This window comes from Streptomyces sp. NPDC002054 (assembly GCF_040296685.1).
In the GTDB taxonomy this organism is placed as follows: domain Bacteria; phylum Actinomycetota; class Actinomycetes; order Streptomycetales; family Streptomycetaceae; genus Streptomyces.
Genome location: NZ_JBEOXT010000040.1, coordinates 1 through 84,538, shown reverse-complemented (window position 1 = coordinate 84,538; position 84,538 = coordinate 1). Strand labels below are relative to the sequence as shown.

The following is an 84,538-nucleotide window of genomic DNA, read 5'->3' as shown; positions in this document are numbered from 1 at the left end:
GACGAAGCCGTCCCGGTCGACGACGGCCATCGCCAGATGGGCCGCGTTGAAAGACCGGCACCCGCCCCAAGCCCCGCCTCGGGACGCCGGGCCCCGGCCCGCCCGGGCGGGGGCTGCGCCCCACACCCGCCTGGGTGCACGGGCTTCGCCCGGCACCCGGGGGCCGGGGGCGGAGACCCCGAAATGGGGTGCCGGGCGGAGCCCGGGCACCTGGTGGGGTCCGGGGCGGAGCCCCGGTTTCGGGGAGGGGCGGGGTGGGGGAAGAGGCTCCCGCAGGGGGCGCCCCGGGGAGCGATCGTTCAGCCAGCCAGCAGTCAGCCAGCCAGTCAGCCGCCATCTAGCCGAAGGACAGCGCCATGCACCGCGCACTGATCGTCGTCGACGTACAGAACGACTTCTGCGAAGGCGGCAGCCTCGCGGTCCCCGGCGGCGCCGACGTCGCCGCCGCCATCACCGAGCTGATCGGCCAGGCCACCCCCGGCTACCGCCACGTCGTCGCCACCCGGGACCACCACATCGACCCCGGCGCGCACTTCGCCCACCCCCCGGCCGAGCCGGACTACGAGACCTCCTGGCCGGTGCACTGCGTGGCCGGCACGGAGGGCGTCGGGTTCCACCCGAACTTCGCGCCCGCCGTCGCCTCCGGCGCCGTCGCCGCCGTCTTCGACAAGGGCGCGTACGACGCCGCGTACAGCGGCTTCGAGGGCGCCGACGAGAACGGCACCGGCCTCACCCAATGGCTGCGGGACCGGCAGGTCACCGAGGTGGACGTGGTCGGGATCGCCACCGATCACTGTGTGAAGGCCACCGCCCTCGATGCCGTCCGCGCGGGCTTCCGGACCCATGTGCTGCTGGACCTGACCGCAGGCGTGGCCCCGCACACCACCCGGCGGGCCCTGGAGCAGCTCCGGACGGCCGGTGTGGAGCTGACCGGCATCCCGGTGGTCGCGGGCGGCCAGGACCCCGCCTAGGGCCCGGCCTAGAGCTCTCCCGGGCCCCGCGTCAGGCGCCCCGCAGCAGGGCCCGTATCGGGTGCCACAGCTCCTCCACGTCGTCCGGCGCCGTCCGCCACAGCAGCCCGTCCGGATGGTGGAGCACCGCCGTGACCTCGTCCGGGGTCGGCGGCTGGGTGTTCCCCCGCAGGTAGACGGCGCGCATGCCGAGGTTCCGCAGCCTGGTCAGGGCGCGGGCCCGGTTCACGGCGTGGACCAGTACGCGGACCGATCCGGACGGGCAGGCGGGCGCGCCGGCCACGCCGGCCGCCACGCCGGCCGCCGCCCCGGCCACCGGTCCGGCCACCGGTCTGGGCAGGGTCAGAGCGACCACGACGCTCCCGTTCGGGAGCTTGACGAAACCTCCGCCAGGCATGTGTTGAATCTCCCCCGTTGAGACAGAGTCGGAGCGGAGTGTCAATAAGACACTCGCACCGGCATCTAAACGCGAACGGCCGCCGCCCGCTAGAGGGCGACGGTCGATCATGCTCTGACCTGCGGTTTTGCTGATTACTTCGCGGAGGGGCCAACCTCGACCGTCATCTGGAGACCGTCGTACGGCTCCTTGACGATCTTGATCTTGGTGTTGGTGTCAGTGACCTTCACCGAACCGGTCGGGTTCTCGTCGTAGTAGTACTTGCCCTTGCGGTCGTCGAAGACCATGTTCGCGGCCTTCGGCTTCAGGAACAGCGACTCGCCGTTCTTGTGCAGGGTGAACGCGTCCGTCGAGTAGGCGCTGAAGGTCGCGTCGTACGGCTGGATCTTGTTCCGCAGCAGGGTGCCGTCCGCCCACTTCATGGGCTTGGCGTTCGCGTCGATCGGCAGGATCAGGCCCTGGCCGGGGTGGACGCTGGTGTTGTTGTCCTTCTGCGAGGTGTCCCACTGCCAGATCAGCAGGCCGTCCTGGTACGGGTAGTGCTCGACCCAGTCGGGACGGGTGTTCGCGAAGCCGAAGTTGTACGGGCCGACCTTGAGGGTCTGGTCGTACGAGACGTAGCGACGGTTCTCCGCCAGGTAGTACTGCGCGTACTCCTTGGTGAAGCCCTTCCCGATCCGGGAGAAGCCCTTGCCGGTCCAGCCGTTGTCGCCGTTCTCCGCACCGTCGGTGAAGAGCGCGGCACCGTCGGCCGTCAGCGTGATGGCGTCGGCCGTGAAGCCCTTGCCGCCCGCGCCGCCGTCCGTCTGGTAGCGGAACCGGAGGTCGACCTTCTTGCCCGCGTAGGCGTCCAGCGGGAAGTTCAGGTCCTGCCAGCCGCCGGAGACGTCGGTCAGCGACGGGGAGCCCGCGGCGTCGACCGGGATGGCCTTGCCGCCCGCGGTACCGGCCAGCGCGGTCCAGGTGGCGCCGCCGTCGGTGGACACCTCGGTGTAGAGGTAGTCGTAGTCCTTCTCGATGTCCCACCAGCCCTTGAGGGACAGGGCGGCGGACTTCTTGCCGGACAGGTCGACCGACCGGGTGAGGGTGTTCTTCAGGTCGTCACCCATGTTGCTCCACCACTGGGTGGAGCCCTCGGCCGGCGCGACGACCTCGGTGGTGACCTTCTTCTTCGGCAGCTCGACGACCAGCGCCTGCTTGTCCTTGGTGTTGTACTCCGCAACACCCAGCTTGTGCGTGGACTTCGTCGCGGCCTTGGCCTTGTCGTAGTTCAGCCAGCCGAGCTGCAGCTTGTCCCAGGCGGTCATGTCGCCCGGCATGTCGCCTATGGAGTCCTTGCCCTCGCCGAGCCAGGAGCCCGCCGACATCAGGGACCAGAAGCCGACGCTGTTGTCGCCGCCGCCCGTGGTGTCGTACAGGTCGGGCAGACCCAGGTCGTGGGCGTACTCGTGGGCGAAGACACCGAGGCCGCCGTTCTCGGGCTGCATGGTGTAGTCGCCGACCCAGATGCCGGTGTTGCCGATCTGGGCGCCACCGGCCTTGTTGTTCTCCGGGCCGGTCTTGCCCGCGTTGGTGCCGTAGGCGTACCAGCGGTGCGCCCACAGCGCGTTCGTGCCCTCGACGCCGCCGCCGGCCGACTCGTCCTCGCCCGCGTGGACGATCTGGAAGTGGTCGATGTAGCCGTCGGGCTCGTTGAAGTTGCCGTCGCCGTCGAAGTCGTAGCGGTCCCAGAGGTCGTACTGGGCCAGCTTCTCCTTGATCTGGGCGTCGGTCTTGCCCGCCTTCTTCTGGCCCTCGGCCCAGGCGGTCACGCCGTCACGGACGGTGTCCCACACGTTGGCGCAGTTGCTGCTGCCGCAGTAGTTGGAGCCGTAACGGGCCTCGTTGTACGGGACCTTGACCCAGTCGGCGACCTCGCCCTCGACCGAGTAACGGCCCGAGGAGGTCTTCTCCATGTAGGTCTTCAGAGAGTGCTTGCCGTTGCCCGTACCGAAGTAGAGCTCCTGGAAGTACTTCTGGTTGTAGTCCTTGCGCCAGACGGTGCTGTTGTCCTTCGCACGGTCCGGCTGCGCGATCTTGTTGTGCAGCGGGCCGGGCGTGCCACCGTACTTGACCACCGGCGGCTTGGGGCCGTCGGCGCCGTCCGGGTCGTGCATGGTCTGGGTGTCGACCTGGTCGCCGAACTCGACGAGGATGGTGAAGATCTTGTCGGTCTTCTCCCGGCCGAGCTCGACGTACTTCTTGTCGTCGAGCTTGACGACCTTCGAGGCACCGCGCTGCTCGGCGCCCTTCTTGCCGGACAGCACCTGCTCCAGGGCAGCCTTCTTGGCCTGCTCCTGCTGCTTGCTGAAGGGGCCTTCGAGGTCGTGCTCGACGTGCGCCTTCGACGGAGCGGTCGGGTCCTGGCGGTCGGCGACGGGGGCGTTGGAGCCCTTGCCCTCGGCCTGGGCGCTGGTGGTGAAGGCGAGCGTGGAAGCGGCGGTGGCAGCCATGGTCACGGCCACGGCGGCAGCGCGCACAGCGCGTCTTCTAGCGGAATTGCTGGTCACTTGATGTCGTTCCCCTCCCGCGGCCGCTCATGGACGGTCGGAACTTCGCCAAAGGAATGGGGTGTTCCGCGCGGCGCGCGTCTCAAGTGACGCTATTTGACCGGAGAGACTCGAGAAAAGACAGACCTTGACTTGGTCCGCCCAACTGCACTATGCGGTCAGTCAGTTCCGCTTATCGGACATTCCGCCGACTATCAGGGAGTTCCGGGGCGCACCGTGACTCCGTGCGCCCCCCGTGCCCCGGCACCGTGTGTCAGGTCACGCTTACCATCGGTACCGCCTGGGAATTCACGGTCGTAGAGCCACTCCGCCATGAGGGACGGATACCGCCATGCCGCGTCCGACTGCAGCACAGCTCGCCTACGGGTCCGCCACCGTGGTCGTGTCGACGATCGCCATGCTGCTGCTCTCGCAGACCAGCGCCGGCCCGGGGATCGCCGTCATCACCACGGCCGCGCTCGCGCTCGGGCTGTTGGTGGCCCTTACGGTACCGATGCCGAAGCGGCGCCGGCAGCGGGGCGAGGCGGCGCCGGCGGCGGAGGCGGCGGTTCCTGCGGCGGCGGTGCCTGCCGCGGCTCCTGCCGCACACACGACTGCGGCCGCCCGGGTGCCTGAGCCTCGGGCGGCCGCTGCCGAACATCCTGTGCACCACTAGGTGGCGGTGACCACCACCGTCTTGGCGACCTTGTCGTGCAGGCCCTGCTTGTAGGGCTTGTCGACGAGCATCGAGATGATGAGTGCGATCGGCCACAGGCAGAAGCAGCACAGCAGGGTCGGGATCCAGAGCACGGCGGCCCGGCTCAGCGAGGCGTTCGACGAGGGAACGCTGCCGTCGTTGAGCATCGCGACCCGCAGCCCCAGCCACTTCTTGCCGAAGGGCTGGCCGTTCTTCTTGGTGAAGAACCAGTCGTAGCCGACGTACGCGATGATCGCGATCAGGGTCCAGATCAGTCCGCTGCCGTTGTAGGAGCGGGTGATGATCTGGGTGACGTCGTCGCCCTCGTTCGTCTCGACCGTGTACCGGTCGGTGTTGAAGGGCAGTTGGATCAGGAAGAGCGGGATCGTGACGATGAGCGCGTCGACGATGCGGGCGAGGAGCCGCTTGCCGAAGTCGGCGAGCGGCGGCATCCCGGCGAGCGGATCGGGCATGCCGTAGCCGCCGGCGCCGCCTCCGCCATAGGGGTCACCGCCCCCGTACGGCGGCGGTGGCGGCGGATACCCGCCGCCACCCGGGGGCGGCGGCGGACCACCGGGCGGGGTACCACCGGGCGGCGGCGTGCCGTACGGAGAACCGCCCGACGGAGGCGTCGGTTCCTGGGGCTTCTTGAGGAACGGGTCGTCCTCGGGCGGCTGGCCCGGCGGCGGCTGATCGGTACTCATGGCCCGAGTCGAACCCGCCCCGCCCACCCCCGCAACGGGACCGCGTCCGTTAGGGGGAGGGAGAGGGCTTAGCGGCGAACTGCGGTGGCGGCGGCGCGGTCGTGCCAGGCGCGGCGGCGGGGGCGGTCGAGCAGGCACCACAGGGAGCCGGGGACGCCGAGGATCCCGTACACCAGCCAGCGGCGCAACGCCGCGCCGAACGACGGCGGCCGGCCGGTGGCCACCGCCGCGACCCTGATGCCGAGCAGCTTCTTGCCGGGGGTGCGGCCCCACCGGGCGGTGGGCAGCACCTCGTAGAACACCCCGAAGAGCAGCACCGCGCCGAGGACCACGGCCAGGTGCCCGGCGGTGGTGCCGTCCAGCAGCCACACCGTGACCGGCTCGCCGCCGCCGGCCCGTGCGGCCTCGTCCACCTTGGCCTGGAGGTGTTCGGTCACCTCCGGTACGGACGGCCAGGCGACGGCCGTACCGACCGCTGCGGGCGCCAGCGAGTCCAGCAGCCGGGCCGCCAGCCGCCGCCCGAGCCCGGCGGGCTGCTCGGCCGCCCGGTCGGCCATCCGCTCGAACACGGCCCGGTCGGTGACGGGCGGCCGGGCCGGGCTCGCGGCGACGGTTGTACGGGCAGGGGCCTCGGCGGCCCGGCCGGCCGGGGCGGGGGCCTGCGCCCGGGCCGGGAGCTGCTCGGCGCGGCGGGCCGGCCCGGGAACCTGGGCCATAGTGCGCGCCGCAGCGGGAGCGGGCACCGGCCGGGCATCACCCGCCGGCGCCGGCCAGCGACCGTCCGTCTCCCCCGGCCGGACGAGGTCGGAGGCAGGGGCAGGTGCCGGGGCGGGAGCCGGCGCCTGGGCGGATGCCGGAGTCGGGGCCGGAGCAGGAGCCGGGGCCGGGGCAGGGGCCGGGGCCGCGGCGGAAGTCGGGGCCGGCGCTGGGGCGCCCCAAGGGGCCGGGGCAGGGGCCGGGGCAGGGACGGGAGCCGGCGCCTGGGCGGAGGCCGGAGCCGGGGCAGGAGCAGAGGCAGAGACGCCCCAAGGAGCCGGGGCCGGCGCCGGGGCAGAGACGGGAGTCGGCGCCTGGGCGGAGGCCGAAGCAGGGGCCGCACCAGGGGCCGGAGTCGGGGCAGCGGCAGCGGCAGGGGTGCCCCAGGAGATGCGGTGGTCGCGGGGGCCGCCGAAGCCCGACTGCTGGGCGGGGTCGGCCTGCCAGGCCGGCCGATGCTCCCTGGCCGGCGCCACCGGAGCCATCGCGCCGGTCTCGTCCAGGAAGACGGGCCCCGTCTCGTCCGCCGGCGTGGCACGGCGGCTGGTGCCCGGCACCCACGCGGAGCCGTTCCAGTAGCGGACGAATCCGGGGATGGACGGATCGGGGTAATAGCCCTCGCGGGCCGCGTGCTCGCCGTCACCTGGGGAGGCCGTCAATGTCCCCAACTCCGATCGTGGCTTGAGGCTTGGCTTGTGCAAGGGACTGGACTTGCGCAAGGGAGGACCATAGCCAAGAACCCCGGCCCGACAGGTCCGGTAACGGGAGAATCCAAGCCTTCGGGCGAACCGCGGGCCGTTCCCGACTCCTCCCGCCCCTGTCGACCGTTTTCGGTCAGCCGAAAGATTCCGGCCAATCCGCGATTCCTCCCGGAAGTCGCGTCATGACCGGCCCGCACCGCGCTCTCTCCTCATGCGGGGCCGGGACAAGGCCCCGCGCACCGCAGAGAGAGGCACCCGTCATGCACCACCCGGTCATCGAGCGCGAACTGGAACTGAAGCTGGTCCTGTCGCCCGAACGCAGCATCGCCGTCCCCGCCCGGCTGACGTACCTCACGGCCGACCCGTACGCCGTGCACATCACCTTCCACGCGGGCTCCAGCGCCCCCGTGAACTGGACCTTCGCCCGCGAGCTGCTGGTCGAGGGGGTGTTCCGGCCCTGCGGTCACGGGGACGTCCGGATCTGGCCCACCAAGGTCGACGGCAGGGCGGTGCTGTGCATGGCCCTCAGCTCCCCCGACGGCGACGCCCTGCTGGAGGCCCCGGCGGCCTCGGTGTCCACCTGGCTGGAGCGCACCCTGCGGGTGGTCCCGCCGGGGTCCGAGGCCGAGCGGCTCGGCCTGGACGAGGCCCTCGCCGAGCTGCTGGCGCCCACGCCGGCGGACGACCTGTGGCTGCGCGATCCGTGGCCCTCGGACGAGTCCGGGGACGCCGACCTCTGATGCACGGCCTGCTGATGCACGGCCTGGCCGGGCGCGCGGGGCCGTCCTCAGAACAGTTTGCCGGGGTTGAGCAGGCCCAGCGGGTCAAAGGCCTGCTTGACCGCCCGCTGCATCTCCAGCCCCACCGGCCCCAGCTCCCGGGCCAGCCACTCCTTCTTGAGCACCCCCACCCCGTGCTCGCCGGTGATCGTGCCGCCCAGCTCCAGCCCGAGCGCCATGATCTCGTCGAAGGATTCGCGGGCCCGGCGCGTTTCGTCCTCGTCCGCCGGGTCGAAGCACACCACCGGGTGGGTGTTCCCGTCCCCCGCGTGCGCGCACACCCCGACCGTCAGCGCGTACTTCGCGGCGATCGCCGCCGTCCCGTCCAGCATCTCCGCCAGCCGCGACCGCGGCACGCACACGTCGTCGATCATGGTGGCCGGCCGGAGCGCCTCCAGTGCCGTCAACGACATCCGCCGGGCCTGGAGGAGGAGTTCCGACTCCGCCTCGTCCTCGGCGGGCACCACCGCGGTGGCCCCGGCCGCCGTGCACAGCTCCCCCACCGCCGCCAGACCGGCCGGCGCGTCCGGGGTGTCGAAGGCGGCCAGCAGCAGGGCCTCGGTGGTCTCCGGCAGCTCCATCCGGCCGAGCGCGTTGACCGCCCGTACGGTCGTACGGTCCATCAGCTCCAGCAGCGAGGGCGTCAGCCCGGCCTCCATGACGGCGCAGACCGCGGCACAGGCGGCGGCCACCGTCGGGAACTCGGCGGCCAGCGCCAGCTGCCGGGGCGGTGCGGGCCGCAGCGCGAGGACGGCCCCGACGACCACGCCGAGGCTGCCCTCGGAGCCGACGAACAGCCGGGTCAGGTCGTACCCGGCCACCCCCTTGGCGGTACGCCGGCCCGTGCGCAGCAGCCGGCCGTCGGCCAGGACCACGTCGAGCCCGAGCACGTACTCGGCGGTGACCCCGTACTTGACGCAGCACAGACCGCCGGACGCGGTGCCGATGTTGCCGCCGATGGTGCACTGCTCCCAGCTGGACGGGTCGGGCGGGTAGTACAGGCCCTGCTCCGCCACGGCCCGCGAGAGCACCGCGTTGACCACGCCGGGCTCGACCACGGCGATCCGGTCGACCGGGTTGATCTCGAGGATGCGGTCCATCTTCAGCAGCGAGAGCAGGATGCAGCCGTCGGAGGCGTTGGCGGCGCCGGACAGGCCGGTCCGGGCGCCCTGCGGGACCACGGGGACCCGGAACTCGGTCGCGGTGCGCAGCACGTGCTGGACCTGCTCGACGGTCCGGGGCAGCACCACGGCGGCGGGGCGGCCGGCGGCGCAGAAGCTGGCCATGTCGGTGGCGTAGGCGGCGGTCACATCGGGGTCGGTGAGCAGGGCCTCCGGTGGGAGACCTGCGGCGAGCCGGGTGTACAGCCGGGTCTGGAGATCGTCCATGAAGTCAGGGTGTCACCGGGGGCCATCGGTGTGAACACGGCCGCGCTCGTCTTCGGACACCGCGGAATGCTCTTCATATTGACGCACAGTAAGCGGGTGGAACGTCAGCAACGACAGGAACGTCAGCAGGCGGAATTCCAGCCGCCGCAGCCCGTGACCTTCACCGGCCGCAAGACGCTCGTGGCCACGGCCATCGCCGTGGTCCTGATCGCCGGGGCCCTGGTGATCCGCCCGGCCCGGGTGGACGACGACCCGCGCCCGCCCGGACCCACCGAGCGGGCGGCGTCGGCGGTCGGCATGGGCTCACCGGCGGCCTCGGTGGACCTTGCGGCGCTGATCAAGGACCGGGAGGCGTGGCTGCGCGGGCACGCCGAGGACCACGGTTCGTGGGCGGTGCTGGGCTCGGCCTATCTGGAGCAGGCGCGGCGCGGGGCGGATGCGGCCTGGTATCCGAAGGCCGAGAAGGCGCTCAAGCGGTCGCTGGAGCTGCGGTCGGCCGAGCAGGGCAATTTCGACGCGATGACGGGCATGGGTGCGCTCGCCAATGCCCGGGGGGACTTCGGGACCGGGAAGAAGTGGGGCGAGCTGGTGCGGGCGCAGTCGCCGCGGCGCTGGACGGCGTATCCGGTGCTGGTGGACGCGTACTCGGGGGCCGGCGACTACAAAGCCGCCGAGAAGGCCATGGAGCGGCTGGTGGAGCTGCGGCCGGGCCTGGCCGCGCATGCGCGGGCCGCGCAGGTCTACCGGGACCGGGGCTGGCGGGAGGATGCGACGGCCTCGATGGAGAAGGCGGCGGGCGCGGCGAAGACCCCGGCGGAGAAGGCGTACTGCCTGTCCCGGCTGGGCGAGCTGGCCTGGGAGCGGGGCGAGACGACGGAGGCACTGCGGCTGTACGAGGCGGCCCTGCGCACGGATCCGGCCCAGCCCCAGGCACTGGGCGGCCGGGCCCGGGCGCTGGCCTCGCTGGGGCGGGCCGGGGAGGCGGTCCGCGACTACCGGATGGCACTGGGGCGGGCGCCGGTGCCGCAGCTGGCCCTGGAGCTCGGGGAGCTGCTGGAGTCCCTGGACCGGGAGGACGAGGCACGGGCGGCGGAGGGGCCGTACACGCTGCTGGCGGGGCTGGCGGCGCGGGACGGGTCGCAGGGCGCGCGCGGAGCTCACGGAGTGAACGAGGCGGTGGTGCTGGGCCTGTACGAGGCGGACCACGGGGACCGGACGTCGGCGGTACGGCGGCTGACGGCGGAGTGGGACCGACACAAGAGCGTGCAGGTCGCGGACGCGCTGGGCTGGGCGCTGCACCGGGCCGGGGACTCCGAGTCGGGTCTGGAGTACGCGAAGAAGGCGACGGACCTGGGGCTGCGGAGCGCGGACTTCGCGTACCACCGGGCGCTGATGGAACGCGCGCTGGGCGACACGGCGTCGGCGCGGCGGCACCTGCAGGAGGCGTTGCGGACGAACCCGGGGTTCTCGCCGGTGCGGGCGGCGGCGGCGAGGGAGGCGTTGGCGGCGGTGGGGGAGCCGGGGGCGGGCGGGCCGGAGAATGTGCTGCCGAAGGGGAAGTGGGTGGCGCCGGACATGAGCCAATACATCGTCCCGGCAAAACCGAAGCCCAAGCCCTGACCGATGCCGGCCCGGGCTGCCGCCCTGGCTCCGCGCCTGGCCGCCGCCCCGGCGCACCCGGCTCCGCACCTGGCCGAGCAGACCGCATCGCCGGGCCCGCCCGGGGCCGGGCAGGCCGGATGGCCGGCTCCGCCCCGGCCGGGCCCGACCGGACACACCCCTCCGGCGTCCGGCGGCCCGGCGGGGCCGTTCCCCTGCGGGGCATTGCCCCTCCCCGCCCCTCCCCGCTCCCTGGGGCTCCGCCCCAGACCCCGCGCAGCCGCGCGCCCGGGGCGCGCAACAGCGGGGCTGGGCAGCGCCCGGCAGGGCGCGGCGCAGCCGCTGGAGCGGGGCTGCCGCCCCGGCACCCCCGCCGCGCACCCAACGGGGCGCGGGGCGGAGCCCCGAAGCCCGGGCACCCAGCAGGGCGCGGGACGCCCGGGGCAGAGCCCCGGGGCCCAGCTTCGGGCGAAGCCCGGGCACCCCCACGGGTCCGGGGCGCAGCCCCGGGGTTCGGCCCCGGGCGAAGCCCGAGCACCCTACGGGGCCGGGGCGAGCCCCAGGGTTCGGCCTCGGGCGGAGCCCGGGCACCCCCACGGGCCCGGGGCGCAGCCCCGCGGCTTGGGTGCCGGGCGAAGCCCTGGCACCGCTACGGGGTCCGGGGCGGAGCCCCGGTTTCGGGAAGGGGCGGGGTGGGGGAATGGCCGCGCGCAGCGCACCCCACGGGGCCGGGGCAGGCGCCGGCCCGGGGTGGCGGCTACAGGTTGCCGCGCTTGTCCTGTTCGCGCTCGATCGCCTCGAACAGCGCCTTGAAGTTGCCCTTGCCGAAGCCCATGGAGCCGTGCCGCTCGATGATCTCGAAGAACACCGTCGGCCGGTCCTGCACCGGCTTCGTGAAGATCTGCAGCAGGTAGCCGTCCTCGTCCCGGTCCGCCAGGATCTTCAGCTCGCGCAGCTCGTCGATCGGCACCCGGGTGTCACCGACCCACTCGCCGAGCGTGTCGTAGTACGTGTCCGGCACCGACAGGAACTGCACGCCCGCCGCCCGCATCGACCGCACCGTCGCCACAATGTCGTTCGAGGCGAGCGCAATGTGCTGGACGCCCGGGCCGCCGTAGAACTCCAGGTACTCGTCGATCTGCGACTTCTTCTTCGCGATCGCCGGCTCGTTGATCGGGAACTTGACCTTCTTGGTGCCGTCCGCGACCACCTTCGACATCAGCGCCGAGTATTCGGTGGCGATGTCGTCGCCCACGAACTCCTTCATGTTCGTGAAGCCCATGACCTTGTTGTAGAAGCCGACCCACTCGTTCATGCGGCCCAGCTCGACATTGCCGACGCAGTGGTCGATGGCCTGGAAGGTCCGCTTCGCCAGGGGCTCGACGATCGGGTCGGCGGCCGTGTAGCCGGGCAGGTAGGGGCCGGAGTAGCCGGAGCGGTCGACCAGGGTGTGGCGGGTCTGGCCGTACGTGGCGATGGCGGCCAGCACCACCGTGCCGTGCTCGTCGGTGATCTCGTACGGCTCGTCCAGGCCGCGCGCGCCCTGCTCGACCGCGTACTTGTACGCGGCCCGCGCGTCCGGGACCTCGATGGCCAGGTCGACGACGCCGTCGCCGTGCTCGGCCACGTGCTCGGCGAGGAAGCGGCCGTGGTCGGTGGTCGCCTTGATGACCGAGGTCAGGACGAACCGCGCGGAGCCGTTGGTGAGGACGTAACTGGCCGTCTCGCGGCTGCCGGTCTCCGGTCCGGAGTAGGCCACGAGCTTCATGCCGAAGGCGGTGGAGTAGTAGTGCGCCGCCTGCTTGGCGTTGCCGACGGCGAAGACCACCGCGTCCATGCCCTTCACCGGGAAGGGGTCTGCCTCACGCGCCGTCTCGGGGTTCTGATCCAGGGTCTCAGTCATGACCGCAGAGTCCCGCCGATCCACAAGCTGCGCAATAGTTTCTTGTTCCGGTATACAGATTGCCCAGCCACAGCTCCGCAGGACTGGAATATCTGTGCAGGATGACTACCGGAAGGCGCCTCATGGGCATCGACAGTCTCGATGGCAGACTCATCGTTCTCCTGGCCCGCGAGCCCCGGATCGGGGTCCTGGAGGCCTCCCGCCGGCTCGGCGTGGCCCGAGGCACGGTGCAGGCCCGGCTGGACCGGCTCCAGTCGAGCGGAGTGATCCGCGGCTTCGGCCCGCAGGTGGATCCGGCCGCCCTCGGCTACCCGGTGACGGCCTTCGCCACCCTGGAGATCAAACAGGGTCAAGGGGCGGACGTACGGGCCCACTTGGCCACCGTGCCGGAGGTGCTGGAGCTGCACACGACCACCGGGCACGGGGACATGCTGTGCCGCCTGGTGGCCCGCTCCAACGCCGACCTCCAGCGGGTGATCGACCGGGTCGTCGGATTCGAGGGCATCGTGCGGGCCTCGACGGCGATCGTCATGGAGAATCCCGTACCCCTGCGGATCATCCCCCTGGTCGAACAGGCGGCGGAAGACGACTAGTCAGCAGGACGGAACGGTTCCGCCCCGGTTCAGTTCCCGCAGCGAGGACACCGCGTCCGTCAGCGAGGTGACGGGGATCAGCCGCAGCCCCTCGGGGAGCTCGGTCTTGGCGTCCGAGCACTCGGCCTTCGGTACGAGGAACACCGTGGCCCCGTCGCGGTGGGCGGCCTGGGTCTTCAGGGCCACCCCGCCGACCGCGCCGACCGTGCCCTTCGCGTCGATCGTGCCGGTGCCGGCCACGGTCCGGCCGCCGGTGAGGTCCCCGCCGCTGCCGTCGCCGTCGAGCTTGTCGACGATGCCGAGGGAGAACAGCAGTCCGGCGCTGGGCCCGCCCACATCGGCGAGGTTGAGGTCCACCTTCACCTGCTTCGGGTCCTTCTTCAGGTATCCGAGGGCGGCCTGGGTGGCGGTGGACTGCGACTTCTCCATTTGCTCCAGGTTGTGCGCCTCGATCTCCCTGTCGCTCTCGCCGGACGGGTACACGGCCTCCTTGGGCATGACCGCCCGGTCGGTGCGGAACCAGTCGCCGACCAGGTCCGCCAGGCGCACCTCCTGGGAGGGGCCGGTGGCGACGATCGTGGTCATCCGGAGCTGTCCCTTGGTCGGGCGGATGGGCGCACCGGAGACGGTGATGACGCTCTTGCCGTCCTTGGCGCCGAGCACGTCGGCCGTCAGCCCCGGCTGGGCCAGTACGAAGGGCAGCGGCGCGAAGGCCGCGACCAGCAGCAGTGCGAGTGCGGGCACGGCACAGACGGCGAGAGCGACGGGACGCGGGAGACGTGAGAGGCGTGAGAGCACCCGGCCAATCTAGCCTCCCGCCCGGCCCGGCCCGGCTCCGCCCGCGCGTGGCCGGGCACAGCCGCGCCCCCGGCCCCGCCGGTGAGGCGGAGCCGGGGGCACGGCTGAGAGCGCGGTACGAGCGCGGTACGGCGCAGTGCGGGCGGCGTCAGCGCAGCGCGTCGGCGACCTCGCGCGCGGCGTCGACCACCCGCGGCCCCACCCGCTCCGGCACGGCTTCGGCCAGCATGACGACGCCGACACTGCCCTCCAGACCGGTGATGCCGACCAGCGGTGCAGCAGCTCCGCTGGCGCCGGCCTCTAGTTCTCCGTGGGTGAGGGTGTAGCCGGGCTCGGTGAGTCCACCCTGCCTGGCGGCCAGGATGGCTCGGCCCGCGGCACCGCGGTCCAGCGGATGCCGGAAGCCCGCCCGGTACGCGACGTGGTAGTCGGTCCAGGTGGGCTCCACGACGGCCACGGCCAGCGCTTCGGTGCCGTCGACGAGTGTCAGGTGCGCGGTGGCCCCTATGTCCTCGGCGAGGGAGCGGAGCGCGGGCAGGGCTGCCTCGCGTACAAGTGGGTGCACCTGCCGGCCCAGTCTCAGCACACCGAGACCCACGCGGGCCCGGCCGCCGAGGTCGCGGCGGACCAGGGCGTGCTGTTCCAGCGTGGCGAGCAGGCGGTAGACGACGGTGCGGTTGACCCCGAGCCGGTTGGAGAGCTCGGTGACGGTCAGACCGTGATCGGTATCGGCGAGCAGCTTGAGAACTCGGAGCCCTCGGTCGAGAGTCTGCGAGGTTTCCGCGGTCACGACACCTCTCCCTCTGTGGTGAGCGGCGGTGAACTCTCAAAGCCAAGGCTCCGCCGGTCCCATCGGCGACGCATGGAGAGGCCGCCGGATAAGGCCATGGCACCGGCTGCGCTCCCGTGGCGGCGCTGCCACGGGGCGTTTCGATGCGGGGACAGTAGCGAGCGGGTTCGCTCAGCGGAAGGCCTCGTCCAGAATCCGGGCGCCGAATCCCTGTATGTGGCCTTTGCGCAGCCGCTCGGTGTGCCTATTTGTCATGACCCCCGTCTCAGAACCTCCATACGGCCCCGGGAGTATGAACGGGTTCGAAAGAACCTCGAAAGAACGCCGAAGGCCCCCGCAACGGACCGCAAACCAGGCGCCCGAAGCCGGACGGGGCCGTGCGAAAAGCCGGACGGGGCCCGTGCGAAACTCCGCACGGACCCCGTCCCGCGTTCCGTAGGAACGGCTCAGCCCGTCACCGCATCCGGGTCGCCCACTCCTGGACCTTTTTGATCCGCTCGCGCAGCTGCCCCGCCGTCGCCTCCGCGCTCGGCGGCCCGCCGCACACCCGCCGCAGCTCGGTGTGGATCACCCCGTGCGGCTTGCCGCTCTGGTGGACGTACGCGCCGACCATCGTGTTCAGCGACTTCCGCAGCTCCAGCAGTTCCTTGTGCGAGACCACCGGCCGCCGCTCGGCCGGCAGCTCCAGCAGGTCCGCCTCCGTGTCGGGCCGCTTCCGGCTGTGCGCGATCTGCCGGGCCTGCCGCTTCTGCAGCAGCATCTGCACCTGGTCCGGTTCCAGCAGGCCGGGGATGCCGAGGTAGTCCTGCTCCTCCTCGCTGCCCGGGTGGGCCTGCATGCCGAACTCGGCGCCGTCGAACAGCACCCGGTCGAAGACCGCGTCGGACTCCAGCGCCTCGAAGGGCAGCATGTCCTGCTCGCCGGTGTCCTCGTCCTCCTGCCGGTTCGCCTCGTCCATCTCCTTCTCGGACTCGGCGTACGGGTCCTCGTCCTCGCCCTGCTTCTTCGGCTTGTCGAGCACGTGGTCGCGCTCGACCTCCATCTCGTTGGCGAAGCCGAGCAGGTACGGGATGGTCGGCAGGAACACCGAGGCCGTCTCGCCGCGCCGCCGCGACCGCACGAAGCGGCCGACCGCCTGGGCGAAGAACAGCGGGGTGGAGATGGTGGTGGCGTACACGCCGACCGCGAGGCGCGGTACGTCCACGCCCTCGGACACCATCCGGACCGCGACCATCCAGCGGTCGTCGTTCGCGCTGAAGTCGTCGATCCGCTTCGACGCGCCCGTGTCGTCGGACAGGACGACGGTCGCCTTGGTGCCGGTGATCTCGCGGAGCAGCTTGGCGTACGCCCGCGCCGAGTCCTGGTCGGTGGCGATCACCAGGCCGCCGGCGTCCGGGATGCCCTTGCGGACCTCGGTCAGCCGCTGGTCGGCGGCCCGCAGCACGTTCGGCATCCAGTCGCCGCGCGGGTCCAGTGCGGTGCGCCAGGCCTGGCTGATGGCGTCCTTGGTCATCGGCTCGCCGAGCTTGGCGGCGATCTCGTCGCCCGCCTTGGTCCGCCAGCGCATGTTGCCGCTGTAGGAGAGGAAGATGACGGGCCGGACGACGCCGTCGCCGAGGGCGTTGCCGTAGCCGTAGGTGTAGTCGGCGGAGGACCGCCGGATCCCGTCGTTCCCCTCCTCGTACGTGACGAAGGGGATGGGGTTGGTGTCGGACCGGAAGGGGGTACCGGTCAGGGCCAGCCGCCGGGTCGCCGGGTCGAAGGCCTCCAGGCAGGCCTCGCCCCAGGACTTGGAGTCGCCGGCGTGGTGGATCTCGTCCAGGATCACCAGGGTCTTGCGCTGCTCGCACCGGTTGCGGTGCAGCATCGGACGCACACCCACACCCGCGTAGGTGACGGCGACCCCGTGGTACTCCTTGCTCAGCGGCCCGGCCGAATACTCGGGGTCGAGCCGGATGCCTATCCGGGCCGCGGCCTCCGCCCACTGCTTCTTCAGGTGCTCGGTGGGGGCGACCACGGTCACCTGCTGCACCACGTGGTGGTGCAGCAGCCAGGAGGCGAGGGTGAGCGCGAAGGTGGTCTTTCCGGCGCCGGGGGTCGCGACCGCGAGGAAGTCGCGTGGCTGGGTCTGGATGTACTTGTCCAGCGCCCCCTGCTGCCAGGCACGCAGCTTGCTGGCGGTACCCCAGGGGGCACGGCCGGGAAAGGCGGGTGAGAGGTGGTGGGAGGCGGTAGTAGTCACGGTCTCCGGTTCGTCGCTCTCGGCAGTCGTACGTAGGACAACCGGGCCACCCTACCGGGCCTTTCACGCTCCTCGTGGCGGGACAGGCCCGTGACCTCGCGACGTGCGGCGAGGGTCACACGGCGGTGCCGTGCAGCCGGCGCAGCCGGTCCGCGATCCGGTCCGTTTCGGCGAGGGAGCCCTCGGCGACCTCGATCACGAGCTCGTACGCGGCGTCCTGGTCTGCCTCGGCCAGGTCGATCCCGTTGACCGCGAGGAAGGTCACCGCGGCCAGCCAGGCGGTGCGCTTGTTGCCGTCCACCAGGGGGTGGTTGGCGGCGATGCCGTGCAGCAGCGCGGCGGCCTGTTCGAACCGGTCCTGGTACGCGGACACCCCGTACATCCGCGCCCGTGGCCGCCGCACCGCCGACTCCAGCAAGCCCGGGGAGCGCAGCTCCACCGGCTGGTCCTTGGCGAGACAGGCGTGCCGCGCGAGGTCGGTCACCTCGGCGACCGTGAGGTGCCGCTCGGCCGGCGCCGGCCCGGGCTCCGCGGGAGCCGGGGCGGCGGTCTCGGACATGCCGCGCGGCGTGGGGGCGGTCATTCGCCCAGCCGCTTCAACAGCGGCGCGTGCCGGCGCGCCAGTCGCTCGGCCTCCCGGCCGACCAGCCGACGGTCGGCGCGCAGGGCCGCCCGTACGGCGTCCGCCGCCCACTCCTCGGAGGTTTGGCCGACGGCGTCGGCCAGGTCGTCGAGCTCCGCGCGTTCGGCGGCGGAGAGCCACAGGGTGATCTCGTTCACACGGCGAGAATAGGGGCCCGGAGCAGGCTGCTCATCCGGATTTCGCCCCGGGCGGCAGCGGGACGGCGGGCGCCGCATCCGGACCGGGACGGGCCGGGACGGGGTCCAGGCGGGTGGCGACCCAGGCGCCGACCAGGGCCACGCAGGCCATCGGCAGGAACACGACGACAAAGGCACCGGGGTGCGAAGCGGAACCGGCACCCTCGCTGACCGCATGGGCCGCGTGGGCCGCGCCCACCGCTCCCCCGCCCAGCGCAGCGAAGGCCGCACCACCGCCCGCCAGCAGCACCACGTTCGCCAGCGCGTCCGAGATCTGCAGGGCGGCGGAGTTCGTGCCCGCCTCCTCCGGCGGCGACAGCTTCAGCAGCAGCACGCTCGTGGAGCCGATCACCAGGCCCATCCCGAGGCAGCCCACCGCCCAGGCCAGCGCCAGGGTCCACACCGGCACCGATTCGATCAGCACGGCCGGCGCGGCGGCGATGGCCGCAGCCACCAGCACCATGCCCAGCACCATCAGCCGCACCCGGTACGGCGCCATCCGCCCCTTCGACTGGATCCAGGACCCGCCCGCCCAGGTCAGCCCGCCCAGCGCCAGCGAGAACCCGGCCAGGGTCGGGCTCATCCCGCGCTGGGTGACCAGCATCAGCGGTACGAAGCTCTCGGCGGCGATGAACGACCCGGCCGCGAGCCCGCGCAGCAGCACCACCGAGGGCAGCCCGCGCCGGGCCAGGTAGGTGCCGCGCGGCAGCAGCCCGAGGACCGCCGGCACCAGCAGGGCCGCGCCCGCGACCCCGGGCAGGACCGACAGCCAGCGCAGGTCCTGGGCGGCGTACTGGAGCAGCCCGGCCCCCAGCGAAATACCGAGAGCGAGCCGGATCCGGCGCCGGTCGAACGGTACGGGCGGCCCTCCCGGATCCACCGGCCCGGAGGCGGTCCGCCGGATCGCGGGCAGCGCGACCACGAGCGGTACGACGACCAGCGCGGGAATCCCGAGGAACACCCACCGCCAGCCGAGGTGCTCGGTGACCGTCCCGGAGGCCAGCGGCCCGACGATGGACGGCACCACCCAGCTGGCCGCGAAGGCCGCCATGATCGCGGGCCGCATCCGCTCGTCGTACGCCCGGCTGACCACCACATACAGCGCGACGATCACCAGGCCGCCACCGAAGCCCTGCACGGCCCGCCCGAGCACGAACAGCCACATCGCCCCGGCGGCCCCGGAGAGCACCAGCCCGCTCGCGAAGGAGGCGATCCCGACGGCCAGGGGCCGCAACGGCCCGGCCCGGTCGGCCCACTGGCCGGACAGCACCATGCCGAAGAGGCTGGTGGTGAAGTACGCGGAGAAGGCGAAGGCATAGAGCCCGATGCCCTTGAGCTCACGGGCGGCCACCGGCATGGCCGTCCCGACGGCGGTCGCCTCAAAAGCAACCAGGAAAATAACGGAGATGATCCCGAGGCTGAGCGTCCGGTGCGCAGGCCCGAGAATCCCACCGCCGCCGGCCGACTGGGGCGCGGCGGGCGGGGCTATCTCGTCGGCACGGGGCTCAAGGGCACTCATCGCCCCAGGCTAAGGGCCATCCCCGGGTTTCACCCCTTTCCTCGCCCCCTCCCTTCGACGGATCCTCCCCTCCTCCAGCAGCCCTAGGCCCATCCCCGACACCAAGCTTTGTGAACGCACCATGGCAGTCACATTGCAGGCCCCGCGCTCCCCTTCCAGCCCCCGCCCGCCCCGCCGTACGGTCGTGTCATCTCCACCACACAGCCGTGTGCCCGAGTGGTTGAGGGACTCGCCTGCAAAGCGAGTTACGCCGGTTCGAATCCGGTCACGGCTTCTGCTGAAGGCCGCCCAGCCGGCGCTCTGGGCGGCCTTCACCATGTTCAGGAACCGGCCCCGGTGGTGGGGGCCGGATCGCAGGCGAGTTTCTTCTGGGCGAAGGCGAAGAACTTGCGGATCAGCTCCGTGTTCGCAGCCCGCGGCGTCGTCGACCCCGACGGGGGCCGCCAACTGTGAATCGTGAGCTCGACGTTGATCGTCCAGGACGGCCGCTTGCACCGGAAGGCGACCGCCGCACCCTTGTCCCAGACGACCGCCTCGTCCCCGAGGGCGATCCGGTCGGGCTTCTCGCGCGGGAAGTCATACAGCAGACCGACGTCGACTTTGCTCCTGTCCGCCGCCGCCGCGAAACGGAACAGCCCGTCCACTCTGACCTTGCAGTCCGCGTCGACAAACTCCATGGAACGGATGGATTCCTCGACTTGAACCTTCTTCCCCTCTCCGAGCAGGGGCAGGAGATCAGACCGGTCGAAGGCGTTCCAGCACATCGCCTCCGGGCCCTGCGGCACGGACGGCTTCTCCTCGGAGCAGGCGGAGAGGCCGCCGACCAGCACCAAGGGAATCACGAGGGACGCGGGGCCACGCCTCCAGGACATCGGGAACCTACCTCTGCATTCCGCGACCGGCTTTCCGCCGCTGCGGGGGCTTCGACTCTGTCGTGGTCAGGACCGGCAGTTGAGTTCCCGGTGGGCGAAGTCGAAGTACTTCCTCAGGAGAGCCTTGTGTGTGGGGCGCGCGTCGGCCTTGTTGTCCGAGTCCAGGTATCCGTGCACCTGAAGCCTCACCTCTGTCGTCTTCCCAGGTGCTCGGCACGTGAACTCGACGCTCGCGCCGCCGTCATAGACCCAGCCGTTCCTGCCGAAGTCGATCGGGTCCGTGCCCTCCGGGACACCGTGATGAAAGCTCTGCCCTTCCTTGAGCTGCAGGCCAGTGGCGGAGAAGCCGGTCTTCCCGTCGATGTCCACGCGGCAGGTCCCGCCTGTAGTCAGAAAGCCGCTCGCCTCGTCAATGGTGGCCTCCTTGCCCTCACCCAGGTAGGGCAGGATTTCGGCACGGCTGAACACCTGCCAGCACACCCGTGCCGGCAGCTCGGGAACGGACGGTTCAGCCGAGCAGCCGGATAGGGCGCCTGCAGCACATGCCGCCCCAAGGCTGAGGGACAAGATCTTGCGACGTGTGGACACTCCCGCATCACCCCTTGGCCGGTGGACGCTCGCCGCGGCCGATGGCATGTGCGTTGCCGGTCTCGGTGGCCGCCACCCCCGCAAGAACGTTGATGTCCCGCTCCGAGAGCCCGGACCCCTCGGCAGCCTTCTTCACTGCTGCCGCCGCCGCATCCTGCGCCGCCAAATCCGCCTGCTGATAGTCCAGCACCGCCTGCTCGTCATCCTTGTCGGTCCGATCCGTGATGTCCTTCTTCGCGCTCTCGACCACGCTGTCGGTGATGTCCTCCTGGAGCCACCCCACGATGTCACCAGCGATCGGGAACATCTCGACATACTTGGCACCTGCCATGTCGATCCCCCGGTTGATCCACTTGGCGGTGTCCTCGACGCCCTTGACGTACTCCTCCTGCTTGTGGCCGCTCTCGGCGAACACACCCTGGGCCCTGGCTTCGGAGAGGATGCCCGCGATCTCGCCCCCGGGGTGGACGGCCGTCTTGATCGCCGCGTCCACCTCGCTGTATTCGCTGCGGTGTGTGAAGACGTCGTTGATGAGGGTGGTGGTGAAGGCCCGCTGGGAGTTGGTGATCGCGCCGTACGCCTCGGGGTCCTGGGCCACCGCCCCAAGGAACTCGGTCACGGCGGTCTTGTCGAAGTCGGCCATTTCAGCGAGCGGCTCGCCCTGTTCTCCCGTCTTGGCAACGACCCGCTCCATCACTTCGTCACCGCCACCTAGGTCTCGGGAACCGATTCGGGAAGGTCTTCCGAGCGGTCGGGGAGACCGCCGTTGTTCTGGCAGCCGAGCTCCTTGGCGATGGCGAGCGCCGCCGAGTGCATGATGGCCACGTAGTCGGGACGGCGGACGTCCACGCCCTTCTTCCCGTCCCACTTGTCGCGGAACGTCAGGCGGATCTGCAGGGGGAGCTCGTCGGTGGAGCCGACCCGGGGGCTGCCGCAGTTGTACCAGAGGTGGGCGCGGTTCTCGCCGTGGATCACGCCCGGACCGCGGTCCTTCTCCCCGCCACCGACGTACTTCTTGTCACCGGCGATCCAGAGCTCCGCGTACGGCGCGCGCCCGCCCTTCGGCCTCCCCGATGCCCGGCACATCTCTCCCTCCAGGTCACCGAAGCCCTGTCCGGTTTCGTACCTGCCTTGCAGCCCCTTGCCGACCGCCCGGAGGTCCAGGTCACCCGCCTCGTCCCGCAGCCTGAACTCCGTGGAGTCGAGCACCCGCTCCAGAGCCCCGGCGCCCTCCGGGTCGAACAGCCCCTGGCAGATCTGCGCCGCGGATCCGTACTCCGGCTCCGCCTTCGCGGAAGGCTCAGACGTACTGCATCCGGCCACCAGCGCGAGGACGGCAAGCCCGCATCCGACCGTGTGGACCCGCCGGTACGCCGAGATCACTTCTTGCCCGTCTCGGGTTCGTGGCCCTGCTGGTCGGCCAGGTCGTTACCGGTGCCGTAGCCGATCTGCCTGGACTCCATCAGGTCGTTGCCGAGTTCGCTCAGTGGGTCGATGTGGTGCCGCTCCATGAACTCCTTCAGCGGCGCCTTCGCACTGTGCTCGCCCGCCTGGTACATCTCCTTCGTGGTGGCATGCGTCTTTTCGTCCACGTCGTCCTTGTGCTTCTCCACCGCATCCGAGGACCACTCCCCGATGACGGAGGAAGCGGCCTGCTCCACGGCACCGCTGCCGACGTCCACGGCCAGCGGTACGAGGATCGCCGCCGCACCGGCAGCCGCGGCAGTGGCCGGAAGGAAGGCGACACCGGCCGCGATGGCGGCCGTCGTACCGAACTCCACCCAGGCCGCCCGCTGCTCGTGGGCCTTCTCGTACTCCTCGTGCTTCTTCTCGCCCTGCGCGATGACCTGGTTCGCCCGCGACTCGTCGAGCATGCCCTGCACCTCGGCCGTGGTCCGGATGGTCGCGCGGGCCCTGCCCTCGTCGACCTGGCCGTCGTGGAAGCCCTGGGTCTCCAGGACGCTGGCCGAGTAGATGCGCTCGGCCGTGGAAACGGTCGCATAGGCATCGGGATGCTGGCCGAGGGCGCTCAAGAGATCGCGGGCCTCCTGCAGGTCCAGATTCGCGTGGCCCGGCTCACCGGCCTTGGGCTGGAAGACGCTGTTGTCGCCCACGTCCGCGATGGCCCGGTTGACGTCGTCGATGTAGCCCGCCGTCATGTTGCCCACGCTGTCGGCCAACGACTCGTGGGCCTTGAGGAGACCGGCGTCGCCGCCGTACTTCTTCGCGACCTCCTCCATGACCCGGGCACCGGTCTCGGTCCGGTTGAGCTCCGGGGCAGGGTCGTCCCACGCGTGGCCGAGCGTCGCGGCTTCCAGCGCATGGCCGAGCGCCTCCGGCATGTACTTCTGGACCTTGGCCAGGTCGTCCGGGTTCGTCCCCTCCATATCGATGGTGAAGTCGTACTTCTCGTTGCCGAAGAAGTCGAGGTAGTTCTTGATCGGCTTCTTGTCCTCGCCCTTGCCCAGGTCGGGCTCGCCGGCCTTGACTGTGCCGTCCTCGTTGTACGCGGGGAGGGGTTCACGCTCCGGGTCGAAGAACTGCGCCGCCGCCTCCGGGCTGTGCCCGAGCGCCTCCAGGAAGCTGACCACCGGGTCGTAGCCGGCCCCATTGACCCCGGACGGGTTGAAGAGGTTCTGCCCGTAGCCGCTGAGGTGCCGTGACTGGTTGAAGAAGTCCGGGTCCTTCGCGTGGATCTGGGTGGCGTGTTCCGCGATCGGGACCAGGAACTTGGGGTCGTAGTTGCCGTACCGCATGATGCCGCCGAGCAGCTGGTAGCCGTACGGCGGGTTCTGGTCGTACTTGGCCAGCGGAATCCGCTCCGTACCCAGCTTGCGCAGTTCCTGGGCAAAGCTGTCCGGCAGGTGGGGCTCGGTCTTGGAGCTGGTCGCCGTGGCGAGGTTGAGGCCAAGGTTCCGCTGCAGCTCCTGTACGTCCTTCAGTCGCTGCGCGTCGACCTTCGACCAGTCGTACGTATCCGTGGACATGTACCCGAAGAACTCGAGCGCGCCCTTCGGACCCAACCGCTCGTAGAAGTTCGTCGAGAACTCCGGCACCTTGGCGTTGTCCGCCAGCAGCTCGTTGAGCTCGACGAGCTCCTCGTGCTTGAGGTCGCGGCCCTTCTTGGCGAGCTCGGCGGCCCGGCCGGCCTGTTCGGAGGCGATGCTCGTGTACTTCGGCCCACTGAAGTTGTGGTCGTCGGTGACATTCGCCGCCAGCATGCGCGCCAGCGACTGATCGGCGTCGTCGCAGCTCTCGACGATCGCGTCGATCTTGCGCTGCCACTCGCCACGGTGCTGCTGTGCGGTCTGCATGTAGTCGGGGTCGTGCCGGGCTGCGTTCTCGGTCCCCGGGTCGGCGAAAGGCACCCTGGACACCCGGCCCTCGGCATCCACCCGGAACCCGGCGGCCGGGGCCTCCACGTCCACGATCTTCTTGAGCTGGTCCTTGGCCGACTTGAACGCGGCATGGCCACTCGTCAGGGCCTGGTGGATGCCCTTGGCCTGCTTGGCCGCGTCGTCGAATTCCTTGGCCACCTTCGCGATGAACGGCCGCCCGGCCCCCGCGGTGACCCCGCTCCACTCGGCCTTGTCGGCCTTGACCTGCATGCCCTGGCGGGCCTCCCGGGCCAGCTCCTCCAGCTTGCCGACCATCGCGCCCCAGTCGGTCACCGCCGTCTGGAGCTTGTCCAGGGGTGCGTTCATCACGTTCTCGAACGTCAGCACGTGCCTGCCCCTGCCCTTACTTGAGGTACTCGTCGACCTTGGACTGCGTGAACGCGGCGTGGATCTGCGCGTCCTGCTTGCCCAGGGAGTTGACGGAGTAGTTGAGGCTGTTGGAGATGTGCGCGCAGCCCGCGAGCAGGGTCTTCAGCTGCGAGTCCCACCGCTCCTGCACCGTGAGCAGCGCGGCCCCGCTCGCGAAACTCTCGCCTTTGAGCTGGTTGCCGGCCTCGCCGGTGGCGGTCTTGGCGTGGTTGCCGTCGCGGGACAGCCGGTCGTGGAGGACGTACGCGTCATGGCCGATCGCGCCGATGTGGTCCTGGTTGACCAGGAGGTCCTCATTACCGCCACCACCGCTACCGCCGGGATCGGCCGGCAGTTGGTTGAGCCGCGTACCGACGTTCGCGGCGGCGGCTGCCCTGGCGGTGGACCACTCTTCGTCGAACGACATGCGGCTCAAGTCCTGTCTGCTGTCTGCAGTCTGCTGGTCAGCGGTTCCTTGCGCGTACGGCCACGACGGTGACGGCTCCCCCGATGAGCACGGCGGCGCCGAGCCCGAGGGCGATCCAGGGAAGACTGCTGCCGTCATCACCGCTGTCGGCGGCAGCCTGGCTCGGCTGCTGCGCTGGTGCGGACCCGGCGGGCGCGGGCGCCGGGGAGTTCGGCGGAGCCGAGGCGGGAGCGGCCAGGTCGGGCAGCGGCCACTCGTTGGCGGGGCCGGGGTCACCGGGGTTGGTCAGGGCGATCCGGGGACGCACGACGCCGTAGCCGATGTGGTCGTTCCGCTGGACTCCGTCGCGGGGCTTGCCGGCGGTGTTGAGGAGGACGCGGAGGACCTGGTTGTTGGTCCAGTCGGGGTGAGCGGACCAGATGAGGGCGGCGGAGGCGGAGGCGAGGGCTGTGGCGTCACTGGTTCCGTGCGATTTGCAGACCCCGCTCTGCTTTGTGCATGCGGTGACGATGTCCATTCCGGGCGCGGCAAGGTCCACCTGCGCGCCCTTCTGAGATTCCGCGGTGGCGTTGCCCTGCCGGTCGATGGCAGCTACGCCGACTACGCCCGGCGTAGCTGCCGGGAACAGGATTTCGTTGTAGCTCTGTGCCGAGTTACCCACACCGGCAAAGATGATCTTCCCCTTTGAGTGGGCATACTTCACCGCCTCGGCCCGCAGGGCGTCGTTCTCCTTGCCGTTGCTGACAGCCGCCAACGAGATGTTGATGATCTTGGCATCTGAATCTGCCGCGTACCTGATCGCCTCAACCCAATTGGGGGTCTTGGGATCCCGCTCGCTCGGAACACGGATCGGCAGGATCTTGACACCCGGCGCGAGACCGAAGGCCCCGTCGCCAGAAGGATGCTTACCCGTCCCCGCGATAACCGCCGAGATGGTGGTCCCATGACCGTCATAGTCCTGGCGCTCGTCTCCCTTGACGCCCGGGGCCAGGTTCTTGCCCCGCAGAACCTGGCCTTCCAGCTCTGGGAGGTGGCCAACACCGGTATCAATCACCGCAACGGTGACCCCTTTGCCGGTGCTGCTCTTCCACATCTCATCGGCCTTCATGGAGTCGAGATGCCATTGCTGCGACCTGATGGACGCCGCGTGGGCCGGAGTCGCGGCGACTCCGGCCAACAGCAGACCCATGAGGACAGATGTGGCTCTCCGCATGCGCATCTCGTACAGAATCCGTTCGCTCAGTCGACTACCGGCGGGACAATACGACGGTCACCCTGCCAGGTCTCCTCGTCCTCGGACAGGTAGTCCGGACGTTCACCGTTCTCGCGCTGCGGACGCCGACCCGGCGTCTGGCTGCCGCGGACCAGGCCCGAACCACCCTGCGTGAAGGGTCGGGCACCAGCGGTGGCCCCACCGGCCGGTCGGCCACCGACGACCCCGCCGGGCTCGCTTGCCAGCCGACGACCCGCACCGGGCACGCCGCCGCCCTGGGCGCCGCCGCCGAATCCGCCGCTTCCCATGCCGGGGCCGTAACCGCTCCGTCCTGCCTGCCCGGGGCCGCCTTCGCCGATGACCGTGCCGCGGTGGAGCCCGGACTGCGGGCCGGTCGTGTTGACCTGACGTCCACCGTGGATGCCGGAGTCACGCGGCGGGAGGGCGTTGGGGCCGGCAAGCTTGCTGACCGGCGGAGACCCGGGACCGGGGGCCCCAGGGATGCCGGGGATACCCGGGATACCGGGGATCGGACCGGGCGGGCGGCCGGGACCAGGGCCGAGTGTGGGCGGACCGCCGACCGGCGGAAGCATCACAGGCGGCACCGGCCCGGTCGGCGGAGCACCGGGGCCGGGCGAGGGCGCAACCGGGATGACCGGTGAGGTCGTCTGGGGCGGCAGCGTCTTGACGCTGTCCAGATCGACGTTGACGTCCCTGTCGGGCAGGGGCGGCGGTGTGGGGGACCCCGGCCCCCGATCCGGCGCCGGCGGGACCGTCGACGGCGTGGTGGGGTCAGGATTCTTCGGCTGGTGACCGGGAACCGAGCCGGGCTCCGACGAAGGACCGCGGGTGTCGCCGCTCGGGGTCTGGTAGTTCGCCTCGCGCAAACCGTTGCGGAGGGCAGGGTCGCCACCGCCCTGGCGAGACATCTCGCCCTCCCCGCCAACCTCCTGAGGCACAACCTCCGGCGGCGCAGGCGGAAACGTCGGGATCGGCGCCGCATTGATCTGCGTCGTCGACGCCTCATACGACTGCGCCAGCTTGTTCATCTGCTGCACAGCCTCGAGGCGGTCCCCAGCCAGCTTCGAGTGAGCCGTCATGCCGATCTTCTGCGCGTCCGGGTCGTTGCGGGCCTCCCGCGACGCCTCCAGGTTGTCGTACGACTTCTGGTCGTACGCCGGCATGTTCGCCTTGACCTCGACGATCGTCTGCGCCGCGTTGACCATCCACTCGCCGCCGGTCTTGCTGTACTCGCCCAGTCGCAGCGTCGAGTTGCCCAGCCGGTTCACCCAGTCCTGGAAGGCCTCGGCGGCCTGGCCCTCCCAGTTCTCGACCTTGTGGTTCTTGAGGTCGTTGCCGATCTTCGTGATCTCGATCTCGGCGTCCTTCAGGAGCTGGCCGCGCGTCTTGACCTTCTCACCGTCCACCGAGGCCAGCATCGCCAGCAGTTCCTTGTGCGAGTAGCCCTCGAAGTTCGTTGCCATTACATGTCACCCCCGGCCGCATCCTTCGCGGGCTCGCTCGGCTTGGGCGCCTCGGGATCGCGCTCCGCTACGTACTGCTTCTCCGCCTGCCGCTGCAGCGCGCGCATCCGCGCCTTGACGTCCTCGTCCATGTTCTCGTAGCCCACCCGGGAGGCCTCGATCGCGATCGCCAGCGACTCGATCTGGTTCGCCAGCGCCTTCGAGAGGTTCTCCATCTCCGAGCGGACCTTGTTGTACGCCGTGTGCAGGCCGGCCGCCTCCGCGAAGCCGGTCCCCAGGTCGCCCGCGCCCAGGGTGCCGTCGGCGAACTTGCCGTGTTCGGCCTTGGAACCCTTCAACTGGTCCAGCAGGGCGTCCACACGCTTCTTGTAGCTCACCATCGACTCGTGCTCGACGAACAGAGCCGGCGCCTGTGCCCCGATCAGGCCCCTGTTCACCAACGAGATCATGCTGCCGCCCGGTACGAACGGCAGCACCGCCTCAATCGAATCCCCAGCCATGATGGCCTCCCCGTCTCCCCGTCTCTCCCCGTTGCCGCGGCGTTCCCGCCGCTCCCCGTCCCGTTCCCGTTCGCACCTGTTGGCGTGCGGTGCGCGCGAGTTCGTGCAGACTTGCGGTCAACTCTATCGAGCGGTGCCGACAGGCCCAAGCCCGGGGTTGCACGTGCAATACGTGCAATGGGGCTCAATGAGGCTCACACGGTCAGGAGTTGGGCACCGCCACCGCCGCAGAGGGGCGGATCGGGAGCCTGTTGACCGGGCGGCCCGTTGCCGCACGCACTGCCGAGGCTACCGCCGCCGGGGCCGTCACCACAGGGACCGCGCTCGCCGCCTTCGCGCCGAAGGGGGCCACCACGTCCCGTTCCTCGACGAGTTTGACGATACGGACGGCCGGTGCGTCCAGGGAGGTCGGCAGGGCATAACCCGTCAGGTCGGGGTGCCGGATCAGGCCCGCGGCGGTGCGGAGGTTCTCGGTGAGGGCCGCGCCGACGCCCTGGGTGACGCCCGCCTCGATCCGGGCGGCCAGCTGGCGGGGGTTGAGGACGCGGCCGACGTCCTGGGCGACCGCGAGTTCCACGACCCGCACCGAGCCGAGTTCGACATCGACGTCGACCACCGCGCGGATCGCGCAGAAGGCCAGGCCGACGAAGGCGTCGCCCTGCCCGTCCGCGTCCAGCGGCTCGGTCGGGTGCGGACGGCACTGGGCGGTGGCCCAGAGCTCCTTGCCCTCCAGGGCCTCCGCCACCGTGGTCGAGAAGGCCCCGTCGTACGAGGTGATGCGGCCGTCCGCGATCTGCAGCAGCTCGGTCGACATGCCGAACTTGGCGGCCATCGGCTGCAGCAGCTGCGTACGGACCATCTTGGCGGCCCGCTCCACCGCGCCGCCCGACACCCAGGTGTGGCGGCCGTGCGTGGCCGGGCCGGCCGGCGGCTGGTCGGTGTCGACCGGGGCGACCAGCACCTCGTCCACGCCCAGGGTCTCCTGGACGATCTGACGGGCGAGGGTGGCGAAGCCCTGGCCGGTCTCGACCGCCGCGCAGATGACGGTGGCGGTGCCGTGGCTGACCTTGACGGTGGCGGTGGAGACCTCGTCGGTGCCTTCGGCTCCGAGCATGTGGACCATGCCAATGCCGTAGCCGACCCCGCGCCGGACCGCGCCGGGCTCGCCCGCGCCCTCCGGGCCGCCGGGCAGCAGCCACTCCTCCTCCGGGGTGTCCTTGGGGAGCGAGGGCAGCTCGAAGTCCCGTACCGCACGCAGGAGTTCGGCGACCGGGGCCGGGCAGGTGACCGTCTGGCCGGTGGGCAGCAGGTCGCCGGTGGCCAGGACGTTGCGGAGGCGTAGTTCGGCGCCGTCCAGGCCGAGTTCGGCGGCGAGCTTGTCCATCTGGCCCTCGTACGCGGCACAGACCTGCAGGGCGCCTTCGCCGCGGACGTGCCCGGACGGGGGGTTGTTGGTGCGGACGGCCCAGCCTTCGACGAAGGCGTGCGGGACGACGTACGGGCCGCAGGCGAACGCGACGGCCGCGGCCAGGGATTCGGCCGAGGAGTCGGCGTACGCGCCCGCGTCCATCAGGATCTGCGCCTCGACCTTGACCAGCCGGCCCTCCGCGTCCGCGTGGTGGCGGTAGCGGAGCAGGGTCGGGTGGCGGTGGGAGTGGCCGAGGAAGGATTCCTCGCGGGTGGCGGCGAGTTTCACCGGGCAGCCGGTGCGCAGCGCGAGCAGGCCGAGGGGGAGTTGGTAGCCGGAGTCCTCGCGGTCGGCGGTGGCTCCGGGGACGCCGGTGACGACCACCTTGACGCGTTCGGGTTCGAGGCCGAAGCAGGCGGCGGCGAGGTCGCGGTCGGCGTGCGGGTCGGTGGAGGCGGTGTAGATCTCGACTCCGCCGTCGGGGCGGGGCACGGCGAGACCGGCCTCGGCGCCGATGGGGGCCGGGTCCTGGCGGCCGATCCGGTAGAGGCCCTCGACGACGACCTCGCCGGTGGCCTCCGGGTCGCCGTAGCGGAGCGGGATGTGCCGGATCAGGTTGCCGTCGGGGTGCAGGGGCGGGGCGGCGAAGGCCTGTTCGGGGTCGGTGACGGGGTCGAGGAGCTCGTACTCGACGGTGATCGCGGCGGCGGCGAGGCGGGCGGCGTCCGGGTGGTCGGCGGCGACGGCGGCGATGGGTTCGCCGTGGTGGCGGACCACGTCGTGGGCGAAGACCGGGCGGTCGGCGATCCGCCGGCCGTGGGTGGTGGCGCCGGGGACATCGGCCTGGGTGACCACGGCCCGGACGCCGGGCATCTGCGCGGCGGCGCTGGTGTCGATGGAGAGGATCCGGGCGTGGGCGTGCGGGGAGCGCAGCACGGCGGCCCAGAGCAGGCCCTCGGCCCAGAGGTCGGCGGCGTAGGGGAAGGTGCCCTCGGCCTTGGCTCGGGCGTCGGCGGGCATGACGGAGGCGCCGATTCCGCGCGGCACCTCCTGGGCCGCGGAGTCGGTGGGGGCGGCGGCCTGGGCGGTGGCAGTGGATGCGGTGATTCCGATGGCCGTCGCCGCGTCGCTGGCGGTCACGCCATGCCTCCGTGGTGGTCGGGGTGGATGCCGTCGGGGTGGATGCCGCCCTCGCCGGGCGGGGCCTGGTGCGGAATGCGGGGTTCGGCCGACGCGGCTGCCGCTTCGGACGCGGCTTCGGCGGCGGCCTCGGCTGCGGCTCCGGCGGTCGCCTCGCGCTCGGAGACCACCTCGCGGACGGCGTCGAGCACGCCGTGGTAGCCGGAGCAGCGGCAGAGGTTCCCGCAGAGGGCCTGGCGGGTCTCCAGCTCGCTGGGGGCGTGGTTGCCCTCCAGCAGGTCGTGGATGGTCATGGCCATGCCGGGCACGCAGAAGCCGCACTGCACGGCGCCGGACCGGCAGAGGGCCTGCTGCACGTCGGAGAGCTCGCCGTCGGTGGCGAGCCCTTCGACGGTACGGACCTCCGAGCCGGCCGCGGTGGCGGCCGGGACCAGGCAGGAGTTGACGAGCCGGCCGTCGACCTGCACGGCGCAGGCCCCGCACTCGCCCTGCGAGCAGCCGTCCTTGGCCCCGGCCAGGCCGAGGCGCTCGCGCAGCACGTAGAGCAGCGACTCGCCGATCCAGGCGCCGGTGACGGGCCGGTCCGCGCCATTGACGCGGAGCACGTAGGAGGCGAGGGGGTGTTCGGCGCTGTGCACGACGGCGGGGGCTTCGTGGGCGGCGCCGGCGTACGGCTCGCCGGGCACCATGTCCTCGCCGGACGGGGGAACGCCCTCGGGCGGGGTGTTCCCGGCCGGCTCATCGCCGGCCGACGCCTGCTCCGCCTCGGCGTGCGGAGCCGCGGCCGGGGCGTGCCCGGCCGGCCCGGCTACGCCCTCCGGCGGGGTGTGGCCGCCGGGCGCATCGTCGGCGTACGCAGCCCCCGCCAGCGGGACACCCTCCGCCGGGGTGTGGCCGGCCGGCACGAACGGGGTCGCCGCGGGGTCGGGCGCGCCCGCAACAGGGCCGCCCTCCAGCGGGACGCCCTCCGGCGGGGTGTGCGCGCCCGGCGCATCGCCGGTCGCAGCGTACGGAGCCGCCGTTGGCGGGACACCTCCGGCCGGGGTGTGCACGCCCGGCACGAACGCGCCGGGGGCACCCGGCATGGCAAGGCCGTCCGCCGAGGTGTGCCCGGCCTGGGCGTACGGGTCCGGGGCAGGGGCGCCCTCCGGCGGGGTGTGCCCGGCCGGAGTCTCGTCGGCGCCGCCGGCCACGGCCTGGCCAGCCGGAGCGTGCCCGGCGGGCACGAACGCGCCCGGCAGGGCGACACCCTCGGCCGGGGTGTGCCCCGCCGGCGCGAACGCGCCCGCGCCGGGGGCGCCCGGCAGGGCAATGCCATCCGCAGGGGTGTGCCCGGGCTGGGCGTACGGGTCCGGGGCAGGGGCGCCCTCCGGCGGGGTGTGCGCACCCGGCGCATCGCCGGTCGCGGCGTACGGAGCCGCCGTCGGCGGGACATCCCCGGCCTGGGCGTGCCCGGCTGGCGCGTACGCGCCCGCACCGGGGTCGCCGGCTGCGCCCGGCGCGAACGGGGTCGCCGCGGAGTCGGGGGTGCCCGCAACAGGGCCACCCTCCAGCGGGACGCCCTCCGGCGAGGTGTGCCCGCCCGGCGCGAACGCGCCCGCGCCGGGAGCGCCCAGCAGGGCAACGCCGTCCGCCGGGGTGTGCCCGGACTGGGCGTACGGGTCCGGGGCAGCGGCGCCGTCCGGCGGGGTGTGCCCGGCCGGGGTTTCGTCGGCGCTGCCGGCCGCGGCCTGGCTCGCCGGAGCGTGGCCGGCCGGCACGAACGCGCCCGGCAGGGCAACGCCATCCGCCGGGGTGTGCCCGGACTGGGCGTACGGGTCCAGGGCAGGGGCCAGCGGGGTGTGCCCGGCCGGGGTTTCGTCGGCGCTGCCGGCCGCGGCCTGGCTCGCCGGAGCGTGGCCGGCCGGCACGAACGTGCCCGGCAGGGCAACGCCATCCGCCGGGGTGTGCCCGGACTGGGCGTACGGGTCCGGGGCGGGCTCCGGCGTGGCCGGGGTGGCGGAGCCGAAGAGGTTGAGGCCTGTGGCTAGGGTGTGGTTCGCGGGCTGCGGTTCCGTGCGCGGGGACGGGATGGAGTCGTGGGACCCGGGGTGCTGGCGTTCCGAGGTGATCGGGGCCGGGGCTGCGCCGTGGGCCGCTTCGATGTCCGGCGCCGGGTGCACCGGCTCGTCCTCCGGGAGGGTGCCCACGCCGGGCCCGCCCAGCACGCGTCCGCGCACCGGAGCCCCGCCCGCCGTCGGCGAAGGCGCAGCCGGAGCGTACGCCCGTACGCCGTCGAAGTCCGGGCCGCTCGCCCACGGCGCCGCCGCGCCGCCCGGCAGGGTCGCCGGCGCCTGGCTCCAGTCGGCCACCGGGGCCGCCCACTGGCCGGTGTCGCCCGGGGCAGGCTCCTGGGCCGGCTCCATCGCCTCGGCGAAGTGCCACTCCGCCGTGGCGCCCGAGTCGGGCTCCGCGCCGCCTCCCGGAGCCCCCGCAGCCGCCGCGTCAGGCCACTGCACCGGAACCACCGGCATCGCCCACGTGCCCGTCGTCGCCGCCGGGTCGGTGCTCACCGCCGGGCCGACCGGACCCGCCGGAACCGGCGGTACCGCGATCACCGGCGGCACGATCACCGGCGGGACGTACCCGTGCCCGGGTGCCGCCAGCGGCTCGCCGGTGCCCGTGGCGCCCAGCATGTCCTCCGGGAGCTTCACGAACGCGGTCGCGTCGGAGTCGTACTCGCCCCCGTGCGGGACCGGCTCCCAGCCCCAGCCGCCGCCGCCCGCGTTCCCCACGCCGTTACCGCTCACGTGCCCGTGCCCGTTCTCGTTCTCGCTCATGAGGTCAGCGCCCTTCCCAGGGCCCTCCGTGCCAGCACGGCCACCGTCCGCCGCAGCTGTAGGACTCCGGCCGGGACCGGGTCTCCCTGGTCGGGTACGCACGCAGCCGCGACGTACTCGCCGAAGGCCTCCAGCGCCTCGGGCGCGAGCCGCCGTTCCGCGTCCCAGTCGATCAGCGAGGCCACCCACTGCTCGGCCTCCAGCGGTCGCAGCGGCATCGGGGCCACCGCGCCCACCGCGATCCGGACCCCGCGCCGGGCCGGGTCCAGGACCAGGCCCACCGAGGCGATCGCGCGGCCCGGCCCGGTCCGGCCGGTCGCCTTCAGGAACACCTGCGGGGCGTGCAGCAGCGGGACCCGCACATAGCCGATCAGTTCGCCGGGCCGGAGCATCTCGCGGCCGGCCAGCAGGTGGGACACCGGGATCTCGCGCCGCGCCCCGCCCGGTCCGGCGATGATCAGCACCGCTTCCAGGGCGGCCAGCACCGGCAGGGCGTCGCCCGTCGGCGCGGCCGTCACGATGTTGCCGCCCAGCGTGCCCGCGTTGCGGATCTGCGGCGGGCCGGCCGCCCGCGCGGCAGCGGCCAGGGCCGGGATCAGCGCCGCGAAGTCGGGGCGTCCCATCCGGGCGTGAGTGAGGCCGGCGCCGAGCAGGGCGTGCCCGTCCTGGTACTGCCAGCCGCGGATCTCGTTGATCCGGCCGAGGCCGACCAGCCCGGCGGGCCGCAGCTGGCCGGCGTTGACGGATGCCATGAGGTCGGTGCCGCCGGCGACCGGCACGGCGGCGGGCATGGCGGCGAGCGCCGCCACGGCCTCGTCGAGCGAGGTGGGCAGCGTGACGGACTGCGTCACGGAATGCGCCGCCTGCGGTGCGTGCGTGGTCAACCCAGCTGCCCCTTCCCGATGTCCCGGTCTCGGCGCTCACGCCTGTCCGCCGTACGGTACGTGCTCACCGCCGGGACGTGGCAACTCTGGCACATCTTCCGCACCACCCCGGCGCGAGGGTGGGCCGGGCGCCCCCTGTTCCGCGCTGCCGCTCCACCCCGGGACAGAAAAGTCCGTTTTCGATCGATTTTCTTCCCTCGGGGCAGACTTGGGCGAAGAATTCCCGAAGAATTCCCGTTACCGGATTCACCCGGGATTCACCAGGAGATCAGCCGGGAGATCAGCCGGGAGCCGCCCCGGAATCACACATTCGGGGGCGCGCCCTCGATCGGACGTCCGGGTACGCCGGGCCGCTGCTGCCATGGCAACGGACCGCCGGGCCGCCGGTAGTCGACGCCCAGCGCGGCCAGCCGCGCGTAGTGCGCCGCCGCCATCCGCGCCTCGAACCCGGCGTAGTCCCGCCGCTCCGGCTCGGGCTGCCCGGACCACACCACCTCCGCGAAGGCTGCCAGCCGCGGGAACACCTGGTAGTCGATGCGGCTCTGGTTCTCCATCACCTCGGTCCACACGTTCGCCTGCGCGCCCAGCACATGCCGGGCCGCCTCGGCCGACAACTTCGGCGGTACCGGCTCGAACCGGTACACGTCCTCCAGCGAACGCACGTACCCGATCGGCATCGGTTCCTCCGGGCCGCCGTCCTGACGGTGGTCCAGGTACACCTGCTGCTCCGGGCACATCACCACGTCGTGCCCGGCTTCGGCGGCGGCGATCCCGCCCGCGTAACCGCGCCAGGAGGACACCGCGGCGCCGTCGGCGAGCCCGCCCTCCAGGATTTCGTCCCAGCCGATCAGCCGGCGCCCGCGGGCCGCGAGCCAGCGGTCGAAGTGCCGGATGAACCAGGACTGGAGCTCGTCCTCGTCCCGCAGGCCGAGTTCGGCGATCCGGGCCTGCGCGGTCGCCGAGGCCCGCCACTGCTCCTTGGGGCATTCGTCGCCGCCGATGTGCACGAACGGCGAGACCTCCGCCGGGAACAGCTCCAGCACCTCCTCGAAGACGCCCTCGTAGAAGCGCAGTACGGCCTCGGTCGGGGCCAGGACGTTGGGGTTGATGCCCCAGTCCTCCCACACGCCCAGCGCGGCCGTGTCGACCACGTCGGTGTTCCCGAGCTCCGGGTAGGCGGCGATGGCCGCCTGGGAGTGGCCCGGTACGTCGATCTCCGGGACCACCCGGACGTGCCGTTCGGCGGCGTAGGCGACGATCTCGCGGATGTCGTCCTGGGTGTAGAAACCGCCGTGCGGGGTGTCGTTCCAGCGGTCCGAGGAGCCGTGGCCCCACTTGCTGCGCGCCCGCCAGGCCCCGGCCTCGGTGAGCCGCGGGTACCGCCGGATCTCGATCCGCCAGCCCTGGTCGTCCGTCAGGTGCAGGTGCAGCACATTGAGCTTGTGGGCGGCGAGCAGGTCGATCCAGCGCAGTACGCCGTCCTTGGGGGTGAAGTGCCGGGCAACGTCGAGCATCATCCCGCGCCATCCGAAGCGGGGGCCGTCCTGGATGCCGCCCACCGGCAGCCGCCAGGTCCGGCCGGGCCGCAGCGGGGCCCGGCGGAAGGCGTCGGGCCCGAGCAGCTGACGGAGGGTCTGCGCGGCCCAGAAGAGTCCGGCCGGGCCGGCGCCTTCGAGCAGCACCCCGCGGTCCGTGATGTGCAGCTCGTACCCCTCGGGGCCGAGCGCGTCGGCGAGACCGGGCCGGAGCGCCAGCCGGACCACCTGCCGACCGGACTCCGGCCCGCCGGACGCGGCCACCGGCGGCAGTGCCCAGCCGGTCGCCGCGCCGATCTCGCGGCGCAGCCATGCGGCGGCGGCCTCGGTCCCGGGTCCGGCCGCGAGCAACGGGTCGGCCAGCTCGCAGGTCTCCCGGCCGCCGTCGGCGAACCGCTCGTAGCGGGGCTTCGGAATCAGGTCGGACATGGTGTCGGTCCCTCCACGGCCAGGGCGTTGCACAGCGTTGCACACTGCGCAACGCGCGTTTCGCAGAACGCGTCTGGCGCCGACCCTACCCGGCGGGCGGGCACGCAAAAGGTCATGCAAAAGGTCCCCGGGCGTGCTTCCGCACACCCGGGGACCTTGGTCCCGCCGGGCCCCGCCGAATCAGGGCCGAACGGCCGGAATCACTTGTCCTTGCCGCCCTTGTCCTTGTCCCCGCCCGCTCCCATGGAGTCGTAGATCTCCTTGCACATGGGGCAGACCGGATACTTCTTGGGGTCGCGGCCCGGTACCCAGACCTTGCCGCAGAGCGCCACGACGGGAGTCCCGTCGAGTGCGCTCGCCATGATCTTGTCCTTCTGGACGTAATGGGCGAAGCGCTCGTGGTCGCCGTCGCCGTGGGACACCTGCGGCGTCGGCTCTACGAGGGTCCCCGTGCCAGTCCCGCGCTCGGGCTCAAGAGTGCTCATGAGAACCAAGCCTACTGAACCCGGCCGGGGTCAGTTCAGCGACGGGTCGTCCGGGTAGGTGGCGACCATCGCGAGTTCGCTGCGCTGGCGGCGCAGCACCGCACGCCAGAGCCGTCCCGGGTCCGGGAAGGAGATGTCACCGGGCTCGGATTCGACCACGTACCAGGCGCCGTCGCTCAGCTCGTCCTCCAGCTGGCCCGGGCCCCAGCCCGAGTATCCGGCGAAGATCCGCAGCGAGCCGAGGGCGCCGGTGAGCAGCTCCGGCGGGGCTTCCAGGTCGACCAGGCCGATCGCGCCGTGCACCCGGCGCCAGCCGAGCGGGCCCTCCTCGCCCGGGATGACGGCGATGCCGAGGGCGGAGTCGAGGGCGACCGGACCGCCCTGGAACACCACGCCCGGGTCGCCGGCCAGGGCGGCCCAGGGCAGCAGGATGTCGCCGACGCCCACCGGGGTGGGCCGGTTGAGGACCACGCCGAGCGAGCCCTGCTCGTCGTGGTCGAGCAGCAGCACCACCGCGCGGTCGAAGTTCGGGTCCGCGAGGGCGGGGGTGGCGACGAGCAGCCGCCCTGTGAGGGAGGACACCTCGGTCATGCGGCCATGATCTCGCACATTCGGCCTTCGGGGGGAGCGGACGGCCGACTGTGATCGTGGGCAGCTCACGGCGCACGGCAGCAGCGAGGAGCGCGCGCACCCCGTTCCGGCCTCTTCGGCCTGTTCCCGCTGGTACGGACGGCCGAACGGGCGGTGGGTGCGGACGGGTGACTCCCGGAACGCAACCCTCCGCCATATCACCGGTACACAGGGTGCTGTGGCGAATCCATGACAGTCCTACGGCCGCGTCAGCCTTACAAACCCGGGGTCGCTGCCCCTTACCCTTTTCTCTGACCCCCTGCCCACCCTTCCCGGAACGCGAGATTCATGACCGGCACTGACGATGTCCTCCTTGTCCACGGCGGCACCCCGCTCGAGGGCGAGATCCGTGTCCGCGGCGCGAAGAACCTCGTGCCGAAGGCCATGGTGGCCGCCCTGCTCGGCAGTGAACCCAGCCGGCTGCGCAATGTGCCGGACATCCGCGACGTGCGGGTCGTACGCGGCCTGCTCCAGCTGCACGGCGTAACGGTCCGCCCCGGCGACGAGCCGGGCGAGCTGGTGCTCGACCCGACCCACGTGGAGAGCGCGAACGTCGCCGACATCGACGCGCACGCGGGCTCCTCGCGGATCCCGATCCTCTTCTGCGGCCCGCTGCTGCACCGCCTCGGCCACGCCTTCATCCCCGGCCTCGGCGGCTGCGACATCGGCGGCCGGCCGATCGACTTCCACTTCGACGTGCTCCGCCAGTTCGGCGCGACCATCGAGAAGCGCGAAGGCGGCCAGTACCTGGAGGCTCCGCAGCGCCTCCGCGGCTGCAAGATCCGCCTGCCGTACCCCTCGGTCGGCTCGACCGAGCAGGTGCTGCTGACGGCCGTACTGGCCGAGGGCGTGACCGAGCTGTCGAACGCGGCGGTCGAGCCCGAGATCGAGGACCTCATCTGCGTGCTGCAGAAGATGGGCGCGATCATCTCCCTCGACACCGACCGGACCATCCGGATCACCGGTGTGGACCGCCTTGGCGGCTACAACCACAAGGCGATCCCGGACCGCCTGGAAGCCGCCTCGTGGGCTTCCGCGGCCCTGGCGACCGGCGGCAACATCTACGTGCGCGGCGCCCAGCAGCGCTCGATGATGACCTTCCTGAACACGTACCGGAAGGTCGGCGGCGCCTTCGAGATCGACGACCACGGCATCCGCTTCTGGCACCCGGGCGGTCCGCTCAAGGCGATCGCGCTGGAGACCGACGTACACCCCGGTTTCCAGACCGACTGGCAGCAGCCGCTGGTGGTCGCGCTGACCCAGGCCGCCGGCCTGTCGATCGTCCACGAGACGGTCTACGAGTCCCGGCTCGGCTTCACCGAGGCGCTCAACCAGATGGGCGCGCACATCCAGCTGTACCGGGAGTGCCTGGGCGGCTCGGCCTGCCGCTTCGGCCAGCGCAACTTCCTGCACTCGGCGGTCGTGTCCGGCCCCACCAAGCTGCAGGGCGCCGACCTGGTCATCCCGGACCTCCGGGGCGGGTTCTCGTACCTGATCGCGGCGCTGGCGGCCGAGGGCACCTCGCGGGTCCACGGCATCGACCTGATCAACCGCGGCTACGAGAACTTCATGGAGAAGCTCGTGGAGCTCGGCGCCAAGGTCGAGCTGCCGAACGGCGACCTCGTCTGAGACGACCTCGCCTGAGGAGCTGAGGCTCCCTCACCGCATGCCGAAGGGCGGCCACCCCACCGGGGTGGCCGCCCTTCGCGGTACTGCCTGGTCCTACTGGCCAGAGGCCCACAAGGACTTACTTGCCCTTGGCGGCTTCCTTGAGCTTGGAGCCCGCGGAGACCTTCACGCTGTAGCCGGCCGGGATCTGGATGGGGTCGCCGGTCTGCGGGTTACGCGCGGTGCGAGCGGCACGGTGGGTGCGCTCGAAGGTCAGGAAGCCGGGGATGGTGACCTTCTCGTCGCCCTTGGCGACGACCTCACCGATGGTCTCGGCGAGGGCGGCCAGAACGGCGTCGGCGTCCTTGCGGGTCACCTCGGCGCGCTCGGACAGAGCGGCCACCAGCTCACTGCGGTTCATGTTGTACTCCCGTGTTCAACTTGCCTATGAGGCGTGAGATCGATGCCGATGCTGCCAGGGCCATCGGACAGTCCCCGGACCCGGGTCTGCCGTCAGACCCTCTCGCCACGGTTACGCATCCTGCCCCCACCAGCGGCGGGAAAGCCAATCCGGCACCCGCCAGGGTCACACGAAAAGCGCCACCGTCACGCCGCGGTGACGCTCCGTCCGCACCGTGGGACAGGCCGGATGCGGTACCGCGGACCTCGCGGGCATCCCCGCAACCCTAGAGGCGGTCCGGCGGCACCGCATCCCGCGACGCGCCGGATCAGGCAGACGTGCCCGACGCCACAGTCGGCGCAACGGCGGCCGTGGCGGCCTTGCGGACCGCGCCCGCCACCGCACCGGCAACCTTGTCGTTGAACACCGAGGGAATGATGTAGTTCGCGTTCAGCTCGTCCTCGCCGACCACATCGGCCAGGGCGCTCGCCGCGGCCAGCATCATGTCCGTGTTCACGGTGCGGGACTGAGCGTCCAGCAGACCGCGGAAGACGCCCGGGAAGACCAGCACATTGTTGATCTGGTTCGGGAAGTCGGAGCGGCCGGTGGCCACAACGGCGGCCGTCTGACGGGCGATCGCCGGGTCCACCTCGGGGTCCGGGTTCGCGAGCGCGAACACGATGGCGCCCTCTGCCATGCCCGCCACGTCCTCGCCGTCGAGCACGTTCGGGGCGGAGACGCCGATGAACACGTCGGCGCCGACCACGGCCTCCTTCAGGGTGCCCGTGTAGCCCTCGGGGTTGGTGTTGTCGGCGATCCAGCGCAGCGGCGAGTCCTCCGCGGCGCCGACCAGGTCGGGGCGGCCGGCGTGCACCACGCCGTGCACGTCGGCGACCACGGCGTTCTTCACACCGGCCGAGAGCAGCAGCTTCAGGATGGCGGTACCGGCCGCGCCGGCACCGGACATGACCACCTTCACGTCGCCGATCGCCTTGCCCACCACACGCAGGGCGTTGGTGAGGGCGGCGAGCACGACGATGGCGGTGCCGTGCTGGTCGTCGTGGAAGACGGGGATGTCCAGGGCCTCGCGCAGGCGCGCCTCGATCTCGAAGCAACGCGGTGCGGAGATGTCCTCGAGGTTGATGCCGGCGAAGCCGGGGGCGATCGCCTTGACGATTGCGACGATCTCGTCGGAGTCCTGGGTGTCCAGGCAGAGCGGCCAGGCGTCGATGCCGGCGAACCGCTTGAACAGGGCGGCCTTGCCCTCCATGACCGGCAGCGCGGCCTTCGGGCCGATGTTGCCGAGACCGAGCACGGCGGAGCCGTCCGTCACGACTGCGACGGAATTGCGCTTGATGGTGAGGCGGCGTGCGTCCTCGGGGTTCTCGGCGATCGCCATGCACACCCGGGCCACACCCGGGGTGTAGATCATCGAGAGGTCGTCACGGTTGCGGATGGGGTGCTTGGCCGCCATCTCGATCTTGCCGCCGAGGTGCATCAGGAAGGTGCGGTCGGACACCTTTCCGAGCGCGACGCCCTCGATCCCGCGCAGCTTCTCGACGATTTCGTCGGCGTGCGCGGTGGAGGTGGCGGCGATGGTGACGTCGATCCGGAGCTTTTCGTGGCCGGAGGCAGTCACGTCGAGGCCGGTGACAGAACCCCCGGAGGATTCCACTGCGGTGGTGAGCTGGGAGACCGCGGTTCCGCTCGCGGGCACCTCCAGGCGGACCGTCATCGAGTACGAGACGCTGGGCGCCGTTGCCATGACCGGATTCCTCTGCTTTCCCTGTGTTCGTGTACGCGGGCCCCGCGACGGAATGCGTGGCAGGACCCTCTTGTCCGATCGTCCCACCTACCGGCTGGTACAAGGTAACCAGCTACAAATTTCGGAAAGACTCTTCCACCATACGAGATAGCCGGGGGGCGGTGTAAGGGTGGTCTGCTACAAAAACAGGTCCGCGCCCCCCATGCTGGGGGACGCGGACCTGTATGAAGAGCTAAAACACCGACCCGCCATGCTCGCCTCGCGGCAAGTGGTCGCTCTAGGCGACGAAGGTTGGGCCCGGGGGCTTGGATCGAGCCGGTGCGTAACCCAGGCTAACAAAGGATCGCCGGATGTCATCCCCTCCGCCGGGTTGACCCCGCCTCACCACGCACATGGCCGCGAGCCATCCGCGTCAGTCGGCCAGGAGTTCCGGGACGCCGGACGCGTCCGGGGCGTCGGCCGCGGCGGAGACCACCGTCAGCTGCTGGGTGGCGCGGGTCAGCGCCACGTACAGCACCCGCAGGCCGGCCGGGGACTCCGCGGCGATCTCCGCCGGGGAGACGACCACCGTGGCGTCGTACTCCAGACCCTTCGCCTCCAGGCTGCCCAGTGCGACCGCGCGCTCGCCGAGGTCCGCCAGCCAGCCGGCCGCCTCCGCCCGCCGGTTCATGGCCAGGACCACGCCGACCGTGCCGTCCACCTGGGACAGCAGCCGGCGGGTCTCCTCGCGGACGGTCTCCCGCAGCTCCGCTCCCTCGCCGACGGCGGTGAACCGGGGCCGCAGGCCCGTGGAGCGGACCGCCGACGGGGGCTCCATGCCCGGCATCGCCCGCCGGAGCACCTTGGCCGCCAGCTCGGCGATCTCGGCCGGGTTGCGGTAGTTGACGGTCAGGGTGAAGCGACGGCGCGGCCGGCTGCCGAGGGCCTCGTCGCGGGCCGCGGCGGCCTCCTCCGGGTCCGTCCAGGAGGACTGCGCCGGATCGCCGACCACGGTCCAGGTGCCGTGCCGGCCGCGCCGGCCGACCATCCGCCACTGCATGGGCGTCAGGTCCTGCGCCTCGTCGACGATCACGTGCGCGTAGTCCACCCGCTCCGCGGCCAGCCGTTCGGCCCGCTCCCGCTGGGTCTCCTCGCGCTGCGGCATCAGCTCCTCCAGCCCGGTGAGCTGGTCCAGCGGGTCGTACTCGCGCTTGCGCTTGGGCCGGGCCGGGGCGCCCAGCAGCATCTGGAGCTCGTCCAGCAGGGCGACATCGTGCACCGAGAGGGCCTCGCGGCGCAGCGAACGGGCCAGCTGCCGGGTCTCGCGCGGGTTCAGCACCCGGCGGGCCCAGCGGCCCAGCCGCCGCTCGTCGGCCATCGCGGTGAGCACCCCGCGCGGGGTGAGCTCGGGCCACCAGGCGTTGAGGAACTCGATGAACACGTCCTCCGTCGAGATGTCCTCGTCGAAGGCGGAGCGCAGCTCGGCGGCCAGTTCCGGGTCGGTGTGCCGGCTCGCCCCGCCGGACTTCGACCACAGCGCGTCCAGCAGCAGCCTGCGGGCCCGCGGCCGGAGCAGGTTGACGGGGGCGGTGCCGCCCAGCACGGTCTGCCGGATCCGCTCCAGCTCGGCCGCCTCCAGCTCCTGGCGCCGCCCGAAGGCCACCACGCGCAGCCGCTCGGGGGCCGGCCCGGCCGGACCGCCCAGCTCCAGGGCGCCCCGTACGGCCTTGCGCAGCACCTTCAGCATCCGCGAGGAGCCCTTGACCCGGGAGACGGACGGCTCGTCGTACGCGGTGGCTTCGGCGCCGTCCACCAGGGAGCCCAGCGCCCGGATGGCCACCTGGCCCTCTTCGCCCAGCGAGGGCAGCACGCCCTCGGTGTAGGCGACGAGCAGGGGGGTCGGCGAGACGATCAGGATGCCGCCGGCGTAGCGCCGCCGGTCCTGGTAGAGCAGGTAGGCGGCCCGGTGCAGGGCGACGGCCGTCTTGCCGGTGCCCGGTCCGCCGGACACCTCCGCGACGGAGGCGGCGGGAGCCCGGATGACCAGGTCCTGCTCGGCCTGGATGGAGGAGACGATGTCCCGCATGGTGTGGGTGCGGGCCCGGCCTAGCGCGGCCATCAGGGCGCCGTCGCCGATGGCGGGCAGCTCGGCCCCGTCGAGGAAGGCCGTGACCTCCGGCCTCATCAGGTCGTCCTCCACCCCCAGCACCTTGCGGCCCTTGGACCGGATGACGCGGCGGCGCACCACCCGGCCCGGTTCCTTGGGGGTGGAGCGGTAGAACGGCGCGGCGGCCGGCGCCCGCCAGTCGATGACCAGCGGCGAGTAGTCGGCGTCGAGGACGCCGATCCGCCCGATGTGGAGGGTTTCGGCGATGTCGGCGGTCAGGTCGGCCCGGATCGCGTCGTCGGCGGGCTCGATGGAGGTGTAGGCGCCGTCGGGGCCGCGCTCGCCGTCCTTGCCGAGCACGAGGTCGACCCGCCCGAAGAGGAAGTCCTCGAACTCGTTGTTCAGCCGGTTCAGGTGGATCCCGGCCCGGAACACCTGGGCGTCGCGCTCGGCCAGCGCGCCGGGGGTGCCGACCTGGCCGCGCTGGGCCGCGTCGTTCATCAGGAACTCGGCCTCGTGGATCTTCTCTTCGAGGCGGCGGTACACCTGGTCCAGATGACTCTGTTCGACCGCGATCTCCCGATCGCGGACGGAATCCGCCGTGCTGTCGACAGCGTCTACAGCGGCATCCTGCGCGGCCACCAAGGCCCCCTTCTGACGTGCATGGGCGACCGTCAACCGTACGCGAACGGAGTGGGTGTCCGCACGCCCGTTCCGCGGGATGCCTATCCGGGGCGGGCGGCCAGGGCGCGTCGGCGGTGCCGGGCGACCCGTTCGCGGTTGCCGCAGCGCTCGCTGGAGCACCAGCGGCGCCGGTGCCCGCGCGAGGTGTCCAGGTAGACCCGGTGGCAGCCGTCTCCCTCGCAGGCCCGGAGCAGGGCCCGGTCGCCGGGGTCGGTGAGGAGCTCCACCGCGTCCCGGGCGACCGCGGCGAGCAGGGCCGCGCATTCGACCCGGCCGCGGAGCTCCCGGACCAGGTGGCCGTCCTCGTCCCGTACGGCGCACAGCCCGGGAGGTGGTCCGGCGGCCAGCGCGTTGACCCGGGCGAGGGCGGCGTCCTCGGGGGCGGTGGCGGTCAGCTCGGCCCGTACCAGGGCGCGGAGATCGCCGCGGAGGTCCCGGAACGGCGGCAGCCAGCCGGCGTCCACCCGGGCCAGCGGGGTGCCGTCCGGCACCAGGCCGGCGCCGGTGAGCCACAGCCGGAGTTCCGCGCCGTCCCGGATTCCCTCGGGGGGCCCGAGGGTGGCCACCAGATCCAGGCAGACCCGCCCGGAGTCGAACCACATGCCGCTCACCGGTCACCGCCTCGGTCCGCAACGCCGTTGGCAACGCCACCAGAGTGCCTCTGCGCGGTGCCGCGCGGAACCCCCCGGGAGGCTGCCGCCGGAACCGGACCGCACCACGGCCGAGGCCGACCGGGGCCGGGCCGACGCCAGCCCGGGCCGGGGGCCGAGGCCCCACCGCGCTCAGACCGGAGCGCGGCCGGAGCCGGGCCTGGCCGGGGCCTGGCCCTGGTCTGGCCGGGTCAGGAGGCGTAGCCGCTGTCGGGTGGGGCGTCCAGGGACAGGCGGTAGCCGCGTTTGACCACCGTCTGGATCAGCTTGGGCGCCCCCAGCGCCCCGCGCAGCCGCGCCATCGCCGTCTCCACCGCGTGCTCGTCCCGCCCCGCCCCCGGCAGCGCCCGCAGCAGGTCCGCCCGGGACACCACCCAGCCCGGCCGCCGGGCCAGCGCCCGCAGCAGTGCCATGCCGGCCGGCGGCACCGGCCGCAGTACGTCGTCGACGAGGACGGCATGGCCGCGGATCTCCATCCGGCGGCCGGCCACCGACAGGACCCTCGCCCGGGCCGGAAGTTCCTGGCACAACAGCTGGACCAGCGGGCCGAGCCGGAACCGTTCCGGAGCCGCCGTGTCCACCCCGTGCGCCTGCAACGGCAGGGCCGTCACCGGGCCGACGCAGGCCGCCAGCACCCCGCCCCGCAGCGCGGTCAGCACCCGCTCCTCCAGGCCCCGCTGCTCCGCCCGGGACAGCAGGGAGGCCGCCGCCGGTGCGGAGGTGAAGCTGACCGCATCGACCGTCCCGGCGACCACCGCGTCCAGCAGCCGGTCCAGCGGCCCAAGGTCCTCCGGCGGCATCCACCGGTACACGGGTACGACGACCACCTCGGCCCCGCCCGCCCGCAGCGCTTCCACGAACCCCGGCAGCGGCTCCCCGTGCAGCTGCAGGGCGATCCGCCGGCCGGCGACCCCGACGGCCAGCATCCGGTCCAGGACTTCCGCCAGGGACTCGGATTCCGGGGACCACTCCTCGACCAGCCCGGCCGCCCGGATCGCGCCCTTCACCTTCGGGCCCCGGGCCAGGAGTTCCGTGCCGCGCAGCCGGGCCAGCAGTTCCTCGCCGATCCCCCACCCGTCGGCCGCCTCGATCCAGCCGCGGAACCCGATGGCGGTGGTGGCCACGACCATGTCCGGTGCGCAGCCGATGAGTTCCTTGGTCGCGGCGAGCAGCTCGCTGTCGTCGGCGAGCGGCACGATCCGCAGGGCGGGCGCGTGCAGCACCGCCGCGCCGCGCCGCCGCAGCAGGGCGATGAGGTCGTCGGCGCGCCGGGCGGCGGTGACCCCGACGGTGAAGCCTGCGAGCGGTCCGGTGCTGGTGGTGTCGTCCATCGCGGTCGTCATGACCATCGTGACCTGCCTCGTGGCGCAAAGGGGGGCGGTACGGCGTGAAACCGAGCCTGCCAAGTCGGCATGTCAGGCTCGGTTCACGCATATTTCACCGCGGTTACACGGTGGTGAGCTGCGGCTTCTGTTCGGCGCCCGGGGCGGCTGCCACCCTGGCGGGGGCGGGCCGGCGAAGGTATACCGCCCAGGTGACCGCGCAGCACACCGCGTAGAAGCCGAGGAAGGTGACGAAGGCGGCGGTGCCGGATCCGGAGCTGAGGAAGGCCTCCCGGAAGACCAGGTTGATACCGAGTCCGCCGAGCGCACCGACCGCCCCGATAAGGCCCATGGAGGCGCCGGACAGCCGTCGCCCGTATGCGGCGGCGGCCTCGCCGGTCATGCCCCGGGCGAGGGCCTTGGCCTGGAAGATGCCGGGGATCATCTTGTACGTGGAGCCGTTGCCGAGCCCGCTGAGCACGAACAGGGACACGAATCCGGCGAGGAACACCGGCAGGGATTCCCGCACCGAGGCGAAGATCACCACACCGGTGGCGGCGGCCATCGCAACGAAGGTGCCCAGGGTGATGCGGGCCCCGCCGTGCCGGTCGGCCAGCCAGCCGCCCACGGGCCGGATCAGCGAGCCGAGCAGCGGCCCGATGAAGGTGAGCGAGGCGGCCTGCAGCGGGGTCCGGCCGAACTGGGTCTGGAGCACCAGTCCGAAGGCGAAGCTGTAGCCGATGAAGGAGCCGAAGGTGCCGATGTACAGGAAGGCCATGATCCAGGTGTGCGCGTCGCGCAGCGATTCGCGGACCGCGCCGGTGTCGTTCCGTACCGGCGCCAGGTTGTCCATCCGCAGCCAGGCCAGGGTGGCCGCGATCACCACGAGCGGGATGTAGGCGCCGAGCAGGATCCGGGGGTGGGCGGCGCCGGCGGTGCCGATGACCAGCAGGCCGATCAGCTGGACGACGGGTACGCCGATGTTGCCGCCGCCCGCGTTGAGGCCGAGCGCCCAGCCCTTCTGGCGGAGCGGGAAGAAGGCGTTGATGTTGGTCATGGAGGAGGCGAAGTTGCCGCCGCCGACGCCGGTGAGCGCGGCGACGACCAGGAAGGTGGTGTACGAGGTTCCGGGCTCCATCACCACCATCGCGGCGACCGTGGGCGCGAGCAGCAGCAGGGCGCTGACCACGGTCCAGTTGCGCCCGCCGAACCGGGCCACGGCGAAGGTGTACGGCACCCGGACGAGGGCCCCGACGAAGGTGGCGGTGGCGATCAGGAAGAACTTCCCGGCCGGGTCGATGCCGTACTGCGGGCCCATGAAGAGGACCATGACCGACCAGAGGGACCAGATGGAAAACCCGATGTGCTCGGACAGGACCGAGTAGAGGAGGTTGCGGCGGGCGATGCGCTCCCCCGACTCCTTCCAGAAGGTCTCGTCCTCGGGGTCCCACTGCTCGATCCAGCGGCCCCCGGTCCGGGGTGCGGTTCCGGTCATCACGCCTCCACAGCTGTCGCGTCCGTGAGAGCGACCGTAGGGATGGCGCGTTTCACTCCCGGTCCCCGGCCGATGACCGCCGGGAAACCTTGCTCTCACCCGCTGCCGACCGCGGGTGTGAGCGCTTCAGGCGAGGGGGGTCGAACTGAGGGCCTCCGGCCGCCAGCCGTCCTCCGGTACGCCGAGCCAGTCGTGTACGCCGGCCAGTCCGGCGGCGGCTGCGCGCAGCGCCTCGATCCCGGGGTGGCCGAATCCCTTCCGCCAGACCAGGGACAGCGGGGACAGCGGTACGGGGTCCACCAGCGGCCGTTTCACGCTCCCCGGCATGTCCGGGAAGTCCACGGTCACCAGCACCGGATTGCGGGTCTTGGCCATCACCCGGCTGAACTCCGCCTTGCCGACGGCCACCGGCGCCGGCGCCGCGATCGCGATGCCCCGGCCGTCGAACAGGCGGCGGGCGAGGTCGGTCCATTCCGCGGTCCGCGGGTTCCCGGCGCCCGCGTACACCTCCTCACCGGCGAGCGCGGCGAGCGGCACGGCCGGCAGCGGGGCGAGTGCGTGGTCCTCGGGCAGCAGCACGGCGAGCGGCTCGTACCGTACGGCCTGCCAGGCGAGCCGGGCCCGCACCGCGGGCTCCAGTCCGCCGACCCGGCCGAAGGAGGCGTCGAGGCGTCCCGCGAGGATCTCGGCGGCGGCATGGGTCAGCCCGCTCTCGAACCGGGCCATCAGCTCGCAGCCCGGGGCGATTTCCCGGGCCCGCTCCAGGACGGTCCGGGCGGTGCCGGACCCGTCGGTGTTGAGGTCGATCAGCAGGGGCCGGCCGGGGTCCGGGGCGAAGGCGGCGGTCAGGTCCTCGTGTGCCCGCAGGACGCGGCGGGCGTGCGGCAGCAGCCGCTGTCCGTCGGCGGTGAGCTCCACCTGCCGGGTGGAGCGGACGAACAGCTCGGCGCCCAGCTCCCGTTCCAGCCGGCGCACGTCCCGGCTGAGGGCCTGCTGGGCGACGTACAGCCGGGCGGCGGCACGGGTGAAGTGCAGCTCTTCCGCCACGGCCAGGAAGCCGCGGAGCAGGCGCGGTTCGAGATCGCGGTTCGTCACCGCAGGAGATTAACCCGTGCCGATTAACAACATGCAGGAGTAAATAGACATCGAACAGGTGTTGGACCCAGGTCCGAGGCCGCCACGAGGCTTTCCCCATGACCCAGGCCACCACCACCCGCCCTTCCGCTCCGCTCATCACGGCCACCGGCCAGACCCTGGTGCTGGCCGCGACCGGCCCGGCACCCGCCCGCCGGGGCCCGGAGCGGGCGGGTCCGTTCGCCCCGTACCGGCGGCTGCTCGCCACCCCGGGGGCCCGCGGGTTCACCACCGGCAACCTGATCGCCCGGCTGCCCATCGGCATGTTCGGGGTCAGCGCGGTGATGATGATCGCGGGCCAGCGCGGCTCGTACGCGCTCGCGGGCGGGGTCGCTGCCACCGGAATGGCCGCCACCGCCGTGGTGGCGCCGTGGACGGCCCGTCTGATCGACCGGTACGGGCAGGCCCGGATCGCCCTCCCGGCCACGCTGGTCGCGGTGCTCGGCGCCCTGGCGCTGATCCTCTGCGTCCGCCGGCAGGCCCCGGACTGGACCCTGTTCGCCTGCTACGCGGCCATCGCCGCCACCCCCAACATCGGGGGCATGTCCCGGGCCCGCTGGACGCACCTGCTGCGCGGGGACGCGAAGGCGCACCACACGGCGATGTCCTTCGAGCAGGCGGCGGACGAGGCCTGCTACATGTTCGGGCCGGTGCTGGCGGCCTTCCTCTGCACCGCCGTGTTCCCGGAGGCGGGCACCCTGGCCGGCGCGGCGCTCCTGCTCACCGGCATGCTGATCTTCACCGCCCAGCGGGGCACCGAACCGCCCGTCTCCCCCGCCGTGCACCACGGCTCCCCGCTGCGCACGCCCGGCATGCGACCGCTGCTGCTCCTCTTCCTCGCCCTGGGTGTGCTGTTCGGTTCGATGGAGATCGCCTCCATCGCCTACCTCGACGCCCGCGGCCTGGGAGCCGCCTCCGGGCTGATCCTGGCCCTCCAGGCGACGGGCTCCTGCATCGCGGGCCTGGTCTACGGCACGCTCCGCCCGAAGTCCCTGCGCGGCTGCGTGCTCGCACTGGCACTGGCCATGACCCTGCCGTCGGCAGCGGTACTGACCGGCCTCCTCCCACTACTGGCCTGCGCCCTGCTGGTGGCGGGGATGGCCACCGCGCCGACCATGGTCGCCGCGATGTCCGTGGTGCAGCGGCTGACCCCGCCGGACCGGCTCAACGAGGGCATGACGCTGGCCGTGACGGCCATCCTGGCCGGGATCGCGGGCGGTTCGGCGGCGGGCGGCTGGGTGGTGGAGCACCTCAGCCCGGCTGCCGCGTACGGGCTGCCGGTGGCGGCGGCACTGACGGCCCTGGCGGTGTCCCGCCGGCCGGGACGCTGGCGGGGGCCGTCACCGCGACCGCTCCTGACCAATACGAAGACCCCCTGACTGGTACGAGTTTTCGGTACCGATCCTGTACTCTTATGCCGTACCAGTCAGAGAGGGTGGAAGCCGCCATGTCCATAAGCGCCAGCGAGGCCCGGGCCACGCTCTTCCCGCTCATCGAGCGTGTCAACACCGACCACGCCCCGGTGCGAATCACCTCCAAGAACGGCGACGCCGTCCTCATGTCCGCCGACGACTACGACTCCTGGCAGGAGACCGTCTACCTGCTCCGCTCCCCCGCCAATGCCCGGCGGCTCATGGAGGCCGTGGCCCGTGACAGGGAGAGTGCGCCCGTGGTCACCAAGACCATGGACGAGCTGAGGGAGCTCGCGGGGGGCGAAGAGTGAGGAGCGTCCACTTCGACCCGGCCGCCTGGGAGGACTTCCTGTTCTGGCTCGCCTCGGACCTGAAGATGGCCCGTAGGATCACCCGCCTGATCGGCGAGATCCAGCGCGACCCGTTCAGCGGGATCGGCAAACCCGAGCCGCTGAAGGGCGACCTGTCGGGCTACTGGTCCCGCCGGATCGACGACGAGCACCGCCTCGTCTACCGGGCGGACGAGAAGGAAGTGAAGGTCCTGAAGGCCCGCTACCACTACTGACACGGCCGGCCGGACTTCCACGGCATGACGAAGGCCCCGCAGCCGGTTCGGCTGCGGGGCCTTCGCCCACATGGGATGAGTGGAGATGGCGGGAATCGAACCCGCGTCCAACGGTGCAGAAGCAGGGCTTCTCCGAGCGCAGTCCGCTGCGATTTTCTCGGCCCCGGAGATCACACGGACAAGTCTCCGACGGGCTCAGTCACTGTTTGATTTCCCTCCAACCCCCGTGACCGGGGCTAGAGGTTTAGATCCCTAGTTGACGCCAGGATCCGGACCGGGACCACTTCCGGGCTGACGCTCCTCACAGAGGCTTCAGCTCACTGTTATTAGGCAGCGAGGGTGAAGCGGGAGTTATCGCTCTTGGAGTTGGCGATTATTGTTTGCGACATATGGTTAGCGAGATCATTGCCGCTTCCTCGGCTCGCTTCCCCTGCATCGACATCCGCTGTCGAAACCGATCATCCCCATGTTTTTTTAACAAAGTGCTCCCGCCGCGAGCGGCGGGTGCTGACGCCATGGTACGCGAAGTGGACCACCGCGTGCCAGGAGGTTAAATCGTGCCGCGCTGCTTGCGGCGGATCGCCGAGATCGCCCGGTTCGTCTCCCGGGTGTCCTGCTTCTCCCGCAGCGTCTGCCGCTTGTCGTACTCCTTCTTGCCCTTCGCCAGCGCGATCTCGACCTTCGCGCGGCCGTCCTTGAAGTACAGGGACAGCGGCACGACGGTGTGGCCCGACTCCTCCGCCTTGCGCTCCAGCTTGTCGATCTCCTCGCGGTGCATGAGGAGCTTGCGCTTGCGCCGGGCGCTGTGGTTGGTCCAGGTGCCCTGGCTGTACTCCGGCACGTGCACGTTGTAGAGCCAGGCCTCGCGGCCCTCCACCGACACGAAGCCGTCGACCAGCGAGGCCCGGCCCTGGCGCAGGGACTTGACCTCGGTGCCGGTGAGCACGATGCCGCACTCGTAGGTGTCGAGGATCGCGTAGTCGTGTCGCGCCTTCTTGTTCTGGGCGATCAGCTTCCGCCCCTTTTCCTTTGCCATAGTGCGGTCATTTTCGCACTACCGGGTGCCCCCGAGGCCACCCAATACCGCGCGGGCCCGCTCCTCCGTCCGCTCGCCGCCCGCCGTCAGGTCCGGGGTGATGCCCCGGCCGTCCAGGCTGCGGCCCGTGGGCGTGCGGTACGTACCCACCGTCAGCTCGGCCACCGAGCCGTCGGGGAGCTCCGTGGGCAGCTGGACCGAGCCCTTGCCGAAGGTGCGGCTGCCCACGGCGACGGCCCGGCCCCGGTCCTGGAGGGCGCCGGTCAGGAGCTCGGCGGCGCTCATGGTGCCGCCGTCCACCAGCGCCACCAGCGGGCGGGCGGTGTCGCCGCCGGGGGCCGCGTGGAGGGCGCGCTGGACCCCGCGTACGTCGTACGTCGCGACCAGGCCGCCGTCGAGGAAGGCGGAGGCGGCCTGCACGGCCTCGGCGACCAGGCCGCCGGGGTTGCCGCGCAGGTCGAGCATGACGCCGGCGCCGGCCGGAGCGGCGCGGACGGCTTCGCGGACCCGGTCGCCGGAGCCGCGGGTGAAGGCGGACACCTTGATCACGGTGATGCCGCCGGGGAGGGTCCGGACGGTGACCGGCTCGGTGTGCAGCTGCTCGCGGCGCAGGGTTTCGGTGCGGTCGCGGCCGTCCCGCCGCAGGTTGAGCACCACACTTGTACCGGCGGTGCCGCGGAGCAGGGCGACCACCTCGGTGGTGGTGAGGCCGGCGACCCGGATCCCGTCCACCGCGAGCAGGCGGTCGCCGGCCCGGATGCCGGCCCGGTCGGCGGGTCCGCCGGGCTGGACCCGGTCGACCTCGACGCTGCCGTCGCGGCGGCAGCCGGCCCACAGGCCGACGCCGGTCCAGCGGCCTTCGAGGTCCGAGGCGAAGCCGGCGTACTCGGTGCGGTCGTAGACCCGGCCCCAGCGGTCCCCGCTGCGGCTGACGACTTCCTGGGCGGCCTTCTTGCCCGATTTCCCGTCGGCGACGGCCGCGGCTGCGGCCCGGGCCACCGCTTCCCGGTCGGCGGTCCCCGGCGGCCGGGCCGGCGAGGCGGCCACGGAGGCGGCGGGGGCGGCGAGGTCTGCCGCGTCCACGGAGGCGATCTCGACGGTGCGGTGGTCGGTCTGCCCGCCGAAGCAGCCGGTGCTGGCGGCCGTGCCGAGGGCACCGAGTAATGCCAATGTCAGAGCGGCCCCGCGACGCAGGTCGCGGGGCCGGAGACAGTACGGGGGGCGGCCCGGCATGGCGCCGAGTCTAGGACAAGCCCCGTGACGGGACGGCCGGTTGCCCGTACCGCTCACGGGGCGCTTGTCACACCTTCAGGTACTTGCGCAACGCGATGAATGCGGCCAGGGAGGGCATCAGCACGCCGATGACGAGCACCAGCGGCAGCTTGGTCAGCACCGAATCCCAGCCGATGAAGTTGATCAGCTCCATCTTGGTGCGCAGCGTGGCGCCGTGGTCGATCACGAAGTACTGGCCGGCACCGAGCATGCCGCAGGCCAGGACCGCGCCGATGAGGCCGGCGAAGGCGGCCTCCATGATGAACGGCACCTGGATGTAGAAGCTGGAGGCACCGACCAGCCGCATGATGCCGGTTTCCCGCCGACGGCTGAACGCCGAGACGCGCACCGTGTTGACGATCAGCAGCAGGGCGACGATCAGCATGATCAGCATGATGCCGAGGGCCGCGTAGTTGAGGTAGTTCAGCATCCGGAACAGGTTGTCCAGGTAGGAGCGCTGGTCCTGCACCGAGTGGACCCCGTCGCGGCCGGCGAAGGCGCTGGTGATGACCTTGTACTTCTCGGGATCCTTGAGCTTGACCCGGAAGGACTCCTGCATCTGGTCCGGGGTGATGGTGGAGGCGAGTGCGGTGTGCCCGTACTGCTCCTTGTAGTGCTTGTAGGCCTCGTCGGCGGACTCGTACCGGACCGTCTCGACGATGTCGAGCTTCTTGAGCTCGCCCTCGACCTGCTGCTTCTGCTCCGTGGTCACCGCGCCCTTGGAGCACAGGGCGCCGGCGCCGGCACCCGAGCCGGAGCCGCCGGCACCGCCCTTGGCGCTGTCCTCGGCGTCGTTCTTGTTGCAGAGGTAGATGGTGACGTTGACCTTGTCGTACCAGTAGCCCTTCATCTGGCTCACCTGGTCGCGCATGAGCAGGGAGCCACCGAACAGGGCCAGCGAGAGGGCGACGGAAATGATGACGGCGAAGGTCATCGTCAGATTGCGGCGGAGACCGACGCCGATCTCCGACATGACGAACTGGGCGCGCATGGCGTTTCCACGGGCCTTTCAGTGCTGGTAGCCGTAGACGCCGCGCGACTGGTCGCGGACGAGACGGCCCTGTTCGAGTTCGATGACGCGCTTGCGCATCTGGTCGACGATCTGCTGGTCGTGCGTCGCCATGATCACGGTGGTGCCGGTGCGGTTGATCCGGTCCAGCAGCTTCATGATGCCGACGGAGGTCTGCGGGTCGAGGTTGCCGGTGGGCTCGTCCGCGATCAGCAGGGCCGGCCGGTTGACGAAGGCCCGGGCGATGGCGACGCGCTGCTGCTCACCGCCGGAGAGCTCGCCGGGCATCCGCTCTTCCTTGCCGCCCAGCCCGACCAGTTCCAGGACCTGGGGGACGGCCTTGCGGATCTCGCCGCGCGGCTTGCCGATGACCTCCTGGGCGAAGGCCACGTTCTCCGCGACGGTCTTGTTGGGGAGCAGCCGGAAGTCCTGGAACACGGTGCCGAGCTGGCGCCGCATGTGGGGGACCTTCCAGTTGGAGAGCCGGGCCAGGTCCTTGCCCAGGACGTGCACCTGACCGTGGCTCGCGCGCTCCTCGCGGAGGACGAGCCTGAGGAAGGTGGACTTTCCGGAGCCGGAGGAGCCGACCAGGAAGACGAACTCGCCCTTGGCGATCTCCAGGGAGACATCCCTGAGTGCCGGGCGGTTCTGCTTCGGGTAGGACTTGGAGACACTGTCGAATCGGATCACGGGTGCACCACGGTCGCCGGGAGTAGGTGTGCGTGACCATACGCGAACGGGCGCGAGGCCGGGACCCGGCGTCCTGAGTTGCCCGATATATCCCCACCATGTCCCCACGATGAGGTCCGGCTCTCCCGGTGGGCCGCGCCGAATGCGGCAGGAGCTGGCACAGTGGTAGGGGGAACGGTTGCGTTCCCCCAGGCGTTGTTCCAGGGGACGAGAGGAGGAGAGCGCATGACATATGACCGGCTCGTGTGCGCGAACTGCGCCGCGCCCGTCAGCCAGGGCCGCTGCCCGGTGTGCCGGGCGAACCGGGAGCGCCTCCAGCAGGAGCGCCCCTTCGCCGGCCTGAACCCGATGGCGCTCATCGCGCTCATGGTGGTCCTCGTCGCAGCGCTGGCTCTGCTGGCGCACCAGACCGCGTAGCGCTGCTCCGCCGCGTCCCGATCGTGAGAGGGCCCGGACACCTTGCCAGGTGTCCGGGCCCTCTCATTGCTGCTCACTGCTGAGTACTGACTGCTTAGGCGGTCTGCTCCTGCTGCTTGCGCCAGCGGATGCCGGCCTCGAGGAAGCCGTCGATCTCGCCGTCCAGCACGGCCTGCGGGTTGCCGACCTCGAACTCCGTCCGCAGGTCCTTGACCATCTGGTACGGGTGCAGGACGTAGGAGCGCATCTGGTTGCCCCAGGAGCTGCCGCCGTCCTTGAGGGCGTCCATCCTGGCCTGCTCCTCCTGGCGGCGCCGCTCCAGCAGCTTGGCCTGGAGGACGTTCATGGCGCTCGCCTTGTTCTGGATCTGGGAGCGCTCGTTCTGGCAGGAGACCACGATGCCGGTCGGGATGTGCGTGATCCGGACCGCCGAGTCGGTGGTGTTGACGCCCTGGCCGCCGGGGCCGGAGGCGCGGTAGACGTCCACGCGCAGCTCGGACTCGTCGATCTCGACGTGGTCGCTGGTCTCGACGACCGGGAGCACCTCGACGCCCGCGAAGGAGGTCTGGCGGCGGCCCTGGTTGTCGAAGGGCGAGATGCGGACCAGACGGTGAGTGCCCTGCTCGACGGAGAGGGTGCCGTAGGCGTAGGGGGCCTTGACCACGAAGGTGGTCGACTTGATGCCGGCCTCTTCCGCGTACGAGGTCTCGTACACCTCGGTCGCGTACCCGTGGCGCTCGGCCCAGCGGAGGTACATCCGCTGGAGGCGCTCGGCGAAGTCGGAGGCGTCGACGCCGCCGGCCTCGGCACGGATGTTGACCAGGGCCTCGCGCTCGGCGTACTCGCCGGAGAGGAGGGTACGGACCTCCATCTCGTCCAGCGCCTTGCGGACCGACGCCAGCTCGGCCTCGGCCTCGGCGAGGGTGTCCGCGTCCTCCATCTCCTGGGCGAGCTCGAACAGCACGGCCAGGTCGTCGATACGGCTGCGCAGGGCCTCGGTCTTGCGGACCTCGGCCTGGAGGTGCGAAAGCTTGCTCGTGATCTTCTGGGCTGCCTCGGGGTCGTCCCACAGGGACGGGACCGCGGCCTGCTCCTCGAGCACGGCGATTTCTGCCCTCAGCTTGTCGAGGTCCAGGACGGCCTCGATCGACCCCATGGTCGAGGAGAGGGACTTCAGCTCTTCGGAAACATCGACGACTGCCACGGGTCCAGCGTAGCCGGTCCCCGGGCGGGGCCGTCCGGCGTACCCTCGGGCTATGCATGTTCTCGTGCGCCGACGCCATGTGGACCACCCGCGTGTCACGACCACGAGCTGTCTGCCGCCGGACTGAACCAGCGCTTGACCTGCCTGATTCCTTCGGTCCTGTACGGCGGCCCGCGCGACCCCGGCGCCACCCCTGCCGGCCGGCCTCCCCCCACCCGCCCTCCCGCCACCACTGGGAGCAGGACCCCGTGACATCCGAAACGGAGCCGTCATGCCGTCCGCGCACACCCCGCACACGCCGCACAGCCCGCTCTCCTCTCTCCCCGTCCTGGACCTCTCCCGGGCCGGGGATCCCGCCCTGCGGCCCGCGTTCCGCGAGGAACTGCACGAGGCGGCCCGGGACACCGGGTTCCTGCATCTGACCGGGCATGGCGTCAGCGCTGCCGAGGCCGCCCGCATCCTGGACCTGACCAGGCAGTTCTTCGCCCTTCCGGAGGCGGAGCGGCTGTCGGTGAGCAATCTGAACTCGCCGCACTTCCGCGGGTACACCCGGATCGGCCACGAGGTGACCGGCGGGGCCTCCGACTGGCGCGACCAGCTGGACGTGGGGGCGGAGCGGCCGGCGCCGGAGCTGAAGCCGGGGGACCCGGCGTACCTGTGGCTGGAGGGCCCCAACCAGTGGCCGGCCGCGCTGCCCGAGCTGCGGCCGGCCGTACTCGCCTGGCAGGAACGGCTGGCGGCGGTCGCACACCGGCTGCTCCGGGAGCTGCTGGCCTCGATCGGCGCGCCGGAGGACTTCTTCGACGCGGCCTTCGCGGACCGGCCGCACCTGCACACGAAGCTGATCCGCTATCCCGGGGCGGACCCGACGGGCGCCGGGCAGGGCGTGGGCGCGCACAAGGACTACGGCTTCCTGACGCTGCTGCTGCAGGACTCGGTGGGCGGGCTGCAGGTGGTGAAGGACGGGGGCTACCTGGACGTGCCGCCGCTGGACGGGGCCTTCGTGGTGAACCTGGGCGAGCTGCTGGAGATCGCGACCGAGGGGTACCTGAAGGCGACGGACCACCGGGTGGTGAGCCCGCCGGGGGCGGTGGAACGGTACTCCGTGCCGTTCTTCTACAACCCGCGGCTGGACACGGTCGTGGAGACGGTTCCCGGCGCGTACCTGGAGGAGGCGCCGGGCCTGTCGCACGACGCGGCGAACCCGTTGTACCGGGAGTACGGCCGCAACGAACTGAAGGGCTTCGCCCGCGCCCACCCGGCCGTAGCCCGCCGCTGGCACCCGACCCTCACCTCGGCGTAACCGGGCGGAGCCCGGGCAACCGGCGGGGTCCGGGCAACCGGCGGGGTCCGGGGCGGAGCCCCGGTTTCGGGAAGGGGCGGGGTGGGGGAAGGCTCCGCGCAGCGGGATCGCTGCTCGCAGCTTCCGCCGGGGGCGGGTCCGGGCTCAGGCCTCGGCTACGGGTGGGAGGGGACTGACTGTTTGGTGTCCTGGGGTGGGGGGTCGTCGCTGTCGGAGACGGCCAGCCAGGTGCCCAGCCCGGCAGCGGTGGCCAGCACCAGCGCCGATACGGACAGCACCAGCCTCCGCTTGCGCGCCGCCTCCGCCCGGTGCCGGGCGGAGCCCGGCCGGTGACCGCCGGCCGGGCGTGGCACCCGAGCCGTGCCCAGCGCCCCGCCCGCCAGCTCCTCCGGCCCCGGCACCCGCATCGACGTGTGCGTGTCCCGGTTCGAGTCGGTCGCAGACCCCGGCACCAGCGGGACCACGCCCCGCCGCCGCTCCACCTCGGCCGGCGGTTCCTCCGCCGGTGCGGACTCCGCCGGTTCCAGATCGTCCGGCTCGTCCACGTCCAGCGGCGGCATGCCGGCCAGCAGCGGCAGCAGCTCCCGCAGCCGTACGGACATCTCGGAGGCCCGCAGCCGGGACGCCGGCCCCTTGGCCAGGCACTGGACGATCAGCTGCCACAGCTCGTCCGGGATGCCGGGCAGCGGCACCACGGTCTCGGTGACATGGCGGCGCAGCACCGCGCCCGGGTGCCCGCCGCCGAACGGCGTGAACCCGGCCAGCAGCTCGTACAGGACCGTGGCCAGGGCGTATATGTCCACCGCGGCGCGCGGCGGCAGCCCCTCGACGATCTCCGGAGCCAGGTAGTCCGGCGTGCCGATGATCCGGGTGGGCTGCGCGGAGCGCGGGGCGCCCGGCGGCGGGCCCGCCCGGCGCGGCGAGTCGATCAGCTTGGCCACGCCGAAGTCGGTGAGCAGCGCCGGGTGGGCACCGCCGGGGCCGAGCGGACCTTGCATGTCGAGCAGGACGTTCTCCGGCTTGACGTCCCGGTGGACCACCCCGGCCGCATGGGCCGCGGCCAGCGCGTCGGCGACGTCGGCGACGATCGCAACGGCCGCCTCGGGGGCGAGCCGGCGCTCCCGGTCGAGCCGGGTGCGCAGGTCGGTGCCGCGGACCAGGTCCATGACCAGGGCCAGGTCGTTGCCGTCGACGACGAGGTCGCGGACGGAGACCACATGCGGATGCTCCAGCCCGAGCAGCGCGCTGCGTTCCTGGACGAACCGCCCCACCAGCTCCTGGTCGGACGCGAGGTCCTCGCGGAGGAGCTTGACGGCGACGGGCCCGTCCGGGCCCTCCCCGAGCCACACCGTGCCGGCGCTGCCGCGCCCCAGGATCTGGTGGGCGGTGTACCGGCTGCCGATCTTCCGTGCCACAACTGCTCCCTCAGCGGCTGGCGTACGCCCCAAAGCTACGCGTCCGGGTGAGGGTTGGAGGCCACTAGGGGCCTGGATTTGCGACGACCTTCACTTCTGCGGGCGAAATCATGCCCTGGATGTCGACAAATCCACTGACTCGGCGCTACTGAGTACCGGAACCGCTACCTCCGCCGGCTCCGCCATCTCCGCCGCTGCCGCCGATGTCGCCGATCCAGTCCACGACGCCGGAGCCCCAGGACCAGAGCTGGTCCCACCAGCCCTTGCCGGTGCCGACCCATTCCTGGAGCCCGGTGAACTCCCAGATCAGCCAGCCGGCCACCACGAACAGCACGATCATGAACAGGCAGCCCTTGAGGCAGCCGAGGCCCGGGATCCGCATCGGGTTGGCGCTGCGGCGCGGCTCGCGCGGGGCGCGGGGCTCCCGGGGTGCGGGCTGCTGCGGCGGCGGTGCCGGCGGCTGGTACTGGGGCTGGTGGGGCTGCGGCTGCGGGCGCTGCTGCTGGGGCTGCTGGTACGCCTGGGGCGGCGGCTGCGGCTGGTAGTGCTGCGGCGGCGGAGGCGCGTACTGCTGGTGCGGTTGCTGGTACGCCTGCGGCGGGGGCTGCTGCTGGTAGTGCTGGGGCGGCGGGGGCGCCTGCCGGTACTGCTGAGGCGGCTGCTGCTGGGGCGGCTGCTGCGGCCGGGGCCGCCGGGAGCCCGGTTCCTGGTACGGCGGGGCCGCCGGCGGCGTCTGGCGCTGCGGGCGCCGGCGCAGCGGGTCCTCGCTGGGGTCCAGGTACTGGATCTGGGTCTGCTCGTTCCGGTCCCGGGCGGCCTGCATCTGGGACTGCCACGGGTGCGGCGAGTCCGGGCGCTGCACGGGCGGCATCACGGCGGTGGGGTCGGCGGCCGGGGCCCCGGGGCCGCCGGTGCTCGGCAGCACCGAGGTGGCATCGTTCGCGCCGACCGGCGGCAGCACGCTGGTCGCGCCGTTCGGGTCGTACGCGCCCATCGGGGACGCGGCCCCGGACGGCAGCACCTGGGTCGGGTCGGCGGCACCCGGGGTTTCCGGGACCGGAGCCGGCGAGGGGTCGGGGGCGAGCAGGGCGCCGACCCCGAGGGCGGCCTCGACATCGGCCGGGGCGGAGTGCACGCCGATGCCGGCGGCGACCACGCGCAGCGCGCGGGCCAGGCTCTCCGCGCTGGGGCGCTCCCCCGGCTCCTTGCGCAGGCAGCGCTCGATGACCGTCCACAGCGGCTCGGGCACGGTGGACGGGCGCTGCGGCTCCTCGCTGAGGTGGCGGTGGAGCACCTCCAGCGCGGTCCCGCCGGCGAACGGCGGCCGACCCGTGACCAGCTCGTACAGCAGGATCCCGGCGCCGTAGATGTCGACGGCGGAGGTCTGCGGGCGGCCTTCGGCGGACTCGGGGGCCACATAGGCGGGGGTGCCGACGAACTCGTGGGTGCGGGTCAGGCCCGGGGAGTCGGCCAGCCGGGCGATGCCGAAGTCGGTGAGCATCGGGCGCATCTGCCCGTCGCTCTCGTCGAGCAGCACGTTGGCGGGCTTCAGGTCGCGGTGGACCACCCCGTCGGAGTGGCTGGCGGCGAGCGCGTCCGCGATCTGGGCGGTCAGCAGGCTCGCGGCGACCGGGGTCAGCGGGCCGTTCTCCCGGAGGTACTTGTGCAGGTCCGGGCCCTCGACCAGGTCCATCACCAGGGCGAGGAGGTCGCCCTCGACGACGAGGTCGCGGGTGCGGACGATATTGGCGTGGGTCAGCCGGAGCAGCACCGAGCGCTCCCGGAGGAAGCGCATGACGATGTCGGCGTCGTTCGCCAGCTCTTCCTTGAGAACCTTGATGGCGACCGTTTCGCCGGATCCGGCGGTGTCCTGCTGGCGCGCACGCCAGACGGTGCCCGTGGCGCCGCGTCCGAGCGGCTCCTCGAGCAGGTACTTGCTGCCGACTGGCCGCACGCTCGCGCTCCCCTGCTGTTGCTGTTTTTGCTGTTTCGCTGTCGGCCCACTTTAGGGGGTGTCCCCCCGGTAGACGCGGGGCACGGAAGGTTGGTTGCCGTACATATGTGCGAAGGGTGAGGTTTGGCGGGTATGCCGCAGGCGTTTTACGTCCGGATTTGCACGCCGAATCGATCTTTCAAGATCACTTATTGGCGGGTGCCGGGCGTGTTGTCGGCGGCAGGTGCGAGGATGCATCCAGTACGGAACGACGGGGCGGGAGCCCGGCGTTCCGGCAAACCTGACCGGACGGACGCGTCCGCGCCGGGTGGGGGGCGAACCGGACTGTCATGTCCCGCCGTTCGTGTCCCGCCGGGCGCCGTGCGCACCGCGCAGAAGGGACCGCGACGGCGATGCAGATCCGGCTGACCGTCATCGGGCCGCGGGGCGGCCACCAGACCGTGCCCGCGACCTGTGACGTGCTCGTCACCGCGCCCGTCGGCACGCCTCTGTCGGCGGTGGCCTCCGGCCTGGCCGCGACCGTCGGCGGCCCGGACACCGGGGGCACGGTGATCCTGTATGCCGGTGCGGAACGGCTCGACCTGCAGCGCCGGATACTCGGCGAACCCCCGCTGGTGGACGGGGCGGTACTGGCCCTGCACGCGCCGGTCCCCGAGGCCGAGGGCGCCTCGCTGCCCGGCTCCACGGCCCAGCTCCACGTGGTGGCGGGGCCGGACGCAGGCGGGGTCCACCTCCTCCACCCCGGCCAGATCCGCATCGGGCGGTCCGGCGAGGCGGACGTCCCGCTGGACGACCCGGACGTGTCGCGGCTGCACTGCGCGGTGGTGGTGGGCGAGGACGGCCGGGTCGGCGTCGCGGACCTCGGCTCGACGAACGGCACGACGGTGGACGGCTCGATGGTCGGCCCGGACCCGGTGCGTTTGCCCCCGGGCGCCCTCCTCCGCCTAGGCGAATCCACCCTCCTCCTGACCCCGCCCCCGCAGGTCCCCCTCCCCCTCACCCCGGACTCCGAGGGCCACCTGTCCCTCCCGAACGCCTCCCGCCCCGGCGATGCCCCGGGCTCAGCCGCTGCGTACGCAGCCCCCGGCGGGGCCGATGCACCGGGCTCCGGCCAGGCAGCGGCGGGCGGGGCCGCAGCCCCCGGCCACGACCCGGGCCACCGGCCCGGCGGAGCCGATGCGCCCGCCGGGGCGGGTCACCCGGCCCCCGGCGGTGCCGCAGCCCCCGGCCCGGGCCGACCCGCTACCGGCGGAGCCGGTGCATACGCAGCCCCCGGCGACCCCGGGCACGGGCCCGGCGCGGCCGGGGCGGCAGCCCCCAGCACAGGCCAGTCCACCGGCGGAGCCGGCGCGTACGCAGCGCCCGGCGGAGCCGGTGCGTATGTCGCGCCCCGCGCGAGCCACCGGCCCGGCCAGCCCGCCGGGGCCGCAGGCCCCGAACAGCACACCCCCGGCGTAGCCGAAGCGCCCGGCGGTGCCGCAAGCTCCGGCGCGGGCCGGCCCGCCACCGGCGGAGCCGGCGCGTACGCAGCCCCCGGCGACCCCGGGCACGGACCCGGCGCGGCCGGGGCCGCAGGCCCCGCGCAGCACGGGCCCGGCGCAGCCGGTGGGCCCGCCGGGGCACACGGCACCGGCCGGCCCGGTCAACCGGCCCCCGGCCGGGCCGCAGGCCCCGGCACGGGCCCGTACGCCTCCGGCGGAGCCGGTGCCTACGCCGCACCCGGCGCACCCGGCGCTGGCCAGGCAGCGCCCGGCGCGGGCCGGCGCGCCAGCGGCGGGGCCGGGGCGTTCGCGGCGGAGCCGCACGGGGCCGCGCCCCGCCCTGCCGGGGCGGCAGGCCCCGAGCAGCAAGCCTTCGGCGCAGCCGGGGCACCCGGCGCCGGCCAGGCAGCGGCGGGCGGGGCCGCAGGCCCCGGACAGCACGCCCCCGGCGCAGCCGGAGCACCCGGCCGGGCCGCAGGCTCCGGCACCGGCCGGCCCGCCGCCGGCGCAGCCGGCGCGTACGCAACCCCCGGCGGAGCCGGGGCGCCCGCCGGGGCCGCAGGCCGCGCGCAGCAGGCGCCCGCCGCAGCCGGGGCAGACGGCAACAGCACCGGCGGAGCCATGGCGCGGAAGGTGCGGCGCGGGATCGGCGCCTGGGCGCGGAGGTGGGTCGGGCGGGAGGAGTTCGCCGAGGCGGCGGAGGCCGCCGTGGTCGAGGCCGAGGCCGAGTGCGTGCCCGGCGGCGACAACCCCGCCGCGCTCCTGCTGGCCGCGCTCGGCCCCACCGCCCAACTCTGGACGCGGGACCCCGCAATGGCGCTGAGCGCCGGGCTCGGCGCCGGCAGCCGGGTGTCGCTGCGCGACTCCGGGGCGCTCGGGCTGGCCGGGCCGCGGGCCCGGCTGACCGGGCTGGCCCGGTCGGTCGTGGCGCAGCTCGCCGCCCTGCACTCCCCCGCCGAGCTGGAGATCGTACTGCTCGCCAACGACCGCGCCCGCCCCGTCGCGGACCGGGTCCGCGACTGGGGCTGGCTCGGCTGGCTGCCGCACACCCGGCCCGCGCACGGGCAGGACTGCCGGCTGCTGCTGGCCTACGACCGCGACCAGGCCACCGCCCGCACCGGCGAGCTGACCCGCCGGCTGGACGACGGCCCGCTCGGCGCGAACTGGGCCGCCGCCGAGCCGGAGGCGGTCCGGCAGGCCGCCGCGGCGTACGACGGGCCGTACACCCTGGTCGTGCTGGACGGCGATCCCGGGCCCGGCCCGCTGCGGGACCTGACCGGACGGCTGGCCTCGCACGGCCCCGCCGCCGGAATCCACCTGCTCTGCCTGGCGGAGGCTCCGGCGGCCACCCCCGCCTCGACCGTCGCCGAGTCCTTCGAGGCGGCCTGCTCCGCCGCCCCCGCCTTCCGCGACTGCGGTGCCGTCGCCCTGCTCAGCGGGGACGTGGCCACCACGATCCGGAGCTTCCCGGTCAGCGGCGGCCGGCTGGTCGGCCACGGCCGGGGCGCCACCGCCGATGCCGTATCGGCCGCCTGGGCCGAGCGCTTCGCCCGCGCGCTGGCCCCGCTCCGCCCCGAGGCCGGCGCCCCCGGCCCCGCGGCCCGCCCGGCCACCGCCGCCGCACTGCCGCAGACCGCGCGGCTGCTGGACGAGCTGGGCCTGGCCCGGGCCACCCCGGCCTCGCTGATGGCCCGTTGGGCAGCCGCCACCGACCAGGGGCAGGCCGTCGGCGGCCTGGCGGAGGTGATCCTCGGCAGCGGGCGGCGCGGGCCGGTCGGGGCCGAGCTGGTGGCCGACGGCCCGCACCTGCTGATCGAGGGCCCGCCCGGCAGCGGGCGGACCGAACTGCTCCGGTCCGTCGCCGCCTCGCTGTCCTCCGCCGCGCGGCCGGACCGGCTCGGACTGGTCCTGCTGGACGGGGCCGGCGGGGAGCGCGGCGAGGGCCTGGCGCCCTGTACCGAGCTGCCGCACGTCTCGGCGCATCTGGTCGCCTCCGATCCGCTGCGCATGCGGGAGTTCGCGCAGGCCCTCGGCGCCGAGCTGAAGCGCCGTTCAGAGCTGCTGGACGGGGTGCCGTTCAGCGAGTGGCACGCACGTCCCCCGGCCGAAGTGGCCGAGCGGATGATCGCCCCGCGGCAGCCCAGCCCGGGCGAGCACCGCGGCAACGGCGATCTGGACCCGCAGCGCACGGGCACCCTGCGGCTGCGGACGACCGCCACCCGCACCGAACCGGCGGCCGGGCCGAGCCCGCTGCCCCGGCTGGTGGTGCTGGTGGACGACTTCGACGCGCTGGTCGCGCCCGCGCTGGGCAGTACCGGCCGGCCGGCCGCCGGTTCGGTGGTCCGCGCCCTGGAGGCGGTGGCCCGCGAGGGCGGCCGGCTCGGGGTGCACCTGGTCGCCACCAGCGCCCGCCCGGAGCGCACCGCCGGCACCGAACCGGCCCGGCTGGCGCGGCTGCGGGTGGAGCTCGACGCCCCCGACCAGCCCGGCCCCGGCCGGGGTCTGCTGTGGTTCCCGGACGGGCGGAGCGTTCCCTTCCAGGGCGGCCGGGTGACCGGCCGGATCCCGCGGACCGCCACCCAGCGGCCGACGGTGGTGCCGGTGGAGTGGGAGCGGATGGGTGATCCTCCGGCCCGCCGCCCGGTGCGCGAGCTGGGCAACGGCCCGACCGACCTCGCCCTGCTGGCCAGCGCCCTGGACCGGGCCTCGCACCTGGTCTCGGCGATACCCGTGCTGTTCCCGCCCGCCCCGTAGACCGGGCCGGAACGCCACAGGCAGGCGCGACAAACGCCACAAGCGGGCGCCACGAATGCCACCGGCAGGCGCCACGCGGTATTGCGGGCCGCATGCGTGACGGCGTAGACCTTGTGGCACGGAACACACCACGGGCATCGGGGGCACAGCCATGCGGAACCGCGGACGAAGCCGTACGACGACGCACGCGTGGGTGGCGATGGCCGCCCTGGGCGCACTCGCGCTGACCGCCTGCGGCGGCGACGGCGGGGACGGCAGCGGCGGGACGGAGGGCAGCCCCACGGGCGGCGCCGCCCAGCCGGGCGGGGTCGAATTACCCTCCCTGGCAGGGGAGAAGATCGAGGTCGCGGCCGTCTGGACGGGCCCGGAACAGGCCAACTTCACCAAGGTGCTGAAGGAGTTCGAGAAGCGCACCGGGGCCACCGTCACCTTTGTGCCGGCCCAGGACCCGATCGTGAACTTCCTCGGTACCAAGGTGGCCGGCGGGCAGCCGCCGGACGTGGCGCTGCTGCCGCAGGTCGGGGCGCTGGTCTCGGCAGTGCAGAACAAGTGGGCGCAGCCGGTGGGCCCGGCGGCCCAGGCCCAGCTGGACAAGAACTACTCGGCGGGCTGGAAGTCCCTGGGCGCGGTCGGCGGCACCCAGTACGGGGTGTACTACAAGGCGGCCAACAAATCGCTGGTCTGGTACAACGCGAAGGCCTTCGAGGCGGCGGGGGCGAAGGTCCCCAAGACCTGGAAGGAGTTCCTGGCCACCGCCGAGACGGTGTCGGCCTCCGGCATCCCGGCCGTGTCGGTCGCCGGCGCGGACGGCTGGACCCTGACGGACTGGTTCGAGAACATCTACCTCTCCCAGGCGGGCCCGGAGAAGTACGACAAGCTGGCCAAGCACCAGATCAAGTGGACGGACGACAGCGTCAAGCAGGCGCTGACCACCCTCGGTGAGCTGTTCGGCCGCAAGGACTATCTGGCGGGCGGGCAGACCGGGGCGCTGGCCACCGAGTTCCCCAAGTCGGTGACGCAGACCTTCACGGGCGGCGACCAGCCGGCCGCGGCCATGGTCTTCGAGGGCGACTTCGTCGCGGTGAACATCGCCCAGACCGACGCGAAGATCGGCGAGGACGCGCTGGTGTTCCCGTTCCCGGCGGTCGGCGCAAAGGCCCCGGTGGTCTCGGGCGGCGATGTGGCGGTGGCACTGAAGCCGTCGAAGGGCGCGCAGGCCCTGCTGACCTTCCTGGCCTCGGCCGACGCGGCGGAGATCCAGGCCCGTGAGGGCGGTTTCGTCTCGCCCAACAAGTCGGTGCGGCCCGAGGCGTATCCGAACGACATCCAGCGGGAGATCGCCAAGTCGCTGATCGCGGCGGGCGACGACTTCCGGTTCGACATGTCCGACCAGGCCCCGGCGGCCTTCGGCGGCACGCCGGGCGCGGGTGAGTGGAAGGCGCTGCAGGACTTCCTGAAGAACCCGGCCGATGTGGCGGGCACCCAGGCCCGGCTGGAGTCCGACGCGGCCAAGGCCTTCGGGAACTGATCCCGGTGGCCGGGACATCACGGCGCCGCCACCGGATGGTGGCGGCGGCCTTCCTGCTGCCCGCGCTGCTGCTGCTCGGCGCGCTGGTCGTGCAGCCGATCGGCTACTCCCTCTACCGCAGCCTCTTCGACCGGTCCGGCGACTCCTTCGTGGGCCTGGACAACTACGGGGAGATCCTCCGGGACGACGCCATCCGCAACGCGCTGGAGAACACGGCGGTGTGGGTGGTGCTGGCGCCCGCCCTGGCGACCGCGCTCGGCCTGATCTTCGCGGTGCTGACCGAACGGGTGCGCTGGGGCACGGCGTTCAAGCTGCTGGTGTTCATGCCCATGGCCATCTCGATGCTGGCGGCCGGGATCATCTTCCGCCTGGTGTACGAGCAGGATCCCGACCGGGGTGTGGCCAATGCGGTGTGGGTGGGGGTGCACGACACCTTCGCCGAGAGCTCGGCCTTCCCGAAGGCCCGGCCGGGCCGGGATTCGCCGCTGGTCGCGGCCGGCGGCGGCGCGTATGTGACGCGGGAGCCGGTCCGGGCGGGCGTGCCGGTGCTGCTGCCGCTGGTCGGGGTGGCGCCGGCCGCGCTCCCGGAGGGGACCAAGACCGCCCGCCCGCGGGCGACCGAGCCGGGGAAGGTCACCGGCACCGCCTGGCAGGACTTCACGCGCGGCGGAGGCGGGCAGACGAACACGGTGGACCCGGCCGAATCGGCGTACGCGGGCATGCGGATCGAGGCGGTGAAGGACGGGAAGGTGGTGGAGTCCGCCCGGGCCCGGGCGGACGGCACGTTCACCCTGTCGGCGAAGGCCGACGGAGCGGTGCTGCGGCTCCCGGCGGCCAACTTCCGGGAGGCGTATGCGGGGGTGGACTGGCTGGGGCCCTCGCTGGTCACTCCGGCGATCATCGGGGCGTACGTGTGGATGTGGGCGGGCTTCGCGATGGTGCTGATCGCGGCCGGGCTCGCGGCGGTGCCCCGCGAGCTGCTGGAGGCGGCCCGGGTGGACGGGGCGAACGAGTGGCAGGTGTTCCGGCGGATCACCGTGCCGATGCTGGCTCCGGTCCTGGTGGTGGTCCTGGTGACCCTGGTGATCAACGTGATGAAGATCTTCGACCTGGTCTTCGTGATCGCACCGGGGTCGGTGCAGGACGATGCGAACGTCCTGGCGCTCCAGCTGTACCGGACCTCGTTCGGCACGGACTCCCATCAGGGGGTGGGCAGCGCGATCGCCGTCCTGCTGCTGCTCCTGGTGGTCCCGGTGATGCTGGTGAACATCCGCCGGCTGCGGAAGGAGCGTTCCCGATGACCCCGATAAAGACCCGCACACAGACCCGCGCACAGGTTTCCCTCGTGTCCCGGCTGGCATCGCGGACCGCCGGCGGGGCGGTGCGGGTCTTCCTGATCCTGGCCGCCCTGTTCTGGCTGCTGCCCACACTGGGCCTGCTGCTCTCCTCCTTCCTGGCGCCCTCCGACCTGAACCGGGAGGGCTGGTGGCAAGTGTTCTCCGAGCCGGCCCGGCTGACCACCGAGAACTACGCGAACCTGCTGGCGAACGACACGATCACCAGGTCACTGCTCAGCACGCTCGCGATCACGATCCCGGCCACGGTGCTGGTGGTACTGCTCGGCGCCTTCGCCGGATACGCCTTCGCCTGGCTGGAGTTCCCCGGGCGGGATGCGCTGTTCCTGGTCGTGGTGGGCCTGTTGGTGGTGCCGGTCCAGGTCGCGCTGATCCCGGTGTCCGACCTCTTCGGCAGGATCGGCCTGTTCGAGACCACGGCCGGGGTGGTCCTGTTCCACACGGCCTTCGGCCTGCCGTTCGCGGTGTTCCTGCTGCGGAACTTCTTCGCCGAGATCCCGCGGGAGCTGCTGGAGGCGGCCCGCCTCGACGGGGCGGGCGAACTGCGGCTGTTCACCCGGGTGGTGCTGCCGCTGGGCGGTCCGGCGATCGCCTCGCTCGGCATCTTCCAGTTCCTGTGGGTGTGGAACGACATGCTGGTGGCGCTGGTGTTCGCGGATTCGGCGAACCCGCCCGTCACGGTCGCACTCCAGCAGCAGGTCCGGCAGTTCGGCAACAACATCGACGTGCTCGCGCCCGGCGCGTTCCTGTCGATGGTGATCCCGCTCCTCGTCTTCTTCGCGTTCCAACGGCAGTTCGTGTCGGGAGTGATGGCAGGGGCGGTGAAGTAGTAACCCGATTGCCACACTCTGCGTAACCTGGTGATCGCCGGGTTGGTTCCTGGGCCATGCCCCGGTTCAGCGTCATCGTGCCCGCGTACAAGGTCCAGGCGTACCTGCAGGAGAGTCTGGACTCGGTCCTGTCCCAGTCGTACCCGGACCTGGAACTGATCGCGGTGGACGACGCCTCCCCGGACGCCTGCGGTTCGATCGTCGACGAGTACGCGGCCCGCGATCCGCGGGTCACCGCCGTCCACCTGGCGCACAATCTGGGCCTGGGCCCGGCCCGCAACGCGGGTCTGGCCCGGGCGACCGGCGACTACGTCGTGTTCCTGGACGGGGACGACACCCTCGCCCCGGGCGCCCTCCAGGCCATCGCCGACCGGCTCAAGGCGACCGGCTCCCCGGACGTCCTGGTGTACGACTACGCGCGCACCTTCTGGACCGGCGAGCTGATCCGCAACCGGCTGTCCCACCGGCTCGGCGAGGAGGGCCCGGCCAGCTTCCGGCTCACCGACCGGCCGGCCCTGCTGGGCATGCTGATGGTGGTGTGGAACAAGGCCTACCGCCGCGAATTCGTGGAGCGCGAAGAGCTCCGCTTCCCGACCGGCCTGTACGAGGACACACCCTGGACCTACCCGGCCCTGCTGGCGGCCGAGTCGGTGGCGGTCCTGGACCGGGTGTGCGTGCACCACCGGCAGCGGCGGACCGGGTCGATCCTCACCACGACCACGCCCCGGCACCTGGACATCTTCGACCAGTACGACCGGGTGTTCGCCTTCCTGGGCGACCGGCCCGAGCTGGAGCGCTGGCGGCCTCTCGTACACCGGCGGATGGCCGAGCACTACTGCGCGCTGTTCGCGGACCGGGTGCGGCTGCCGCGGGCGTCCCGGGCGGAGTTCTTCCGGCGGGCGGCCGAACATCTGCGCCGCTACCGGGCGCCGGGCGCGAGTACCGGCGGCGCGCTGCCGGTGTCCCGGGTGGACCGGCTGCGGCACGCCCTGATGGGGCTGGGCGTACGGCGCCTCTACCGCAGCCTGTCGGTGCTGCGGGCGGCCGGGCTGTCGGCCGGGCGGGGCGCGGCGGCGGCCCGCCAGGGGCTGCGCGAGACGGTCTGCCGGCTGTACTACCGCCTCCAGCGCCTACTCCCCCTCCACTCCGACCTGGCCGTCTTCAGCGCGTACTGGCACGGCGGCTACGCCTGCAATCCGGCGGCCATCGAGGCGAAGCTGCGGGAGCTGGCGCCGGGCATGCGGACGGCGTGGATCTGCGGCCCGGGCCATGCCTCGGGCCTGCCCCGGGAAACGGCCGCGCTCCGGCCGGGCTCGTTCGCGTACTGGACGGCCCTGGCCAGGGCCCGCTACCTGGTCACCAACGTCAACTTCGACCGCGCGCTGATCAAACGCCGCGGCCAGATCCTGCTCCAGACCCAGCACGGCACCCCGCTGAAGCGGGTCGGCCTGGACCTCCAGGACCGCCCGGCGGCCACCCCGACCACGGACTTCGCGGGCCTGCTGCGCGGCGCGGACCAGTGGGACTACCTGCTGTCCTCGAACCGCCACTCCACCCTGGTCTGGGAAAAGGCCGTGCCGGCCGGCTACACCACCCTGGAATACGGCTACCCACGCAACGACGTGTTCCACCGGGCGAGCGCGGCGGACGTGGCGGAGCTCCGGGACCGCCTGGGCATCCCGGCCGGCACGACCGCGATCCTGTACGCGCCCACGCACCGCGACTACCGCCGCAGCCGGCCGGACTACCTGGACTTCGACCGGGTACTGCGGGACCTCGGGCCGCGCTTCACGATCCTGGCCCGCGCCCATCTCACCTACGGCGACGTCCCGTTGTCCCGGGACCCGCACCCGCGGCTGATCGACGTCTCGGGGTACCCGTCGGTGGAGGAGCTCTGCCTGGCCTCCGACGCGCTGGTCACCGACTACTCGTCCCTGATGTTCGACTACGCCTCGCTGGACCGGCCGATCGTGATCCACGCGGAGGACTGGGAGGCGTACGAGGCGGCGCGCGGCACCTACTTCGACCTCCGGACGTTCCCGCCGGGCGCGATCGCCCGGACCGAGGACGAACTGGTCGACATCTTCGCCACCGGCCACTGGCAGGGCTCCCGCTCGGCCCAGCTCCGGACGGCGTTCCGAGCGCGATTCTGCACATTGGACGACGGCCAGGCAGCAGAACGCGTGGTCCGCCACATCTTCCTGAACCAGCCGACAAACCTCCCCCCGAGCCCCGTCGAAAACCGCCACCCCGCTCCGACGTCCGCCACCACCCCCCTTACCACCTCCGCCCTGGCAGACCTGAGCCCTTCCCTCTGGCCATAGCCTCCGGCGGGCACGGGGTCGAACCGAGCGCGGCCCGGGCCGCAGCCCCCGATAGCGGTCACTGAATTACCGCTGGGTGGGCGCTCACACGGCGATCCCTGCTCAGCGGCGCGGGGTGCGATGGCGGCGGTGGTAGGAGATGGTGACGGCGGCGAGGAGCGGGCCCCAGAGGAACAGCGGTAGGTAGAGGATGCCGACCACGAGGCTCCCGGTGGGCGTCATGTCGTCGTGCGGAAAGGTCCACCACCAGGGGGTGAAGGCCCAGAGCGCGGTCAGGGCCGCCGCGCCGAGGGCGGCAGGGACCACGGCGGCCATGGGGCGGACTCTTCGCCCTCCGATCAGCGGTATCCAGTGGGGCACGACCTCACCCCACGGCCGTACCAGACCGATCGTGAGGAAGGCTGCGAGCTCGCAGACCACGCTGAGTGTCAGCATCCATACCTTCGCGCCGATCGTATGGAAGCTCTCGAAGCCAACGTCGGTGTATCCGGCCGGGTATCCGAGCACCAGGGCAATGCGCCACAGTCCGCTCGGCAGGACCACCCATGTCGTCAGATGCGCAGCGCAGACAGCCCAGCGGGGCGGCGCCGCGGCGGAGATGACCGTCGAGTCGCTCGTTTGAATGCTCATGCCACACATCGTCACGCGCCGTCAAACAGACTTCATCACCCTACGCGACGGACTCAGACGGCCCTGTGGAGCGACAGCGGGACGGTGGCCTCCCCCACGTGGGGGAGGCCACCGTCATCCTCCGAGGCCATGGCCTCCGCGAAGCCTGCCGCGCTTCTCTGGCACGCGGTCACCCAGCGGCGGTTGGGTCCGAGCCCGGGCCGCAGCCCCGACCCGGGCGGCGCCGCGGGGCCCCGCGGGTGCGGGGGCGCGGGGCGCAGACCCGGTAGAGGCGCTGGGGCGCAGCCCCGAGAAGCGGGTCGGGCGAAGCCCGCACACCGAGCGCGGACGCAGTCCGCGTCGGGGCGCGGGGGGCGCAGCCCCCGCGGCGAACTCCCGTCCGGGCACGGGGCACAGCCCAGACGGCGGAGCCGGGCGCAGCCCGCGCCTGCGGTCGCCGGGCGAAGCCCGCGCGACGGGGGCTGGGGCGCAGCCCCGACAAGCGGGGCCGGGCACAGCCCGGGCAGTGGGGCGCTGGGGCGTAGCCCCGTTGACGGGGGCTGGGGCCGGAGGCCCCAGGTTCGGGGAGGGGCGGGGAGGGGGCCAATCCGCGCAGCGGCTAGCTCGCGCTGCGGAGGGCCGCTACCGCCGAGCGGGCCAGTGCGTCCAGGTACGCCGCCGGCACCGCCTCGCCCACCACCACCTGCCGCCAGTACAACGGCCCGACCGCCAGGTCCAACGCATGGTCCGGGTCCGTACCCGCCGCCAGCTCGCCCCGCGACACCGCCTCCGCCACGATCCCCTCCGCCAGCCGCCGCTGCCCGTCCAGCACCGCCCCCCGCACCGCCTCCGCGATCTCCGGGTTCCGGGCCGCCTCCACCAGCAGGTCCGGGATCACCGCCGAGGCCACCGGGTGCCGCAGCACGTGCGACATGACCTCCAGCAGCGCCCGGACGTCCCCGTACAGCGACCCGGTCGCCGGCACCGGCAGCCCGTCCGCCGCGAAGACCTCGATCAGGTCCAGCACCAGGTGCAGCTTGGACTTCCACCGCCGGTACACCGCGGTCTTCCCCACGCCCGCGCGCCGCGCGATCCCCTCGATCGACATCCGGGAGAACCCGACCGCCGCCAGCTCCGCCAGCACCGCCGCCCTGATGGCCTCGGTCACGTCCTCGCGCAGGACAGCGGCACCCGCCGGAGCCCGCCGGGGCACAGCAGCGGCACCGGCAGCGGAAGCAGAGTCAGCAGGCTGGTTGGTCATGGACAGAGCATAGCCGCGCACGCCGCCACTCCCCCGTGACGACGATACGGTTGCGTCCCGACGTAAATCCTCTTACGCTCGCCGTAGCGACGATACGGACCCGTCCCGACGACCGACCGACCGGCGACGAAAGCGAAGCGACCCCGCGTGATCATCACCCTGGACAAGCCCCCGGCCGCCGCGGACCTCGCCGCCACCCACGGCCTCACCGTCAGCGGCGCCCGCCCCACCCTCCCCCGCTACCTCCGCGAGCTCTGGAGCCGCCGCCACTTCGTGACGGCCTTCGCGACGGCCAAAATGGCCGCGCAGTACAGCACGGAGAAGCTCGGCCAGGTCTGGCACCTGGTCACCCCGCTCCTCAACGCGCTCGTCTACTACCTGATCTTCGGCGTCATCATGAAGGCCAGCCACGGCGTCCCCGACTACGTCCCCTTCCTCCTCACCGGCGTCTTCGTCTGGGACTTCATCGGCAGCTCCGTCAACGCCGGCACCCGCGCCATCCACGGCAACCTCGGCCTGGTCCGCGCCCTGCACTTCCCCCGCGCCAGCCTGCCCATCGCCACCGTCGTGCAGCTCTTCCAGCAGCTGCTGGTGACCATGCTCGCCCTGGTGATCCTGCTGCTCGCCTTCGGCCAGACCCCGAACCCGGCCTGGCTGCTGGCCGCCCCCGTCCTGCTCCTGATGGCCGTGTTCTGCGCCGGCTGCGCCCTCGCCATGGCCCGGATCGGCAGCAAGACCCCCGACATCAGCCAGCTGATGCCGTTCGTGCTCCGCACCTGGATGTACTCCTCCGGCGTCATGTGGTCCATCGACCAGATGCTGAAGAACGACCACCTCCCCGCCTGGGTCTCCCTCGCCCTCAAAACCAACCCGGCAGCCGTCTACATCGACCTGATGCGCTTCTCCCTCATCGACTCCTTCACCGCCCACAACCTGCCACCCCACGCCTGGCTGATCGCGGTCGGCTGGGCCCTGCTCGCCGGCATCGGCGGATTCGTCTACTTCTGGAAGGCCGAGGAGGAATACGGCCGTGGCTGATACACCCGGTACGGACACCCGCACACCCACCGTCATCGCCGACGAGGTCCACGTCGTCTACAAGGTCCTCGGCAACGGCGCCGCCCGCGGCAGCGCCACCGCCGCCCTCAGCCGGATCGCCCGCCGCAAGAGCGACGCCCGCCCCACCGTCCGCGAGGTGCACGCCGTCCGCGGGGTCAGCTTCACCGCGTACAAGGGCGAGGCCATCGGCCTGATCGGCTCCAACGGCTCCGGAAAATCAACCCTGCTCAAGGCCATCGCCGGCCTCCAACCGGTGACCAGCGGCAAGATCTACTCACACGGCCAGCCCTCCCTCCTCGGCGTCAACGCGGCGCTGATGAACGACCTGACCGGCGAGCGGAACGTCATCCTCGGCGGACTGGCCATGGGCATGACCCGGCAGCAGATCCGCGACCGCTACGACGAGATCGTCGACTTCTCCGGCATCAACGAGAAGGGCGACTTCATCAACCTCCCCATGCGCACCTACTCCTCCGGCATGGGCGCCCGGCTCCGCTTCGCCATCGCCGCCGCCAAGAACCACGACGTCCTGATGATCGACGAGGCCCTCGCCACCGGAGACGCCCGCTTCCAGCGCCGCAGCCAGGCCCGGATCGAGGAACTCCGCAAGGAGGCCGGCACGGTCTTCCTGGTCAGCCACGGCATCGGCACCATCCGCGAGACCTGCGACCGGGCGATCTGGCTGGAACACGGCGAGCTCCGCATGGACGGCCCGACGAAGGAGGTCTGCGACGCGTACGAGGCATTCACCAAAAAGTGAACGATCATGACTCCATGCCGGAACAGTGGGAGGAGCTGCTGCCCGCCGCAGTGCGGGAGCAGGTGGACGCGTCCCTGACCAGGGGCCGGACCATAGAGGCGATCAAGATCGCATGGGACGAGCTGCGGGAGCGGGGGCTGGGCATGCGCGAAGCCCAGCAGTTCATCGCCGCCCGGTACGAGGCTCTGGTCCCCCGCGAAGACCCCGACGACCCGCTCGACCTCGCCTCACTGGCCGACCGTACGGCCGGACTCCCCGGCCGGATCGTGGCCATCGAGGCCGTCTGGGACGGGGACACCGTCCACGACTGGTTCGTCCTCCTGATCGCGGTCCTGGACGAGCCCGCCGGGGAGAAGTGCCTGGCCACCGTCTACAACCGCCCCGGCCCGCACACCGAGGCCGCCCGCGCGAGGGAGGCGGGCCGTGCGCTGGCCGGGCACCTCGGGGTCCCGTTCTACTTCGCGAGCCCCGACGCCCCGGACGACAACGCCCCGCGCTGGCGCGACTCGTACAACGGATCTGTACGAGTTCACCCTCTGGACAGCTCCAGTCACAGTACGTGACGCTGGTTACATGGCGAGTGACGACCCCGAAGTCGAACCCGATGTCCACCTGCGCACCTTCGGCGACACGGTCAAGGCCTTCAGAAAACGCGCCGGCCTGACCCAGGAGCAAATGGCCCCGCTCGTGCGGTACTCCGTGCAGTACGTCGGCTCCGTCGAGCAGGGCCGCCGCCATCCGTCGGAGAGATACGTGGGCCGACTGGAGGACGTGCTGGATGCCTTCGACGTGATCCGGATCGCGGCGAGGGATCTCAACCGCAAGCGAGGGCTGGCCGCCTGGTTCCAGCGGTGGGCCGAGCTGGAAGAGGTGGCGCTCGTTCTCAATACGTACGAGTGCCGCATGGTGCCGGGCCTGTTACAGACCGAGGCGTATGCGCGGGCGCTCGTCGCGGACGTCCTCCCGCAGCCGACACCCCAGCAGGCAGAGGTCCGGATCGCAGCCCGTATGCAACGGCAGCAACTGCTGACCCGCACGCCCTACACGACCTTCAGCTTCATCATCGACGAGGCCGTCATCCTGCGGCAGACCGGCGGCCCGGAGGTGACCCGCGAGCTCATCGATCACCTGCTGGAATGCGCCGAACTGCCCAACGTCGACCTCCAGATCATGCCGCTGGTCAGCCCCCACCACGCGGGTCTCGGTGGCCCCTTCTGCCTCCTCGAAACCGTGGACCACGAATGGGCGGGTTACAGCGAGGGCCAGCAGCTCGGCCGCGTGCTATCTGACCCGAAAGACCTCAGCCTGCTCCACCGCAGGTATGCCAAGCTTCGTATCCAGGCCCTCAACCCTGCGGACACCGCGGGCCTGTTGATGCGAATGCGAGGAACTCTGTGAACAGCTCCCAGCTCCGGTGGTTCAAGAGCAGTTACAGCAGCGGCGACGGCGACAACTGCGTCGAAGTCGCCCTGTCCTGGCACAAGTCCAGCTACAGCAGCGGTGACGGCGACTGCTGCGTCGAGGTCGCCGCCTGCGCCGACACCGTCCACGTCCGGGACTCCAAGCTCACCGCCAGCCCCGAGCTGGCCCTGAGCCCGGCCGCCTGGGCCCGTTTCCTCAGCCACACCGCGTAAGCGGAAGCGAAAGCCGAAGGCCCCGGCCCCCGGAGCAGATCCGGGAGCCGGGGCCTTCGTACGGCCGGCTACGCGTGCGAGCGCAGCAGCGACCGCATCGTACGCATTGCGACCGACAGGTTCGCCAGGTCGAAGTCGTCCGAGCCCTGGATCTCGTCCAGGGTCGTCCGCGCCCGGCTGATGATCGCCGCGTTCTTCTCCTCCCACGCCTTGAAGCGCTGCTCGGGAGTCGAGTCGCCGTTGCCCACCGCGAGCACATCGGCCGTCAGGGCCGCGTGCGCCGCGAACAGGTCCTCGCGGATGGAGGCGCGGGCCATGGACTGCCAGCGGTCGGCCCGCGGCAGCTCGATGATCCGGTCCATCAGCTTGGTGATCTCCAGGCGGTCGGCGAGGTCGTAGTAGACCTCGGCGACGTCCAGCGGGGCGATGCCGGTGCGGTCCGCGATGGCGACGATGTCCAGCGTCGGGAAGGCCGAGGAGAACCCGGCGACCTTCGCGCCCAGCTCGTCCGGCACCCCGGCCGCGGTGAGCTCGTCCAGGACCAGCTGATACCAGTCCAGGTCCGCGCCGCGCAGCAGCTTCGGCATGTCCGCCCAGACCGCCGAGACCCGGTCGCTGAAGAAGCCGATGGTTTCGGTGATCTCCAGCGGCTGCGGCCGGTTGTTGAGCAGCCAGCGGGTGCCGCGCTCGACCAGGCGCCGCGAGTGGAGCCGGATCCGGGTCTGCACGTCGGCCGGGACCGTGTTGTCCAGGGACTCGACCCCGTCCCAGACCTCGGCGAGGCCGAAGATCTCGCGGGCCGCGAGCTGCGCCCGGACGATCTCTTCCAGGGAGGCGCCGGTCTCCTCGCGGAGCCGGTGCAGGAAGGTCGAGCCGCCGGTGTTGACGGTGTCGTTGACCAGCAGGGTGGTGATGATCTCCCGGCGCAGCGCGTGCGTGTCGATCTGCTCGGGGAACTTCTCGCGGAGCGCGGTCGGGAAGTACGCGTGGAGCAGGCGGCGCAGGTACGGGTCGTCCGGCAGCCCCGTCTGGATGAGCTCGTCCGCCGTCGTGATCTTGGTGTAGGCGAACAGGACCGCCAGCTCGGGCTGGGTGAGGCCCCTGCCCTGGTTGAGCAGCTCGCGGATCTGCCGGTCGGTGGGCAGGAACTCCAGCTCGCGGTTGAGCAGGCCGGCGCGCTCCAGGCGGCGCATGAAGCGCTGCTGGGCGTGGAGCAGGCTCGGAGCCTGGGCGATGCCGTTGGCGAGGGCGGTGTTCTGCGCGTAGTTGTTGCGCAGGACCAGACGGCCGACCTCGTCGGTCATCTCGGCGAGCAGCTTGTTGCGCTGCTTGACGGTCATGTCGCCGTCGGTGACGACCGCGTTGAGCAGGATCTTGATGTTCACCTCGTGGTCGGAGGTGTCCACGCCGGCGCTGTTGTCGATGGCGTCGGTGTTGATCTTGCCGCCTTCGCCGCCGGCGCCGAGACGGGCGTACTCGATCCGGCCGAGCTGGGTCAGGCCGAGGTTGCCGCCCTCGCCGACGACCTTGACCCGCAGGTCCTGGCCGTTGACGCGGATGGCGTCGTTCGCCTTGTCGCCGACGTCGGTGTGGGTCTCGGCCGAGGCCTTGACGTACGTACCGATGCCGCCGTTCCACAGCAGGTCGACCGGGGCCTTCAGGACGGCCTGCATCAGCTCGGCGGGGGTCACCTTCGCGATGCCCTCGTCGATGCCGAGCGCCTCCCGCATCTGCGGGGTGACCGGGATGGCCTTCGCGGTGCGCGGGTGGATGCCGCCGCCCGCGGACAGCAGCTCGGTGTTGTAGTCGGCCCACGAGGAGCGCGGCAGGTCGAACAGGCGGCGGCGCTCGGCGTAGGAGACGGCCGCGTCCGGGTTCGGGTCGATGAAGATGTGCCGGTGGTCGAAGGCGGCGACCAGGCGGATGTGCTCGGAGAGCAGCATGCCGTTGCCGAAGACGTCGCCGGACATGTCGCCGACGCCGACCACGGTGAAGTCCTCGGTCTGGGTGTCGTGGCCCAGCTCGCGGAAGTGCCGCTTGACGGACTCCCAGGCACCGCGGGCGGTGATGCCCATGCCCTTGTGGTCGTAGCCGGCCGAGCCGCCGGAGGCGAAGGCGTCGCCGAGCCAGAAGCCGTACTCCTCGGCGACACCGTTGGCGATGTCGGAGAAGGTGGCGGTGCCCTTGTCGGCGGCGACGACCAGGTAGGTGTCGTCCTCGTCGTGGCGGACCACGTCACGCGGGGGCACGACCTCGCCGGCGACCATGTTGTCGGTGATGTCGAGGAGCGCCGAGATGAAGACCTTGTACGAGGCGATGCCCTCGGCGAGCCAGGCGTCGCGGTCCACCGACGGGTCGGGGAGGTTCTTGGCGACGAAGCCGCCCTTGGCGCCTACGGGCACGATGACGGTGTTCTTCACCATCTGCGCCTTGACCAGGCCGAGGATCTCGGTGCGGAAGTCCTCGCGGCGGTCGGACCAGCGCAGGCCGCCTCGGGCGACCTTGCCGAAGCGCAGGTGGACGCCCTCGACGCGCGGGGAGTACACCCAGATCTCGAAGGCGGGGCGCGGGGCCGGCAGGTCCGGGATGGCCTGCGGGTCGAACTTCATCGACACGTAGGCGTGCGGCTCGGCGCTGCCGTTGTGCTGGAAGAAGTTGGTCCGCAGGGTGGCCTTGATGAGGGTGAGGAAGGAGCGCAGGATGCGGTCCTCGTCCAGCGAGGCGACCTGGTCCAGGGCGCCCTCCAGCTCCTCCAGCATGGCGTCGACGAGCTCGCTGCCGGCGGCCTGGCGGCCGGGCGACATCCGGGCCTCGAAGAGGGAGACCAGCAGCCGGGTGGTGTGGACGTTGTTGCGGAGGGTGTCCTCCATGTAGTCCTGGCTGAAGGTGGAGCCGGCCTGGCGCATGTACTTGGCGTACGCGCGCAGGACGACGGCCTGCCGCCAGGTCAGTCCGGCGCCCAGCACCAGGGTGTTGAAGTTGTCGTTCTCGGCCTGGCCGGTCCAGACGGCGGCGAAGGCCTCCTGGAAGCGCTCGCGGGCGTCGTCGCCGAGGTAGGCGGCGTCGCCGTTGCCGGCGGGGGCGGGCAGGCGCAGGCCGAAGTCGTAGATCCAGGCGTTGGCGCGGTCCGAGCGGCGCAGCTCGTACGGGCGCTCGTCGGTGACCTCGACGCCCAGGCGCTGGAGCACGGGCAGGACGGCGGACAGGGAGACCTGCTCGCCGGCCCGGTAGATCTTGAAGCGGCGCTCGCCGGGGCCGGCGCCGACCGGCTCGTACAGGGAGAGCGCGAAGTCGCGGTCGCCGGGGGTGGCGGCCAGCTTCTCCAGGTGGATCAGGTCGGCGACCGCCGCGCGCGCAGAGTGGTCGGCCTTGTAGCCCTCGGGGAAGGAGGTGCCGTAGCGGCGCAGCAGCTCGGCGGCGCGCTCTTCGCCGCATTCGGCGAGGAGCGCTTCCTGGAAGCCGTCGGCCCAGGAGCGGGCGGCCTCGACCAGGCGGCCTTCGAGGTGCTCGACGTCGGCGTCGGTGAGGGCGGGCAGCTCGGTGCCCTGCGGGACGCGGATGACGAAGTGGATCCGGGAGAGGATCGACTCGGTGTTCCAGGCGGTGAAGTCGACGCTGGTGCCGCCGAGCTCCTCCTTCAGGATGTCCATCAGGCGCAGCCGGACGCCGGTGGTGAACCGGTCGCGGGGCAGGTAGACGAGCGCCGAGTAGTAGCGGCCGTACTCGTCCTGGCGCAGGTAGAGCCGCAGTCGGCGGCGTTCCTGGAGGTAGAGGACCGAGGTGACGATGGACTGGAGCTGGTCGACGGGGGTCTGGAACAGCTCGTCGCGCGGGTAGGTCTCCAGGATCTGGGTGAGGTCGCGGCCGTCGTGGCTGGCCGGCGAGAAGCCTGCGACCTCGAGGACCTCGGCGACCTTGCGGCGGATGACCGGCACCCGGCGGACCGACTCGGTGTAGGCGGCGGAGGAGAACAGGCCGAGGAAGCGGCGCTCGCCGACGACATTGCCCTCGGCGTCGAACTTCTTGACGCCGACGTAGTCGAGGTAGGACGGGCGGTGCACGGTGGAGCGGCTGTTGGCCTTGGTCAGCACCAGCAGGCGGTGCTCGCGGGCCTTGGCGCGGGCGTCGGCGGGCAGCCGGTTGAAGGACGGGGAGACCGGGTGGCCGTCGTCCTTGCCGCTGTGGTGCGGGTCGGAGCGCAGGATGCCGAGGCCGGTGCCGGGGACGGCCGCGAGGGCGTCGCCGTCGACCAGGTTGTACTCGCGGTAGCCGAGGAAGGTGAAGTGGTCGTCGGCGAGCCAGCGCAGCAGCTCACGGGCCTCTTCGAGCTCGTACTCGCGCAGGTCCTGGGCGGTCGGCTCGTCGGGGAGGCCGTCGGCGAGACGGAGCGCGGCATCGCGCATCTTCTCCCAGTCCTCGACGGACTCGCGGACGTCGGACAGCACGCGGAGGAGGTCGGCGGTGATCTGCTTGAGGTCGCCGCGGTCGGTCTCGCGGTCGATCTCGACATGGATCCAGGACTCGACGAGGGAGTCGTGCGGGCGCGCGGTCCGCGGGCCGTGGGCGTCGCAGTCGGGGCCGAGGATCTCGATGAGGCGGCCGGTGACATCGCGGCGGACGACGACCTGCGGGTGGATCACGACGTGGATGCCGCGGCCCTGGCGGGACAGCTCGTTGGTGACGCTGTCGACCAGGAACGGCATGTCGTCGGTGACGACCTCGACGACGGAGTGGCTGGAGGTCCAGCCGTTCTCCTCGACGGTGGGGGTGTGGACGCGCACGTTCGCGGTGCCCTGCGGCCGGTTCTCGGCGAGCCGGTAGTGCGAAAGGGCCGCGCCGAAGACGTCGACCGGGTCCCGGTCGGTCAGGTCCTCGGGTGCGGTGTGCAGGTAGTAGCGCTGGAGGTAGGAGAGCACGGTGTCCCGGTCGGGCTGCTCTCCCTGCTCGGACCCAGTCGGAAGTAGCCCCCCGGCCGGGCTGTTCTCAGCTACCCGGGCTGCCCGTGCGAGCAGCTCGGCCTTGGCTTCGTCCAGCTTGGTCTGCATGTCCTCATGGCTCCTGTCGCGCGCCGTTGCGTGACGTAGATGAAGGAAGGAATCGCGAAAACCGCGGAACTCGGTACCGCGGAATGTGATGTCGACGCTATGTCGTCGACGGATGCCACCGGCTCGGAATCAGCCATGATCGCCACAATCGGCATGATCGGCAGAGGATTCCGGGTCTCCCGGGAGCGGGGATCAGCGAAGGCCCGGGCACGGGCGTGCGCCGGGCGCAGGCCGGGGGCAGCAGTGCCCCCGATGACTATCGCGCTGATCACGGGTACAAGGCTATCTCGCCCCACCCCCGGCACGTCATGAGCTGTATGTGTACAAAACCGGGGGTGGAACTTTGACACTCTGGACAGCGACGCGGCCGGTAGCACGTGTGTACCGGATACGCACCAGTGGTTATTCGGCCAAGGCGCGGGCTGCGCGTACGGCGTCTTCCAGCGTGTCCACGACCGGGACACCGGCTGATTCCAGACTGTTGCGGCTGTGCGAACCGCCCGTGTAGAGCACGGCCCGGGCGCCCACATGAGCGGCGGCGGCGGCATCGTCCAGGGCGTCTCCGATGAGAACCGTACGGGCAGCGGTCACTCCGGCCGGGGCCAAAGCTGTCAGATGGCGTACGAGATGCCCTGCCTTGGTGGTGTGGGAGGGGCCGGTGCGTCCGTCGACGCGGACGAAGTGGCCCTCGATCCCGTGCGTGCGGACGAGCGGCACGAGGCGGTCGTGGGGGGCGAGGGAGAGCAGCGACTGGCTGAGGCCGGCCCGCTGCCAGTCGCCGAGGAGGGTTTTCGCGCCCTCGGCGAGGCCGGATTCGGCGGCGGCGGCCCAGTAGTGGCGGTGGAAGGTCTCGTCCATGACGAGCCATTCCTCTTCGGTGGGCAGCCGGCCCATGATCCGCTCGTAGAACTTGGGGACGGGCACGACGTACAGGTCGCGGTAGCGCTCCAGGGTGATCGGCTCGAAGCCGAACTCGGCGAAGGAGGCGTTGGTCGCGGCTATGACGGCGTCGATGTCGTGGAGGAGGGTCCCATTCCAGTCCCACACGATATGCAGCCCGCTGCCGTTGCTGTTCGTCATCGCAGCAACCCCGGAATCTCCTGCACCCCGAACCACAGCAGCTCGTGGTCCTCGGCGCCGTCCACGGTGAACTGGGCGTCGTCGTCCCCGGCGTCGGCGGCCGGCAGTGCGTCGGCGGCGGCGGTGACGTCCCCGACGGCGTCGTCGGCGTCCACGTGCACGGCGGCGGCGACGGTGAGCCGCACGGGGCCGTCCAGGGTCACCTGGCCGAGGGTGGCCTCGTCGAGCCCGGGGGCGGCGGTGGCGGCCTTGTCGGCCACATCCACGGCGACGACGACCCGCTTGCGGGGGGCTGCGGCGTCCCCGGCGACCATCCGCAGCGAGGCGGCGGCGGCGCGGCCGAGGGCGGCGTACTCCAGCTCCTCGATGTCGTCCGAGATGTACCACTCCCGCAGCCCGGGCGTCACGGCGTACGCGCGCAGGGGCGCGGGCCCCAGCTCGCCCGCCTTGTGCGCCTCGGCGAGCCCGGGAAGGGTCAGGGGGACGTACACGCGCATGGCCGGCTGCTTTCCGTAGTCGAGAACGCCCTCAGGATACGGCGACGGGATCCCGTGTCCACGAGCCGGCGACCCCTTGGCACGCGGCCCGGCGCGGCCCCGCGGCCGGGGCATCGGCGCCTGCCCGCGCCGCACGGCTGCGCGGGGCCGCGCTCGGAGTCCCTCTCTGGCAGACGCTGCGCGATGGGCCCGACCCGGGGGGCGGGGTACGGGCAGGCGTTCGCGCCGGGCTCCGCTACGCGCGGCTGCGCGGGCAGCTCTGGCGGGGAGCCGGAGGCACAGCGGCGGGCGACACCGGCCCGCCCGCGGCCGGCTGCCAGCAGCGGCGGCTTGGCGTCCACTTCGGGACGGCCGGGCACCCGACCGGGGTCCCCCTTCGGGTTGTCCCGACGAGCGGCACCAGCGTCCATCCGACGCCGCCTGGGGAGCCGCCGAAGGCCCCTGCAGCCGCTTCGGCAACCCAGATAGGTGAATCCCTCCCACCGGCCGCTCGGGCGGCCGAGGGCGTTGCGGCGGGGGTCCGCCGGGCCTAGACATCCCCCCACCACAACAAGTTACCGCCCGGTATCCGCACCGGGCCGGACGGACATCTCGGGGGCGACAGCCATGGACAGCACGGGCACCACCCACGGCAGCATCAGCGGCGGCGGGGTCCCGCCGGAGGGGGCGTCCGCCGTGCAGGCGGGCGGCGGGGCCGCCCGACGGCGTCCGGCTGCCCGGACCCGGCCCGCCGGGCGCCGCGACCAGCGCCGCCCGCCCGACCCGCGCCGGATGACCACGGCCCCGCACGCATGGTTCGCTCAGGCTCTGCTGGCCGTCCTGAGCGGGCACCGCCCGGTCCACTACCTGCTCGGCCACACCGTGGGCCCGGCGTACGAACAGCTGATCACCCTGACCCGCTCGGGCCCGCCCCGGGACGGCCTCCGCCCGATCCTGCGGCACTGCGGGCGCTTCCGGCCGTGCCCGGGGGTGATCGAGGCGTTCGCCCGCATCGCGGTCGGCGACCGCGTCACGGCCATGGCGTTCCGCCTGGAACAGGGCACAGACCTCCGCTGGCGCTGCGCGGCGGTGGAGGTGGGCCCCATGCCATAACCGCTGCCGCGGGGCCGGGAGCGGCCGGCGGGGGCCCTTGGGGAGCCGCGGGGGCGTGCCAGGGCCCTGCGGGCCCACGGCACGCCCCCTGCCGCTGCGCGGGGCCTTTTCCCCACCCCGCCCCTTCCCGAAACCGGGGCCTGCGGCCCCGGACCCCGCTGTGGGGCTCCGCCCCGCGCCCCGGCGCGGGGGTCGGGGTGCGGGCGGGGGCCGCAGGCCCCGGAACGGGGGGTGCGGGCGAAGCCCGGGGCGGGGGCCGCAGGCCCCGGGACGGGGGTGCCGGGCGGAGCCCGGAAGGCTCGGCGGCCCGGGGCGGAGCCCCGCAAGGCCGCTCTCGGGCGCGAAGCGCCCGGTTCGGTGCCCGGCGGAGCCGGTGCATCGTCGGGGTCCGGGGCGGAGCCCCGGTTTCGGGAAGGGGCGGGGTGGGGGAAGGCTCCGCGCAGCGGATGCGGCGGACGACGGGC

At 72.2% G+C, this 84,538-nt stretch carries 68 protein-coding genes, 1 tRNA gene and 1 other RNA gene; 23 read left to right on the top strand and 47 right to left on the bottom strand.

Annotated elements, in window-relative coordinates:
* The first annotated feature begins 356 nt into the window (after window positions 1-356).
* Entirely contained in the window at window positions 357-971 is a 615-nt protein-coding gene (locus ABT123_RS30800; protein WP_351320619.1) for a nicotinamidase, read from the top strand.
* A gap of 31 nt (window positions 972-1,002) precedes the next feature.
* Here ABT123_RS30800 and ABT123_RS30795 read toward each other — a convergent pair whose 3' ends face one another.
* Window positions 1,003-1,368 carry a hypothetical protein gene (locus tag ABT123_RS30795; protein ID WP_351320617.1) on the bottom strand — a complete coding sequence of 122 codons (366 nt, stop codon included), beginning with the start codon at window positions 1,366-1,368 and terminating at the stop codon, window positions 1,003-1,005.
* A gap of 134 nt (window positions 1,369-1,502) precedes the next feature.
* On the bottom strand, window positions 1,503-3,860 hold the full coding sequence (locus ABT123_RS30790; RefSeq protein WP_351320629.1) for an immune inhibitor A domain-containing protein: 2,358 nt from the start codon (window positions 3,858-3,860) through the stop codon (window positions 1,503-1,505).
* Window positions 3,861-4,248: 388 nt separating this feature from the next.
* Here ABT123_RS30790 and ABT123_RS30785 point away from each other — a divergent pair, with 388 nt between their 5' ends.
* The gene (locus tag ABT123_RS30785) at window positions 4,249-4,572 is read left to right on the top strand and encodes a hypothetical protein (protein ID WP_351320615.1); all 324 of its coding nucleotides are present in this window, start codon (window positions 4,249-4,251) and stop codon (window positions 4,570-4,572) included.
* On the opposite strand, the gene ABT123_RS30780 is transcribed toward ABT123_RS30785, so the two are convergent.
* Both ABT123_RS30780 and ABT123_RS36795 read right to left on the bottom strand, forming a co-directional pair.
* Window positions 4,569-5,297, bottom strand: coding sequence for an RDD family protein (locus tag ABT123_RS30780; protein WP_351320613.1), 729 nt, complete (start codon window positions 5,295-5,297; stop codon window positions 4,569-4,571). The two genes, ABT123_RS30785 and ABT123_RS30780, sit on opposite strands and share 4 nt — an antisense overlap.
* Window positions 5,298-5,365: 68 nt before the next feature.
* Window positions 5,366-6,712 (bottom strand): RDD family protein, encoded by a 1,347-nt coding sequence (locus ABT123_RS36795; protein WP_502971099.1) that lies wholly within the window; start codon window positions 6,710-6,712, stop codon window positions 5,366-5,368.
* Between the two features lie 302 nt (window positions 6,713-7,014).
* Between ABT123_RS36795 and ABT123_RS30765 the strand changes: the two genes are divergently transcribed.
* A complete protein-coding gene (locus tag ABT123_RS30765; protein WP_351320611.1) occupies window positions 7,015-7,494 on the top strand; it encodes an SsgA family sporulation/cell division regulator in 480 nt (159 codons plus the stop codon).
* Between the two features lie 47 nt (window positions 7,495-7,541).
* On the opposite strand, the gene ABT123_RS30760 is transcribed toward ABT123_RS30765, so the two are convergent.
* On the bottom strand, window positions 7,542-8,921 hold the full coding sequence (locus tag ABT123_RS30760) for an FAD-binding oxidoreductase (protein WP_351320609.1): 1,380 nt from the start codon (window positions 8,919-8,921) through the stop codon (window positions 7,542-7,544).
* Between the two features lie 96 nt (window positions 8,922-9,017).
* Between ABT123_RS30760 and ABT123_RS30755 the strand changes: the two genes are divergently transcribed.
* Entirely contained in the window at window positions 9,018-10,541 is a 1,524-nt protein-coding gene (locus tag ABT123_RS30755; RefSeq protein ID WP_351320607.1) for a tetratricopeptide repeat protein, read from the top strand.
* Window positions 10,542-11,277: 736 nt separating this feature from the next.
* Here ABT123_RS30755 and hppD read toward each other — a convergent pair.
* Entirely contained in the window at window positions 11,278-12,423 is a 1,146-nt protein-coding gene (gene hppD, locus ABT123_RS30750) for a 4-hydroxyphenylpyruvate dioxygenase (protein ID WP_351320605.1), read from the bottom strand.
* Window positions 12,424-12,545: 122 nt separating this feature from the next.
* On the opposite strand from hppD, the gene ABT123_RS30745 reads away from it, so the two are divergent.
* On the top strand, window positions 12,546-13,016 hold the full coding sequence (locus ABT123_RS30745; RefSeq protein ID WP_351320603.1) for an Lrp/AsnC family transcriptional regulator: 471 nt from the start codon (window positions 12,546-12,548) through the stop codon (window positions 13,014-13,016).
* On the opposite strand, the gene ABT123_RS30740 is transcribed toward ABT123_RS30745, so the two are convergent.
* From ABT123_RS30740 to ABT123_RS30715, 6 genes are all read right to left on the bottom strand, one after another.
* Entirely contained in the window at window positions 13,017-13,814 is a 798-nt protein-coding gene (locus ABT123_RS30740) for a S16 family serine protease (RefSeq protein WP_351320601.1), read from the bottom strand.
* Between the two features lie 148 nt (window positions 13,815-13,962).
* Window positions 13,963-14,604, bottom strand: coding sequence for an IclR family transcriptional regulator (locus ABT123_RS30735; protein WP_351320599.1), 642 nt, complete (start codon window positions 14,602-14,604; stop codon window positions 13,963-13,965).
* 454 nt (window positions 14,605-15,058) lie between these two features.
* Window positions 15,059-16,846: a DEAD/DEAH box helicase gene (locus ABT123_RS30730; protein WP_351320597.1), complete on the bottom strand. Its 1,788-nt coding sequence runs from the start codon at window positions 16,844-16,846 to the stop codon at window positions 15,059-15,061.
* A gap of 115 nt (window positions 16,847-16,961) precedes the next feature.
* Window positions 16,962-17,405 carry a type II toxin-antitoxin system death-on-curing family toxin gene (locus tag ABT123_RS30725; protein ID WP_351320625.1) on the bottom strand — a complete coding sequence of 148 codons (444 nt, stop codon included), beginning with the start codon at window positions 17,403-17,405 and terminating at the stop codon, window positions 16,962-16,964.
* Window positions 17,406-17,425: 20 nt separating this feature from the next.
* Window positions 17,426-17,626 (bottom strand): hypothetical protein, encoded by a 201-nt coding sequence (locus tag ABT123_RS30720; RefSeq protein WP_351320595.1) that lies wholly within the window; start codon window positions 17,624-17,626, stop codon window positions 17,426-17,428.
* Between the two features lie 31 nt (window positions 17,627-17,657).
* Window positions 17,658-19,184, bottom strand: a complete 1,527-nt coding sequence (locus ABT123_RS30715; protein WP_351320593.1) for an MFS transporter — start codon at window positions 19,182-19,184, stop codon at window positions 17,658-17,660.
* Between the two features lie 202 nt (window positions 19,185-19,386).
* On the opposite strand from ABT123_RS30715, the gene ABT123_RS30710 reads away from it, so the two are divergent.
* Window positions 19,387-19,458: transfer RNA gene (locus tag ABT123_RS30710), tRNA-Cys, on the top strand.
* A gap of 46 nt (window positions 19,459-19,504) precedes the next feature.
* Here the strand turns inward: ABT123_RS30710 and ABT123_RS30705 are convergent.
* From ABT123_RS30705 to ABT123_RS30635, 15 genes are all read right to left on the bottom strand, one after another.
* Complete coding sequence (locus ABT123_RS30705; RefSeq protein ID WP_351320591.1) at window positions 19,505-20,056, bottom strand: hypothetical protein; 552 nt, start codon at window positions 20,054-20,056, stop codon at window positions 19,505-19,507.
* Between the two features lie 66 nt (window positions 20,057-20,122).
* On the bottom strand, window positions 20,123-20,524 hold the full coding sequence (locus ABT123_RS30700) for a hypothetical protein (RefSeq protein WP_351320589.1): 402 nt from the start codon (window positions 20,522-20,524) through the stop codon (window positions 20,123-20,125).
* Window positions 20,525-20,651: 127 nt separating this feature from the next.
* The gene (locus ABT123_RS30695) at window positions 20,652-21,338 is read right to left on the bottom strand and encodes a hypothetical protein (RefSeq protein WP_351320587.1); all 687 of its coding nucleotides are present in this window, start codon (window positions 21,336-21,338) and stop codon (window positions 20,652-20,654) included.
* 17 nt (window positions 21,339-21,355) lie between these two features.
* Entirely contained in the window at window positions 21,356-22,027 is a 672-nt protein-coding gene (locus ABT123_RS30690) for a hypothetical protein (protein ID WP_351320585.1), read from the bottom strand.
* Complete coding sequence (locus ABT123_RS30685) at window positions 22,024-24,369, bottom strand: hypothetical protein (protein ID WP_351320583.1); 2,346 nt, start codon at window positions 24,367-24,369, stop codon at window positions 22,024-22,026. Before ABT123_RS30685 ends, ABT123_RS30690 begins: the two co-directional genes overlap by 4 nt.
* 16 nt (window positions 24,370-24,385) lie before the next feature.
* On the bottom strand, window positions 24,386-24,817 hold the full coding sequence (locus ABT123_RS30680; protein ID WP_351320581.1) for a hypothetical protein: 432 nt from the start codon (window positions 24,815-24,817) through the stop codon (window positions 24,386-24,388).
* 37 nt (window positions 24,818-24,854) lie between these two features.
* Window positions 24,855-26,006, bottom strand: coding sequence for a type VII secretion-associated serine protease mycosin (gene mycP / locus ABT123_RS30675; protein ID WP_351320579.1), 1,152 nt, complete (start codon window positions 26,004-26,006; stop codon window positions 24,855-24,857).
* Window positions 26,007-26,056: 50 nt separating this feature from the next.
* A complete protein-coding gene (locus tag ABT123_RS30670) occupies window positions 26,057-27,469 on the bottom strand; it encodes a hypothetical protein (protein ID WP_351320577.1) in 1,413 nt (470 codons plus the stop codon).
* A 44-nt stretch (window positions 27,470-27,513) separates the two neighbouring features.
* A complete protein-coding gene (locus ABT123_RS30665; RefSeq protein ID WP_351320575.1) occupies window positions 27,514-28,014 on the bottom strand; it encodes a DUF2563 family protein in 501 nt (166 codons plus the stop codon).
* A gap of 202 nt (window positions 28,015-28,216) precedes the next feature.
* Window positions 28,217-30,562 (bottom strand): xanthine dehydrogenase family protein molybdopterin-binding subunit, encoded by a 2,346-nt coding sequence (locus ABT123_RS30660; RefSeq protein ID WP_351320573.1) that lies wholly within the window; start codon window positions 30,560-30,562, stop codon window positions 28,217-28,219.
* Complete coding sequence (locus ABT123_RS30655; RefSeq protein ID WP_351320571.1) at window positions 30,559-33,381, bottom strand: 2Fe-2S iron-sulfur cluster-binding protein; 2,823 nt, start codon at window positions 33,379-33,381, stop codon at window positions 30,559-30,561. The genes ABT123_RS30660 and ABT123_RS30655 overlap by 4 nt, the downstream gene beginning before the upstream one ends.
* A complete protein-coding gene (locus ABT123_RS30650; RefSeq protein WP_351320569.1) occupies window positions 33,378-34,265 on the bottom strand; it encodes an FAD binding domain-containing protein in 888 nt (295 codons plus the stop codon). Before ABT123_RS30650 ends, ABT123_RS30655 begins: the two co-directional genes overlap by 4 nt.
* A gap of 302 nt (window positions 34,266-34,567) precedes the next feature.
* Window positions 34,568-36,229 carry a beta-N-acetylhexosaminidase gene (locus ABT123_RS30645; RefSeq protein ID WP_351320567.1) on the bottom strand — a complete coding sequence of 554 codons (1,662 nt, stop codon included), beginning with the start codon at window positions 36,227-36,229 and terminating at the stop codon, window positions 34,568-34,570.
* Between the two features lie 200 nt (window positions 36,230-36,429).
* A complete protein-coding gene (locus ABT123_RS30640) occupies window positions 36,430-36,714 on the bottom strand; it encodes a DUF3039 domain-containing protein (protein ID WP_150207851.1) in 285 nt (94 codons plus the stop codon).
* Window positions 36,715-36,744: 30 nt separating this feature from the next.
* Window positions 36,745-37,305, bottom strand: coding sequence for a YqgE/AlgH family protein (locus tag ABT123_RS30635; protein ID WP_351320565.1), 561 nt, complete (start codon window positions 37,303-37,305; stop codon window positions 36,745-36,747).
* 327 nt (window positions 37,306-37,632) lie between these two features.
* Here ABT123_RS30635 and murA point away from each other — a divergent pair, with 327 nt between their 5' ends.
* Window positions 37,633-38,973 (top strand): UDP-N-acetylglucosamine 1-carboxyvinyltransferase, encoded by a 1,341-nt coding sequence (murA, locus tag ABT123_RS30630; RefSeq protein WP_351320563.1) that lies wholly within the window; start codon window positions 37,633-37,635, stop codon window positions 38,971-38,973.
* Window positions 38,974-39,091: 118 nt separating this feature from the next.
* Here the strand turns inward: murA and ABT123_RS30625 are convergent, their stop codons facing one another.
* From ABT123_RS30625 to ABT123_RS30595, 7 genes are all read right to left on the bottom strand, one after another.
* Window positions 39,092-39,373: an HU family DNA-binding protein gene (locus ABT123_RS30625; RefSeq protein ID WP_030875040.1), complete on the bottom strand. Its 282-nt coding sequence runs from the start codon at window positions 39,371-39,373 to the stop codon at window positions 39,092-39,094.
* Between the two features lie 307 nt (window positions 39,374-39,680).
* The gene (locus ABT123_RS30620) at window positions 39,681-41,117 is read right to left on the bottom strand and encodes an NAD-dependent malic enzyme (RefSeq protein ID WP_351320561.1); all 1,437 of its coding nucleotides are present in this window, start codon (window positions 41,115-41,117) and stop codon (window positions 39,681-39,683) included.
* 412 nt (window positions 41,118-41,529) lie between these two features.
* Complete coding sequence (locus ABT123_RS30615) at window positions 41,530-43,845, bottom strand: HelD family protein (protein ID WP_351320559.1); 2,316 nt, start codon at window positions 43,843-43,845, stop codon at window positions 41,530-41,532.
* Between the two features lie 83 nt (window positions 43,846-43,928).
* On the bottom strand, window positions 43,929-44,489 hold the full coding sequence (locus ABT123_RS30610) for a CGNR zinc finger domain-containing protein (protein ID WP_351320623.1): 561 nt from the start codon (window positions 44,487-44,489) through the stop codon (window positions 43,929-43,931).
* A gap of 239 nt (window positions 44,490-44,728) precedes the next feature.
* A complete protein-coding gene (locus ABT123_RS30605; protein WP_351320557.1) occupies window positions 44,729-45,880 on the bottom strand; it encodes a uroporphyrinogen-III synthase in 1,152 nt (383 codons plus the stop codon).
* Between the two features lie 103 nt (window positions 45,881-45,983).
* On the bottom strand, window positions 45,984-47,354 hold the full coding sequence (locus ABT123_RS30600) for a nitrate/nitrite transporter (RefSeq protein ID WP_351320554.1): 1,371 nt from the start codon (window positions 47,352-47,354) through the stop codon (window positions 45,984-45,986).
* Window positions 47,355-47,480: 126 nt separating this feature from the next.
* Complete coding sequence (locus ABT123_RS30595; protein ID WP_351320552.1) at window positions 47,481-48,449, bottom strand: LysR family transcriptional regulator; 969 nt, start codon at window positions 48,447-48,449, stop codon at window positions 47,481-47,483.
* Window positions 48,450-48,547: 98 nt separating this feature from the next.
* On the opposite strand from ABT123_RS30595, the gene ABT123_RS30590 reads away from it, so the two are divergent.
* From ABT123_RS30590 to ABT123_RS30580, 3 genes are all read left to right on the top strand, one after another.
* A complete protein-coding gene (locus ABT123_RS30590) occupies window positions 48,548-49,867 on the top strand; it encodes an MFS transporter (protein ID WP_351320550.1) in 1,320 nt (439 codons plus the stop codon).
* Window positions 49,868-49,935: 68 nt separating this feature from the next.
* A complete protein-coding gene (locus ABT123_RS30585; RefSeq protein ID WP_351320548.1) occupies window positions 49,936-50,211 on the top strand; it encodes a type II toxin-antitoxin system Phd/YefM family antitoxin in 276 nt (91 codons plus the stop codon).
* Entirely contained in the window at window positions 50,208-50,465 is a 258-nt protein-coding gene (locus tag ABT123_RS30580; RefSeq protein ID WP_351320546.1) for a Txe/YoeB family addiction module toxin, read from the top strand. The genes ABT123_RS30585 and ABT123_RS30580 overlap by 4 nt, the downstream gene beginning before the upstream one ends.
* A gap of 77 nt (window positions 50,466-50,542) precedes the next feature.
* Here ABT123_RS30580 and ssrA read toward each other — a convergent pair.
* The 5 genes from ssrA to ftsE form a co-directional block, all read right to left on the bottom strand.
* Window positions 50,543-50,931, bottom strand: a transfer-messenger RNA (tmRNA) gene (gene ssrA / locus ABT123_RS30575).
* A gap of 84 nt (window positions 50,932-51,015) precedes the next feature.
* Complete coding sequence (gene smpB, locus ABT123_RS30570) at window positions 51,016-51,501, bottom strand: SsrA-binding protein SmpB (protein WP_351320544.1); 486 nt, start codon at window positions 51,499-51,501, stop codon at window positions 51,016-51,018.
* Window positions 51,502-51,519: 18 nt separating this feature from the next.
* A complete protein-coding gene (locus ABT123_RS30565; protein WP_351320542.1) occupies window positions 51,520-52,734 on the bottom strand; it encodes a S41 family peptidase in 1,215 nt (404 codons plus the stop codon).
* A 67-nt stretch (window positions 52,735-52,801) separates the two neighbouring features.
* Window positions 52,802-53,764, bottom strand: a complete 963-nt coding sequence (gene ftsX, locus ABT123_RS30560; protein ID WP_351320540.1) for a permease-like cell division protein FtsX — start codon at window positions 53,762-53,764, stop codon at window positions 52,802-52,804.
* Window positions 53,765-53,782: 18 nt separating this feature from the next.
* Window positions 53,783-54,472: a cell division ATP-binding protein FtsE gene (ftsE, locus tag ABT123_RS30555; RefSeq protein ID WP_351320538.1), complete on the bottom strand. Its 690-nt coding sequence runs from the start codon at window positions 54,470-54,472 to the stop codon at window positions 53,783-53,785.
* A 225-nt stretch (window positions 54,473-54,697) separates the two neighbouring features.
* Between ftsE and ABT123_RS30550 the strand changes: the two genes are divergently transcribed.
* On the top strand, window positions 54,698-54,889 hold the full coding sequence (locus ABT123_RS30550) for a hypothetical protein (protein WP_351320536.1): 192 nt from the start codon (window positions 54,698-54,700) through the stop codon (window positions 54,887-54,889).
* Window positions 54,890-54,983: 94 nt separating this feature from the next.
* Here ABT123_RS30550 and prfB read toward each other — a convergent pair whose 3' ends face one another.
* Complete coding sequence (gene prfB, locus ABT123_RS30545) at window positions 54,984-56,093, bottom strand: peptide chain release factor 2 (RefSeq protein WP_351320534.1); 1,110 nt, start codon at window positions 56,091-56,093, stop codon at window positions 54,984-54,986.
* A gap of 271 nt (window positions 56,094-56,364) precedes the next feature.
* On the opposite strand from prfB, the gene ABT123_RS30540 reads away from it, so the two are divergent.
* The gene (locus ABT123_RS30540) at window positions 56,365-57,396 is read left to right on the top strand and encodes an isopenicillin N synthase family dioxygenase (RefSeq protein ID WP_351320532.1); all 1,032 of its coding nucleotides are present in this window, start codon (window positions 56,365-56,367) and stop codon (window positions 57,394-57,396) included.
* A 155-nt stretch (window positions 57,397-57,551) separates the two neighbouring features.
* On the opposite strand, the gene ABT123_RS30535 is transcribed toward ABT123_RS30540, so the two are convergent.
* Both ABT123_RS30535 and ABT123_RS30530 read right to left on the bottom strand, forming a co-directional pair.
* Window positions 57,552-58,811: a serine/threonine-protein kinase gene (locus ABT123_RS30535; RefSeq protein ID WP_351320530.1), complete on the bottom strand. Its 1,260-nt coding sequence runs from the start codon at window positions 58,809-58,811 to the stop codon at window positions 57,552-57,554.
* A 145-nt stretch (window positions 58,812-58,956) separates the two neighbouring features.
* On the bottom strand, window positions 58,957-60,765 hold the full coding sequence (locus ABT123_RS30530) for a serine/threonine-protein kinase (protein ID WP_351320528.1): 1,809 nt from the start codon (window positions 60,763-60,765) through the stop codon (window positions 58,957-58,959).
* A gap of 392 nt (window positions 60,766-61,157) precedes the next feature.
* Between ABT123_RS30530 and ABT123_RS30525 the strand changes: the two genes are divergently transcribed.
* The 5 genes from ABT123_RS30525 to ABT123_RS30505 all read left to right on the top strand — a co-directional run bounded on the left by ABT123_RS30525 (window position 61,158) and on the right by ABT123_RS30505 (window position 71,037).
* Window positions 61,158-65,000: an FHA domain-containing protein gene (locus tag ABT123_RS30525; protein ID WP_351320526.1), complete on the top strand. Its 3,843-nt coding sequence runs from the start codon at window positions 61,158-61,160 to the stop codon at window positions 64,998-65,000.
* Between the two features lie 151 nt (window positions 65,001-65,151).
* A complete protein-coding gene (locus tag ABT123_RS30520; RefSeq protein ID WP_351320524.1) occupies window positions 65,152-66,528 on the top strand; it encodes an ABC transporter substrate-binding protein in 1,377 nt (458 codons plus the stop codon).
* A 35-nt stretch (window positions 66,529-66,563) separates the two neighbouring features.
* A complete protein-coding gene (locus ABT123_RS30515) occupies window positions 66,564-67,829 on the top strand; it encodes a carbohydrate ABC transporter permease (RefSeq protein ID WP_351320621.1) in 1,266 nt (421 codons plus the stop codon).
* The gene (locus ABT123_RS30510; protein WP_351320522.1) at window positions 67,826-68,713 is read left to right on the top strand and encodes a carbohydrate ABC transporter permease; all 888 of its coding nucleotides are present in this window, start codon (window positions 67,826-67,828) and stop codon (window positions 68,711-68,713) included. The genes ABT123_RS30515 and ABT123_RS30510 overlap by 4 nt, the downstream gene beginning before the upstream one ends.
* 56 nt (window positions 68,714-68,769) lie before the next feature.
* Window positions 68,770-71,037 (top strand): bifunctional glycosyltransferase/CDP-glycerol:glycerophosphate glycerophosphotransferase, encoded by a 2,268-nt coding sequence (locus ABT123_RS30505; RefSeq protein ID WP_351320520.1) that lies wholly within the window; start codon window positions 68,770-68,772, stop codon window positions 71,035-71,037.
* Between the two features lie 102 nt (window positions 71,038-71,139).
* On the opposite strand, the gene ABT123_RS30500 is transcribed toward ABT123_RS30505, so the two are convergent.
* Window positions 71,140-71,667 carry a hypothetical protein gene (locus tag ABT123_RS30500; protein WP_502971098.1) on the bottom strand — a complete coding sequence of 176 codons (528 nt, stop codon included), beginning with the start codon at window positions 71,665-71,667 and terminating at the stop codon, window positions 71,140-71,142.
* Between the two features lie 598 nt (window positions 71,668-72,265).
* The gene (locus ABT123_RS30495) at window positions 72,266-72,907 is read right to left on the bottom strand and encodes a TetR/AcrR family transcriptional regulator (RefSeq protein ID WP_351320516.1); all 642 of its coding nucleotides are present in this window, start codon (window positions 72,905-72,907) and stop codon (window positions 72,266-72,268) included.
* A 147-nt stretch (window positions 72,908-73,054) separates the two neighbouring features.
* On the opposite strand from ABT123_RS30495, the gene ABT123_RS30490 reads away from it, so the two are divergent.
* From ABT123_RS30490 to ABT123_RS30470, 5 genes are read left to right on the top strand one after another with little or no spacing between them, the layout of a single operon-like run.
* Window positions 73,055-73,945 carry an ABC transporter permease gene (locus ABT123_RS30490; protein WP_351320514.1) on the top strand — a complete coding sequence of 297 codons (891 nt, stop codon included), beginning with the start codon at window positions 73,055-73,057 and terminating at the stop codon, window positions 73,943-73,945.
* Entirely contained in the window at window positions 73,938-74,726 is a 789-nt protein-coding gene (locus tag ABT123_RS30485) for an ABC transporter ATP-binding protein (protein WP_351320512.1), read from the top strand. The genes ABT123_RS30490 and ABT123_RS30485 overlap by 8 nt, the downstream gene beginning before the upstream one ends.
* 14 nt (window positions 74,727-74,740) lie before the next feature.
* Window positions 74,741-75,289 carry a hypothetical protein gene (locus ABT123_RS30480; RefSeq protein WP_351320510.1) on the top strand — a complete coding sequence of 183 codons (549 nt, stop codon included), beginning with the start codon at window positions 74,741-74,743 and terminating at the stop codon, window positions 75,287-75,289.
* 10 nt (window positions 75,290-75,299) lie between these two features.
* Complete coding sequence (locus ABT123_RS30475; RefSeq protein ID WP_351320508.1) at window positions 75,300-76,124, top strand: helix-turn-helix domain-containing protein; 825 nt, start codon at window positions 75,300-75,302, stop codon at window positions 76,122-76,124.
* Complete coding sequence (locus ABT123_RS30470; protein WP_351320506.1) at window positions 76,121-76,360, top strand: DUF397 domain-containing protein; 240 nt, start codon at window positions 76,121-76,123, stop codon at window positions 76,358-76,360. Before ABT123_RS30475 ends, ABT123_RS30470 begins: the two co-directional genes overlap by 4 nt.
* A gap of 68 nt (window positions 76,361-76,428) precedes the next feature.
* Here ABT123_RS30470 and ABT123_RS30465 read toward each other — a convergent pair whose 3' ends face one another.
* The 3 genes from ABT123_RS30465 to ABT123_RS30455 form a co-directional block, all read right to left on the bottom strand.
* Complete coding sequence (locus ABT123_RS30465; protein WP_351320504.1) at window positions 76,429-81,405, bottom strand: NAD-glutamate dehydrogenase; 4,977 nt, start codon at window positions 81,403-81,405, stop codon at window positions 76,429-76,431.
* A 402-nt stretch (window positions 81,406-81,807) separates the two neighbouring features.
* Window positions 81,808-82,485 carry an HAD family hydrolase gene (locus ABT123_RS30460; protein ID WP_351320502.1) on the bottom strand — a complete coding sequence of 226 codons (678 nt, stop codon included), beginning with the start codon at window positions 82,483-82,485 and terminating at the stop codon, window positions 81,808-81,810.
* Window positions 82,482-82,982 (bottom strand): DUF6912 family protein, encoded by a 501-nt coding sequence (locus ABT123_RS30455; protein ID WP_351320500.1) that lies wholly within the window; start codon window positions 82,980-82,982, stop codon window positions 82,482-82,484. Before ABT123_RS30455 ends, ABT123_RS30460 begins: the two co-directional genes overlap by 4 nt.
* 771 nt (window positions 82,983-83,753) lie before the next feature.
* Here ABT123_RS30455 and ABT123_RS30450 point away from each other — a divergent pair.
* Window positions 83,754-84,074, top strand: coding sequence for an Rv3235 family protein (locus tag ABT123_RS30450; protein ID WP_502971100.1), 321 nt, complete (start codon window positions 83,754-83,756; stop codon window positions 84,072-84,074).
* Window positions 84,075-84,538: the final 464 nt, after the last annotated feature.

Bases quoted from the DNA above. Each gene is read 5' to 3' on its own strand.
- ABT123_RS30625 (WP_030875040.1), bottom strand. From the start codon at position 39,373: ATGAACCGCAGTGAGCTGGTGGCCGCTCTGTCCGAGCGCGCCGAGGTG.
- ABT123_RS30525 (WP_351320526.1), top strand. From the start codon at position 61,158: ATGCAGATCCGGCTGACCGTCATCGGGCCGCGGGGCGGCCACCAGACC.
- ABT123_RS30760 (WP_351320609.1), bottom strand. From the start codon at position 8,921: ATGGACGATCTCCAGACCCGGCTGTACACCCGGCTCGCCGCAGGTCTC.
- ABT123_RS30725 (WP_351320625.1), bottom strand. From the start codon at position 17,405: ATGTCCGAGACCGCCGCCCCGGCTCCCGCGGAGCCCGGGCCGGCGCCG.
- ABT123_RS30680 (WP_351320581.1), bottom strand. From the start codon at position 24,817: ATGTCGTTCGACGAAGAGTGGTCCACCGCCAGGGCAGCCGCCGCCGCG.
- ABT123_RS30585 (WP_351320548.1), top strand. From the start codon at position 49,936: ATGTCCATAAGCGCCAGCGAGGCCCGGGCCACGCTCTTCCCGCTCATC.
- ftsX (WP_351320540.1), bottom strand. From the start codon at position 53,764: ATGCGCGCCCAGTTCGTCATGTCGGAGATCGGCGTCGGTCTCCGCCGC.
- smpB (WP_351320544.1), bottom strand. From the start codon at position 51,501: ATGGCAAAGGAAAAGGGGCGGAAGCTGATCGCCCAGAACAAGAAGGCG.
- hppD (WP_351320605.1), bottom strand. From the start codon at position 12,423: ATGACTGAGACCCTGGATCAGAACCCCGAGACGGCGCGTGAGGCAGAC.
- murA (WP_351320563.1), top strand. From the start codon at position 37,633: ATGACCGGCACTGACGATGTCCTCCTTGTCCACGGCGGCACCCCGCTC.
- ABT123_RS30715 (WP_351320593.1), bottom strand. From the start codon at position 19,184: ATGAGTGCCCTTGAGCCCCGTGCCGACGAGATAGCCCCGCCCGCCGCG.
- ABT123_RS30610 (WP_351320623.1), bottom strand. From the start codon at position 44,489: ATGTGGTTCGACTCCGGGCGGGTCTGCCTGGATCTGGTGGCCACCCTC.
- ABT123_RS30550 (WP_351320536.1), top strand. From the start codon at position 54,698: ATGACATATGACCGGCTCGTGTGCGCGAACTGCGCCGCGCCCGTCAGC.
- ABT123_RS30600 (WP_351320554.1), bottom strand. From the start codon at position 47,354: ATGACCGGAACCGCACCCCGGACCGGGGGCCGCTGGATCGAGCAGTGG.
- ABT123_RS30665 (WP_351320575.1), bottom strand. From the start codon at position 28,014: ATGGCTGGGGATTCGATTGAGGCGGTGCTGCCGTTCGTACCGGGCGGC.
- ABT123_RS30765 (WP_351320611.1), top strand. From the start codon at position 7,015: ATGCACCACCCGGTCATCGAGCGCGAACTGGAACTGAAGCTGGTCCTG.
- ABT123_RS30565 (WP_351320542.1), bottom strand. From the start codon at position 52,734: ATGCCGGGCCGCCCCCCGTACTGTCTCCGGCCCCGCGACCTGCGTCGC.
- mycP (WP_351320579.1), bottom strand. From the start codon at position 26,006: ATGGGTCTGCTGTTGGCCGGAGTCGCCGCGACTCCGGCCCACGCGGCG.
- ABT123_RS30785 (WP_351320615.1), top strand. From the start codon at position 4,249: ATGCCGCGTCCGACTGCAGCACAGCTCGCCTACGGGTCCGCCACCGTG.
- ABT123_RS30520 (WP_351320524.1), top strand. From the start codon at position 65,152: ATGCGGAACCGCGGACGAAGCCGTACGACGACGCACGCGTGGGTGGCG.
- ABT123_RS30540 (WP_351320532.1), top strand. From the start codon at position 56,365: ATGCCGTCCGCGCACACCCCGCACACGCCGCACAGCCCGCTCTCCTCT.
- ABT123_RS30800 (WP_351320619.1), top strand. From the start codon at position 357: ATGCACCGCGCACTGATCGTCGTCGACGTACAGAACGACTTCTGCGAA.
- ABT123_RS30505 (WP_351320520.1), top strand. From the start codon at position 68,770: ATGCCCCGGTTCAGCGTCATCGTGCCCGCGTACAAGGTCCAGGCGTAC.
- ABT123_RS30780 (WP_351320613.1), bottom strand. From the start codon at position 5,297: ATGAGTACCGATCAGCCGCCGCCGGGCCAGCCGCCCGAGGACGACCCG.
- ABT123_RS30510 (WP_351320522.1), top strand. From the start codon at position 67,826: ATGACCCCGATAAAGACCCGCACACAGACCCGCGCACAGGTTTCCCTC.
- ABT123_RS30455 (WP_351320500.1), bottom strand. From the start codon at position 82,982: ATGCGCGTGTACGTCCCCCTGACCCTTCCCGGGCTCGCCGAGGCGCAC.
- ABT123_RS30495 (WP_351320516.1), bottom strand. From the start codon at position 72,907: ATGACCAACCAGCCTGCTGACTCTGCTTCCGCTGCCGGTGCCGCTGCT.
- ABT123_RS30795 (WP_351320617.1), bottom strand. From the start codon at position 1,368: ATGCCTGGCGGAGGTTTCGTCAAGCTCCCGAACGGGAGCGTCGTGGTC.
- ABT123_RS30645 (WP_351320567.1), bottom strand. From the start codon at position 36,229: ATGTCCGACCTGATTCCGAAGCCCCGCTACGAGCGGTTCGCCGACGGC.
- ABT123_RS30745 (WP_351320603.1), top strand. From the start codon at position 12,546: ATGGGCATCGACAGTCTCGATGGCAGACTCATCGTTCTCCTGGCCCGC.
- ABT123_RS30475 (WP_351320508.1), top strand. From the start codon at position 75,300: ATGGCGAGTGACGACCCCGAAGTCGAACCCGATGTCCACCTGCGCACC.
- ABT123_RS30500 (WP_502971098.1), bottom strand. From the start codon at position 71,667: ATGAGCATTCAAACGAGCGACTCGACGGTCATCTCCGCCGCGGCGCCG.
- ABT123_RS30480 (WP_351320510.1), top strand. From the start codon at position 74,741: ATGCCGGAACAGTGGGAGGAGCTGCTGCCCGCCGCAGTGCGGGAGCAG.
- ABT123_RS30705 (WP_351320591.1), bottom strand. From the start codon at position 20,056: ATGTCCTGGAGGCGTGGCCCCGCGTCCCTCGTGATTCCCTTGGTGCTG.
- ABT123_RS30655 (WP_351320571.1), bottom strand. From the start codon at position 33,381: ATGAGCGAGAACGAGAACGGGCACGGGCACGTGAGCGGTAACGGCGTG.
- ABT123_RS30450 (WP_502971100.1), top strand. From the start codon at position 83,754: ATGACCACGGCCCCGCACGCATGGTTCGCTCAGGCTCTGCTGGCCGTC.
- ABT123_RS30590 (WP_351320550.1), top strand. From the start codon at position 48,548: ATGACCCAGGCCACCACCACCCGCCCTTCCGCTCCGCTCATCACGGCC.
- ABT123_RS30640 (WP_150207851.1), bottom strand. From the start codon at position 36,714: ATGAGCACTCTTGAGCCCGAGCGCGGGACTGGCACGGGGACCCTCGTA.
- ABT123_RS30605 (WP_351320557.1), bottom strand. From the start codon at position 45,880: ATGACGACCGCGATGGACGACACCACCAGCACCGGACCGCTCGCAGGC.
- ABT123_RS30695 (WP_351320587.1), bottom strand. From the start codon at position 21,338: ATGGAGCGGGTCGTTGCCAAGACGGGAGAACAGGGCGAGCCGCTCGCT.
- ABT123_RS30635 (WP_351320565.1), bottom strand. From the start codon at position 37,305: ATGACCGAGGTGTCCTCCCTCACAGGGCGGCTGCTCGTCGCCACCCCC.
- ABT123_RS30460 (WP_351320502.1), bottom strand. From the start codon at position 82,485: ATGACGAACAGCAACGGCAGCGGGCTGCATATCGTGTGGGACTGGAAT.
- ABT123_RS30620 (WP_351320561.1), bottom strand. From the start codon at position 41,117: ATGGCAACGGCGCCCAGCGTCTCGTACTCGATGACGGTCCGCCTGGAG.
- ABT123_RS30515 (WP_351320621.1), top strand. From the start codon at position 66,564: ATGGTGGCGGCGGCCTTCCTGCTGCCCGCGCTGCTGCTGCTCGGCGCG.
- ABT123_RS30790 (WP_351320629.1), bottom strand. From the start codon at position 3,860: ATGGCTGCCACCGCCGCTTCCACGCTCGCCTTCACCACCAGCGCCCAG.
- ABT123_RS30670 (WP_351320577.1), bottom strand. From the start codon at position 27,469: ATGCTGGCCTCGGTGGACGGTGAGAAGGTCAAGACGCGCGGCCAGCTC.
- ABT123_RS30465 (WP_351320504.1), bottom strand. From the start codon at position 81,405: ATGCAGACCAAGCTGGACGAAGCCAAGGCCGAGCTGCTCGCACGGGCA.